Below are 115343 nucleotides of genomic sequence, written 5' to 3' on the forward strand. Positions count from 1 at the left end.
TATATTATATTTAATGTTTTTTAGTACAATAGCAAATATATCGGATATTATACTAAGTTTTTTAAACATTAATATATTACCACCCAATATATTAGGGAATATTATTTGGATATATACTTTATATATAGCTGTGAATAAATTGATAAGATAAAACTAAATTTATTTAACTATTTAATGGAGTATAGAATTTATGATAATTTTTATTTAATAATATATAAAAAATAAACAGCACTAGAGGCTGTTTATTTTCTTTTTTTATGCTTAGAAAGAGAGTTTTTCTTAATTTTTTTATTGTTTTTACTAGTATCCTTATTTTTACCATTACTTTTATTAGAATGGTTATTGTTATTTTTAAAATTATTTTTTTTATGAGATTTTTTATGAGGTTTATTGTAAGGTATTAAACAATCAGGTCCATTTCCTATTAAATCTTCTCTGTGAGCTTTTATTAAGGCTTCTTTTACTAGATCATAGTTATCAGGAATAGAGAATTGTAATAATGCCCTTTGCATGCTTTTTTCTTTTTGATCTTTAGGTACATAAACTTTTTCCTCAGTTAAAGGATTTACTCCTGTATAATACATAGTAGTTGATAAGCTACCAGGAGTAGGGTAAAAGTCTTGTACTTGTTCTGGAGTATAGCCCATTTTTTTTATATATTGAGCTAGTTCTATGGCAGCCTTTAAATCGCTACCAGGATGACTAGACATTAAATAAGGAACTAAAAATTGATTTTTATGTATTTTTTTGTTTATATCATAATATTTTTTAACAAAAGAATCATAAACATTTCTAGTAGGCTTACCCATTAAGTTTAAAACTTTATCACTTATATGTTCAGGAGCAACTTTTAACTGTCCACTTATATGATGTTCACATAATTCTTTAAAAAACTCATCGTTTTTATCATATATTAAATAATCAAATCTAATACCAGAACGTATAAATACTTTTTTTACATTAGGCATTTTTCTTATTTTTCTTAATAAACTTAAGTATTCTTTATGATCTACAATTAAGTTTTTGCAGGCTTTTGGGAATACACATTGTTTGTTTTTGCAAGTACCATGTTTTTCTTGAACTTTACAAGCCCTATGTCTAAAGTTAGCTGTAGGGCCACCTACATCATGGATGTAGCCTTTGAAATCCTTCATATTAGTCATCATATTTGCTTCTTTTAAAATAGAATCTTGGCTTCTATTTTGAATGACTCTTCCCTGATGAAAGGTCAAAGCACAAAAAGAACAACTTCCATAGCAGCCTCTATGGCTAGTAATTGAAAATTTAACCTCTTTAATGGCAGGAATTCCACCTTCAGCCTCATACATAGGATGATAAGTCCTAGCGTATGGAAGTGCATAAACTTCATCCATTTCTTCTTGAGATAGAGGTGGTTGGGGTGGATTTTGCACTACATATCTTTCTTTATGTTTCTGCACTAAGGTTTCACCCCTTATGGAATCTTGTTCATAATATTGTATTTTGTAAGCTTCTGCATAGGATTTTTTATTTGTAGAAACCTCTTCAAAGGATGGTATTTCAATATAATCTTTTAAAGAGGATATATCTTTCTCAATATACGCTGTACCTCTTACATTTTTTATACTGTCTATTTTCATACCATATCTTAAAAGATTAGAAACTTGAACTATAGGTTTTTCTCCCATACCATATATTAATAAATCTGCGCTAGAATCTTCTAGAATACTTCTTCTTACTGAGTTATCCCAATAATCATAATGGGCAAATCTTCTTAAGCTAGCTTCTATACCACCTATTATTATAGGTGAATCTTTGAAAGCTTCCTTTATCTTATTACAGTAAACAATAACTGCTCTATCAGGTCTATATCCAGATTTTCCACCTGGGGAATAGAAGTCGTCATGTCTTCTTTTTTTAGATGCAGTATAGTGATTTACCATAGAATCTATATTACCAGAGTTAACTAAAAATCCATATTTAGGTTTTCCTAGTTTTTTAAAGTCCTCTATGTTCTTCCAATTAGGTTGAGCTATGATTCCAACAGTAAATCCTTCTCTTTCTAATACTCTCCCTATAATTGCAGTACCGAAGGATGGATGGTCTACATAAGCATCACCAGTTACTATTATAAAATCTAAAACATCTATGTTTCTTTTTTTCAAATCCTCTTTACTTATGGGTAAAAAGTCCATACTATTCAATATTTTCATTCTCCTATCTTAAATACAATTTTGTAATAATATTATTATACAGTTCATTTTGTTTAATATCAAAAATAATTTAAAAATAAGAAATACGGTATAAAAGCAAGATATATTAAAATAAAACAATATAAATTTAAATAATGAATAAATTTAAAAAAATTTGATAAATTCAGTTGCAAAACAAAGGTATAAACAATATAATAAAAATATAAGGCAAAATGTTAATAGTGTACGTTAGGTGAGGCTCCTATATAGATATACGCTACTGCCCGGAAACATCGAGAGATGCCAATGGGTCACCAGGTATTACCGAAGTAAGGTTTTACTTAATGTAGCTGGCTGTAGTCCAAAGCTATATAGTGCTAAAACTCAACGATTGATGTTAAAGTTTTAGTTATGCATGTATAAGGAGCCTAATAGGCTCTTTTTGTTTTATAAATTTTTAGGATGGTGATATAAATGGAAACTGGTCCGTATGATGGGAGCATAGGCCAAATAAAAATTATATTGTTTTGTAGAGGAATATTTATTTAAGCAGAACTATTTATTTGTAGCTTAAAATATTCCTTTACAAATGTGAAAGGAGGAATATTTATGAAGAAGCTACAAAGTTTTTTCTTAAGTAAAATTATTAATAAAAGAGTTTATGATGAGTATGGTGATTATATAGGTAAACTAATTGATATTTATGTAACTTCTGAGGATGACTATCCAAGAGCCATAGCCTATAAGATAAAAAAGGGAAGAGAATTAGCAAATTATGAGTTTAAAAATATTTCTTTTTATGATGATGAGAGTAAAACTATTATAAAAGTAATAGGAACTAGAGATATAATATTAAGAAAATATTCCTATTTATTGTCACAACATCTTTTAGATAAACAAATAATTGATATAAATGGCAAAAAGATGGTTAAAGTGCATGACTTAAGAATTGGAGAAATTGCAGGAGAATATAAAGTAATAGCTGTAGATACAGGTGCACTAGCATTAAGTAGAAGAATAGGGATGGAAAACTTATTAAGAAGTATTTATAAAATATTTAATAAGAAAATAGAAGACACTTTAATAATGTGGGATAGTGTAGAATCTTTAGAAATGGTAAATAATAATTTGAAATTATCTGTATCTTACCAAAAGCTTTCAACATTACATCCAGCAGATTTAGCAGATATTATAGAAGATATGAATGATAGTTATAGAAAATTAGTTTTTGAAAGCCTAGATGATGATTTAGCTGCAGATACTTTTGAAGAAATAGACTTAGAAGTAAAAACAGAAATGTTAGAAGGAATGACTTCCTCTAAAAAAGCTGAAATTATATATAATATGTCAAAGGATGAGGCGGCAGATATACTGGCACAAATGAGAGAGGAAGAAGTGGAAGAAATTCTTTCTATTATGGAAGAAAGAGATGCTAAGGATATAAGGAAACTTATGGATTATAAGGAGGAAACTGCAGGAAGCATAATGAATAAAGATTTTATATCTTTTAATGTAAACATAACTGCGGAAGAAACTATAGATTTATTAAGAGAAATAAAACCTAAGGATGAAGAATCTTATTATATATATATTGTAGATGAAAAAGAACAACTAAAAGGAGCTATATCCCTCACAGATTTAATAATATCTACCCCAAAAGCTAAATTAAAAGATATAATGGATAAGGATATAGTAAAAGTTAAAGATACAGACCATATAAATGAAGCTGTAGAATTAGCAATAAAGTATGATTTATTATCTATTGCCGTAGTTGAAGGAGAAAATAAATTATGTGGAACAATATCGATAGATGATATTATAGAGGATGTATTTGCACCTATGTGGAGAAAGAAAGTTAAAATAGTTACGGTTTAAGTTATATTTATTATGAAAGATGGTATCTTAAAATATATTTAATATAGCAAATATAAAAAATACATGTAATAAATTTATTAATATGTTTATTACATGTGTTTTTTATTTTTTGATTTTATTTTATAAAAGAGTATTTTTTATAATTTTATGCACAAACTAATTTTAAAATAAATAGCAAAACTATGGATTTTGTGGGAGGAGTATTATGAGGAAGAATATATATTTAAAAAGAGCAATAATATATGTTTTAGCTTTAATGATAGCTTATGGCAGTACTACTCTTTATATATTACCTTATACAAATGCTACTAAAGCTGTAGCATATTATTATGGACATAGAGGAGATATTATTTCACAGGTTCAAAGAAAACTTAAAGCCTGGGGGTATTATAATGGAGGAGTAGATGGAATATTTGGCCATGGAACTTATACAGCCGTAAGAAGTTTTCAATCTAAAAATGGTTTGACAGTAGATGGAATAATTGGAGACAAAACTTTAGTTGCACTTGGAATAAATACTGGATCATCATCAGGAGGAAGTGCAAGTTCTAATAACCAAGATGTTATGCTTTTAGCTAGACTTATAAATGGAGAAGCCAGAGGAGAACCTTATGAAGGGCAAGTAGCAGTAGGAGCAGTAGTTTTAAATAGAACAAGGAATCCTAAATTCCCTAATAGTGTGGCCGGAGTTATATATCAACCAGGTGCATTTACTGCTATAGTAGATGGTCAAATACATGCAACTATGGAACAAAACTCTATAAATGCAGCTAGGGATGCTTTAAATGGATGGGATCCATCTGGTGGGGCTATGTATTACTTTAATCCTGTTACCGCTACAAGTTCTTGGATTTGGTCAAGACCATTAATAAAAGTAATAGGCAAACATAGATTTTGTAAATAAGTAGTTGACAAATTCAAAAAATATCATATAATTATATTATAGAATTCATACTAAAATAGTCGGAAATAAAAACGTTGAAAAAGGAAAGTAGCATAATCAATCTTTTCAGAGAGGAAATTGTTTTGCTGGAAAATTTCTAAAGAAGGTTTATGTGAAGTGCCCTTTGGAGTTGTGTACCGAATAAAGTAGGCTACATCGGGTTCACCCGTTATAGTGATAGGGTATAAATTTATTAAGTACCTGATAAAGTGGGATTTTAATATCTAACTAGAGTGGAACCACGGAGCATATACTTCGTCTCTATATTTTTATAGAGATGAAGTTTTTTTAGATTAAATTTATTTTAAAAAGGGGAGATTAATATGTTATACGAAAGCTCTATAGACTTAATAGGAAATACACCTATGTTTAAATTAAACAATATGCAAGAAGAAAATATGGCAGATGTTTATGTAAAACTAGAAAAATTTAATCCTGGTGGTAGTATAAAGGATAGAGCAGCTTTGGGTATGATTGAAGAGGCAGAAAGCATGGGTAAAATAAAACCAGGAGATATAATAGTAGAGCCTACTAGTGGTAATACAGGAATAGGACTTGCTATGGTAGGAAGATTAAAAGGTTATAAAGTGATTATTGTTATGCCGGATTCCATGAGTATAGAAAGAAGAAACATGATAAAGGCTTACGGAGCAGAATTGGTTCTTACAGAAGGAAATAAAGGAATGACAGGTGCTATAGAAAAGGCAGAAGAATTAGCTAGAGATAAAAAGGGTTATTTTATTCCTCAACAATTTTCAAATAGAGCTAATTCAAAAAAGCATTATGAAACTACTGCTGTTGAGATATTAAAGGATGTAAAAGATTTAGATGTTTTTGTAGCTTCAGTAGGTACTGGAGGCACTATAGCAGGTATTGGAAGAAGATTAAAAGAATCTAATAAAAATATAAAAGTTGTAGCTGTGGAACCTCATAATTCTCCGGTAATATCAGGAGGAAAAGCCGCACCGCACAAAATACAGGGCATAGGAGCAGGATTTGTACCAGAGGTATATGAAAAAGATGTAGTAGATGAGGTAATGACTATAACAGATGAAGAATCCTATGAATATGCAAGAAGATTTGGGACAGAAGAGGGAATATTAGTAGGTATATCTTCAGGAGCAAATATAGCAGCAGCTATAAAAATAGCTAGAGAATTGGGAAAAGGTAAAAAAGTTGTAACTGTAGCTCCAGATGGTGGGGAAAAATATATATCCACCGGGTTATATGATAAATAAAAGAGGTGAATTATTATGAAAAATCCTTTTAAAACTTTAATATATGATTTAAAAAATGCTAAGGAAAAAGATCCAGCCGCTCGAAATGTTTTAGAAGTTTTTATATTATATCCATTTATTCATGCTTTAATAGCCTATAGAATATCCCACTTGTTTTATAAAGCACATTTATTTTTCTTAGCTAGACTTATTTCTCAAATATCAAGATTTTTTACAGGCATAGAGATTCATCCAGGGGCAACTATAGGAAAAGGTCTATTTATAGATCATGGTATGGGAGTTGTTATTGGTGAAACTGCGGAGGTTGGAGATAATGTAACTTTATATCATGGAGTAACTTTAGGCGGAACGGGAAAAGATAAAGGTAAGAGACACCCTACTGTAGGTAATAATGTTATAATAGGAAGTGGAGCAAAAGTACTAGGACCTATAAATATAGGAGATAATGTAAAAATAGGCGCTAATGCAGTGGTATTGCATCATATACCAGCTAATTCTACAGCGGTAGGTATACCAGCTAAGGTAGTAAGATATGAAAAAAAGGCGTCTGTTATAGAAATAAGAGATTATAATGGTGTTAAAAAAGTAATATACAACGATATGATAATATAGTTTTTGGGAGAAAAGATTAATATGGATTGTAAGGAATCTGTAAAAGAATATTGCAGAAATTTAGGGTTAGATTTAATAGGATTCACAAAATGTAGGATTTTTCATGAGCTTATACCAGAATTTACAGAAAGAAAAAATGAAAACAGACAAAATGAATTTGAAGGTAAAGATATAAATAAAAGAGTGGATCCATTTCAATATATGAGAGAGGGGAAAACAATAATTTCTATTGCTTTTCCCTATTTATTTAATTTAGATTACAAAAATAATATATATTTTTCAAAATATACTCAAGGTAGGGATTATCATACTATAGTAAATGAATATTTAAAAAAAATATGTGAATTTATACAAAGTAAAGGTTACAGAGCAGAACATTTTGTAGATAGCAATGATTTGCCAGAAAGATATATTGCCTATTTATGTGGTATAGGATTTATAGGAAAAAATAATATGCTTGTTACAGAAAGATATGGTTCTTATGTATTTTTAGGTGAAATAATCACAGATATGGAAATCAATGAAGATGAACCAATGGAGTGTAAGTGTAAGGATTGCAATATATGCCTTAAAGCTTGTCCAACTAATTCTTTAGAAAATAAAGACCCTAATATATGTTTATCTTACATTACTCAAAAAAAGAATATAGAGGAAGAATGGTTTGATAAACTAAAAGGAAGAATGTTTGGTTGTGATACTTGTCAAAGGGTATGTCCTTATAATAAGAATATAGACACTTCTAATATAGAGGGATTTAAGCCTTTTAATTTTATGGAAAATTTAGATTTAGAAGAGCTGATATATGTTAACAATAAAGAATTTAAAGAAAAATATAAACTAACATCCTGTGGTTGGAGAGGAAAGAGCATATTGCAAAGAAATGCTTTAATTAATTGTATTACAATGAATAAGAATATAGATATACAGGGAAAAAATATAAAATCTCCCTATGTATTAGATTATTATCGTAGACTTTTAAAGAAATAATAATTATAATTTATTTAGAACAGTATTTATAAAGGTAAACTTAATTTAGACTGAATTTTTACTCTATGTAAATTTTAGTTAAACCAATCTAGATACTTTATAATTATTAGTAATGAGACAAATTAGGAGCTTTGAGAGGTGTTATAAATGATTTCTCCTACAATGACAAAAATAATAGGACATATGCCTAAGGGATTTTTAAAATTTTTATCACAAAAAATATTAAATAGATATATAAACAAATATGCTAATTTAACTATAAATGGTAAAGAAAACTTAAAAAATATAGATAAGCCAATTATTTTTATTTCTAACCATTTAAGTAATTCAGATGCTTTAGTTATAAATAAAGTATTAGAAGATCAGGATATAACTTTTATAGCAGGAGTTAAGCTTAAAGATAATTCTCTAACTAAACTTGGATTAGAAATAACAAAAACTATACCAATAAAGCCAAACACTGCAGATAAAGAGGCTATATATAATATAGTAAAAACTTTGAAATCAGGGAATAATATTTTAATATTCCCAGAAGGAACTAGAAGTAGAACTGCAAAATTAATGGAGCCTAAAAAAGGTGTAGTTTTAATACAAAAATTAAGTAAAGCTACTATAGTACCTTTAGGAATTAGTGGAACAGAAAAACTTTTACCCATAAATGACAAAGACATGGCTTTGGAGCGTTTTCAATCTGCTAATGTAACAATAAATATAGGAAGAGCAGTAGAATTACCTAAAAAAAATAAAGAAGAATCAAAACATGAATATGAAGATAAACTCATGAATTACCTTATGGGTGAAATAGCTAAATTGATACCAAAAGAATATAGAGGAATATATGATAACTAAAACTTATGTATATAGAAATTTAATAATAATTAAGGGTTAGTTTAATAAATAGAGTTATCTATTAAACTAAAATTATGGGAGTGATTTTCAATTGAATGATCATGAAATAAAAAATGTTATAGATATATTAATAGACACATATCCTGATGCTAATTGCGAATTAGAACATAGAAATCCTTTTGAACTTTTAATAGCTACAGTCTTATCTGCTCAAACTACAGATAAAAAAGTAAATGAGGTAACAAAAGTACTATTTAAGGAATATTCTACTCCTAAGGATTTTTTAAAATTAACAAGAGAAGAATTAGAGGAAAAAATTAAAAAAATAGGTCTATATAGAAATAAATCTAAGAATATATTATTACTTTGTAAAGAGTTAGAAGAAAAATTTGAAAGTGAAGTCCCTAATGATTTTAATGACTTAACTTCACTACCGGGAGTAGGTAGAAAAACTGCTAATGTGGTTTTAGCAAATGCTTTTAAAGTACCCACTATAGCAGTAGATACCCATGTTTTTAGAGTATCTAACAGAATAGGATTGGTAGATGCTAGCAATGTATTAAAAACAGAGGAACAGTTACAACAAGTTATACCAAAGGAACTATGGATATTAATGCATCATGTGTTAATATTTCATGGAAGAAGATGCTGCGTAGCTAGAAAACCTAAATGTGAAGAATGTACTATAAAAAAATATTGCAAATATTATAATGAAGAGGTTAAACCATCTTAAATATAAGTGTTTACTTATAATAGCAAATTATCTTATATCTAAGATGGTTTTGCTATTAAAGATATCCACATGTGGATAATTTTTTTTAGATTTTGTTTATAAACAGAGTTCTTGGCTTCAGAGGGAGTTTTTACTCCCACTAAAGCTTATTAACAGAATTCTTAGGAGTTTCACTCCTTAGAAGTCATTATCCTTTAGGGGAAATCGTTATCCAGGGACGTAGCCGCTCTTTACTCCCACTTTGAAGAAAAGCAGAGAGTCCAAATCTTTGATTTGGTGCGAATCGCTTTCACAGAGTGCGATGAGAGTATTAGAGCGGGTAGTCATCGGAGAAATTAAATAAATCATATATATGGATATACAATGAAAGAGGGGAGAATAATATGGATATTAAAGAAAAATCACTAATGGTACATAAAAAATTTAAAGGGAAATTATCAATAGAAGGGAAAATACAAGTCAAAAATAAAGAAGATTTATCCATAGCATATACTCCAGGAGTTGCAGAACCCTGTGTAAAAATAAGTGAGGATAAATCTTTAGTTTATGAATATACCATGAAAGGAAATACAGTAGCTGTAGTAACTAATGGTACAGCAGTTTTAGGTTTAGGAGATATAGGCCCTTATGCAGGGTTGCCTGTTATGGAAGGAAAGGCACTTTTATTTAAAGAATTTGCCAATATAGATTCATTTCCAATTTGTATAGATAGTAAAGACCCTGAAGAAATTATAAAAACAGTTAAACTTATAGCTCCAGGATTTGGAGGTATAAATTTAGAGGACATAAAAGCTCCAGAATGTTTTTACATAGAAAAAAAATTAAAAGAGGAATTAGATATTCCAGTATTTCATGATGATCAGCATGGAACAGCCATAGTTGTTTTAGCAGGAATATATAATGCACTAAGATTTGTGGGAAAAAAATTAGAAGAAGCAAGAATAGTTATAAATGGAGCTGGTTCTGCAGGAATATCCATATGTAAGTTATTATTACAAGCAGGAGCTAAAAACATAATAATGTGTGATAAAGAAGGCTCTTTAGTAAAAGGTAATAATAATTTAAATGAAGCTCAAAAATTAATAGCGGAAATAACTAATAAAGAAAATGAAAAAGGAACATTAAAAGATGTAATAAAAGGAAAAGATGTATTTATAGGTGTGTCAGCACCAAACATACTTACAGAAGAAATGGTAGCCACTATGAATAATGATTCTATAGTATTTGCTATGGCAAACCCAACTCCAGAAATAATGCCAGATAAAGCAAAAAAGGCAGGAGCCAGAGTAGTAGCTACAGGAAGATCTGATTTCCCAAATCAAATAAATAATGTATTAGTATTTCCAGGAATTTTTAGAGGTGCATTAGATGTAAGATCTAAAGTTATAAATGAAGAAATGAAACTAGCGGCAGCTAAAGCTATAGCCTCTTTGGTACAGGATAATGAACTAAATGAGGAGTATATAATACCAGGAGCCTTTGATAAAAGAGTAGCAGAAGTTGTAGCAGAGGAAGTAAAAAAAGTAGCCCTAGAAATGGGATTATGAAAACTATAAAATAAGGAAAGTGCGATGCACTTTCCTTATTTTAAGTTTCTTCTTAAAAAATCTAGTGCTCTAGTTACAGTTATATTTCTTATAAACTGTCTGTTACCAGAATATTTTAATTCTTTAACAAAGGTTTTTCCATTTATATAAAGACCTATGTAAACTAATCCTATAGGTTTATCATATGTGCCACCACCAGGACCTGCTACTCCTGTAGTAGATATACCTATATTTGTACCTGAAGATTTTGCTATGCCCTCAGCCATTTCTAGGGCCACTTCCTTACTTACAGCTGTATATTTTTCTAAGGTTTCTTTTTTTACATTTAATCTATTTATTTTAGATTCATTGCTATAGGTTATGGCTCCTTCTAAAAATATAGATGATATACCAGGAAAGTTTATAAGTTTTCCTGCTAGTAAACCACCAGTACAAGATTCTGCTGTAGCTATAGTTAAATTTCTTTTTATAAGAGTATTAGCAATAACTTCTTCTAATGAAGTTTCACCAGAACCATATATATTATCTCCTAGTATTTCTCTTACTTTTTCTTCTACAGGGCTTATTAAACTTAGGGCTTTTTCTTCAGAATGTGCCTTAGCGGTAATTCTTAATGTAGTTTCTCCTTGTTTAGCATAGGGAGCTACTGTAGGATTAGTTTGATTTTCTAAAATATCACTTATTAAATCTGCTACATCACTTTCTCCTATGCCTGTTATTCTTAAAACTTTAGATTTTATAGTATAATTTGTTAGTTTACCTAAATAAGGTATTACTTTGTTTTCAAACATAGGTTGCATTTCATAAGGTGGGCCAGGCAGTATTATAGCTATTTTACTATTTTTTTCTATTATAAATCCTGGCGCGGTCCCATTAGGATTTTCTAGTATTGTACAATTCTTAGGAAAGTAAGCTTGTTTTTTATTACTTTCTGTCATAGATTTATTAAAACATAATAGTCTTTTTTCTATTTGATTTAAGGATTCTTGATGTAGTATTAAATCTTCCTGAAAAAATTTAGCTACGGATTCTTTAGTAAGATCATCCTTGGTAGGTCCTAAACCCCCAGTAGTTATAACTAAATCACAATAATTAAAGGCCCTTTCGAGTTCTTTTAATAATCTATTTTCATTATCTCCAATTACAGAGTGATGATAGACGTCTATCCCCATATTAGCTAATTCTTTAGATATATATTGGGCATTTGTATTTACAATGTCACCTAATAATAGTTCAGTTCCTACACAAAGTATTTCTGCTTTCATGATTTTAGCACCTTCCTTAAATAGTTTAGTTAATCTTTACATATTTATCTATAAATTTATATAAATTTTTTCTGTATTCTTTCTTGTTATATAAATAGGCTTGAGCATGGCCTGCATTAGGAGCAATATATATTTCTTTTGGTCCTGGTTTTATTTTATACATTTCTTCACTCATTTTTTTAGGTATATAAATATCTTTATCACCATGTATAAACATTATAGGTGTTTGTACAGTTTTTATAGAATCTATAGGAGAAACCCTGCTATAGAGAAACTTTGATTTTAAAAGGGTACAAGCACCAGAATAGAATAATAATGAATCAGTAATGATTTTATTATTAATGTGTAGCTCTTCATTTAACTTATTTTTTAAAAGCTCTTCTAAATTAGAATAGGGACAATCTGCTACATAAAATTTTACTCTATTTTTAGATAAATTCATTTTAGAGTGAAGTAATATTGTGGATGCACCTAAAGATTCTCCATGAGCACCTATAATCCCAGCAGGATTTTTTCTTTCTAGCCAATCAATGCATTGATCCAAATCATATCTTTCATAATATCCATAGGTTACATCAGAACCACCGCTCAAACCATGATATCTAGAATCGTATATTAAAACATTAAAGCCTTTATCTAAGTATAAATCTGCATACTTCATTGATTCCCAACGAGATGAGCGGATACCATGAACTATAACTACAGAATTTTTAGTCTTATGGGGGTTCTCCATATAAGTCCCTTTTAGAGCATAACCATATTTAGAGTTTATAGTTATGTTTTCTTTTTTCAATGAATTGAAACGCCTTTCATCAAAAGTTGATTTATAAGTATCGTACATGTTAGTGATGTTTCTACTAGTGGGTTCTATGCATGCCCTAACATATATTAAATTACCATTATAAAAACCTAATATATTAATGATTATGAAAATTATCAATATAGGTATTAAAAATAATATTTTGTATTTTTTAGTTTTGGTGTTCTTAATATTGGCTGTGTGATACATATTTTCCCCCTTAATAAAATACATTAGATTAGAGTAATTTATATTAATATATTATTTTTAAACTAAATAGTGTGTAAATTTTTAAAATTAAAGGAGGTGAATCTATTTAATATTAAGATACACAGTATTTTATTATTAGATCTAATGTGGCTAGTATTGCATCCATATGGGTTCTTTCATAAGCATGTGAGGCATATACTCCAGGGCCTATTAAGGCAGTTTTTATATCAAAACCTGCCCTTAAAGCAGCACTTGCATCAGATCCGTAAGAAGGATATATATCTATTTTATAAGGGATATTGCTAGTTTTACATATATTAATTAAATTTTTCCTGAAATCTAAATCATAGGGACCTGTAGAATCTTTTGCACATATGCATACACTATATTCAGAGGAGTTTTGATTTTCTCCAGGGGCACCCATATCTACAGCAATGAATTCTTTTGTATTTTTTGGTATGTAACTAGCTCCGTGACCTACTTCTTCGTAGTTACTAAATAAGAAATTAGTAGTACAAGATAATGGTAAATTATTAACATGAATATATTTTATAGCATAAAGAAGAATGGCTAAGGAGGCTTTATCATCTAAATGTCTACTTTTTATAAAACCATTTTCAGTAAATATATTTCTTGTATCAAAGGAAATAAAATCCCCTATGTTTATGTTTAAATTTTCTAAATCTTTTTTAGAAAATACTTTTTCATCTAATATTACTTCCATGTTCTCAGGGGAACGCTTTAAATCATAAGCTTCTTTACCATGAATGTGAACGGAAGGTTTTATAGTTTGTATTGTTCCAGAATAAACTTCATCATTTAGTGTGTGGATACTACAATTTTCACCTTCAATAGAATTCATCATAAATCCACCTAATGGAACTATGGATAATGTTCCATTATCATTTATGTTTTTAACCATAGCACCGAGGGTATCCATATGAGCAGATAAGGTTCGCTCAAAGCTTTTATCTTCTCCTTCTAAAGTAACTATTATGGAACCTTTATTTGCTATTTTATATTGTATACCAATAGTATCTAATTCTTTTTTTAGATAATTTGTTATATGATTAGTAAAGCCTGTTGGACTTGGAATAGTTAATATATTTTTTAAATAATTTAATATAAGTTTTTTGTGGTAATCCATATAAACACTCCCTAAAAATATACTTTTATTACTTCCAAGTATATACTAAAATTTAGTATTTTAAAATATTCAATTGGAAAGAACTTATTAATCCATAGGAAGTTTATGTCTTTTGTAGTATAATATTTATGGACTTTAGAGAGGTGATATATTTGGTTAAATCAAGAAAAGATAGAAGAAAGAAAAAATTAAAACCAATGAAGATAGCATTAATTACCTTATCAGTTGCAATATTATTGATTTTATCAGCTTTTGCAACATATCAATATAATAATATAAAATCTTATAATAATTTAATTTATCCAGGAGTTTCTGTAGAAGGTATAGATTTATCCGGAAAAACTAAAGAGGAAGCAAAAAAGATTATACAAGAAAGGTATTGGAATAAATTGTTAGGTAAGAATATTAATGTAAAAGTTAAAGATAAGACCTATACATTAAAGTATTCTGATTTAAAACTTACAAATAATTTAGACAATCTATTAAAGGATGCAGAAGCTTATGGAAAAAATTTGATAATCTTTAAAAGGTATAGTTTGATAAAAAATAAAACTCCTAAAAATTATTCTATAAATTTCAAATATGATGAGAAGGTAATAGACTCATTAATAAGTAAAATAGAAAAGGATGTAAATATAAGTCCTATAGATGCATCCTTAGCTTTAAACGGGGGTGGCTTTGGTGTTATATCTCATAAAAATGGGGAAAAATTAGATAAAGATAAATTAAAAAAAGATTTGATCCCTAAAATAAATAATGATATATCTAGTGATATAACAGAAAAAGCTGTAATGAAAACAGTTACGCCTAGAATCACAGAAGACAAGCTACAGGGGGTAGGTAGAATGATAGGATCTTATTCAAGTCATTATGGGTCTATATCTTCACCTCAAAGGGCAAACAATATAGCTACATCTACAAGTGCTATAAATGGTAAGATATTAATGCCAGGAGATGTGTTTAGTTTTAATGGGGTTGTAGGGCAAAGAACAGCAGAAAAGGGATATCAAGCAGCACCGGTTATAGTAGGTGAAAAAATAGAAAATGGATTAGGTGGCGGAGTATGTCAAGTTTCTTCGACTTTATTCAATGCCGTAGCAAGCTGCAACTTAGAATCTGTAGAAAGATCGCACCATACTAAACCAGTGCATTATGTACCACAGGGTATGGATGCTACTGTAGATTATGGAAATATAGATTATAAATTTAGAAATAATTTGCAAAGCCCCGTTTATATAGAGGCTTATACAAGCAATGGTAATGTAGTATTTAATCTTTATTCAAAATAATAGTAATTATAAATTAATTAATAATACAATTAAGTTTTATAATAGGCCCTCTTAAAATAGATTTAATTTTGAGATGGCTTATTTTTATATGGATTAATTAATAATAAATATTAATTAATAGTAAGATTCATGGAATTTTTATTTAAAGTTATATATTTTTTATATATTTTTATAGTATAATTTTAATATTAATTAATGAGGTGATTTTGTGTGAAGAGTAAAAAAGCTAGAAGAGTATTAACTCTTATTTTCTTATTAATGTCAATTTTGTTTGGAGTATTTTATTATATTTATAAAGAAGTGAGCGAATTTGATAGTGTTATTTATCCAGGGGTTTCTATAGAAGGCATAGACTTAACAGCGAAAACTAAAAATGAAGCTAAAAATATAATAGAAACTAAATACTCAAAAACTATAGTTAAGAAAAATATAAATATAACTTGGAATAATAAAAAATATAATTTATCCTATGCTAAATTGAATCCTACATATAATATACAAGAAACTATAAATAATGCTTATGGTTATGGAAAAAACTTAAATATATTTAGTAAATATAAAATAATTAAGTCTAAAAGTGTACAAAACTACCCATTAAAGTTTTCTTATGATAAAAAAGTTATGGATGAATTTATAGGTTCTATAGAAAAAGATATAAATAAAGAAGCTGAAAATGCTAAAATCAATGTAAATAAAGGTTCAATATCAATAGTTGATGATAAAAAAGGATTTAAATTAGAAAAAGATAATTTGAAAAAAATATTATACTCTAAGATAGATGGTAAAAATTTAAAAGATATAAATGAAAAAGCTCCAGTTAAGATTCAGGAATCTAAAATAAAAAAGAAACAATTAGAAACGGTAAATTCAAATATATCATCATATACTACTAATTATGGATCTATATCTTCACCACAAAGAGCAAACAACATAGAAATATCAACGAAGGCTATTAATGGAACTTTACTAATGCCTGGAGAAAGTTTTAGTTTTAATAATACTGTAGGACCAAGAACAGCAGAAAGAGGATATCAGGGAGCACCTGTTATTGTTGGGAACAAAATAGAATCAGGATTAGGTGGAGGTATTTGTCAAGTATCAGGTACATTATATAATGCTATGTTAAAGGCAAATATAAATGCCACAGAAAGAGTTCGCCATACATTTCCATCTACCTATGTTCCTATAGGAATGGATGCTACAATAGATTATGGTAACATAGACTATAAATTTAAAAACACATTGAAATATCCTATATATATAGAAGGAATAACAGATGGAGCAAATGTAATTTTTAATATATATTCTAATAGTTCTTTAAAAAACAAGACATATAATATAAGTTCTGAAATATATGAAACTGTAACTCCTAAAGAGCAATATATTGATGATTCTAATATTCCATTAGGCAAAACAGAAATAGTACAGGAAGCTCATACAGGATATAAGGTTAAAGTTTATAAAAGTACAGTAGAAAATGATAGTGTTGTAAAAAAAGAATTGTTATATACTGATTTTTATAAACCTGTGGATAAAATTATAAAAAGAGGAACTAAGAAATAAAATATAATGTTGTTACATATACTTTAGAAATAAATTGCATACTATAATTAAGGAGTGATAGTATGTTTATTCCCAAAGCAGTTATATTTGAAGAAAAAGCTTTAGAATATGGTAGAGGAAAAGAAATTTTAAAAGAGTTAAAAAATAAAAATATAGAAATAAAATACTCAAAAACAGGAAGAGTAACAGGAAGGGGAGATAGAACTCCAAATGAAATGTATTTTGAAGGTAAAAATACATTAGTAATAGGCATAAGAAAGTCCTTAGATTTTCAAAGTTGTAAACCATCAGCTCATTATCAGTTGCCTTTAGTAAGTGGATGTATGGGAATGTGCGAATATTGTTATTTAAATACTCAAATGGGGAAAAGACCTTACACAAAAGTTTATGTAAACACAGAAGAGATTTTAAATAAGGCTGAAAAATATTCAAAAGAAAGATTGCCTGAAATTACAGTTTTTGAAGGGGCTGCTACATCAGATCCTATACCAGTAGAGCCGTATTCACATTCCTTAAGGGATACTATAGAATTTTTTGGTGAAAAGCCAAATATGAAATTTAGATTTGTAACTAAATTTACAGATGTAGATAGCTTAGTCAACTTAAATCATAATAGAAATACTACTATTAGGTTTAGCATAAATACAGATAATGTAATAAAAAATTTTGAACATAGAACACCGCTAGTTTCAGATAGGTTGGAGGCTGCCCAGAAAATAGCAAAAGCTGGGTATAGTTTAGGATTTATTATAGCACCAGTGTTTATATATGAAGGTTGGGAAAAAGATTATTTAGAGTTATTAAAAAACATAAATGCTATGTTTAAAGGTATTCCTGTAGAATTTGAAGTGATATCCCATAGATTCACCAAAAGGGCTAAGGATAATATATTAAGTGTGTTTTCAAACACAACTTTACCTATGGTAGAAGAGAATAGAAAATTTAAATATGGTCAGTTTGGATATGGAAAGTATATATATAAAGATGAAGAGTTACAGAATATAAAAAAGTTCTTTAGAGACAATATAACAAAATTTTTTGGAGAAGATAATATTAATTATATTATATAGAGAATTAACATTTTGTTAATTCTTTATGTTCTTTACTAAAGCTTTAGAATAGAGTAATATAGTTATTGTAATAAGACTTTTATCCGATGACTACCCGTTCTAATACTCCCATCTTCTTCAAAGTGGGAGCAAAGAGCGGGTACGTCCCTGGATAACGATTTCTAAGCTTCAGAGGGAGTAAAAACTCCCCTTGGAGCCAAGAACTTTGTTTATACTTATTAGTTTAAATATATATTATAAAAATGGGAGGAAATGTTTTGAGTTTAAATATAGTATTATTTCAACCAGAGATACCACAAAATACTGGTAATATAGCAAGAACATGCGTGCTTACCAATTCTAGATTACATCTAATAAAACCTTTAGGATTTAGTTTAGATGAAAAGCACTTAAGAAGAGCAGGATTAGATTATTGGAAATATTTGGATTTAACTATATATGAATCTTATGAGGAGTTAAGAGAGAAATACAAAGATTCAAATTTTTATTTTTCAACTACTCATGGCAATAATTTTTATACAGATGTTAAATATAGTGATGGAGATTTTATTGTTTTTGGAAGAGAATCTTCAGGGCTACCAGATGAAATAAGAGATAGTGATCCTAGTAAGTGTATAAGAGTTCCAATGATTAATACAACTACTAGGTCTTTAAATTTGTCTAATACTGTAGCTATAGTTACCTATGAAGCTTTAAGACAAGTTGGTTTCCCAGATATGAAATAGGAGGATCTTGGCATGGAGAAGATAAAAATCATAACAGATAGCACTGCTGACTTACCTAGGGATATAATAGAAAAGTACGACATAGAGGTAATACCCTTATTTGTAAGTTTTGGCGATAAAGTTTACAAAGATGGTATAGATATAAAATTAGGGCAGTTGTTTACTAAAATAGAAAAGGAAAATGTGTTTCCACAAACTTCTCAAGTAAATCCTCAAAGATTTTATGAACATTATAAGAAATATATAGATAAGGGATACAGCATACTTTCTATACATTTATCCTCTAAAATGAGCGGTACTTATCAATCAGCATGCTTAGCAAAAGATATGTTAGATAGTGATAATATTACAATTATAGATAGTAATAATGTAACATCAGGTTTAGGTCTTTTAGTTATTAAGGCTTGCAAATTAAGAGATGAAGGGCTTTCTATGGATGAAATAGTAAAAGGTGTAAAAGAAACTATACCACACATTAAAAGTGTACTAGCCTTTGAAACTTTAGATTATTTAGTAAAAGGTGGAAGGCTCTCAAAAACAGCAGGCTTTATAGGAAATGTATTGGGAATAAAACCAATATTGGCTGTAGAGAATGGGGAAATGGTAGTTAAAGATAAAGTAAGGGGTAGCAAAAAAGCTATAAGAGCTATATTTGAATATATAAATAAATTAGGCCTAAAGCAAGGTGAACCTTGTATTTTATTACATGTAGAGAACAAAGATATACTAGGTACTTTAAGAGATCACTTAAATCAGGATCAAACTGACTTTATAGAATGTATGGTAGGCTGTGTAGTAGGAATTTATGCTGGACCGAGAGCTTGCGGTATATTCTTTATAGAAGATTATTAATTAAGAAATCTTTTTAGCTATATTCTAATTATAAGAATATGGCTAAAAATATGAGAGCAATGTATACGATTTCAAATATAACGATATATAATTATACTATATAAAAAATATGAAATTTATCATATATAGTAATTATAATTAATATATATAAAATAAAAAGGTAAAATTAACAAAAGATTAATAAAATTTTATATATTCAGACAAAAAAAGAAGGGAAAAAAAATGATTTGTAGAATTTATTCATTGCTAGATAAATTACCAATTATATCATAGGAGGGGAATTTAATGAAAAAGAAAAAGATAATAGCGCTGTTAGCTACTGCGGTTATGGCAGTTTCATTATTTGCTGGTTGTGGGAGTAAAGATAGTGCTGGGGAACAATCAGCAGAAAAGAAAGAAAAGGTAAAAGTAGGCCTTTCTACAGATGAGGGAGGATTAAATGATAAATCCTTTAATCAGGCTGCAGATGAAGGAGTAAAGAAAGCACAAAAAGAGCTTAACGTAGATTATAAACCAATAGAATCAAAGCAGAAGGAAGACTACGAATCAAACTTAGAAGCTCTAGTAAATGATGGATCAAATTTAACATTTGGTATAGGATACCAAATGGAAACAGCTATGACAAATGTTGCAAAAAAATATCCTGACAAAAACTTTGCTATAGTTGATACTGATAAAGTAAAAGAGCCAAACGTTCAATGTTTAACATTTAGAGATAATGAAGGTTCTTTTTTAATGGGCGTTATAGCAGGAAAAATGACTAAAACAAATAAGGTAGGCTTTATAGGTGGTAAGGATTCTGCAGCTATAAATAAATTTGAAGTTGGTTTTGCAGCTGGTGTTAAATCAGCTAATCCAGAAGCAGCAAAGGGATTAATAGGAACAAAAGATAAACCAGGTTCAATGGTAAAATATGCAGATAGCTTTGGTGATACAAATAAGGGATATGAATTAGGAAAATCATTGTATGGTGCAGGATGCGATGTTGTATACCATGCAGCTGGTGGAGTTGGAATAGGATTATTTAAAGCTGCAAAAGAATTAAATAAACCTGATAAAAAGATATGGGCTATAGGGGTTGACAGAGACCAAGCAGTTGAAGTGAAGGAATATGCTGATATAATACTATCAAGTATGATAAAAAGAGTTGATGTTGCCACTTTTAATGCAACAAAAGAAGTTGTAGATGGTAAATTTAAAGGTGGAAAACATATAGAATTAGGATTAAAAGAAGATGGTGTAGATATAGCACCTACATCAAATAAAAATACTTCAAAAGAAACATTAGATTTAATTGAAAAATATAAGAAAGCTATAAAAGATGAGAAAATAAAAGTTCCAGCTACAAGAGCAGAACTTGCTAAATTTACTTCAACAGAAATCAAATAATTTATATATGTAATATTAGAAAATATAATGTTATAAAAGCTAGATGTACTCAACATCTAGCTTTTATAAACTATATATATTATAATTTTAGTTGTAGAACGTTTACAAATTTAAGAGTATGAAAAATACATGGAGGGAGGCATCTAGTCTAGAAGGTATATAAACTTACGACTAGAAAAGAATAAATGGAAAAAGTAATTGAGATGAAAGGAATAACTAAAGTTTTTCCTGGAACTATAGCTAATGATGATGTTAGCTTTGATTTGAATAAAAGTGAAACTCATGTATTGTTAGGTGAAAATGGTGCAGGAAAAACCACCCTTATGAATGTATTATATGGATTATATCAGCCAGAAAAAGGCGAAATATTTGTTAATGGTGAAAAAGTTAATATATTAGGACCTAATGATGCTATTAAACAAGGAATAGGTATGGTGCACCAGCACTTTATGCTAGTTCATAATTTTACTGTAGCAGAAAATATAGTACTTGGAACAGAACCTAGAAAAGGGGTTAAGTTAGATATAAGTAAAGCCATAAAAGATGTGGAAGAAATATCAAAAAAATATGGTTTTTCAATAGATCCTAAATCTGTTATAGAGGATATATCAGTAGGACAACAACAAAAAGTAGAGATATTAAAAGCATTATACAGAGGAGCTGAAATACTTATATTAGATGAACCTACAGCGGTTTTAACGCCGCAGGAAATTGATGAATTAGGTATAATTATTGATAATTTAAAAAAGCAAGGAAAATCTATTATACTTATAACACATAAATTAAAAGAAGTTATGAAGATGAGTGATAGAGTTACAATAATAAGAAGAGGTAAGGTTACAGGTTCCGTTAATACAAAGGAAACTAATATAGATGAGTTGGCAGAACTTATGGTAGGAAGAAAAGTTAATCTCCAAATGGATAAAAAACCTCAAAATCTAGGAAAGGAAATATTAAAGGTAGAAAATCTTAGAGCTAAGGATAAAAGAGGTGTTAATGTATTAAAGGAAGTTAATCTTTCTGTAAGGCAAGGAGAAATTGTTGGTATAGCTGGGGTAGATGGAAATGGGCAAAGTGAATTTATAGAAGTTTTAACAGGTCTTAAGAAGGCGGATGCTGGAAGTATAAATCTTAATGGAGAAGAAATACTTAATAAATCATCAAGACAAATAATAGATAAAGGTGTAGGACATATTCCTGAAGATAGACATAAGAGAGGATTAATACTCAAATATTCACTTTATGAAAATTCTGTTTTGGGAAAACATCATAAAGCACCTTTTAGTAAAGGTATAGTTATGGATTATAAAGCTATAAGGAAACATTGTAATACACTTATAGAAGAGTTTGATGTAAGAACTCCAAATGATGAAGTTAACGCATCTGCATTATCTGGAGGTAATCAACAAAAACTTATAGCAGCTAGAGAAATATCTAAGGATCCAGATTTGCTAATAGCATCTCAACCTACTAGAGGATTGGATGTTGGGGCTATAGAATATATTCATAAGAGATTGGTAGCAGAAAGGGATAATGGTAAAGCTGTTTTATTAGTTTCGTTAGAATTAGATGAAATATTATCTTTATCTGATAGAATTGCTGTTATGTACGATGGTAAAATAATAGAAATATTAGATAGAAAAGATGCCACAGAACAAAAACTAGGTGTATTAATGGCTGGGGGAAAATTAGAAGATAATAAGAAAGAGGTGAAATAAGGTGAGTGACAATAACAAGAAAAGAACAATAAGTAATGGTCTCATAAACGTTCTAAAGTCTTTAGCATTTCCACTTGGTGCAATTGTAATTTCTATACTTGTATCCGTATTCTTTGTTATGTGGGCAAAGGGATATTCAATAACTCAATATTTTTCAGCTTTTAGTGATCTTTTCACTACTATATGGCAAGGAAGCTTTGGAGATAAAAGAAAAACTCTTGAAACAATGATATATGTCACCCCTTTAATATTTACAGGAGTAGCTAATGCTATAGCCTTTAGATGTGGATTATTTAATATAGGGGTTGAAGGACAGTTTATAGTAGGAATGATATCTGCAGCAATACTAGGACTTATTCCAGGATTGAATCCAGTTGTACATGGGATATTAATAATATTAGGTGGAATAGTAGCTGGTTCTATTTGGGCAGGAATACCAGGATATTTAAAAGCTAAGATAGGAACAAATGAAGTTATAAACACAATAATGATGAATTATCTAGGATTATATTTGGGAAATTATATAATATTAAGATCTAGATTTGCGGTTAAAAGTTCAGCTAGTACGCCTATAATTCAAAAAAGTGCTCAATTATTAAGGTTTAGTAATATGAGTAGAGCTAGTATAAGTTTAATAATAGGAATAGTGTTTGCTATATTTATATATTGGCTTTTATGGAAAACTACCATAGGATATGAAATAAGAGCAGTTGGATTTAATCCATCTGGAGCTGAGTATGGCGGGATTAATATAGCTAAAAATACAATTTTAGCTATGGTTTTATCAGGAGCTATTGCGGGTATAGGTGGAGCTACCCATGTAGCAGGTGTTATGCATCAAGCACAAGATATGATGGTATTACCTGGGTTCGGATTCGATGGTATAGCCGTTGCACTACTTGCCAAAAATAACCCTATAGGGTGTATAGCTTCTGCTATATTATTTGGAGCATTAAACAGTAGTTCTAAGATGCTTCAACTTAATGGCATACCAAAACAAATAGTTTATCTTGTTCAATCAATAATAATAATATTTGTAGCAACTGATTATATAGTAAAATATTTCTCAGAGAAAAAGAATAGGAAGGTGTTAATCAATGGATAGCTTAATCATAATAGGATTAGTAACAGCCACATTAAGGACAGCCACACCTTTAGTTTTCGCAGGACTCGGAGGAGTATTCTCAGAAAGAGCTGGTGTAGTTAATATAGGACTAGAAGGAATGATGGTCATGGGCGCTTTCTTTTCAGTATATGGTACATATTTAACAGGAAGCCCTTTAATTGGTATATTATTTGCAATAGTAGCAGGAGCTTTGATTGCATTGTTACATGCATTTTTAAGTATATCCTTAAAAGCAGATCAGGTTATATCAGGTACAGCAATAAATTTATTTTCATCTGCATTAGCTAGCTTCTTAATTTTTAAAATTTTTAAAAAGGGTGGGCAAACAGATATAGTTAAAGCATTAGCTTACAATGTACCGGCCTCAGCAAAATCAATACCTATAATAGGACCTATATTATCAGGAATAAATTGGTTTGTGATCATTGCTTTAATACTTGTTGTTATATCTCATTATGTTTTATTTAAAACTCCAGTTGGATTAAGAATCAGAGCAGTAGGTGAACATCCTAAAGCAGCAGATACTTTAGGAATAAATGTTTATAAAGTTAGATATCTATGTGTTATGTTATCAGGGGCTTTAGCAGGGCTTGGAGGAGCAGCATTAATAGGTATAACCCCTGTTTATAGAGAAGGAATGGTTGCAGGTCGTGGATTTATTGCCTTAGCAGCTATGATATTTGGTAATTGGAAACCTTTTGGAACTATGTTTGCTTGTTTATTATTTGCTTTTGGAGGTTCTTTCGAAATATTTGCTCAAGGTTTTAGTTGGAATTTGCCATCTGAATTTTATTCAAGCATACCATATATATTAACAATGTTAGCATTAGCAGGATTTGTAGGTAAAACTACAGCACCAGCTGCAGACGGACAGCCATATGAGAAAAATAGTAGATAATTTAATGGAGTTAGAAGTAAGCTTCTAACTCTGTTTTTATTTTTTGAATAAAAATAAATATTTTTGAAACAATATAGTGTTAGATATTATGTTAATAAAAAGGAGGATACAATGAAAAATTTTGGGATTAAGGTTAGTATAAGTTTGATTTTATTATTGTGTGTATCAAGTAGTTATGTATATGCTTTTAATGAAGAATCAAAAGTAGATAATAATTCAGAAGAAAATAAGATAATATATTTAACTTTTGATGATGGACCTAGTATAAACACTAACAAAGTATTAGATGTATTAAATGAATACAATGTTAAAGCAACATTTTTTCTTATAGGAAATCAAATTAAAGGTGAGGAAAATGTTGTAAAAAGAACACAAGATGAAGGTCATAGTATAGGATTACATACGTATACTCATGATTTTAAAAAAATATATTCTAATAATCAGGCTTTTATAGATGAAATGTTAAAATGTCAGGAAGAAATCTATAAAGTAACTGGTACTAAGCCTAATATAATTAGATTTCCAGGTGGTAGCGTAAAAAGATTAAATAAAGGATTTAAAAAGGAATTAGAGGAAAAAGATTTTAAAGTATATGATTGGAATGTAGATTCTCAAGATGGCATAAAACCAAAGATGTCACCTAATAATATATTTAAAAAAGCTACTAAAAGTAATGTTAAAAATGAACCTATAATATTACTTATGCATTGTGATTATATGCAAAACAATACTTGTAAGGCTTTGCCAGGTATAATAAAATTCTATAAAAATAAAGGTTATGAATTTAAGACCATTAATAATGAAACACCAGAATGCTATTTCCCATTAAGAAAATAAATAATTATAAGTAAAAGAGAGACCATTTTATATTTAATAATGGGCTCTTTTTATATTGGCTTTTATATACTAATATAAAAGCTAAATTAATTAATATTAGAGCTATAAGTATTTTTAATTCTTAAGTCTGATGTAGTAAAATTTTTTTTATGATATAATTAAAATGAAAGGGGGGTGTAGGAATTTATGAATATGAATTTTGGCTTATCCTTAACACAGGAACAAAAGTTAATAATGACACAACAAATGCAGCTGTCTATTAAGCTTCTTCAGATGTCTACCTATGAGTTACAACAATATGTTGAAAAGGAAGTTCAAGAAAATCCTGTTTTAGATTCTCAGAATATTCATAAAGAAGATAAGGGTATAGAGGATATAAATTATAAAAAATTAATCAAACATTTAGAGGATAATGGAAATGAATATGGTAGTTATAGTAACTACAATAAAGAAGAAGAAACCTCACCTTTTAATTTTATATCTAATGAAAAATCATTAAAAGAATACTTACAAGAGCAAATTATAGAATTAAATGAAAACAAATACATAAAGTCCATATGCATATACATAATAGAAAACATAGACGATAAAGGGTATTTATCTGTAAACGATGAGGAAATATCTGAGGAATTAAAAGTACCATTAGATTCAATAAAAGAAGCCATAGATATAGTACAGTCATTAGAACCAGATGGTATAGGTGCTAGGAATTTAAAAGAATGTTTAAAGATACAATTAAAAAAGAAATCCATAAATAATAGCAAGATATGTGAAATTATAGACAATTATCTTCCTTTAGTAGCAGAGAATAGATATAACGTTATATCTAAAAAACTTGGTATATCAATAAAAAAGGCTCAGGAATATGGAGATGTTATAAAAACTCTTCAGCCTAAGCCCTCAAGAGGATTTTATACTGGTGATGAAGTAAAATACATAGTTCCAGATGCATATATAAAAAAAATAGATAACGAATACTATATAATTATGAATGAGGAACTATTACCTAAGTTAACAGTAAATAATTTATATAAAGAGATAGTTTTAAATGATACGGATGAAAATGCAGTAGAATTTGTAAAAGAAAAATTAAATAGTGCTATTTTTTTAATTAAAAGTATAGAAAATAGAAAATCTACAATTTATAGAGTATTAGAAAAAATTTTAGAAATACAAAGGGATTATTTTGATTTTGGAATTGAGTTTTTAAAACCAATGACTTTAAGGGAGATAGCTGATAGTTTAGGTATGCATGAGTCTACTATAAGTAGAGCTATAAGAGATAAATATATAAATACTAATAGAGGCACCATACTTATAAAAGATTTATTTACCACAGGAATTACTGCTAATAATAGTACAGGAGAAGATATTTCTGTAGAATTTATAAAAAAAGAAATAAAAGAATTAATAGATAAAGAAGATAAGAAAAAGCCTATATCTGATCAAATAATATGTAATATATTAAATAATAAGGGTATACAAATATCCAGAAGAACTGTGGCTAAATACAGAGAAGAGCTAGGTATACAATCTTCAAAATGTAGAAAGCGTTTTTAAAAGCATGAGTTATAGATTATCATGCTTTTTTTATTTAAATATTAAGTGATTCTTAGATTTTTAGGCGGAGTTTGCTTAGAATAGCTTATCTAGTGATTGTCATTGATAGTATAAAGATTTTGAATAATCGAAGCTTTACAATTCTATATTATTTTGCTAGAAGATAGGATAGTATAAATACTATCAATGGAATAAATTAAATTTGGTGAATTATGTAAAGATGTAAAATTAAAGATATAGAATTAAAAATACTGTTCGGGGGAAAAATAAATTTGAATTTTTAGAAATAATATTGAAATTAAAAAAAAATTTTGAAAAATTTTAAAAAAACCCTTTAAAAGTAGGAAAGATTATCTTATAATATAAGTGGGACATAAAAAAGATACAAGGGACTTAAAAAGTCCAAGGGTTTAATAGAAGCTGAGGAGTGTTCACAATGGAAGGTATTCTAAAGTTGCAGCAAAAGATAGTTCCGGAAATGTTAAAGTTATTAGAAAAAAGATATAACATATTAAGGACTATTTACTATAAACAGCCTATAGGAAGAAGAGTTTTAGCAAATGATTTAGAAATAGGTGAAAGAATAGTAAGGACAGAAATTAATTTTCTAAAAAGTCAAAGCTTAATAGATATTAATTCTTCAGGTATGACTGTAACAAAAGAAGGGGAAGAAATAATAGATAAGTTAAAATCCTTTATACATGAAGTAAAGGGATTAAAAGAAATAGAAAATACAATTAAAAATAAATTAGAAATATTTCAAGTTATAATTGTTCCAGGAAATTTAGATGAGGATATAACAGTTAAAAATGAATTAGGAAAAGCTGCAGCTAATTATTTGAAAAATATAGTACAAGATAAAGATATAATAGCATTAACTGGTGGCAGTACTGTAAAAGAAGTTGTAGATAATATGCCAAAAATAAATACCTTAAAGGATGCAGTTGTAGTTCCAGCAAGAGGTGGCATAGGAAGAGATGTAGAATTACAGGCTAATACTTTAGTTGCAAATTTAGCTTCTAAAATTAATGCTAATTATAAATTGATGCATGTACAGGATAACCTTAGCGAGGCAGCATTAAAAGCTGTTATGGAAGAAAAATCAATAAAAGAAGTATTAGATATGATACACAAAGTTAATATACTAATACATGGCATAGGAATAGCTGAAGTAATGGCTACTAGAAGAGGAATTGCATCAGAAGAGATAGCATATATAGAAGAAAAAAAAGCTGTAGCAGAAGCTTTTGGATATTACTTTGATATGAAAGGTAATGTAGTACATTCAAGCCCAACTATAGGAATAAAAAGAGAAAGCATAAAAAATGCAAACAAACTTATAGCAGTATCAGGGGGCAAAAAAAAGGCTAAAGCAATACTGGCAGCAGAACTTAGAAATACAAATAGTGTATTAATAACAGATGAGGGAGCTGCTAGAGAAATTATTAATATTTTAGAAAATGAATAATACTAAATAATTTAATTTATAAAAGATAAAAATATATATAAAAAGAAAAATGTTTATAATTTTAGGAGGTACTTATAATGGTTAAAGTTGCTATTAATGGATTTGGAAGAATAGGAAGAAATGTGTTCAAGGCTTTGGTTAAGAACTATAAAGATGAATTACAAGTGGTGGCTATAAATGATTTAACAAGCCCAGCTACACTAGCTCATTTATTAAAATATGACAGTTTATATGGAAAATTCGATGGAACTGTAGAAGCTAAAGAAACTTCAATAGTAGTTAACGGAAATGAAATAAAAATATTTGCAGAAAGAGATCCAAAAAATATAGACTGGAATTCAACAGGAGCAGAAATAGTAATAGAATCAACAGGTTTATTTACAGATGGAGAAAAAGCAAATGCTCATTTAGGTGGAACAGTTAAAAAAGTTTTAATTTCAGCACCAGCTAAAAATGAAGATAAAACAATAGTTATGGGTGTTAACCATGAAGAATATGACCCAGCAAACCATAATATAATATCAAATGCATCTTGCACAACAAACTGTTTAGCACCATTTGCTAAAGTTCTTGACGAAAATTTTGGAATAGAATCAGGATTAATGACAACTATTCATGCATATACAGGAGACCAAAGAGTATTAGATGCTCCACACAAAGATTTAAGAAGAGCAAGAGCAGCGGCAGAATCAATGATACCAACAACTACAGGAGCAGCTAAAGCGGTTGCATTAGTATTACCACAATTAAAAGGAAAATTAAATGGAATGGCTGTAAGAGTACCAACTCCAACAGTTTCATTAACAGACTTAGTTTTCACAGTTAAAAAAGATGTAACTGTAGAAGAAATTAATGCAGCACTTAAAAAAGCAGCTGAAGGTGAATTAAAAGGAATATTAGGATACAGCGAAGAACCACTAGTATCAATCGACTACAGAGGAGACGAAAGATCTTCAATAGTTGACGCATTATCAACTAGTGTAATAGATAACAGATTAGTTAAAGTTGTTTCATGGTATGACAATGAATATGGTTATTCTCACAGATTAGCAGATTTAACTAAATTTGTAGCTGATAGACTTTAATATAAAAAAGTATAGAGGATACTTTTAGTTTGAATATAATTTAATAATTAAAAGTTCTCCTTTTATAAAAAAAGGTTTGGTTTCTCTATAATTCCAAACCTTTTTTACACATTATTAATATTAAGTTAAATATATTGATTTAATATAGTATTATAAGGAATAAATTTCTTGTAAATATATAGTAAATATTGACATTGTTATAGCAATAAAGCTAAAATAGAATAAGATAGTATAGCATAAATAAATTAATTGTATATACTAATAACCCCATAATATTATATAAGAGGTGAATGTCAATGAATTATAACAAAAAAAGTATAGAAGATATAGATGTAAAAGGCAAAAAAGTATTAGTAAGATGCGACTTTAATGTACCACTAAGCGAAGGCAAAATAACAGATGAAAATAGATTAGTAGGAGCACTTCCAACAATTAAGTATTTAATGGAAAAGGGTGCTAAAATTATACTTTGTTCCCATATGGGAAAACCAAAGGGAGAACCTAAAAAGGAACTTTCATTATTACCAGTAGCTAAAAGATTATCAGAAATGTTAAATAAAGAAGTAATATTTGCAGATGATGATAATGTAGTTGGTGAAAATGCTAAAAAATCAGTAAAAGATATGAAAGATGGAGATATAGTATTACTACAAAATACTAGATATAGAAAAGAAGAAACTAAAAATGAAGAAGTTTTTTCAAAGGAATTGGCCTCTCTTGCAGACTTATTTGTAAATGATGCCTTCGGAACAGCTCATAGAGCTCATTGTTCAACAGTAGGGGTTACAAATTATCTAGAAGAAGCTGCTTGTGGATATTTAATACAAAAAGAATTAAAATTCTTAGGAAATGCAGTGGAAAAACCAGAAAGACCATTTGTAGCAATATTAGGTGGAGCTAAGGTTTCAGATAAAATAAATGTTATAAATAATCTATTAGATAAAGTAGATATTTTAATAATAGGCGGAGGAATGGGATATACATTCTTAAAATCTCAAGGATACACTGTAGGAGATTCTCTATTAGAAGAAGATAAAGTAGAATATGCAAAAGAAATGATAAATAAAGCAAAAGAAAAAGGTGTAAATTTATTACTACCAGTAGATATTACAATAGCTGATAGATTTGATAAAGATGCAAAACCTATTATAACTGAAGACCAAAATGTTGGCGAGGGATATATGGGATTAGACATAGGACCTAAAACAGCAAAAATGTACTCAGATGCTATAAAATCAGCAAAAACAGTAATATGGAACGGACCTATGGGAGTTTTTGAATTTAAAAATTTTGCAAATGGAACTATAGAAGTGGCTAAGGCCATGGCAGATTCTGATGCTGTAACAATAATAGGCGGAGGAGATAGTGCAGCTGCAGTAAATATTCTTGGATTTGGAGATAAGATGACTCATATTTCTACAGGTGGCGGAGCTTCTCTAGAATTCTTAGAAGGAAAAGAACTACCAGGAATAGCGGCTCTTAACGATAAATAAAAAGTAGAAAATAAATAGTTATACAGTAGTATTTATAAAATATATTGGAGCGTGATTTAAAATGAGAACAGCTATAATAGCGGGAAACTGGAAAATGAACAAAACTGTAAAAGAAGCAGTAGAATTAGTTAAAGAATTAAAACCTCTTGTTAAAGATGCAAAATGTGATGTAGTTGTATGCCCTACTTATGTATGTCTTCCAGCTGTATTAGAAGAAGTTAAAGGAAGCAATATAAAAGTAGGTGCTCAAAACATGCACTTTGAAGAAAATGGAGCTTATACAGGTGAAATAGCACCTAAAATGTTAGAAGAACTAGGAGTTCATTATGTAATTATAGGACATAGTGAAAGAAGACAATACTTTAATGAAACAGATGAAACTGTAAATAAAAAAGTAAAAAAAGCCTTTGAACATAATTTAATTCCAATAGTTTGTTGTGGAGAAAGCTTAGATCAAAGAGAAGGAAACATAACAGAAAAAGTTTTAGAAGAACAAATAAAAGTTGGATTAAAGGAATTAAATAAAGAACAAGTAGAAAAACTAGTTATAGCATATGAACCAATTTGGGCTATAGGAACAGGAAAAACTGCTACAGATGAACAAGCAAATGAAACTATAGGATATATAAGAACTGTAGTAAAAGCTATGTATGGTGAGAGCGTTGCAGATAAAGTAAGAATACAATACGGTGGATCTGTTAAACCTGGCACTATTAAAGCTCAAATGAATAAAGAAGAGATTGACGGTGCATTAGTAGGGGGCGCAAGCTTAAAAGCAGAAGATTTTGCAGCTATAGTAAATTATTAAAAGTGATAAGCTATAAGTTACGAGTTCTTTTAGATTAGTACTTCTCATTTGTATATTTTTATTTAATGAGATTTGGAGGTAGAAATGAGTAAAAAGCCAGTAGTTTTAATGATACTAGATGGATTTGGATTAACAAATAAGGTGGATGGTAATGCAGTATCAGCAGCCAACAAACCTAATTTAGATAATATATTAAAAAAATATCCATATACTCAATTAGGTGCCAGTGGGATGGAAGTAGGTCTTCCAGAAGGTCAAATGGGTAATTCAGAAGTAGGACATTTAAATATAGGTGCAGGAAGAATAGTATATCAAGCTCTTACAAAAATAACAAAATCTATTTCTGATGGAGATTTTTTTGAAAATGCAGCTTTAAATAAAGCTATAGAAAATGCAAGAAAAAATAATTCTACGCTACATCTTTTAGGGCTTTTATCACCAGGTGGAGTACATTCTCATATAGACCATTTAAAAGGATTAATAAAATTAGCAAAAGAAAAAGATATTAAAAAAGTTTATATTCATGCATTCTTAGATGGAAGAGATGTAGCACCATCATCAGCTAAAGAATATATAGAAGACATAGAAAATTATATGAAAGAGATTGGTGTAGGGGAAATAGCTACAATATCAGGAAGATATTATGCAATGGATAGAGATAAAAGATGGGAAAGGGTACAACTTTGTTATAATGCTATTGTATTAGGAAAAGGTGAAGAAGTTAACTCAGCAGTAGAAGGGTTAGAAAAATCTTATAGAGACAATAAAACTGATGAATTTGTTTTACCAGCAGTAGTATTAAAAGAAGGAAAACCTAAAGCAAAAATAGAAAATAAAGATTCAGTGGTATTTTTTAATTTTAGACCAGATAGAGCTAGAGAGCTTACAAGAGCTATAAATGATAAAGTATTTGATGGTTTTGAAAGAGAAACTTTAGATTTAACTTATGTTACTATGACAGAATATGATAGTACTTTAGAAAATGTAGAGGTAGCTTTCCCTCCAGAACATTTAAACAATACTTTAGGGGAATATGTAAGTAAAAATGGTAAAAAGCAATTAAGAATAGCTGAAACAGAAAAATATGCTCATGTTACTTTCTTCTTTAATGGTGGAGTAGAAGAGCCTAACGAAGGAGAAGATAGAGTTTTAGTTCCATCACCAAAGGTAGCAACTTATGATATGCAACCAGAAATGAATGCATATGAAGTTACAGATAAACTTTTGGAAAAATTAGATGAAGATAAATACGATATGGTAATATTAAACTTTGCAAATCCAGATATGGTAGGTCATACAGGAGTATTTGAAGCAGCAAAGAAAGCTATAGAAACTGTGGATGAGTGTGTAGGTAAAATAGTTAATAAAATTTTGGAGAAAGATGGGACTGCATTTATTACAGCTGACCATGGAAATTCAGAAGAAATGATAGACTATTCTACAGGAAAGCCTATGACCGCTCACACAACAAATCCAGTACCATTTATGTATGTATCTAATAATAGTAAAGAACTAAGAGAAGGCGGAAAATTAGCAGATATAGCACCAACAATGCTACAAGTTATGAACCTTCCTAAACCTATTGAAATGACAGGGAATAGTCTTATTAAATAATAGAGAAACTATATTTAAGATAAAATAATTTTTTTAAAAATAAGGAGGACCTAACATGAAAAATTATATTGAAATAGTAGATGTATATGCAAGACAAATCTTAGATTCAAGATGCAATCCTACAGTAGAAGTAGAAGTAGAATTAGAAGACGGAACAGTAGGAGTAGCAGCAGTTCCATCAGGAGCTTCTACAGGAGCTTTTGAAGCAGTTGAATTAAGAGATGGAGATAAATCTCAATACTTAGGTAAAGGTGTTTTAAAAGCTGTAGATAATGTAAACACTACAATAGCAGATGAACTTGTTGGAATGAATGTTTTAGATCAAGTAGCTATTGATAAAACTATGATAGAATTAGATGGAACAGACAATAAAGCAAAATTAGGTGCAAATGCAATGTTAGGAGTATCTTTAGCTTGTGCAAAAGCTGCAGCTAACTCTTTAGGAATGAGTTTATACCAATACATAGGAGGAGTAAACGGAAAAGTTTTACCAGTACCTATGATGAACATAATAAATGGTGGAAAACATGCGGACAACAATGTTGACCTTCAAGAATTCATGATAATGCCAGCAGGAGCTCCTTCTTTCAGCGAAGCTTTAAGAATGTGTTCAGAAGTATATCATGCATTAAAATCAACATTAAAAGCACAAGGATATGATACAGGAGTAGGCGACGAAGGTGGATTTGCTCCAAACTTAAAATCAAATGAAGAAGCTATAGTAGTTATAATAGAAGCTATAAAGAAAGCTGGATATACTCCAGGAGAAGATATATTCATAGCTTTAGATCCAGCTTCATCAGAAATATTTGAAGATGGAAAATACAACCTAGCAGGAGAGGGAAGAGTATTAACTCCAGAAGAAATGGCAAACTACTATGTAGAATTAGCAGAAAAATACCCAATAATCTCCATAGAAGACGGTATGGCAGAAGAAGATTGGGATGGTTGGAAAATCCTTACTGAAAAAATAGGAAACAAAGTTCAATTAGTAGGAGACGATTTATTCGTTACAAATACTGAAAGATTATCAAAAGGAATAAAATTAGGAGTTGCAAACTCAATTCTTATAAAACTTAACCAAATAGGAACATTAACAGAAACATTAAATGCTATAGAAATGGCAGAAAGAGCTGGATATACAGCAGTAGTATCTCATAGATCAGGAGAAACTGAAGATACAACAATAGCTGACTTAGTTGTTGCAGTAAATGCAGGACAAATAAAAACAGGTGCTCCAGCAAGATCAGAAAGAGTTGCTAAATACAATCAATTATTAAGAATAGAAGAAGAACTTAATGATATGGGAGAATACAGAGGATTAAAAGCATTCTACAATATCAATAAATAATAATTTTTAAAACAAGGGACTGCTCATAGTATGGGTAGTCCTTTAATCTATAAAAATATATATGTAATTAAAATATAAACGAATTCCTTAAAGTTAAGTCGTTGTGTTAGTGTAAATTATGTGATAAAATAGTTTTGTATATTGTGTATTAAATGGGAAAATTATAACAGTAAAGATATATAATCTTTTACATATTAGGAGGATATAAAATGCATACATTTTCAATAATATTATTAACTATAGTTTCAATAACATTAATAGTAGTAGTCCTAATGCAACCTAGTAAAACTAATGGATTAAGTGGTTTTATGGGTGGAGGTTCAGAAACTTTTTATTCAAAAAATAGAACTAGAACTTCTGAATCAGTATTATCAAGGATTACTGTAGTATGTTCTATATTATTTGCTATCATAGTATTAGCACAAAATTTATTAGCTAAATAATAAAAATTAAAAGAGTATGATTTAATTAGCTGTTTAATGTGAATAATTAACAGCTATTTTTTTATAAAAAATTTTAAAAAATGTTAATCAATTAGTGGATAAATTTGCTATGATATAAATAACATATAAAAATCATTAATTGTATTATAAAAAATAGATTAATGCTTAGAATATATGTTATAAGCCTTTAATTAGTAGGAGGGATTTTATGAAGATAAGAGAAACAATATTAGCTTTTATGGAAGAACAGGCATATAAACCTATGAATATAAAAGAATTAAAGCAGGTGTTTGGAGTAACTAAACATGAATACAAAGATTTTGAGAAAATGTTAAAGGATATGGAAAAGGACGGACAAATAGTTAAAACAAGAACGGAACACTATGGTATACCAGCCAGAATGGGATTAGTTGTAGGAAAACTTCAAGGACATCAAAAAGGCTATGGATTTGTTATACCAGAAGAAGAAAGAGAAGATATTTTTATACCAGCATCTAGTATGAATGGAGCTATGCATACTGATAGAGTATTAGCTAAAATTACTAAAGAATCAGCTAATGGAAAAAGATGCGAAGGTGAAATAATAAGAATATTAGAAAGAGGCAATAAAACAGTCATAGGCATATACGAAGATAGTAAAAACTTTGGTTTTGTGGTTTCCGATGATAAAAAGATATACCAAGACATATTTATACCAAAGGGAGATAAAAATGGAGCAAAAACAGGTCAAGTAGTTATAGCAGAAATTGTAACCTATCCAGAAAAGAGAAGAAATCCTGAAGGAAGAGTTATAGAAATATTAGGTAATAAAGAAGATAAGGGTATAGATATATTAACCATAATAAAGAAAAATAAATTACCAGAGGAGTTCCCACCAAAGGTACAAAGTTATGCAGACAATATATCAGAAGCAATTCCAGAAGAAGAGTATAAAAGAAGGAAAGACTTAAGAGATTTAACTATTGTTACTATAGATGGAGAGGATGCTAAGGATTTAGATGATGCTATATCTTTAGAAAAACTACCAAATGGAAACTATTATTTAGGAGTACATATAGCAGATGTATCTCACTATGTAAAAGAGAAAAATCCACTAGACAAAGAAGCTTTAAAAAGAGCAACTTCAGTATATCTTATAGATAGAGTAATACCAATGCTGCCTAAAAAACTTTCTAATGGAATATGTAGTTTGAACCCTAAAATTGATAGATTAACCTTAAGCTGTTTTATGGAAATAGATAAAAACGGTAAGGTAGTAGATCATAAAGTGGTAGAAAGTATAATAAAAAGCACTGAAAGAATGACTTATACAGATGTAACTAAAATACTAAGAGATGAAGATGAGGAAACTATAAATAAATATAGTAATTTAGTAGATTATTTCAAACTTATGGAGGAACTTTGCAAAATACTTTACAAGAGAAGATTAAAAAGAGGAGCTATAGATTTTGATTTTGAGGAATGTAAAATAATATTAGATGAAAAGGGTAAACCAATAGATATAAAACCTTATGAAAGAGCTATAGCAAATAGAATAATAGAGGAATTTATGCTTGTTTGTAATGAAACTATAGCAGAGCATATGTTCTGGTCTAATTTACCTTTTGTATATAGAATACACGAAGATCCAGATGAAGAAAAATTAATGCATTTTAACGAGTTTGTTCATAATCTAGGATATGTTATAAGATGGAACAACGATATTCATCCAAAATCATTGCAAAGTATTATAGAAAAAGTAAAAGGAGAAAAAGAAGAAACTGTAGTTAGCACATTGCTTTTACGATCCTTAAAACAAGCAAGATACTCCCCAGAATGTATAGGGCACTTTGGGCTAGCTGCAAGATATTACTGTCATTTTACTTCCCCAATAAGAAGATATCCAGATCTTATCATACACAGAATAATAAAAGAATATATAAATGGGCAGATTGATGATAAAAGAGCTACAAGGCTTACAACAGAAGTAGAATATGCTTCTAAACAATCTTCAGAAATGGAAAGAGTAGCTCAAGAAGCTGAAAGAGAAGTAGATGATCTAAAGAAAGCAGAATATATGAGTGAAAGAATAGGAGAAGAATACGAAGGAATAATATCCTCAGTAACCAACTTTGGAATGTTTGTAGAACTACCAAATACAATAGAAGGATTAGTTCATATAAGTACATTATCTGATGATTACTATATATATGATGAAAGAAGATTAAGTTTAATTGGAGAAGCTAGCAAAAATATATATAGATTAGGAGATACAGTAAAAATTAAAGTTTCAAAAGTAGATTTATTTAGTCATGAAATATATTTTGATATTATAAAAGATGATGAAGAAGATAAAGAAGAGGCTGAATTTATAGAAGAAACAGAAAAGTATAATACTAATATATAAGTTAAAGATTATTTAAGAGAAACTCAGTTTAAAATTAATACTGAGTTTCTTTATAAGTTTTAAAAAATATATATTATATTTATACATACAATCTAATATAACATTTTTATCTTATATTATTTCATTTCAAGGTAGATAATTGTATAAAAGACCAATTGGTTGATTAAAGGTTATATACAGTAAAAATCTATGTAAACTAAGTTTAACTTTAAAAAATTGTATTTTATGGACAACTCTATAATAAAAATTTATTACTAAATTATTTAAAAAATTATATCATATTAAATTAGACAGAGAACATGTTCAATGGTAAAATTAATAAAAATATACTAATATTATAAGTAGATAATTTCAAATATAAAAATAGAAATTTATAAAATGGAGGCAAAATATGAATATATTATTGACTAACGATGATGGAATAGATGCAGAAGGAATAAATACATTAGCTAAGCTATTAAGTAAACATCATAATGTTACCATGGTAGCACCTGAAAATCAAAGAAGTGCATCAAGTCATTCTATAACTATATATGAGCCCATAATAGTAAAACAGGTGAAAAAGCCTTATAATATAGAGGCATACAGTATAAGTGGTACTCCAGCAGATTGTGTAAAAGTAGCTTTAGATAAATTAGTCCCAGATAATATAGATATAGTTATATCTGGAATCAATAAAGGTCTTAATATAGGTAATGATATATTATACTCAGGAACGGTTTCTGCCGCTATAGAAGGATCCATGTATAAGGTACCATCTATTGCTGTATCTGCTGAATTTATAAAAAATAAAAAAGAACATTATGAAATAGCTGCTAAATACACATTAGAAATTTTAAGTAGAGTTAAAAAAGAGGACTTAAAAAATGATGTAGTATTAAATTTAAATATTCCTTTTTGCAGTGAAGAGGAAATAAAAGGTATAAAGGTATGCAAAGTAGGTAACAAAATTTTTAATACTAGATTCTCAGAAGAAATAGATGAAGAGGGTAATAAAGTATTAAAATTAGAGGGGGATATAAATAAGGATATTTATGAGGGCACAGATGTATATTATATAAGAAATAAATATGTAACCTTAACACCTCTACATTATGATTTAACTAACTTTAATATATTAGAAGAGACAGAAGAGTTATTCTTAGGATAAATTATAAATCAGTAACTATGAAAACACAATTGATATTTTTTATAGAATTAATATGTTCTATTTCAAAATAAAATATATTTAAAATAAAAAACTCAAATGATTTATAATAGTTATGTTTGAAATGAATATACATAGATGATATACTATGTATTATTATAACTAAAAAAGTTATTCCGTTAGGCGGTGATTTCATGAGTAAAAAGAAGGGAAGCAATACTCTTGCAGAAAATAGAAAAGCAAGGCATGATTATTTTATAGAAGAAACCTATGAAGCTGGTATAGAATTAGTAGGGACAGAGGTTAAATCTATAAGACAAGGAAAAGCAAACCTAAAAGATAGTTATGCTGAGATTAGAAATGGAGAAGTTTTTGTTAGAAACATGCATATAAGTCCCTATGAACAAGGGAACATATATAATAAAGATCCACTAAGAGATAGAAAATTGTTACTTCATAAGAGTGAAATATATAAATTAGTAGGCTTTACAACCCAACAGGGGTATACCCTAATTCCTTTATCATTGTATCTTAAACATGGCAGAGTAAAAATTAGTTTAGCTGTAGCTAAGGGTAAGAAAAATTACGATAAGAGAGATGCAATGCTAGAAAAGGCAGCAAAGAGAGAAATGGACAGACAAATTAAGGAAAGAAGTAGATATTAGAAATAAATTAGGGATCCTTAAAATATATTTAATTTTAATATAGCGAAGATAAAAAAATACATTTCATAAACATATGAATAAGCTTTAGTAGCTCTTAATATGGTGAAATTAAAAATTTTTGTAATTTCTCACAGGACGTGAGGAGTCGGGAGTGAAGCCAAGGAAGGCTTCTTGACCGGGAGAAAATTTTTAATGGAACCATATTTAGAACTTCTTAGCAAAATGAATCAGTTTATGAAATGTATTTTTTATCGTAGCGGTATTAAAATTAAATATATTTTAGTTTATAAATTCTTTTTCTTAGCAATACCTGTAAGCATTAGTGCTATGGCCCCGTCTCCAGTTACATTACATGCAGTTCCAAAGCTATCTTGAAGGGCAAATATAGTTAAAATTAAAGCGGTTCCAGCTTCATTAAATGCTAAAACACTAATTATTAATCCTAGAGATGCCATTACTGTTCCTCCAGGAACTCCAGGAGCTCCAATTGCGAATATACCTAATAATAATATAAATAATAGCATAGTTGAGAAAGTAGGTAATTTTCCATATAGAATTTGAGAAACTGTCATTACAAAGAATACTTCTGTTAAAACAGAACCACATAAGTGGATGTTAGAGCATAGTGGTATAGCAAAATCCACGATATCTTCTCTAAGAACCTTTGATTTTTTAGCAGATTTTAAAGCTACAGGTAAAGTAGCTGCACTAGACATAGTTCCAACTGCTGTAAGGTAAGCAGGTCCATAGTGCTTTAATACTTCCCATGGATTTTCCTTTGAAATAGCTCCTCCAACTAAATAAAGTACAGTAAGCCAAATAAAATGACCTATTAAAACTATAATTATAACCTTTAAGAATATTGGTAATTGTGTACTTAGACTACCTTCATATGCTAAAGCAGCAAAATTTGTTGCTATAAAAAATGGCAATATAGGAATAATAACTTTATTTACTATGCTTAGAATTATATTCTGGAATTGATCCAGTATCTTTTCAATTAGATCAGAATTAGTCCATCCAGTAGCCAATCCTAGTAATAAAGCCAAAGCTAAAGCACTCATAACGCTCATTATAGGCGGTATATCTAATTTAAACACTAACTCAGGTAATTTTTTTAATCCTTCTGGATTAGAAGCTATGGAAAGCTTAGGGATCAAGACATAACCGGCCATCATAGACAAAAATGCTGCTGCCACAGAAGAAATGTATGCTATAAGGACTGTTATACCTACAAATTTACTAGCATTTTGTTTTAATTTTGCTATAGATGGTGTTATAAAACCTAATATTATTAAAGGTACAGCAAAGAAAATAATCTGTCCTAAAACATATTTTATGGTAATTACTACACCTATTGTAGGTTTAGAAGCATAGGATCCAATTAATATACCTATAATAACTCCTAAGATGAGTTTAAAAATTAAATTATTAAAAAGTTTTTTCATTTTATAATCCCCCTTGTATAATATAGTCGTAATATTTTAAATGGAAAAATATTTTAATTTCTAAATAAATATTAAATCTTAGCTTTAATGATAAATTTGCTTATTATTTAAATTTTGAGAAATAAAAAAACTCCTACCTCTAATACAGAGGCAGAAGTTATATTCCGCGGTTCCACTCTGTTTATATGCAAATAAAAAACATGCATATAACTCAAAAATATCAGGTACAAACATACCTTAACGCTATAACGGGCGTCCACGCTAAAATCTACTTAATTCGAAAAAGAGCTCCTAGAGGCACTTCTGATAATTTTCACTTAAAGTCTCTTTCAGCCAGGGGAGACTTCTCTCTGAAAGTTTCTATTAACGTACTTTCTCTATTCATAGCTTTTAATACTTAGTATTCCTATTTGAATAATATTTTTAAATAGATTATAAATAATACAAAGCTATATGTCAATATAAATTTAATAAAAAAACTCAGAATTTTTTATTAAAAGTGTTAAAAAATATATATTGAAATTTAAAGAATATTACTATATCATATGTTTACGGAAGCGATTTGTGAATATCTTTTACAGAGTAATATTATTAAAAAATAGTTACACTAATATGTAAAAGGAGTATTCCATAATTTCACTTTGAAAGTATTTACAATTTTTACTGATAAGAGTATTTGACAATTACATTTTCATATTGTAAACTATAGATACTAAAAAACTTAATATTTAAATATCGTTGCAAAAACCCATATAAATTTTATAACATGGGGGCGCAATGGTTTCGACGGGGGCAAGTTGCTCCTGGGAAGCGAGTCGAAGGGATCCTGTACCTGCGTTAAAAAACTGGGAACTTAAATATAATTGCAAACGATAATTTTGCATTAGCTGCCTAATAGTTGCAGCTCGTCAGCCTAAGAGTCCCACGACTTAGGGTCTGGCGTCGACAGTGGGGAACCGAGCCTTACAAAGCTTTGAGTAAGGAACGGAATTAATGAAGCTACTAAATCTAAGAGCCTGTTTATCGGCGCTTAGAGGAGGGAATGTAAAAGGATAAACTGCACTCGGAGATGCTCAGGGGTTGCTGCTTTCGGACAGGGGTTCGATTCAAAAGAGTCGCCTTATGAAGTGATTCATAAGTGAAAACTTGGCTTTATCGGTGAAACCGAAACGTAAAGACGTCGGCAATACCGAGTGGTATGTGGGGAAACCCAACAGCCGTGTATCGACTCATAGGTTTCTAACCTTAAGAAATGAAATTTTCTTAAGTAAGAAATACTAGGATAGAAGTTTCAAACTATAATATGCTTCTATAACACGCCAAGGAACTTAAAGCGTATTAGATTTAAGTTCGAGATATAGTCAATGCCATTAGAGATAATGGAATAGCATGTCCCCTCGCCTCCACCAATAAGAAACCCATCACAGATTTGTGGTGGGTTTTACCTATTTTATGTTTATAAATTCTTTATAAAATTCCTCTTTAGCCTTAAGCATTTCATTAGAATATTTTCCGTTTTGAGGAGTAACAGATTTGTATTTTTCAATTATTAATCTAGCTCTAACTTTTTTATTTTTAATAACTAAATAAGGCTCAATTTCAATTAAAAGATTTATGGCATCATTATATCTTATTGTATAAGTAAAAGAATCTGTATGTTTTTCAGGATTATAATTTTTCTTTCTTTTTATTGTTCCAATTTTAGTTACAGATTTTATCCATTCCAATAATTCTATAGTAGTTGAACTTATGCTTATACATGGAGAAGGAAACTGATTGCCATGGAATTTTAAAAGCATAATACTGCCTTCACCATCTATAATTCCAGCAATATAAGCTTTTTGTTCATTAGTCATGATATCACCTTTAATATTTTTATTTTAGTATTTGCAAATAGATGTGTATTTATGAATTCTTTATGTTAATAAACCATATCTAGAAATTGTTAAATAATAAGTGAAAAACTGAGGTAGAGGTGTGAACTTTAAGAGTAAAATTTAGAATTATTTATTGTGAATCGTACCATAAGTAAGTAAAATTTTTACTAAAGTTGGATGAAGATATGGCGGTAAGGTAAACCTGGCTTTCACCAGTGAAACCCACGAAGATCTAAGATTTGGATTTTCGTGGGTTATTTTAATTTGAAGTAAAATTGATATAATTATAAGTACGAAGTCTTAAAATGAGAGGCAAAATATTTATATATATCTTGCTAATGCTACGCAATAAACGCATCAATATTTTTCAAACAGGGGGATAAGGAAATGTCAGAGATTTTTAAATTTAGTGATCCTATGATGATATTAGCTAATTATAAAAATCCAGAAAAGCACAAACATCTTGCTTCTCACATCATTATTTCTTTAGGTGGGGAAATGGAATGGCAGATTGAAAATAAAAATGTAAAGTGTCGTGGAATTTGTATTGATTCAAATGTAATACATACAGGAACAATAGCTAAAGAAGGTTCAATTGTATTTTTATTCACTGAAATAAGCAGATATACTGCATCAATAAAGAAAAAATATCTTGATGAAAATCCTTATAGGGTTTTAAATGATGATGTTGTTGATAGAATGATAAAGGAATATGTAAATCATCGGAATGATAAGGAAACACTTGATGCAATATTACTACAGCAGTGTGGAGTTAATAATTCAGATAATCAAAGATATGAAGAAAGAATAGAAAAAATTTTATCTTACATTAGTGGATTAAAGACAATTGAACATTCAATTGTTGACGATTTAACCAAGCAGATATATTTATCTAAGAGCCGGTTATCACATTTATTTAGGGAACAGACAGGTATAACATTACACAGTTATCTTGCATTTGAAAAGCTCCGTAAGACTCATAAATACTTTTGTGAAGGTAGGAATATTACTGAAGCATGCATGTTAGCAGGGTTTAATAGCTCATCCCATTGTGCATCAACTTGTAAACGAATGTTTGGCATATCTTTAAGAGATGTATATAAAACAATAAAAGAATAGCAACTAATTGAAAGTAATTATACCTCCATTTCTTTTAGAATAAATATAAGAAATGGAGGTACTTTTAATATGGTTTAGTTTCAGGTTGGTTTTTATAAATTAAATTTTTCTATGCTTTATTTTGCAGAACAGGACCATGTTGAAGCACATTGTAATTTAGGAAACTTAAAACTTTGTCATAATACTATCATTAACCGAATTAAACCTATAGAAGTTAAGGAATAAAAGTGAACAATAATTTAAGTAAATGAACTTTCAAGATACTAAAATGGATGTTGTAAGTGATGGAATTAGATTCATTCTGATTAGTGAGAAAGTAATAAAGAATTATTTGGAGGTATAACATGAATAAGATATATTATTTTACGGGAACTGGGAACAGTTTGCAGATTGCCAATGATTTAAGTGCAAAATTGGATGAATGTACAATTCATAAGATCGCAGAATATTCGGGAGAAAAAATAGATGGAAGAACACTTGGAATTGTTTTTCCTGTTTATAATTGGGGACTACCACTAATTATCTGTGATTTTTTACGAAAACTATGTGTTTCAGATGATACATATATCTATGCTATTGCAAATTATGGAGGGCTTCCAGGTAAAGCACTTGATCAGTGTGAATATATCTTAGAAGAGAATGGATTGAAATTGTCAGCAGGGTTCTTAATTAATATGCCTGGCAACTATATTTTTGGTTATGGCGCAAAGAGCAAAAAGGTTCAGGAGAAGCTATTTGCAAAAGAAGCAAAGAAAATCATCCATATTTTTGACTGTGTAAAAATAAAAAAAGAATGCAAAATTGAGAAAAGTCATGCTATTATAGACCGTGTGTGGTGTAATTACTTTTATAAACATATCAATGAATTTCATGAAGCAGATCAATATTATACAGCAGATAGCAATTGTATTGGATGTGGTTTGTGTGCAGAAAGATGTTCGGTAAATAATATTACAATGGTTAATGGTAAACCAAACTGGAATCATAATTGTGAATTATGTGCGTCATGTATTCAAAGTTGTCCAAAGAAAGCAATTGATTATAAAGGCGTGACGGGAAAAAGAAAGCAATATTTAAACCCTAATGTGAAATTGTAGGTAATGAGCACAATATAGTCTGGATAATTAAGAGTAGTAGCTTAGATTATATTTATATTTTATTTAGGTATATAGTTTATTAATTAAAATATTATATAAGAAGTATATAGGGGATAAATAGTGGATTTTAAAGGCTGTGCATCATCTTCATCATACATATCCACGACTGCCTGTAAATGGATTAAGTAGCTGCTTATAGGTGGTTATGTTTTTTATGGTAATGCTAAATTAGAGAAAATACAGTAATTTTTAAATTTAGTTAATAAGGATTGTAGAGTATTCTTTTTTTAGATTTTTATGTGTATTATGGGATGAATGTAAACATTATGATATAATAAAAATAGTTACCATATGTGAATATGTAGTGTGTAATATCATGAGAGGGGATATTGTTATGATAATTAATCATAATGTTAATGCTATGATTGCATATAGAAATATTATGATAAATGGTTCTTTAGCTGGAAAAGCCATGGAAAGGCTTGCTTCGGGCATGAGGATCAATAGGGCAGCTGATGATCCAGCAGGACTTGCAATATCAGAAAAGATGAGGGCACAGATAAGAGGTTTAGAAATGGCATCAAGGAATGCTCAAGATGGTATTTCTATGATACAAGTTGCAGAAGGCGGAGTTAGTGAAATTCAATCTATGCTTCAAAGAATGAGAGAATTAGCAGTACAAGCGGCTAATGGTACAAATTCTCCGGAAGATTTAAAGAATATTCAAGATGAAATTAACGAGTTGACAAAAGGAATTGATAATATTGCAAAGGGTACGGAATTTAACACCATCAAGGTTTTAAATGCTAATGCAGTAGATCAAGGAGAAGTAAAGCTTCAAATTGGTGCTAATGAAGGTCAATCTTTTGGAGTGAAATTTCGAAACATGAATTCTGCAGCCTTAGGTATAAAAGGGGATAAGGATAATTATGGGGTGGATGTTTCTACTCCAGAAAAAGCGTCAGCAGCTATAAAAGTCTTTGATGATGCTATAAATAAAACTTCATCTTTTAGGTCAAGTCTAGGAGCATCATCAAATGTGTTAGAGCATAGGATTAATTATTTAGAAAATACAATAATTAATTTGACAGAAGCAGAATCAAGAATTAGGGATGCGGACATGGCAAAGGAAATGATGAATTATACCAAATATAGCATTCTCCAGCAAGTAGCCCAAGCAATATTTTCGCAAGTTCTCAAGCAACAGGAAAGTACAATTCAATTGTTGAAGTCCTTGAACAACTAAAATATGAATTTTAAAAATAAAAAATTATGTTAAGCACCAATCTATAGAAATACGTATTAAATATATTTAGTGTAGAGAGAGGTTGTAAATATTTTGATTGAACAGCAATTAAATGTTTGTTTACAATAATAGGGGTTAAGAGCATGCTTCGCCTCTACCAAAAAATCCACGACAGAAATGTCGTGGATTTTTTTTAGTAACGTATTAATTAAAACTATAGTAATTAAATTATATAATATTTGAGATTAAGAATAGAAATTTAATCACTCGGTACATATAATACACTGAAGAATTGATTTAGATAGTATATTTAAATTTGAATATAATAAAGTTCTAATTAAATAGTAGGAGTGATTAAGGTGGAAGAAAAGCAAGATAAAAATAGAAAAAAGAATGAAGGCGAAGATAAAGTTTGTATTACTAAGCCCGTATGCCCTAAATATAATACAATAATAGATCAGTGCGAGATTGGGCCTTTGACACCTGAACAGAGGCGCATTGAGGCTTTTGAAAAGCGAATTCAGTCTGCTTTATTTCAGAAGAATTTGATTCTTGAGGGTCAAAGATGTAATGACGATGAGATTTTATATGGAAATAAGATTGGAAATTATACAAAGGCGTTACCTCATAATTTGTTAGGAGAGGTAAATTTAGAGGCCTATAACATTTGGATAAGCACATTAATAACTGGAAATCCAGAAAAATTTGAATTAATACCACTAGGAGGAACTAGAAAGTTTGTTGACCCTCAGGCTGCCTATGCTTATGAGATGGTGGGACCTGATTCTCATCATCTTACTATAGCACCGGCTCCGAGTTTTTCCAGTGCCATAGAAGCAAGTGAAATGGCTGAAGACTATTGGATGGCTTTAACTCGTGATGTCCCTTTTGTAGATTATGATACCAGCCCTGAAACTAAGGCTGCAGCTGAAGATTTATCAAAGTTTTCGGTTTTTGACGGTCCTAAGTGCAAATGTAAAGTCACCACAGAAACACTCTTCCGTAGTAATATACCTGACACTTTGGAAGGACCATATGTTTCACAGTTCCTCCTAAAGGATATTCCCTTTGGGGCAAAAACTATAACACAGAAATATATTGTACCTGTAGAAAAAATCGATTATATGACTTCATATAATGAATGGCTTAATATACAGAATGGACAGGCGCCATCTTCAATATTAAAACTTGACCCAGTACCTCGATATATTAGTAATGGTAGAGACCTTGGCCAATATGTCCATAAAGACAATAGCATTCAGGCGGCACTAACGGCTTGTTCGATATTACTAGAATTTGGGCAGGAAGCTCTATCTTTGAGTAATCCCTATTTATTTTCAAAAACCCAGGAGGGATTTGCTACCTTTGGTACGGCACACGTTTTAGATTTTATGACTCGTGTATCCAGGATGGCCCTTGAAGCAGCCTGGTTCCAAAAGTTTTTGGTGCATCGAAGATTAAGGCCCGAAGAGTTTGGGGGATGCGTACAAAATCTTAAGACAGGCGACGCAAAGCACCCTATTAATCCAGAATTATTAGATTCAAAGGTATTAGAGATAGTATTCAAAAAATATGGAACCTATCTTCTACCTATGGCCTACACTGAAGGATGCCCAACTCATCCGGCATATCCTGCTGGTCATGCAACTCACATTGGAGCGGGGGTAACTATTCTAAAAGCGTTTTTCAATGAGGATTATATTATTCCTAATCCAGTAGTAGCTAGTGCCGACGGGCTTAAGTTAGAACCATATCTTGAGGGTGATCTAAAAGTAGGGGGAGAATTAAATAAGCTTGCTGCCAATATTGCTCTTGGACGAGATTTTGCAGGTGTTCACTGGCGTTCAGACTGTCTAGAAGGTATGAAACTCGGAGAAGCTGTAGCAATAGGATTACTTCAGGATTATAGAAATACCTATAACGAGGAATTTCATGGTTTTTCCTTTACAAAATTTGATGGTACAAAGGTAATAATTTAAAAAATATATCTGTAAAATATGGAAGTATTAGAGCGGGTAGTCAACGGATAAATTTATGATTAAATAAGAGGTATGCTTGAAAGTGAATTTTAAATCAGTTTCAAGCATATTTTTTTGCAGTTTCAAAAAAAGGTTTCCTCTGCAAAGATGTTTAAAGCTGCTACGAGCCCCCCTTCGTATGCTACATAGACTATAATAGTACGCAACAAGTTAGATAGGTTTTCTAGAAATAAGTTATGGTAAAATATACATATAGAAATTATAAAATAAAAAATAACTTTATATAGATTTAGAAAGGGAGAAATTATGGATAAAAGAGCTGAGATTTTAGTAGTTGAAGATGACAATGATATTAATAAATTACTTTGTAGCATTTTTGAAAATAAAGGGTATAAATCTAGAGCGGCTTTTTCAGGGACAGAAGCTTTAATGTGTGTAGAAAATGAAAAGTGGGATATGATTTTACTAGATTTGATGATTCCAGGTCTTAGTGGAGAAGAAGTCATATTAAAAATAAGAAAAATCACAAAAGCTCCAATCATTATTGTGAGTGCAAAAACATCTAAAAAGACTAAGCTAGAATTATTAGAAAAGGGAGCCGATGATTTTATTTGTAAGCCTTTTGATCCAGATGAAGTGGTTGCAAGAGTTAATTCTAATTTGAGAAGATATTTAGAATTTTCTACAGATGAGGAAAATAGAAGTAACATTTTGAGTTATAAAGAGATTACTTTAAATACAGAAAGTAAGGAAGTGAAAGTTGGACAAGTCGTAGTTACATTAACAGCAAGAGAATTTGCAGTATTGGAGTTATTATTAACTAATCCTAATAAGGTGTATAGTAAAGCTAATATTTTTGAAAGTATATGGGGAGAAGAATTTTTAGGTGAGGATAATACTGTAAATGTACATGTAAGTAGATTAAGAAATAAGCTATCTAGAGCTAACAATAATGGTGAAGATTACATAGAAACAGTTTGGGCAATGGGGTATAGATTAAGGAAATAGTTAATTGAAATTTAGCATAAAAAATACCTATTAAAAGATTTAATACTTTTGAAAGGCTTTAGCAAAGTTTTCTTATAAAATATTGTTTATTATAAAAGCATGGTTTATAAGAGGAGGTAAAGTCTGAAATGAATGAATATGCAATTAGAACTAGTAACATCACAAAAATATATAAAAAGCGAAGGGTGTTAGATAACGTATCAATTAAAGTTAAAAACGGTGATATATATGGATTTGTAGGAAAAAATGGTGCTGGTAAAACAACTATGATTAGAGTACTTACAGGGCTTGTTATACCTAATGAAGGACAAGTTGAATTATTTGGTCATAGTGAAGAGAAGGAAGTTATAAAAGAAAGAAGAAGAATTGGTACGTTAATAGAATCGCCAGAGTTGTATCTAAATATGACTGCAAAAGAAAATCTTGAACTTATAAAAATTCAAAGAGGAATTCCAGGAACTAAATGTATTGATGAAGTTTTAGATTTAGTAGGACTTAATAATGTAGGAAAAAAGAAAACTAAAAATTTCTCATTAGGAATGAAACAGCGATTAGGAATTGCTATGGCTTTATTAAGTGATCCAGAATTTTTAATTTTAGATGAACCTATAAATGGATTAGATCCAATTGGAATAAAAGAAGTAAGGGAAATCCTACTTAAATTAAATAAAGAAAGAGGAACTACTATTTTAATATCAAGTCATATATTATCCGAGCTTACTCAAATTTCAAATAGATATGGTTTTATAAATGATGGAAAATTAATTGAAGAGGTAACCGCAAGTGAACTTTCTAATAAATGTAGAATGTATCTTCATCTCAAAATAAGTGATTCTTCAGATGTTTCAATTATTCTAGAAAATGAACTTGGAATAAAAGATTATGAAATTTTCCCAGATAACATTATAAGAATATATGACGAATTTGATGGAGAAAAAATTACTCTGGCTCTGGCTAAACATAATATAGGGGCTAAAGAAATAATGAAAATGGGTGAATCCCTAGAAGATTATTTTACTAAGTTAGTTGGAGGGGAAAAAAATGAGTAATTTAATTAGAGGAGAATTTTATAAATTAAGAAAAAGTAAGTATTTTATTGGGATAATTCTTTTAACATTATTATTTGGACTTTATTTGATTAATTGTTTCGATGCAGATGCAGAAGACTTAGTTAAAACACATTCTGAAACTGTAAATGGAATATACTCAATAAAATATGCATTTGAAACTATCGTAGGTTCAAATTTTATATTTTCTTTGTTTGCCGGAGAATTTATTGCTAAAGATTTAAAAAACAATATGAGCAAAAGTTTCATCTATGGATATAAGAGAAGCAAAGTTATACTAAGTAAATTGATAGTCTTTATAATATCTCTTTTATTTTTAATATTAATATATACAACAATTATATGCATATATGCTTCAATTAATTATGGATTTTGTGAAACTTTAAATTATAACGCTATATTATATTTAATTAGGCTGATTGGTATTGGAATAATGTATAGTGTTGCAACAATATCTATAGTTACAATGATTGCTATAATAACAAAGAATAGTTTATGTACAATTATTTCACCAATTTTATTTATACTGCCATTTTTTTTAATACCTTTTTCAATGGTAGAGCTTAATTCATCACGCATTCCAGCTATAATTACATATATATATCCTTTTATTATAGGTAAATCAGCAACAATCAGATTTGCACCAAAATCAGCTATCATAATTGCAATAATTTCATCAATTGTAACCTTTATAATAACAATTCTGATAAGTATTTTATATGTAAAACATGAAGATATTAAGTAGAAAGATAAAAATTTATTTGATTATGTTATTTGGAGGAGAAGATAAATGGGCAATTTAATTAGAGGAGAATTTTATAAAATAAGAAAAAGTAAGTATTTTATTGGAATGATCTTTTTAGCATTAGGAGCTTCATCTTTTTTAATCAATTCTTTTGATGTAAATGCCAAAAGTTTAATAAAAATAAGTTCTGAAATTCCAAATGGAATGCATTCAATAAGAGATGCATTCGAATGGATCCCAGGTACAAGTTTTATATTTGCATTATTTGCAGCAGAATTTATTGCTAAAGATTTAAAAAATAATATGAGTAAAAGTTTTATTTATGGATATAAGAGAAGTAAAGTTATATTAAGCAAGTTAATAGTATTTATAACATCTTCTTTATTTCTAGAATTAATTTATACAACAATTTTAGTTACATATGTTTCAATCAATTATGGATTTGGTGAAGCTTTGAATTATAGCGCTATACTATATTTAATTAGAGTAATTATTATTGGAATAATGTATAATGTCGCAACAATATCTATAGTTGCCATGATTGCCATAATAACAAAGAATAATTTGTGTACAATTGTTTCACCGATTTTATTTATTTTATCTTTTTCAGCATTAACTTTTTCAGTAGTAAAGCTTAATTCATCACATATTTCAGCTATAATTACATATGTATGTCCTTTTATTATTGGTGAAAGAGCAATGGTCAAATTTGCACCAAAATCACATATAATAATTGGAATAATTTCATCAATTATAACCTTTATAATAACAATGGGAGGAAGTTTATTATATGTAAAGCATGAAGATATTAAGTAATTAAGATAAAAAATTTATTATATAAATTAGGAGAATTGAGATGTATTTATTAGCTATTATTTTATTTATAATTTTTATAATTATATTTTCAGTAGTGATGTGTATTAAATTATTTTCATATAAAAGGCAAATACGGGATATTACTAATCAGATTAGAGAGTTTAAAGAGAGAAAAACAAATAAAAAGATTAATACTGAAATAGCAGATAAAGATATAGAAGAACTTGCCTGTGAGGTTAATGAGTACTTAGAACTCTATAAAAGAAATGAACAAGAAAAGATAATATTTGAAAACACATTAAAACAAGGAATAGCTAATATGTCTCATGATTTAAGAACTCCGTTAACTTCAATAATAGGGTATTTAAAGTTACTTCAAAATGATGAAATAGATAAAAAAGAAGCGCTGGATATACTTAAAAATAAAACTAATAAATTAAATGTACTAATAAATGATTTTTTTGAGTTAGCTTCAATAGAAAATGAAGATTATGAATTAGATATGAGAAAAGTAAATTTAACTAATGTAGTACGTGATGAAATTTTATCATTTTATGAAGCATTTCAGAATAAAGGACTTGAACCAAAGATAAATATTTTGGATAAATCAATTTTTATAATGAGCGATAAGGATAGCTTAGAGAGAATAATAGATAATTTACTTTCTAATACATTAAAATATGCAGAAAAAGACATTGAAATAAATTTAAAAGAATATAATGATAAAGTTATTTTAAAAATCTCCAATATATGTACAAGCATTGATGAAAAAGATGTATTACATATGTTTGATAGATTTTATATGGCAGATAAGGTAAGAAAAGGACAAGGAACAGGACTTGGCCTTTCTATTGCAAAAAGCTTAATGGAAAAGATGGACGGAATCATAACCTCAAAGTTTGAACAAAATAGGGTTTCTATAATATGCGAATGGAAATATATAAAATAATATTGTTTTATATATCCACGACTGCCTGTGAGTAGCTTAAATAGTTGCTTACGGGCAGTTATGTTTTTTCTATTGTATATTGTTGAAAATAGGAGTTCAACTATAATGAATGCAAGCACACTTCCAAATTTTAAAACATATTATAATTTTATAAGATTATAAAAGGAGAGAATAATATGTATAATACTTATATGATGTATGCATATCCTTATTGTGATAACATACCAATGTATAACCCATATGACATGTATAGTCCTTATGATACTTATTCATGTCCTTGTTTCGTTGACACACCAGGAAGTTATAATGATTCAGATTTTTCCATGCAGTGTAGCAACAGGTATATTCCTTTTACTGATGAATTCGAGTATGGTTCAAGATTTGGTTCTCCACAATCAGTAAATAGCAATAGGCCAATTGAGTTAAAAGATTATGGCCCACAACCATTCGTAGTTAACATCAATGAAGCTACTAAGAGAAATGATACTTTTCGAACCGCTTTATGGACAGGAAAGCATTTGCAAGTTACCTTGATGAGCATAAATGTTGGTGATGATATAGGATTAGAAATGCATCCGAATGTTGATCAGTTTATACGCGTTGAAGAAGGTCAAGGACTTGTCAAAATGGGAAGCAATAAGGATAGGCCCAATTTTCAAGCAGAAGTTTATGATGATTTTGCAATTATGATACCTGCTGGTACATGGCATAATATTATTAATACAGGAAATAGACCACTTAAGGTTTATTCTATTTATGCACCGCCTCAACATCCACATGGAACAGTTCATAGAACTAAGGCAGATGCAGAAGCTGCTGAAGAGAACCACCACTAATTAAGATTAACTATATACAAGACCATCATAAAGAGAATTTGTGTAAATCTATTATTGGTTGAAAAATTATCATATATGTGTGCGCCCAAATACATGATTTAGTACCCTGAAATAGTAATCTCAGGGTATTTTTGTATTCATCTACTACAATATAACTATCTTTTGTTTTGTACACCAAAATGATATAATTAACAATATATTGAGAAAAGAACAAGATACATAAATCAATAAATTAGTATAGGTTAGGGTTTTAAAATGAATAATACATATAAATTATTAATAATTGAAGATGATAAAAACATGTGTGAAGTGTTAAGCAATCTTCTAAATAAATGGGAATTTGAAGTGAATGTCTGTAGAGACTTTGAAAAAATAATAGAGTGTTTTTTAAAATATAAACCTGACGTTGTTTTTATGGATATTAATCTCCCAGTTTGTGATGGATTTTATTGGTGTAAAAAGATAAGACAAATATCTAAAACGCCAATTATATTTGTATCTTCAAGGGATAGCAATATGGAGATAGTAATGGCAATCAATAATGGTGGAGATGATTTCATACAAAAACCATTTAACTCAGAGGTGTTAATTGCAAAATTACAAGCTATTATAAGAAGGACATATGAGTATAAAAATGAAGAAACAAAAGTATTAAAATGTGATGATTTATTATTAAATTTAGATAATGCAACTCTTTTATACAATGAAAAGTCCTTAGAGCTTACAAAAAATGAAATACTGCTTTTAAAAACTCTTATAGAAAATAAGGGGAAAGGGGTTTCTAGAAGCAAGCTAATGAAAAAGCTTTGGGATGATGATATATATGTTAATGAGAATACTTTAACTGTTAATATTAATAGATTAAGAAATAGATTAGAGAAATTTGGAATAAAAGATTTAATAGTAACCCAAAAAGGCATTGGATATATAATATTATGATATTAGGTCAATTGTTTAGATAAAAATTCTAAATAGTTGGCTTTTTTTAAAGGGAGAGAAAAGTATCGATGAAGATAATGGATTATATTAAGATTAATAAAATATGGTTAATAAGCAATTCAATAATTTTTATAATTATTAATTGTATATTATATAGTAGCAGTACTATAAATAAGAATTTCCAAGATATTATGTATATGGACATACTTATTTTATTAACAGTATTTATAGCTTTTATCTATGGCTTCATAAAAGAAAAGAATAAATACAGTAATATTTTAAAATGTAGCAATGAATTAGATAATAAAATAGAGGATTTTCATTTAAATGTATTTTCAAATATGCTGGAAAAGCAAAAACTGGAGCATTTAAAGAAGGAAGAAAGCTTAAAAAACAATATAAATGATTTTGAAGATTATATTACAAAATGGGTTCATGATATTAAAATTAATATTGCTGTTATTTATCTATTATTAGAAAATTTTGAAGAGGAGAAATCTCAAAAAATAATTTCTGAAATGAAACAAATGGAGTTTAGTGTAAATCAAGTTCTATATGTTACAAGGGCAAACAATTATAATTTAGATATAAAAAGTGAGCAAGTATCAGTAAAAGATGAAATTAAAAAGGCAATAAAAGAAAATGCAGAGTTTTTTATAAATAAAAACATTGAAATAATATTAGAAGTTGAAGAGTTTAACATAATAAGTGATAGAAAATGGATTTACTATATACTTTCCCAAATTATTAATAATAGCAGCAAGTATACTAATGAAGATGGACAATTATATATCTTTAGCAAAGAGGATAGTAAAGCTTATTATCTATACATTAAAGATAATGGAATTGGCATTCCAAAGGAAGATATAAATAGAATATTCAATAAAGGATTTACTGGAAAGAATGGAAGGACAAGAACTAAATCAACTGGTATTGGTTTATATTATGCGAAAAAGATGTGTAATAACTTAAATATAGATTTGAAGGTAGAAAGTGAAGAGGGAGAGTATACCGAATTTATTTTAAGTTTTTACAAGTTAGCAGATTACTTCAATGTTACACCAATGTCACAATAGAATCTAATTTGTAACCTAGATAGATGGAAGAATGTTTAGGTGAAAATTATACTATAGATATGAGGTGATAATTTATGAAAAAAATAGTAGAGATATCAAAATTAATTAAGGATTATGGAAGGGTAACTAATAAACATAAGGTATTAAAGGGAATAGATTTAGAAATTAATGAGGGAGAATTCATCAGTATAATGGGACCTTCAGGGTCAGGAAAGACCACATTTTTAAATATCATGTCAACAATAGATAAAGCAACTTCTGGGAAAGTTATAATTGATAATAAAGATGTAAGTAGTCTAAAAGAATATGAATTAGCTAAGTTTAGAAGAGATGTAATAGGTTTTGTTTTTCAAGATTTTAATTTGTTAGATAGTATGACAATAAGAGATAATATTGCACTACCCCTAACGCTAAATAGTGAGAAGCTAGAGATAATACTGGAAAGGATCAATAACCTAACAAAGCTTTTAGGTATAGAAAAACATCTAGATAAGTATCCTTATCAATTATCAGGAGGGCAAAAGCAAAGAGCAGCAATTTGTAGAGCATTAATTACATCTCCAAAGGTAATTTTTGCAGATGAACCAACTGGTGCTTTAGATTCTAAATCATCTGTAGAAGTTCTTGAGTGTTTTACAAATATTAATAAAAATTATAATACCACAATTGTTATGGTAACTCATGATGCCAGGGCTGCAAGTTATGCAGATAGAATAATGTTTTTAAAGGATGGGAGTATAAGTGGTGAGTTATATAGCAGTGGGAATAAAAGCGAGATGTTTAAAAAGATTCTTAATATGATAGCAGTGATGGGAGGAGAAAGCAATGAACTCATTTAAACTATCATTTAAGCTTTTTAAGGATAATATAAAGGTATATAAACTTTATTTGCTTATTACAATTGTTTCTGTTGCAGCTTTTTATAACTTTTTAGCAATAGAAAATAATGAAGCATTTATTTCTGTAAGCGAAAGATTTCAGGCAGCAAGTGTAGCAAGTATTTCCTGTGGTTTTATTTTAGTATGCACAGTAATATATTTTATATTTAATGCAGATAAGTTTTTCCTATTAAATAGGCAAAAAGAGACTGCCTTATATATGTTAATGGGAGTTACCCAATCAAAAATCGGACAAGTATTTGCAATAGAAAGTTTATTCCTTGGAGTTGTTTCTATATTTAGTGGACTTGCATTTGGAATAATCTTATCTAAATTATTTTTTATGCTTTTAGCAAAATCAATCTTTTTAAATATAGCAATACCTTTCAAAATTTCATTAGATTCTATTTTTACAGTTATTTTAGTATTCTCATGTATTTTCGTAGTAATAGGTTATAGGAAATATAGAGTAATAAAGAAAAGTAAACTTATAGATATGATTAATGCTGCAAAGAAAAAAGAAGATCTTCCAAGGCTAAGATATTTTAAAGGGATTTTAGGGGTGCTATTAATTTTAGCTGGATACATAGTTGGCGTTATGATTAAAAGCTGGGAGTTAGATTTGATGATTTCATCTGTGACAGCGCTAGTATGTGTTTCAGCTGGAACTTATCTTTTCTTTGGAAGTTTCATGTCTATAGTTCTTAATAAGATAATTAAAAATAAAAAGCTGGTATACAAAAATGTTATGTTAGTAAGTATTTCTAATGTGTATTTTAGACTAAAGGGGAATTATCGAAATTTAGCTATGACTGCAATATTATGTGCAGCAGCGATAACAGCTTTTGGAGCAAGCTTATCTTTTAATGAAGTTGCAAAAAGAGAAGCTATTAAACAATCTCCATATAGTTTTAGCTATGAAAGTGATGATGAAAAATCAAAAGAAAAAGTAGTAGAGATAATTAAACAATCTAATCATCAGCTGATTGGAATTAATGAAAATAAATTTTCCTTAGGAAAGGTTAAGTATAAAGACTACTATAGAAAAGTAGATTACAATCGTGAAGCCATAATAATAAGCTATTCAGCATTAAAAAAGAACTTAGAATTTTTACATTATAAAGTAAAAGATAATATTGAACCAAAGGGAAAGGAAGCTGTTTTTATAGCAAGTGCAACAACATTATCATCGACCTTTAATGTTGTGAAAAAAGAAATAGAAATAAATGATAGAGAGTTTGTTATAAAAACACAAGAAGAAGTTCCCTTCATTGGAATTATAGATAAATTAGGAACAAAAAATATATATGTATTAGAAGATAGTGAATATGAAAAGGTAAAGAAAGGTTTTAATGAGATATCATTAAATTGCGTTCAAATAAGCAACAAGGTAGATTCAAAACAATTAATATTAGATATAAAGAAAGTCATACATCAAGGTAAGGTATACCAACCTATTAGTGAATATACATGGGATTATTATGCAATGGAAATATTTCATTTCCTTGGGATGGTAATGTCTATAATATTTATACTATCAACCTTTAGTACAATATATTTTAAAATATTAAAGGATGCATTTATGGATAAAGAACAGTACATAACATTGAAGAAAGTAGGAATGAGTAAAGAAGAGATAAAAAAATCCGTATATGTCCAAGTTGCAATCTCATTTATTTTACCTTGCAGTGCAGCAATATTACACAGCATCATTGCTATGAAAATGTTAGAACAAGTAATGAATTTTTCTTTTAATCTTCAGATAATAATTTCTTTAGGGTTATATTCAATAACAATGATTTTATTCTATATTTTCATTAGTAATAATTATGTGAATATGGTTTATGAAGAAGGTGATAATAATGCATAAAAAAATAATAAAAATATTAAGAAACATTCTTATTGTGATATTAGCATTGCTAATAATTATTTCTATAGTAGGCCAAGTCCGAAAATATTTAGAGGAGAATGATGTTAAGCCTTTAGGGATATTAGTGAATGTTGATGGTAAAAAAATGCATGTATATTCTGAGGGACATGGAAAGAAAACAATTGTTTTAATGCCAGGTTTAGGAAGTATAGCACCTTCAATTGATTTTAAGCCATTAATTAATGAATTAAAAAAGGATTTTAAAGTAGTTGTTGTTGAACCTTTTGGTTATGGTTTTAGTGAAGAAACTTCAAAGGAACGCAGTGTAGAAAATATTGTTAATGAAACAAGAATGGCATTGAAGAAAGCGAAGATAGATGGTCCATATATACTTATGCCTCACTCAATATCAGGTGTATATGCGCAGTACTATGCATCAGCTTATCCAAATGAAATTGAAGCAATAATTATGTTAGATACAACATTAGTAAAAGCAGTTATAGAAGAAACGGATAAGATTGATTTTTCATTCGGCAAAAAGCAATTTGCTCTAGCTACTATAGGAAACTTTTTAGGTATTGATGGGATATATTATAATAACATTTATAAAAATCAAAATTGTTTTTCTGAAAGAGACAAAAATGACTTAGTAAAGATGGGAGTTCAAAGTTCATTTAACAAAACTATGAAGAATGAAGCTGATTTGTTATTAAAGAATTGTGAAACAGCGAATAAAACTAAAATTTCAAAGGATTTTCCAATACTTAAATTTATTGCAATTAAATCTGTAAAAGATATAAATAATGAGAAATATACAAAGGTAATGAATAAAAATATAAGTGAATTTAAAGAATATACTAGATTTAGCTATTGTGTTTTAGAAGGAGGGCATTATATTTACTATACAAAATCAAAAGATATTGGAAAAGAAACTCGAGAATTTTTAGCTAAATATGATAATTAATTATAGTAGTTTAAGATAGGGTAGAGGATTTCAAAGGCTAAGCCTTGCGTCAACTATGAAACCCACCACAATACTAATATAGTGTTGCTGTGGGTCTTTTATTTTCTATTCTTTAGTACAAGGAAGAAAGCTTACAGAGGAATGCACTAATCTAAACCTATGGGGTAGGAAGTTAATAAACCCAGCTCACTTATATAATAAATCTTTGTTACACAATATAACTTTTTATTATCAGCAGCATATAATAAAGTAATCAAATGAAAATAATATAGAATACTAGGGGATGATAAAATGAGTATTAGACATTATGTTTTATTAGCTACAGATGGATTAATAAGCCTACCCAAAGATGATGTTTTATGTACTACAGATAGAGAAGATGTTTATATCTTTGGATTTACAGGCGGACTTTTAGAAGTAGATGGAATAACAATAGAAGAAAATAAATATTTAGATTATACAGATCCAGCTAATTGGGACACAATTTTTATGAAGAAAGGTGAAGCTACTATTCCTTCTCCCATGATTTGGGGAGAAGTAGGTGATCATATATATATTACGCTTATTAATATTGGAATGAAACATCTTCCTCAGTTTAGAGATTTCCATACTGTGCACATGCATGGTGCTCATGTTGCTACTCAGTTAGATGGTTTCCCTGAAAGTTCATTTGGTGTTCCTATGTGGGAAAAACAAGAAAATCAACCGCTTAAGGCACCACCTACTGCAACCTATTTTTTTCATCCGGAAGATCCAGGAACTTTAATGTACCACTGTCATGTAGAAGCTTCTGAACACATTCAAATGGGAATGTATGGGGCATTGGTTATATATCCTTCTATGGAAAGTTTGGCTGAAAACGGAATTACAAAATGTGACGAATGTGGACGTTGGAAACTATATGGTAAAGAACTATGCCATATTCCTAAAACTGCTACAAATCGAAATTTTGCTTATAATAATATCAACAGCTATTTTGATAAAGAATATGTAATGCTTTTATCTGATATAGATTCAAGGTGGCATAAAAACGTTGAGAACCAGAATCAGGATCCTCCACCTCCTCCTTTTAATCCAGTAGATTTTAAACCAGATTTTTGGCTAGTTAATGGAAGAGCTTTTCCTGATACGCTTCTTCCACATCCTTTAACTCCACCTGATAATAGTAATCCAAATCTTACTCAAATTAACTATGAATCTTATGTTCATGTGAAAACCAATGAAAAGTTCCTACTTCGAATGATTAATATGGGTTATCAAGTGGTTCCATGGCATATTCATGGTTGGCATTTTATGGTGGTTGGAAAAGATAGTCATTTAAGCCCATTCCTAGCTCTTAGTAAAAATTCTAAACACATTAATCATAAACTAACAGAAATGGGCTTTACTAATACTATAGGGTCTGGAGAAACCTATGATTTAATTATTACTGCAGATGATAAGAGAGATTTATACAGGAGGTATATTGTAAAAGGGCAAGATGGTTTCGATTCTCTTTGTAAACAGATTAAGGAGATTTATAATATTGATAAGAATGCTATTTTTAATATTCCAGAAGAACCAGTAAACTGTGATAATCCACAACTAATAAATTATATAGAAATATGTAATCAGTGTCATAGAGATCCAAATAATCAGTTCTTTCCACAATTTTATCCGATGCACAATCATGATGATTACAAGGTTACTAACAATGGAAAATATCCAGGTGGTCAGTTAACATTGATTCAAATAGATGCACCAGATAAACCAATGTAGAAAGGGATTTAGGATTAAGTATAAAAAATTTAATTATTTAGGCTATTTAAGAATAAGTTAAATTAAAAGAACAGGCTAGTTTTTTAGAGGAAACTAGCCCATGTCTTTTATAAATTAGTAACGTTTACTTGCTAAAACTAATCTTTGAATCTTTTAAGGTGCAGTGAATTTTATTAGTATATGATTGCTAAATATGATGTTTAGTGGAAATCCTTCAAATTAATACTTTGCCTAGTTTGAATAAAAGGAAAATACTGTAGATAATAGAAAACTTGGTTCCAATTTTTAAGTTTGACACAAATATCTATCTACTTTATAATTGAATTACATAATGCAAGTAATAAGGAAGCGAGAATTAATATGATAAATGTTATTAAAACTGCAATTGTAACTATAATAATATCATTTATATCTGGGTTGCTATTAGATCATTATAGAAATTTAGCACCTAGAATACTATGCAATATAGGAAAAGGTATACCTATAGAGATAAGTAATAAAAAATTTAATGCATACATTATAACTGTTAGAAATATATCAAGTAAAATAATTCATGAGATAACTTTGCATGTACAAAGCCCACAAAGCAACTTAAAAATTACAGATGCTAAAATAACAAAGGGCTTAAAGTTTGATTCTTCAATAGAAGATAATATTTTAGATGTATGCATACCTTTTTTAAGTAAGGATGATGAATTTTCAGTTACTGTATATGTAGAAAATCAGCATGGAATGCGTAATAAGCCTGCTGTTATAATTAGATCACCTGAAAAGTTTAAAGAAGTAAATCATGAAGAACGAAAAGGGATATTTTCAATATTTACTAATATACCCAAAAATATAAAAGAGATAATTTCTGATGCAACAAAAAAAGATGAAACAATAAATGAAGGAAATAGAGAAATAACAAATAAAAATAATAAGCTTGGCAAGAATAAAAAAGTAATGATAATCGCTGCATCAGTTGTTTTAGCTGTAATTGTTGGTGGTGTAGCAAGATTTTATTTTAAAGGAAAACCTGCTGATACTAATACGAAAACACCAAATGTAGAGACTAAGATTCCAAAACAATCTAATGATTCAAAAGGATCAACAGATAAAACAACTAAAGGTACAGATGTAAAATCATCAACAGATGGAAAAGCTAAAAATACAGATGGAAATTCATCAACAGGTGGCTCAAGTAACAATACAGATAAAAAGCCATCAACTGGTGGAACAAATGGCAATACGAATAAGAAACCGTCAACCGGTGATACGAATAAAAGTCCATCAACTGGTGATACAACTGGAAATAAGGATGAGAATTCATCAACAGACGGAACAACAAATGGAAAGACAGATGGAGATTCATCAAATAGTGGAACAACCAATGATGGAGATAAAAATCCATCAACCGGTGGAGGAACAACTGGAAATACAGATGAAAAGCCATCAACAGATGGGACAAAAGGAGATACAGGTAACTAATTTATCAATGTATCTTTGTAGAAACAATAAAAAGCCTTTTATATGGGCATAAAAATATGAACAAAAAGCCATAATATCATTTTTAATGATATTATGGCTTTATTTAAAATAACAGTTAGTTTGTGTACTAACTGTTATTTTTGGTTCAATTTAAAGCAAGAATTAAGTTTAACTAAAAAGTGGTCTTTGATGTTGGGCATACTTTAGATTAAATCATAGACAATAGTAGAGTAAAAAATATGGTTACTTATTTAAAAATATAGTAGCAGTCTCAAAGGAAATTTCGCCGAAGGATACAATTAATGCTTTAATGTTGTATTGTTGGTTTTGTGTAAAATATATGCAAGATTGTCACAAAAGTAATTTATGAAGAGCTATCATTGGTTGAAAAAGATGATTTTTATGTGTAACTATTTATAAACTCATTATAAATTCAAAAATTCTTAAGGATTCTTAAGAATTCTTAAGAATTTTTTCGATGAAATTTTAATAGTTATTTTCTATACTTAACCTACAAATTAATTTCAATGTAAATGAGAAATGTGGGAGGTTTAGTATGGGAAATATAGAATTTTTAATACAATATGTGAAATCACCGAGAAGTATAGGGGCTGTATTACCAAGTTCTCAAAAGCTTGCTGAAGAGATGGTTAGAAATGTGGATTTTCAAAATGCTAAATGTATAGTAGAATATGGACCAGGTACAGGTGTATTTACAGAAAAATTAATAGCAAAAAAGAAAGAAGATACATTATTGATTGTTTTTGAAAAGAATCAAGAGTTTTGTAATAATCTTTTAAATAACTATAAGTATAAAAAAAATGTTAAAATAATAAATGATGGAGCTGAAAAAATAAAGGAACATTTAAAGAATTTCAATATTAGTCAAGTAGACTATATTGTATCGGGGCTACCTTTTGCATCATTGCCTAAAAATATTTCAGATAGAATATTAGATAACACAAAAGAAGTATTGAATGTTGAGGGAGAATTTATAACTTTTCAGTATTCATTAGTAAAAAAAGGATTGTTTAAAAGTTATTTTGATAGTATTAAAGTTAAGAAAATAATGTTAAATTTACCACCTGCATATGTACTCAAATGCAGATTAAGCATATGAAAGAAAATAACAAGCCAAGGGTTTTGATATATTTTATATTTAGACAAGAAGTGAAATTTTCAATTTGTCAATAAAATTCTGAATCTTGCTACTGATTATGATACAAAATAAACTAAAGTAGCCACTAGTTATTTTTTTCAATATGCATTCATAGGGGGAGAATCATGAAAGAAAAAATATTAGTGGTTGATGATGATATAACAATAAAAAATTTAATCGAAGTTTACTTAAAAAGTGAAGGTTATGATGTTGACAATGCTTCTAATGGAGAAGAAGCATTAAATTTAATAGGAGATTATAATTACGATTTGGTAATACTAGATATAATGATGCCAAAGCTAGATGGTATATTAACTTGTATAAAAATTAGAGAAAAATTTACAATGCCAATAATATTTTTATCTGCTAAAGGAGAGGAACTTGATAAAATACAGGGGTTAACCGTTGGAGCAGATGATTATATTTCAAAGCCATTTGGATCTATGGAACTTTTAGCCAGGGTAAAGGCTCAGTTAAGAAGGTATAAAAAATTTAATAGTATAACAATTAGCAAAAATATAATCGAAATAGAGGATTTAGTTATTAATGTGGATACTCATGAGGTTAATGTAAGAGGTGAAAATATTAAATTGACCTCAAAGGAATTTAATATTTTAGAGTGTCTAGCTAGGAATAAGGGAATAGTATTTTCAGTGGAAAAACTTTATGAAACTGTGTGGAAGGAAAAATTTGTAGTATCAGACACTTCTGTGGTGGTGCATATAACAAATATAAGACAAAAAATAGAAATTGATCCCAAGGCTCCTCAATATATAAAAACTGTTTGGGGAGTTGGGTATAAGATATGAACAAGAATTCAGGACTCAGTTGTTTATTAAAACTATTAATGGTTCAATTAATTATTTTTTCAATAAGTAATTTAATAATTGTAATTATAGATACATATGAAAGTTTGTTTAGAGGTGATAATTTAAACCCTGAAAAATTTATAAATCTTAAGGTGCTATTAATACCTATTTTGATCTCAATAATTATAATTTGTATATACATTCATCTATATAAAATAAAAAAAGCTTATTTATTAATAAAAAAAATAGATGTCAAGGTACTTCTTTTATTAGTAATTCCTTTTCTATTAAGTGTGATTATTATATTTTTAGGTAATGTATACCGAGAAGTATTGGTGTATATAAATTATGATTTAATACGAATTAACAAGTATACTATAATTTTATTGTTAGTATTTATAATAATTACTATAACTTTAATTTATACATTAATTAAGATTATAAGAAATAAGGGCTTGCTTATAAGTAAAATAGGTTTAAGGCTTATTTTTATAGTAGGCATAGTTTTTATTGCAAGTATGGTGCTTCTTAATATTATGAGAAAATTTATAGAGAGCTATTTATTAGGTTATGGTAATATGGATCCAAAAAAATTCGCTAGAATATATAATACGGTTTCGCTAGGGTTTATTATTGTAGTAATTGTAACATGTATTCTAGTTATTTTGTCTATTGTAAATAAATGGGTTCAGTATTTAAATTATATGATTTTGAAATTAAGGAGAATATCAGAAATTCAGTATGTAGATGATCTTTATATTAATGGAGATGATGAGTTTTCAGAACTTGCAAGTAGCATAAATGTAATGTCTAATAAGCTCAAAGACAATTATGAAAGGGAGAAGAAAATTGAGAAGGAGAAAAATGATTTTATAGTTGCTGTTTCACATGATTTAAGAACACCATTAACTTCTATAATAGGTTATTTAGATCTGTTAAAGAATGAAAAGATTCAAAGTTATGAAAAAACAAGTGAATATATAGATATAACCTATAGGAAAGCCATAGATTTAAAAAATCTAATTGAGGAGCTTTTTGAATATACTAAAATTGAAAATGATTATGTTTCTTTAGAAAAGGTTGAATTTAATATAGCAATATTAGTAAATCAGATTCTGGGTGAACAGATGTTATTTTTTAAGGAAAAGAATATAAATATTGAATTCGAAAGTGAATCAAACGAAATATATTGTGAAATTGATATAAAAAAAATGGTTAGAATAATAGAAAATATTATAAATAATGTCCAAAAATATAGTTCCCCAAATACAAGCTTTAAAGTATATATAAAGGAAAAGGAAGCAAATGTATTAATTTCTTTTGAAAATATTGGTGAACATATCAAAAAGGATGACTTGGAGTTAATTTTTGAAAAAATGTATAGAATTGATAAATCTAGAAGCTCCCAGAGAGAGGGTTCTGGGTTGGGGCTTGCAATTGCTAGAAAGCTCGTGGAAATCCATAATGGTAGGTTATGGGCTGAATGTGAAGGAAATACCATAAAGTTTAATATACTACTTCCTAAAACGAAAGGTAAATAAATATTAAAGAACTTGTCTTGTTTTAGATATTAATTTGTTTGTTTTGAGGAAACTTCTTTAAAATTTATTTTTTTAATACTATTTTATAATTATGTATAGTAATATTAGCACTTTTAATATTTTTATTTTAGTATTTGTAAATAGATATATGATTATTAATTTTTTTATAAAAATGTGTTTACTTATTTAGAAATACAGTGTATATTAAATAATCATAAGTGAATTACTGAGGTAGAGGAGCGAACTTTAAGAGTAAAATTGTGGAGATAAGCACTGTGAAGCAGTTTGAAAGGAAATTTCGCCGAAGCATACAACTAATGCTTTAATGTTGTATCGTTGGTTTTGTATAAAATATATGCAGGACTGTCACAAAGATAATTTGTGGGGAGCTATCATTCGTTGTGGAATTAACATGTATTTGTAGTCTAAATACATGCTTTAATACCCTGAGATAGAGTCTCAGGGTATTTTTTTATGCTCGTCTTAGTTAATTCGCCTATCGGAAAACAAAAGCAATAAGGAGGAAGAAAAATGAGTACTACAAAAGAAAAAGATTCTAATTCACATAAGCTTAAAAGAAGTTTACAAGCAAGACATCTTAATATGATTGCTATGGGGGGAGCTATAGGAACAGGAATATTCCTAGCACTTGGTGCTACTATCAAGCAAGCAGGCCCTGGTGGTGCTCTTACTGCTTATGCTTGCATAGGAGTTATGGTTTACTTTCTAATGACAAGCTTAGGAGAAATGGCAACCTTTATGCCTGTATCAGGTTCTTTCGAAACTTATGCTTCAAAATTTATCGATCCTGCATTTGGGTTTGCACTTGGTTGGAACTACTGGTATAACTGGGCTATTACAGTTGCTGCTGAAATGGTGGCTGGTGCACTAATTATGAAATTTTGGTTTCCTAATGTTCCAGCTATTATTTGGAGTGTTTTATTCCTCGTATTAATAGTTAGTCTTAATTTATTATCTGCAAAAGCTTATGGTGAATCAGAATATTGGTTTGCAGGTATTAAAGTATTTACTGTTATTGTATTTTTATTAATCGGTACTGCTACTATTTTAGGTATATTAGGTGGACATACAATAGGACTCCAAAACTTTACTATTAAGGATGCTCCATTTGTTGGAGGCGCTAAATCTATTTTTATGGTATTTTTAATTGCAGGTTTTTCTTTTCAAGGTACAGAACTTGTTGGTATAGCTGCTGGTGAAAGTGAAAACCCTGAAAAAACTATTCCTAAAGCCATCAATACAATATTTTGGAGAATCATAGTTTTTTATTTAGGAACAATATTTGTTGTAAGTGCAATAATACCTTATACAGATGCTGGAGTTAATACAAGTCCATTTACATTAGTATTTGAAAAAGCTGGTATTGCAGCTGCTGCATCACTAATGAACGCAGTTATTTTAACTTCAGTAATATCCTGTGGAAACTCAGGAATGTATGCTTCAAGCAGAATGCTGTATGCAATGGCTAAAGAAGGGAAAGCGCCTAGTTGGTTAGGAAAGCTTAATTCAAGAGGGGTTCCAATAAATGCACTAGCATTAACTACTTTAGTAGCATCAGCTTGTTTTTTAACAGGGCTTTATGCTGAAACCACTGTTTATGTGTGGCTGGTTGCAGCTTCAGGACTTGCAGGCTTTATTGCCTGGGTTGGTATAGCGCTATGTCACTATCGTTTCCGTAAAGCTTATGTTGCTCAAGGACGTGATTTAAATAAGCTTGTTTATAAAGCGAAGCTATTTCCGCTTGGTCCGATAATAGCGCTAGTATTATGCATAATAGTTATTTTAGGACAAGGTATTAGTTACTTTGAAGCTGCTAAAATTGACTGGAATGGAATAATAGCATCTTATATAGGATTACCAATATTCTTTGGTTTATGGTTTAGCTATAAAAAGAAACATAAAACAAAGGTTGTTAACTTACAGGATGTAAGCTTTGACGTAGAAGATACTCATTCTAAAACAGAAATTGTTTAAGATAAAATATAAAGACTGTTGATATTTAGTCAGCAGTCTTTACATTTATTAGATGATAGTACGAAACGATATATACAGGATAATTCATAAACCGTGCTCTTTTCTTTTTATTTTTAATTACTAAATATAGTTCAACTTGGACTAAAAGTTTTATATCATCATTATATTTTATTGTATAAGGAAAAATTTGTTGACGACAAGAATAATAAATTATATACTTAAATAAAATTATAGTTATAGGAAAAGGAGATTTGAAGAGATGATTTTAGTTGTTCTTAACTAAACTATTAATAAAAGTAAATAGTTTGAAATGCTTTTAAAGTTCCATCATGGAGCTTTAGTTAATGATGCATTTTAAGAATAATATCATCCACTAAACTCTTTTATATAAAAATAAAATAACTATAAGTACACGCATATATAAATGTATATGTTTATTTATACTATCATTACAATATGGATAAATATATATTGTGTATTAAGTTAAATTTGAATATAGTAAAAGGTGTTTATATAAACAAGATCCCCATAGATGATATTGTTCGTCTATGGGGATCTTTTAATTTTATATTAATAAAGGCGGTGTATTTTATGACTTTAACAAAAGTTACAGATAGAATTTATTTTCTTGAAAATGATAAAGAAACAGATAGAGCGTTAATTGGATACATTAAAGGAGATAAGTACTCCTTAATGGTGGATGCAGGAAACTCGAAAAATCATGTAGAAAAATTCAATAATTCTATAGAAAAGTTAAATTTAAGATTACCTGATTATGTAGCTATTACTCATTGGCATTGGGATCATACTTATGGTATGAATGCAGTTACAGGAAAAACAATAGCATGTGAAATAACTAATGAAAGATTAAAGATTATGTCTAAATGGCAATGGACAGACGAAGCAATGAAACAACGTCTTTTAACTGGAGAAGATATTGAATTTGCGGATACGAATATTCGTAAAGAATATAAAAACCTTGAAGATATAAAAGTTACACATGCTGATGTAGTTTTTAAAAATGATTTAGAAATAAATTTAGGAGGATTAAAGGTTATTTTAAAAAATGTTGTTGCACCCCATTCAGAAGATTCTGTTATAGTCTATGTACCTGAAGAGCGAGTAGTATTTATAGGAGATGCTTACAGTATAGATTTTTATAATAACTACAAATATGATTTAGCTAAATTACAAAATTTTATAAATATGTTGGAGAGTTTAGAGTTTGATATTTGCTTTTTAGGTCACTCATCACCTCTAAAAAAAGCAGATATTATTGAATATTTAAAATTACAATATAAGAGAATCTCTATAAGTAATGATTAACTATAATATAAATTTAGTTTTTTAGAAAGGCAGAAGCATATTAGTTTTTTAGATAAAATTAAGTCTATCAAATAACTTTTTAAAGTAAGTATAATTTTGAAAGGAGAAATTTTATGGATAAAAGAGTAGATATGAAACAATATATTTTTGAGTTAGCTCAATATGATGATATAAAAGATATTTTATCGTTGATTAAATTGCGCATTAAATGAATGGATGAGAAGGGCATTGAACAATGGAACAAAACTGACTATCTTAACTCTTATCCTAGTGAATACTTTGAGAATTGCATTTCAAGAAAAGAGTTATATGTTTTAAAATGTCAAGAGAACAGAGAGATAGTAGGTGCAGTTGCTTTGCATACATACGATAGTCGTTGGGAATATAAAGATTCTGCTTACTATATTCACAATTTAGTTACTTCTGTAAATGCTTGTTGTGCAGGAACAGTTTTAATTAATAATTGTGAATTGGTTGCAAAAAATAATAATAAAAGATACCTAAGACTTGACTGCCAAGCTTCAAATATCAAACTAAATGAATATTATGAAAGATTAGGATTTGGATATGTTGGAATTATTAAAGATGGACTATATGTTGGTAATAAGCGTGAAAAAATAATATAAAAATTTATTTGAAAGGAAAAACTAAAAATGAGTGAGTCTTTATTAATTAATGATAAAAAATATAGTTATATTTGTAATTACAAATATAACAGTATTTTAAGAGATAGTTTTAATGCATTAACAGAAAAAACTTATGGTTTTAATTTTAAGCAATGGTATGAAGATGGCTATTGGGGAGACAAATATATACCATATTCTTTATTAGATGGAGATAATGTAGTATCTAATGTTTCAGTAAATATCATTGATTTTTTGATTTTAGGAGAACAAAAGAGATATGTACAAATTGGAACAGTTATGACAGATGAAGAGTATAGGGAACAGGGGTTATGTAGAGCACTTATGGAAAAAGTTATAAAAGAATGGGAGGATAAATGTGATCTTATATATCTTTTTGCTAATGACAGTGTTCTTGATTTTTATCCTAAGTTTGGATTTGATAAGTGCGATGAGTATCAATACGTTATAAACAAAATAAAAAAGAAGAAGTCAGGAAAAATAAGAAAGATGTCCATGGATAATGAATGGGATAGAGAATTTGTTTATAATATGGCTTGTAATACAATATCCTTATCAAAGTTTTCTATGAAAAATAATCCATCTCTTATAATGTTTTATTGTACATCATTTATGAAGGATAATATTTATTATCTTCAAGATTATGATACTGTGGCTATTTGTGATTTTGATGAAGATATTTTATATGTTCAAGATGTGTTTGCAAAAAAAGAAGTAAATTTAGATAATATTATAAATGTAATGATGAAATATGAAACAAAGAAAGTTATTCTAGGATTTACTCCAAATAATAGTTCTTCTTATGAGAAAATTTTGGTAGATGAAGATGATACTACTCTTTTTATTAAAATGGGAAAAGATAATCCATTTAAAACAAGAGATTTAATGTTTCCAGTATTATCTCATGCATAATAATAAATGAAAAGGAATGATTATATGAAAAGAAAAATAATATTAAATTTAGCAATGAGCATAGATGGATATATAGCATCAAAAGATGGTGGATTTGATTGGATAGTTGGAGATGGAGATGAAAAATTAGATACTGAAGATAAATGGGATTATGATAAGTTTTTAAATGATGTGGATACTGTAGTTATGGGAAAAAATTGTTATGACCAAAGCTTCCATAATGATTTTAATGATAAAAAAGTATATGTAGCAACCTCACAAAAATTACAAGACTATGGCAATATACATTTTATAAACGGTGATATATGTAAAGTAATAGAAGAAGAAAAAGAAAAAGAGGGTAAAGATATCTTCTTATTTGGTGGCGGAGGTCTTGTAGATAATTTTATTAAATCAAATATTATTGATGAGTATATAATTGGGATAATTCCTACAATATTAGGCAAAGGTAGACCTTTATTTTTAGAGAATAATCCTAAAATAGATTTACATTTAGATCAGTATATTATGGATAAGGGTGTTGTAATATTAAGATATTCAAAAAGATAAATATATATTCATAAAGGAATAGCTTGTTTATTAAGCAAGAATATAAATATAGGAGAATATAAATGAATTTCGTAGCTATAGATTTTGAAACTGCTAATGAAAAAAGAAATAGTCCATGCTCTATAGGGATTGTTGTTGTGAAAGATGGAGAGATTATAGAAAAAGTACATTATTTAATAAAGCCTAAGGAAATGAGATTTATGCCAATAAATATTGGGATTCATGGAATAAGGCCGCATATGGTTCAGGACGAATTAGAATTTGATAAAATATGGGGAAAAATTAAGGGCTATTTTAATAATAATTTAGTAATAGCTCATAATGCTTCCTTTGATATGTCTGTATTAAGAAGTACGTTGGAACTTTATAATATAAAAATGCCAAGTTTTGAGTATATATGTACAATGAAGCTCTCTAAAAATTTTTATAGTAACATTGATAATGCAAAATTAAATACAGTGAATAATTTTTTAGGATATAAGTTTCAGCATCATGATGCTCTGGCAGATGCAATGGCATGTAGTAATATTTTACTTAATATATCAAAGGAATTAAATTTAAAGAATATTAATGAAATATCAAAATTAGTTGGAGTGACTTTAGGATATGTAAATGAAAATGGATATAAACCATCTTCCACTAAAGGAAGGATTTTAAAAAGATCTAATAGACAAGCTCCAAAGGAAAATAAAAAGATAATAGAAAGCTTTAATTTTACTGCATTTAAAGAAGAAGTTGTTGTATTTACAGGTGGATTAGCTTCTATGACAAGAAATGAAGCAATAATATTAGTTGGAAAGCTTAATGGAACTGTTGGGAGCTCTGTAACTAAGAAGACAACATGCTTAGTTACAAATACAAAGGATATAGAGGATTTGAATAGAGAAGAAATGAGCAATAAGCTTAAGAAAGCCGTAGATTTAAAGAAAAAAGGTCAGAATATAAAGTTTTTAAATGAGGAAACATTCCTACAAAAATGTAAAGAAAAATAACAAATTAACTCACGATAAGTTTTAAGCAAAGTTAAGACGCCATTCGTACAAAAATATATTATATTAATCCTCCTAATATGATTTTATATCATTACATATTAGGTAACATGTAATAAAAAGTTACTGTAAATGTAAAATTATATATATCTAAAAAGTTTTGTGGATTTTACTTATTGTGATTCGCTTTTGTAAAGAATATGTATTTAATAAAATTAACTTTTTTAATATATAAATTTATAATGAGTTTGATTATTTAGAAATGCAATTTAACTTGTTATATTAAGTGGTTTTGAGTTTGTAAAGGAATATTTCCCTATGGATGATATTGTTCATCTGTAGGGATTTTTCGTTTTTTGTGTAGGGTAGAGCGAATAAATTTCTAAAATGGAGTTTTAAACATAATTCTTCACTACTCATTCTTAATTTTTAATTCATGGTAAAAATTTTATTATAGAAATTAAAATCATATATAAGTTAAATCTTCATAATATCAACAAGTAATTTAGGTATTATTATTTTATTATCAAGCAAAAGGAGTGATGCTATGAGGGGAAAAATCTTAACAATATTAGGAGCAAGTATACTAATTTTAACTGCAGTAGGTTTTTACATATTCAACAATGAACCTAAAGCCCTATCAGATAATAAAGCAGAGAATATTAAAAAATTTGATGAGGTATATAGTAGTGAAATAAATAAGAGTTATGACGGAAGTTACTTAGATAAAATAGTAACGATGGTTGACTCTAAAGAAGAATTTAATATAAAAATTAATGATATTAATAAGGGTAGTAAGATAATACTTATTAATCCGTCAAATGGAGAAAAGCAGGATATGACTTATACGGAAAATAATGAATTTGTTTTAACCACTAAACTTGATGAAGGTGTAAATTATGGGATTCTCATGGACAATAAATTAATTGGTGGCATAAGAGTTGTAAATGAGTTAGATAAAGCGGATAAAGAAAAAATATATGAAGAAGTAATGAGAAGTTTACAATGTGGTATTTAGGAGGAAAACTATGAACTATATATTACTATTTTTAGAAGGGATAATAACCTTTATATCTCCTTGTATATTGCCAATGATTCCAATATACGTTTCATATTTTGCAGGAGGAGATATAGATAATAAAAATTATAAAAACAGAGCATTAATAAGTTCAATAGCATTTGTTGCAGGATTTACCCTTGTGTTTACCTTATTAGGTGTAGCAGCAGGAACCGTAGGTGTCATTTTTAATACATATATGAGGGAGATAAATATAGTATCAGGATCGATTATGATAATATTTGGTCTGAATTATTTAGGCATAATAAATGTAGAATTATTGCATAGAAGCTTTAAAATAAATAAGCCAACAGGACATAAAAAATCCTCTATTATGTCTACAGCATTATTTGGAATGATATTTGGATTTGGGTGGACACCGTGTGTAGGACCATTTCTAGGATCAGCACTTATGATAGCATCAAATTCCACTAATGTATTTATGGGAGCATCAATGCTAATGATCTACAGTTTAGGTCTTGGAATACCATTTATACTATCAGCACTTTTAATAGATTCTCTGAAAACTACTTTTGAATTCATAAAGAGAAATTATAAGATAATAAATAGAATATCAGGGGTTCTGCTAATTATTATAGGGATAATGATGATGACTGGTTACCTAAACTTATTATTATCAATATTGGCATTTTAAATTATAAAAGGAGTGATAAATTTGAAAAATAATAAAAGATATATATATATAAGTGTTATAATGTTAGTTTTACTTGTAGGGGTTAAATTTGGATATGACTATTTATCAAATAATTACAAAAGTAATGAAGCTATTAATAATGTATCAGATGAAAATTCTAGTTTTCAGCTAGCAGTAGATTTTACAGTTTATGATAAAGATAATAATAAAGTAAAGTTATCAGATTATAAAGGGAAGAAGGCTGTAGTAGTAAATTTCTGGGCAAGCTGGTGTTCTCCATGTAAGTATGAAATGCCATATTTTCAAGAAGCAGCAAATAAATATAATAATGAGGATTTAGAAATACTAATGGTAAATCTTACAGACGGAATGAGGGAAACCAAAGGGTCTGCAGAGAGATTTATGAAAGAAGAAGGATATAATATGAATGTGATGTTTGATATAGAGCTTGATGCAGCTAATAAATATCAATTAAATGCTATTCCAAGAACAGTATTTATAGATAAAGAAGGAAATTTAGTGTATGATCATGTAGGAATCATTGATAAAGAAATACTTGATGAAAATATAAATAAGATAATTAATTAAGTACTCATATGGAGGTATAATTTTATGAAAGAAACTATACTTGTTATAGATGATGAAGTTAAGATAATAGAAGTTATAAAATTGTATTTAGAAAATGAGGGATATACTGTAATACAGGCTACAAGTGGGATAGAGGCATTAAAAAAGCAAAGTGAGTTTAATCCTGATCTATTAATATTAGATTTAATGTTACCTGATATATCAGGTGAAAATGTCTGTGAGCGCATAAGGGAAGAATCTGAAGTACCAATAATTATGCTAACTGCTAAATCAAGTGAAGATAGTATACTAAATGGATATTCAATTGGAAGTGATGATTATATAACAAAACCATTTAGTCCAAAGCAATTAGTAGCGAAGGTTAATGCAGTTTTGAAAAGAGTTAAGGGAAATCAATGTAAAAACTTAATTTTTAATAATGAATTAATCATAGATATTGTTAATAAGAAAGTAGAATACAATAACAAAGAAATTATATTAACTGCTTCGGAATATAAAATACTATCTATACTGGCTAAAAATCCTAATAAAATATTTTCAAGGGAAGAGTTAATGGATTATATAAGTAGAGATAATACTTGTATCTATGATAGAATAATTGATACTCATATAAAAAATATAAGAGCCAAATTAGATCAAGATAGTAAAAGTCCAACCTATATAAAAACTATTCGTGGTATGGGATATAGGTTCAATGTTTAATAAATTGAGATATAGAGTAAGCTTGATTTTTATATTATTTTCATTGAGTATCATATTTTTAGCAAACATAGTAAACCATTATTGTATCGAAAAGAAGTTTAATATATATACTAGTGAAAAAATACAACAGTCGAAAATGGAAATCAAAAATAAAATATCAAATGCATACAGTAATAATTCATGGGATAAGAAAGCTATTGAGAACATAGGAACAGATGCGATAACTGGAGGATTGCTTATAACAGTTAAAGATAAAAATGATAATATTATATGGAATGCAAGGGAATATGATAATATTGTATGTGAAAAGATTTTAAATAAAATTATAGAAAATACTAATAAAGTAAGCCCAGATGTAGATATTAAAAATACATTTGATAAATTTGACCTAAAACAAGATGAAGCTTTAATAGGGAAATTAGAAGTTGAGTATATAGGTCCGATTTATTATGAAGATTCAGATGTTATATTTTTGAGAATGCTAGACAGAATATTATTTATACTAGGGCTACTATTTTTCATTATATCTATTATAGTAGGATGGTTATTGTCTTATGCTATCAGTAAGCCTATCTTAAAGGTAATAGATGCAACAAATCTTATATCAGAAGGAAATTATTCCAAAGGCATAAAAGAAGATTACAGTATATATGAAATCAATAAACTTATAAAATCAATAAATATGATGGCAGGAGATTTAGATAAACAAGAAAAAATAAGACAAGAGCTAACGAAGGATATATCACATGAGCTTAGAACCCCTATAACGACTATGCAAGCACAACTTGAGGCAATAATGGATGGTCTATGGGAACCATCCCAAGAAAGGTTAAAGAGTATATATGATGAACTTCAAAGATTAAATAGATTAACTGTATCCATAGAGGATTTATCAAGATGTGAGGGCAGTAAACTAAGGCTAAATAAGTCAGAAGTAGATTTAGAGACTGTAATAACTACAATTTTAACAAATTTTGAAAAGCAGTTATTAGATAAAGATATAAATTTACAAGTAGATATTAAACATATTAATATTATGATAGATAAGGATAAAATAAGCCAGGTAATAATTAATATTATCTCAAATGCTATTAAGTATACTCCAGATAAAGGAGAGATATTTGTTAGGTGTTTTACTAAATCTGATAATGTATATATATCCATAAAAGATAGCGGAATAGGTATAAGTGATGAAGATAAAGACTATATATTTGAGAGATTTTATAGAACAGATAAGTCAAGGGCTAGAGAGACCGGAGGAGTTGGGATAGGCCTTACAATATCAAGAGAAATAGTCAAGGCTCATGGTGGCAGTATAAATGTATATAGTAAATTAGATGAAGGTAGCAACTTTGTAATAAAACTGCCAATAAAATTTTGTAGGACATAATATCTAAACTTAATTTTTATATCAATCTAGAAGACACTCTTACTTTCGATGGGTAGGAGTGTCTTTTAAATTTATCAAATTGCTTCTTATTGAAAATATGAATACTTTTAACAAGAAAGGCTCTTAAAAAATCATAAGTTTTTCAGGAACTACAGAATAGAACAAATCTTTTTTGTTTTTAAAGCATATATAGATATTTCCTACAGATATGTTTGCAGTTTTTGCAATACGATTCATTCTCGTATCTAAATGGCCTTTTGAGAAAAATTTTTAATGCTGCACTTTCTACATCCTTTTTTAAAACTTTATTAAATACATTTTATGATTGGTTTTATTTTTTACTTAGGCTGAAATTTATAGAATTATTTATATAGCTCAAGTAAATAATAAACGTCTAATTTAGTTCAATGCTTTCTTAATTATTTATCACTGTGCACTAAAAGTGGACGGTTTTATATTTTCTATAAATAAATTTTAAATTTTCGTAAGAAAAAAGTTAAAATTAAAAATTTATTTTAGTATAGAATTTAACTGTAAAATAATTAAGGAGTTGGGATATATGAAGATGAAAGCAAGGAGAGTTATAGCAATATTATTAAATACTATTTTTATAACATTAGGGTTAAGCAGTAATAGTTTTGCCAAGCAAATAGACGGTACAAAGGAAATTAATAAAAAACATGTTGTTGCAGATAATAGTGAAGATTTACAACAATTTATGGATAAGTTTTTCAAGAAGAATATGGAGAAGTATTCAGTTCCAGGAGCAGCTATAGTTGTTGTTAAAGATGGTAAAGAAGTATTTAAGAAAGGATATGGATATAGCGATGTAAAAGAAAAAATATTGGTAGACCCAGATAAAACTGTGTTTCCAGCTGCTTCTGTAAGTAAGTTGTTTACTGCAACAGCTGTAATGCAATTACAGGAAGAGGGAAAAATAGATTTAAATGAAAATATTGATAAATATATAAAACCTTATAAGATTATAAATAATTATAAAGAACCAGTAACATGTAGAAATTTATTGACTCATTCTAGTGGAGTTGATGAAGCTAGTGAACTTAATGGTAGTACTAAGGATGAAAAATCAATAAAATCACAGGAATATTATTTTGATAATCATATACCTAGAGTAGTAAGAGAGCCTAATACCGCTAGTAGATATTGTAATCAAGGATATAACCTTTTAGGATATGTTGTAGAAAAGGTGTCTGGTATTAGCTATGAAGAATATATAAAGAGAAACATATTAGAGCCTCTGAAAATGGAAAATAGTTTAGTTAGACTAAAAAATAATAATACAACTAAGAGTTATGGATATGGTGGTACAGGTGGAACTTATAATGAAAGTCCTTTAGCTTATCAATATACTTCTGGATCTTCAGGAATAAATGCAACAGTTAAAGATATGGAAAATTTTATGATAGCACATTTGAATAATGGAGTGTTTCAAGAAAATAAAATTTTAAACGAAAAAACATCAATATCCATGAAAAACAAGCAGTTTTCAAATGATAATAGTTTACCTGGAATGGGATATGGATTTATAAGAAGTAATAGAAATGGACAAGGAATATTAAAGCATGAAGGTGGATTACCATCAGGCAGTACTACTACATTGTTTCTAATGCCAAAAGAGAAATTAGGAATATATGTGGCAACCAATTCTTTAAATCCACTTCCATTTAATTTTGAAGAGGAGTTTTTAAATTATTTTTATCCTAACAAAAGTAATAGTTTTAACAAAATAAAACCAAATCCATCTAAAGATTTTAGCAAATATGAAGGAACATATAGAAGTTATGATGGAATAGCAAAAAGTAATATTATGAAAATTGGTTTTTTGTTTGATCCTTCAATGGATATGAGAATCACAGATAACAAAGATGGCACATTAACTCTTAAGGAATGTACTTCTGCTAAAGAAGAAATTACTACAACTCTTGTTGAGAAAGAAGATGGAGTATTTAAAAGAAAAGATGGTAGAGGAGACTTTGCATTTAAGATAGATGATAAGGGCAAGGTAACTTATGCATTTAATGATGTAAGTCATAACTCCTTCGAAAGGATAAATTTTTTCGAAACACAAAATTTTAATATAACTATATTTATTGTAGCTATTAGTATGTTTCTTATAAATTTAGTTGGGACAATGGTTCTATTTATAAAAAGAAAGTTTAAAGAAACAGGATACAAGAGTTGTAGAAGTATTAAATTAATTAAGGGAATAAATTTATTTATTAATGTTCTTAATATAGCTGGAATTGTTGGATCAGTTATAATGGCAACTACTATGATTAGTATTAATGATTTTAGCTTTGCATATTTACTTTATATATTTTTATGTTTTCTTATAATATCAACTATTTTAAGTATTTGTGGGTTAATTATTTTAATATATATTTGGATTAGTAATTGTGAAAGAAAAGTAGAAAAAATTTATTTTACCATATTAACTATAATTAATTTTACATTCATATGGTTTATATATTATTTCAACCTTTTAGGATTCAAAATATAGCATGATACATTAATTATTTTAAAGTATGATATAATTTCATTTAGATTAGTTATATGATAGGAGTGTTAGCAGTATGTTTAATGTACTTATTGTAGATGATGAAGCAGAAATAATTGAACTTATGGAAATATATCTACTAAATGACGGTTATAAAGTATTTAAAGCTACAAATGGATTAGATGCACTTAATATAATTAATGAGGAAAAGATTCATCTTGTGATTTTAGATATAATGATGCCAGGAATAGATGGGTTACAGGTTTGCATGAAAATTAGAAAAGAGTATAATATACCAATTATAATGGTTAGTGCAAAAGGACAAGAAATGGATAAAATACAAGGTTTATCTACAGGTGCAGATGACTATATAGTAAAACCATTTAGCACAATGGAATTATTAGCTAGAGTAAAAGCTCAAATAAGAAGATATGTATATCTTAATGAAAATCATAAACAGCTTGATAATAAAGATGTTATTGAAATAAAAGGTATTACTATAAACAAAAGAAATCATAAAGTTCATTTATTTGGGACAGAGTTAAAATTAACTCCAACAGAATATAAAATTTTGTTATTATTAGCCAGCAATGGTGGGAAAGTATTTAGTGCTGAAGATATATATAAAGAGATTTGGACGGAAAAATATTTTGAAGGAAACAATACTGTCATGGCTCATATATGGAGATTAAGAGAAAAATTAGAGGACAATCCAAAGGAGCCAAAGATAGTAGAAACAGTTTGGGGAGTTGGATATAAAATTGAAGCGTAGTATTAAATATAATATTCTTATAAACTTTTTTATAGCAATGGTATTATCAATAATATCAACACTTATAATAGTTTTTTCAGTAATTTTGGAGTTACACATTTTCCAACCAAGACTTTATATGAAGTTTATTAATGCATATAATAAAAATAGTTTGTTTATGTTAGAATTTACTATGATAATTTTTGTAGTTTTTATAGTGTTAATGTGTTTTATATTTATAAAAAGGATAAATAAAATTACTGATTATATAGAAGAAATATCACAAAATGTAAATATAGTAGCTAATGGAAATATGGATATAGACATACCTATCAGAACAGAGGACGAGCTAGGGGAATTAGCGTCAGATGTTAATAAAATGGCATATAGTATAGAAGAGCTTATGAGAAAAGAAAGACAGTGGGAAAAGCAGAAGAATAATTTGATTACAAATTTATCTCATGATTTAAGAACACCTCTTACATCAGTTGTTGGGTTTTTAGAGTTAATCCAGAAGAAGAAATATAAAAATGATGATGAGTTAAACCATTATTGTGAAGTTTCATTAAATAAAGCAAAGGAATTAAAGAATTCAGTAGACCAGCTTTTTGAGTTTACAAAGTTAAGTAATAGTGATGTAAAATTAAATATATGTAGTATATCTCTACACCAATTAATAGAACAAGCTGCTATTGGATTTATCCCATCGTTTGAAAATAGCGGTATGGAATATAGAGTATTTTCAAAAGACGCAGGATTAATAATAAACGGAGATGCTACTTTACTTGCTAGAGCGTTTGAGAATATAATATCTAATGCTATTAAATATGGAAGTGAAGGTAAATATTTAGATATACATATAGAAAAAGAGAATAATATGGCTGTAGTTAGTTTTGTGAATTATGGAGATATAATAGAAGAGAAAGATGTGAAAAATTTATTTGAAAGATTATATAGAACAGAAAAATCTTGTGATAAAAAAGAAGGAACTGGACTTGGGCTTGCAATTGTAAAAACAATAGTAGATTTACATAATGGGGATATAGATATTATGAGTTCTAAAGAAAAAACAGAATTTAAAATAAGATTACCATATTAAGTTCTATGAAATAAAAAAAATAGTATTAAGTTAGTTTTTTATTTTAAGGAACTTAAGTAAATAAGGTATTTTATAATAAAGAAATTAAAAATAAAGGAAAACTTTTATGGAAGATTAGTATTATATAAATAAAGGGTTTAAATCTATTTCTAGACGAATAGGTGGGAACGTTATAATGATAAAATTATTGATTTTATAAGTGATGATATGTGCAAAATAATAGAGTAAGAAAGATATAAATATAGTCATAAAAAAATATGTTATTCATATATATTTGTGCGCAAATTAATATGTTAATATAATATATTAAAGAGAAATTTGAGAAGGTCCATTTTGTATAACAAAATGGACCTGTTGCAATTGTACATGGAATTACTATTTTTTATAAAAATGCATATTGGATATTCATTTAATACTTTGTGGAAATTTAAATACATTAAGAGGATCGTATTTAAATTTTATACATTTAAGTCTTTGAACATTCCCACCATAATAATCATAAAGATAATTTGGTAAAGGGTAATAAGGGAAATTAATATAAGAACCACTAGTAATATTATAAATATATTTAGAATTTCTATTTATCCAATTAATATTATCTTGTTTATATGAATTATTTCTAAAATTGGTTTCCAGTAATATTATATAATTACTATCTCTATAATAAAAAGCAGTATCTTTTTTATCAATTTCACTAACTTGTCCACCAAGCCCATATACGTTTAATTCAGTGGTAATAGAACCACTAGGCTTTTCTTCATTAATTAAATCAATTAGGTTTTTTAATGTTTCATAAGAATAGGTCTCTGATACGAATCTACCATAAGATATAAAGTATTCATATCGAGGATATACAGAAGCTATAATTTCGGTAGCTTGTAAAAAAGAAGTATATTCATAACTTAACTCATAGCCCTCAATTTTACTAAAAGGAACTAAGAGTTTATTTAATTTTTTAGGTGTACCATAAAGGAGGCCTGTACAAATAATATTTACATCATCAATTACTGAGTTGACTATGCTACCTTTCATATTAATTTTATTAGAAGTTGTAGTAATCCAATTCTGCCAAGTATCTAAAAATTTAAGTTGAGTATCTTTACTTGGGTTAGTGTAGTAAATATTAAAAATAGTTACTTTATCTACCTTAGGAGGAAGTTTAAATGTCATTGATACTACTATACCAAAATTTCCACCGCCACCACCTTTACATGCCCAAAATAAATCAGAATTAATATTCTTATTTGCAGTTAATAAACAACCTCTATAATCAATCATCTTGAGTTCAAGTAAGCTATCACAAGTTAAGCCAAAATATCTAGATGAATATCCCCATCCACCTCCAAGTACTACACCACTAATTCCAACAGTAGGACATGAGCCACCTGGAAATGGATATTCACTTGCTCCAAGAAAATTATAAACTTGTCCTAAATAAGCTCCACTTTGAACAGTAACAGTATTGCATTCATAGTTTATTTGTATTTTATTTAAATTGCTAATATCAATAATTAAAGCATCATCAGCTATTGAAAAACCTTCATAATTATGACCACCACAGCGAACTCTTATTTTAAAATTATTTTTTCTAGCAAATAATATAGATTTTTTTACATCTTCATAAGTTTTACAATAGGCTATAGCAATTGGATATTTATCAATAGCTCTATTCCAGACTTGTCTAGCATCATTATAATAATTATTTATAGGAGTAATCACTTCGATCAATTTCATCACCAGCTTTAAAAATAGTTTTTAATTTATCTTATAAAGGTAGGAGCAAAAAGGTGATAAAATTTAGATCATAATAAAATTTTCATTAGAAAAAGATATTAATAAATATAGGGTAATTTACATAGAGAGATATATAATAATGTAGTGAAATACACAGTGTCATAAATAACATTTAGGGTAATAAATTACATACGTCATTATACATGACTATACTTTTAAGATATATTGATAATGATTAAATAAAAACTTAAAATATCATTAAAGATAAGTGGCCATTATCAAAACAAAATTAGGAGTGAATGTTATGAAAAAATATAATGTAGTTATTGTAGGTGGCGGAAGTACTTTTACACCAGGATTTTTAAAATCATTTTGTAGATGCAAGAAAGATTTACCTCTTAATAAGTTAGTATTATTTGATATAGATGCAGAAAGACAAAAGCCAATTGGAGAGTTTGGTCAAATCTTAATGAAAGAAAATTATGAAGGATTAGATTTTAAATATACTACTGATATTGAAGAAGCTTATAAGGATATGGATTTTGTGTTTATGCAAATGCGTGTTGGTGGTTTACACATGAGAGCAAAAGATGAGCACATTCCTTTAAGTATGGGGCTTATAGGACAAGAAACTTGTGGAGCAGGTGGAATGGCTTATGGATTAAGATCTACAAAAGAAATGATCAAAGCCATTTATGATATAAGAAAATATTCTCCCAATGCATGGATACTTAATTATTCTAACCCAGCAGCAATTGTTGCAGAAGCATTGAGAAGAGAATTCCCTAATGATAATAAGATTTTAAATATTTGTGATCAGCCTGAAAATGTTGTACGCTCATGTAGCCGTCTGTTAGGATGTGATTGGGAAACTTTAGATCCTGTATATTTTGGATTAAATCATTATGGTTGGTTTACACACATATATGATAAAAATACAGGAGAAGATTTATTACCTAAATTAAAAGAATTAATTAAAGAAAAAGGATTCCTACCTCAAGATGCAGAACAAAGAGATCAATCTTGGTTAGATACTTATGGAATGGTTCAAACACTTATGAATGATTTTCCAGATTATCTACCGAATACTTATGATCAATATTACTTATATCCAGATTATAAGGCTTCTCATCTTGATCCAAATTTTACGAGAGCAGATGAAGTTATGGCTCATAGAGAAAACCGTGTTTTCACTGAATGCAGAGAAGTAATCGATGCAGGAACCACAGAAGGAATTATAAAAATTGAAAGTGATGCTCATGCAGAGATGATGATAGAAGTTGCAGCATCTATTGCTTACAATAAAAATAAAAGATATATAATTATTGTAGAAAATAATGGAGCAATAAATAATATGCAAGATGATGCTATGGTAGAAGTAGTTGCTGAACTTGGCATTAACGGACCAAGACCTATGAGAGTAGGTAATATTCCACAATTTTATTTAGGATTATTAGTAAATCAAGTATCTTGTGAAAAATTATTAATAGATGCTTATTATGAAAAATCTTATAACAAAGCATTACAAGCTTTTACGATTAATAGATTAATAAATGATGGAAAGAAAGCTAGAAAAGTATTAGATGCATTAATTGAAGCAAACAAAGGATATTGGCCAGAACTTAAGTAGAATAGGATTTAAAAAGTTTATTAAGAAAGGTAATTAAATAGATACAACCTTAATTACCTTTCTTATATTTAGAATTTTTAGAAAAGTCTGCATATTCATGTAATTTGAAGAGCTTTAGAATATTGAAATATCACAAATGTTTAATTAAAAAGGAGAATGTGTATGAACAAAAAAAATAAAATAATGGACTTCTTCTCTGCCTTAGGTAGAAGTTTAATGTTACCAATTGCTACTTTAGCTGCTGCAGGTTTAATATTAGGTCTAAGTTCTGCACTACTTAAACCACAAATTCAAGCAGCATTACCTTTTTTACAAAATTCAGTGGTTGTATATGTTTTAACTTTAATTAAAACGATTACTGCTACAGTTTTTGGAATGATTCCAGTATTATTTGCTATATGTATTGCTTTTGGATTAGCAAAAGAAGAAAAAGAGATTGCAGCATTTGCAGGATTCATTGGCTATTATACATTTTTATTAAGTGCATCAATTATTATTAATTCCGGAGCATTTAACTTTGCTTCACTTAAAATGTCAAATATTTTAGGCATTGAGAAAACCATAGAAATGGGAGCTTTTGCAGGTATCCTTACAGGTATATTAACATCAATGCTTCATAATAAATTTTATAAAGTTGACTTCCCTATAGCTATTGCCTTTTATGGCGGAAAGAGATTTGTAGCAATTGTAGTTATAGGAGCCATGACCCTTCTTGGACAAGTTATTCCATTTGTTTGGGTTCCAATTTCATCAGGAATAAATTCTTTAGGAAGTTTAATTGCAAGTTCAGGACATACAGGTGTATTTTTGTTTGGATTCTTAGAAAGAATTTTGATTCCTACTGGACTACACCATGTTTTAAATGGTGTATTTCGTACAACATCTGTAGGTGGAGTATATCAAGGAGTGGAAGGATGTTTAAACATATTCCTTCAATTCTTTGATAAAGTAGATATTTCTCAATTAAAACAATTTACAGCTTTCTTAGGACAAGGTAAAATGCCATTTATGATGTTTGGACTTCCAGCAGCAGCCTATGCTATATATAAGACATCCCCTGATGATAAGAAGCCTAAAGTAAAGGCCCTAATGCTTGCAGGAGTTGCTGCATCTATTGTATCAGGAATTACAGAACCATTAGAATTCTCATTTATGTTTATTGCTCCACAACTATTCTTATTTCATGCTATAATGGGAGGTATTTCTTTTGGTATATTAAGTTTACTAGGTGTTGCAATTGGAAATACTGGTGGAGGAATTATTGATTTCTTGATTTATGGAGTTTTAGTACCTGGATCAAGATGGTATATTGTAATATTAGTAGGTATAGTATTTGCAGTTATTTATTATATGGTATTTAAGTGGTATTTCACAAATAAGAATATTTCTATTGATGTAAATGAAGATGTTGAAGAAGAAGATTCTTCTAAATCTTCTTCTGGAAAAACTAATTTAGCTGTTAAAATTATTAATGGATTAGGTGGAATTGATAATATAGTAGCAGTTAACAATTGTATCTCAAGACTTAGAGTAGATATTAAAGATATGTCATTAGTAAATGAAGATTTATTAAAGAAAACTGGCAGTATGGGAATTGTGAAACCTTCTTCAACTCATATACATGTTATTTATGGACCTAAAGTTGAAAAAGTAGCAAAGCAAGTAAAAGAAGCTATGAAATATTAAATTATATAAATATAAAAATAGCAACTTAAAATGATGCCATTTTTATAAATCTAATGCGAAACAATATTCATACGTGACATATATAATTCTATAATTATTTCTACAATGAATTGTATAGATAATCTGGAGTTAATATCAATGCCAGAAAAAAATCTATTTTGGGTTTTCCCAATTAAAACGATATCAGCTTTTTTAGCTAACTCACTATTAGGATTAGAAGTAATAGCTATAACAGTGCCAGTGTTGTTCTTACTAATTTCTACTGCTTTAACAATAGGGTCTGTGGATCCGCCAAAGCTTCCAATTATAAATACATCATTCTCATCCATTTGAGAAGCAGTTTGGTAAACAAGTGGAGGATCAAGGTAAAACATACATTGTCTGTTTAAGGATATTAATATATTATAAAGATATTCTAAAGACATTTGAGTAAGGCCCCTGCCAAATATATGAATATTCTTATCGCTGCAAAGATAGTCTACTATGCTATCTAATTGTTCTAGATTCAAAGATAGCATAGTTTCTTTTAATTCCAAAAGACGTCTAGAAAGTAGCCCATTAAGTCCTATAGAAGAATCATAGCCCTTATTTTTTAAAGTTAGAGATTTTTTTAGATTAAATTTTAGTTCATTAAAGCCATTAAAACCTAATTTTTTACACAATCGTAAAACGGTTGCAGTAGATACATAGGTGCTTTGTGCAAATTCATGTATACTCATTTTATAAATCTCAAATTTATTAGAATTAATATAATTTAATAAATCCTTTTCATTTGGAGTTAGTTTTTTTAAAATTTTTTCATCTAAGTCATCTATCATGATGTGGTTCTCCTTTTAATATAAATTATTAAATTTTGATTTATCTAAATATTTAATATAACATTCTATTATCATATCTACAATATAGAAAATACAGGTTCTATTTTTTATATCAGAATCAAAAAAATCTCTTTCTTTTATAAAAGTATAGAGATTTATATCTGCAATTTTAGATAATGGATTGTTAGTAAATGGAGTAATTGCCACAATGATTGTATTACTATTTTTAGCAATTTTAGCAAGCTTTAAAGTAGAAGGATTTGAGCCAGTAGAACTAGATAAAAATAAAACATCATTTTCCGTTAAATTATTTACAGCTTTATATGCTAAAGTATCTGTTTTATATAAAATAGTTTGACGACCAGTTGCTAAAAGATATCTTTGCATATATTCAAATGCCATATTAGTTAACCCATAGGAGAATAAATGAATTTTTTTATTGCTTAAAAGATAACCTACAATAGTATCTAATGTTTTTGTATCAAGAAGACGTCCTGTATTTTCAATTTCACTGTATAAATCTGCTACTATTTTTTTAGTAGAAACAGCTGTGGATTTAAGTGAATTATTGGAAGAAACATTATTTTTTAAAGTAAATTTAAGTTCGGAAAATCCACTAAGATTAAGTTTTTTACATAGACGTAAAATTGTAGCAGTTGAGAAAAAAACTTTTTCACTTAATTCCTGAATACTCATAGTAAGTACTTCATTGGAGTGGACATCGATATATTGAAGTACAGATAATTCACTTTGGGTTAATGTATTTAAAATACTATTATCGATACAATCTAACAATTTTCGTCAAATCCTTTCTTTATATTTCACATAAGTATATCAAAATAAATTATATCTTTCAAGAAATAGGAAGGATTGATAAATATAATAAAATAAATTACATTCTAGGAGGTTAAATATGTTTTCATTATTTAAAAAGAAAGAAAAAAATTTAAAATTAAAAGCTTATTTATCAGGAAAGATGATTTCAATTAATAAAGTACCAGATGAGGTATTTTCATCAAAAATCATGGGAGATGGATTAGCAATTATTCCAACTACAAGTATAGTAAAATCACCAGCAGATGGTGAAATTACAGTAGTCATGGAGGAATCTAAACATGCAGTTGGAATTAAATTCGAAAATGGAGTAGAAGCATTGATTCATGTTGGAATTGATACAGTCTCTATGAATGGAGAAGGGTTTGAAGTTTTTGTGAAAACAGGAGATTCAGTAAAAGAAGGACAAGATCTTATTATGTTTGATGAAGAATTAATTAAAAATAGAGGCTTATCAACATATACTATGTTAGTAATAACTAATTCTTCTGAGTATCCTAATATGGTCATAGAAACAGAAAAAGAGGTTAAGGAAAAAGAAAGTGTAATTATAACTTTCTAATAAAATTATGTTATTAATATTTAGATATGCAGATTTAAATAAAGGTAATTTTGTTCATAATTACTCCTCTAAATTTTATTTAGAGGAGATTTCTCTATTCAGAAAATTATATATAAATAATATTTATATATTTAATTTAATAAATGGTACAATTATATATATAATTGTTTAAAGGTTGTGATAATTTTGTATAGTATTATGATTATAGAAGATGACAAAAAGATGGCTAAACTTATAGAAAATCACTTAGAAAGATATGGATATAAAACATTTTTAATTAAAGATTTTTCAAATATAAAAGATGAAGTTCTAGATTGTAAGCCAGATCTTATTTTAATGGATATAAATCTTCCTTTCTTTGATGGATTTTATTGGTGTAGTGATATAAGAAATCATTCTAAAGTACCTATAATATTTATATCAGCTAGAGACTCAGATATGGACCAGGTTATGGCAATAGAGAACGGTGGAGATGATTTTATAACAAAGCCCTTTTCTTATTATGTACTATTAGCAAAGATAAAAGGTGTATTAAGAAGAGTATATGGTAGTTATGCTAAAAATGATACGGATTTTTTAAAGATTGGTGATTTAATATTATATACAAACAAGAGTATATTAGAATTTAAAGGGAGAAAAACTGAGCTTAGTAAAAATGAATTTTCCCTTTTATTATATCTTCTTAAAAATATAAATAAAATTGTTTCAAGAGATACTTTGTTAGAGATTCTTTGGAGTGATACTGATTTCATTGACGATAATACTCTTTCTGTTAATGTTACAAGACTTAGAAAGAGGCTAGAAGAAGTGGGCATTACTGATGCTATAGAGACAAAACGTGGCCAAGGATATATGCTAATTAATAATTGGGAGAGTAAAGAGTAGGTGAAGAAAATGAAATTTATAGATTTTCTAAAAGATAGGGTAGCTTATATAATAGTATATTTTATAAGTATATCTTTAGTTATTTTGATAATGCATTTGACCTTATTTATAAAAGTAATAGATTTTCCTATAACAAACATATTATATGCATATTTTGTTTCTATAGTTATACTTACTATATTTTTGCTATATGAATATTCAAAAGTAAGGGTATTTTATAAACAGATTTATAGGGCTTTAAATTCCGAAGATATTATAGAGGATATCGTAAATATAGATGAAGCTAGAACTAGAGAACAAAAACTTTTTACAGAACTATTAAAAAAACTACATAAATCATACGAAGGAAAGATTTATAAATATGAAGACATTCAAAAACATTACTCAAGTTTTATAAATCAATGGGTACACCAAATGAAGACTCCTGTATCTGTAATTAATCTAATATTAGAAGAAGAGAATTTATGTGAATGTAAGGAAGTTTTTGATAGTATTGGTGAAGAAAATGAAAAAATATCACAGGGCCTTAATATTATGTTGTATAATGCAAGAATAAATGAATTTAATCATGATTTTAATGTGGAAGATGTAGATATGCTATTTATTTTAAGAAAAGTAATAAACGATAATAAAAAATTACTTATTAGACATAAGATATTTCCAAAGATAGCAGGTGAAACTGCAATTGTTCAAACTGATAAAAAGTGGATATACTTTGTTATAAATCAAATTGTTATTAATGCAATAAAATATACAGTTGCAACAGAAAAAGACAAAAAAACTATAAATCTTAAAATAGAAGAAGATACTACAAAAATAATTGTAAGTATTGAAGACAACGGTATTGGAATACCGAAAGAGGATTTAGGACGAGTATTTAATGCTTTCTTTACAGGCAAAAATGGTAGAAAAACCTCTGAGTCTACAGGCATGGGGATGTATTTATCAAAGCGTATTTGCAGTGAGCTTGGAAATGAATTATACGTTGAATCAGAAGAAGGAGAAGGAACAACATTTTATATAGTTTTTTATAAAGGTAAAAACATATTTAAATTATAATCTTTCAAAATTGTAATGTTAATATCCAAAATGAAAGAGAAATCAATACAAAGATTTCTCTATTTTTTTTATAATAAACTTGTAGTTTAAAAGAACATATGAAGCAGGAGGTTTTTATTATGTCAATTTTAAAAGTTGAAAATATAACAAAAATATATGGTGGAAAAAAAGGTGGAATGAAATTTAAAGCACTGGATAAATTTAGTTTAGAAATTGAAAAAGGGGAATTTGTTGGAGTAATGGGACCCTCAGGTAGTGGTAAAACTACATTATTAAATATAATGGCAACTATAGATACCCCTACATCAGGAGAACTTTTTATAAATGGTACAAATCCTACAAGATTAAATGAGAAAAATATTGCTCTGTTTAGAAGAAAAGAACTAGGTTTTATATTTCAAGATTTTAATCTGTTAGATTCTTTATCTATTAAGGAAAATATAATATTACCACTTGTATTAGAAAAGGTTAAAGTACGTGAAATAGAAAAGAAAGTAGAAGATATCGCAAATCTTTTAAATATTAAAGATATTTTAAATAAAAAGCCTTATGAAATTTCAGGAGGGCAGCAGCAAAGAGCAGCTTGTGCTAGAGCACTTATCCATAATCCTTCTATAATTTTGGCAGATGAACCTACAGGGAACCTTGATTCTAAAGCATCTCAGGATGTAATGGAAACTTTAACAAATTTAAATACTAAAAAAGAAGCTACTATAATGATGGTTACTCATGATCCTTTTTCTGCAAGTTTTTGTAAAAGAATAATTATGATTAAGGACGGAAAATACTTTTTAGAAATTGTGAATGGGGGAAATAGGCAAGCATTTTTTAAAGAAATTATGGATTCCCTTTCACTTTTAGGAAGTAGATCAAATAATTATACACTGTAGGAGGAAGATTAAAATGACAATTAATAATATAGCTATTAAAAATATTAAAGGAAATTTAAATAAATATGCTATGTATTATTTGAGTAATGTAATAGTCGTAACTATATTTTTTATATTTGCTAATTTTATATATAATCCAGGTGTTAGTAGTGGAAATATTAGTGACAAGACTATAAGTGAAGTTGCCAGTAAACTAATGTATTTGTGCGAGTTTGTAATAATAATTTTCACTTTTATATTTTCAAATTATTCAATAACTACTTTTTTAAAGTCTAGAGAAAAAGAATTTGGACTTTTATCAATGTTTGGTTTAACTAAAACTCAAATAAGACGATATGTCATGTTTGAAAATATAACAATTTCAATTGTTTCTATTATAACAGGACTTTTCTTTGGAACTTTATTTTCAAAATTATTTTTTATGGCTATATCTGTAATTTTAGACTTGAATACAGAAATTCCATTTTCAATATCAAGTAAAGCTGTAAAAATAACAATATTAAGCTTTTTAATACTTCTTAATCTGATAAGTTTTATTACAAGCTTTAAAATAAAAAATAACAATATTGCAGAATTATTAAAAGGTGAGAGAATACCTAAGACAACACCAAAGTTTTCTAAGATAAAGTCAATACTTGGCATAGTACTTATAATTTCTGGATATATTGTAGGGATATTTTCTGGCACAGCTATTATAGCTACAATGATTCCAATACTTATAGTTGTAATAATAGGAACTAAACTTTTATTTTCTCAGTTTAGTGTGTTTTTCACAAATAAGCTTCAAAATAATAAGGGTGTTTATTATAAAGGGATAAATTTAATAACATTGTCTCAAATTATATATAAATTAAAAGATAATGCAAAGGTATTGTTTATTACTTCAATACTTAGTGGAATCACCCTTGCATCAGCTATATCAGTTTATTCTTTGCAAAAGGTAACTCTATCTTCACTTGAAGAAAATTGCCCACAGGATATAGGAATTATAGAGCAGGGTATAAATTCTCATAAAGTTATAGCTAATGGAAAAGTTGAAGATATATTAAAGAAATACAAATTTGATATAAAATATAAAAATAAAATAGAATTAATAAAAGGAAAAAACAATGATAAAGTAATAGAAAGTAAGAAAAGTACTTACGGTATAAAAATAAATAAAACTGATTTTAATATAATGTCAGAAAATAGTTTTAACGAACTTGCAAAACAGTATAATAAGAAATCTTTAGATTTAAAAAATAGAGAAGTAGTAATATATACCTACGATTTAACTAGTGGTATAGCTAATGAAAAAATAGAAATTCCTTTTAAGAATCAGAAAACTTTAAATTTAAATATTGATGGTAAAGTAAATAGTTTTAACATATTAGATAATTTAAAAGGTGGAGTTATAAATGCAGATAGCCAAAATACTAACACTATAATTGTTAGTGATAGTGATTTTAAAAAGTTGTGGAATAATGTTTCAGATGATAATAAACTTATTTATTATGGATATAACATCAAACATAATTTAAAGGCTACTAATGCAGTAACTGAAATAAAAAATTCAGTTACAAAAGGTCAAGAAGCATTCTTTACTGAAAGAGTAATAAGTGCAGCAGGTTTAATGCAATTTTTATCTGTACTTTTATTTATAGGAACTTTTATAGCAATGATATTTTTTATTGCGACAGGAAGTATATTATATTTTAAAATGTTTAATGAAATTCAAAAAGATAAACAAGATTTTATAGGACTAAAAAAGATAGGTGTTACACAGGAAGAAATAAAAAGGATAGTTAGTATTCAAAGTTTTACAATGTTCTTCTTACCACTTACAGTTGCAACCCTTCATGCTGCCTTTGCAGTAAAATCTGTAGGACTTTTATATACAAAATATTTCATATTTATTGCAGGAATATATTTAGTTCTACAAATAATATATTATCTATTTGCTAAATGGATGTATGTGAAACAAATTAATAGTTGGAACATTTAGTTGTTTTATGTACTTCTTATATAGGTATTAATTTAAATAACTAAGAAAATAAAAGCAATATGTTTTTTATTGTTAGAATCTATAAAAGTTTCAGGTTATGCCTGGAACTTTTTATATTTATAGATAATAAGTAGTTCACCATTTATAATAAAAATTATATTATAATATTGTAAGTTTTTATTTTTAAAATTATAACTTTAAATAAAAATTTAAAATTTGGAGTGAAATTTATGTTTGAACATTCAAGGCCTGCATGGATTGAAATAAATTTAGACAATTTAATTCATAATATGAAGGAAATAAGAAGAGTTGCTAAAAGCAAGGAAATAATAAGTGTAGTTAAAGCTGATGCATATGGACATGGTGCCTCAGAAATAGCTTCCCTTTTACTTGAAAATGGAGCCAATAGATTAGCGGTAGCAGTCCTTTCAGAAGCACTAGAATTAAGAAATAGTGGTATTACAGCACCTATTATTATTTTAGGCTACACTCCACTGCGATATGATGAAAAAACAATATGCAACAATGCTGAAACCATAATAAAAAATGGTTTAGAGGTATCTGTAAGTTCATATAAATATGCGGAGCAATTATCTAAGAAAGCACAACAACTAGGTAAAGATGTAAAAATTCATGTAAACATTGATACAGGTATGGGAAGATTAGGATTTTTGCCTACAGAAGAAAATTTAGAAAAAATATATCAAATAAGTAAATTACCAAATATAATATTTGAAGGATTATTTTCTCATTTTTCAACAGCAGATGAAAAAAATAAAGAATATACTAACGAACAATTTAAAAAATTTTTAGATTTTTATTATAAACTTAAAGATAAAAATGTAAAAATTAATATAAAGCATATTGCTAATAGTGCTGCTTTAATAGACTTACCATATACGCATTTAGATGCTATTCGACCAGGTATAGCTCAATATGGATATTATCCTTCATCAGAAGTTAATCATGAAAATATAAATTTAAGACCAACAATGACATTAAAGACAAATATTGTTCTTGTAAAAGACATTAAATCAGGTGAATCCATTAGTTATGGAAGAAGATTTAGAACAATAAGAAATAGCAAAATAGCTGTTCTTCCAATAGGCTATGCAGATGGATATGAAAGAGAATTATCAGATACAGATAATGTTTATAAAACTCAAGTTATTGTGAATGGAAGGCGTGCACCTATAGTAGGTCGAATAACTATGGATATGTGCATGATTGATGTAACAGATGTAGGTGATGTTAAAGTTGGTGACGAAGTTATATTAATAGGGGAATGTAATGATGAAAAGATTGCAGTAGAAGATATAGCAGATCTATTGCATACAATACCTTATGAAGTAACCAGTAGAATAAGTAAAAGAATACCAAGATATTATATACAGAATGGGAAAATAGTGAAAACGTCACAAATAAATAAAAAAGTAAATGAATAATTATAATAAATATGAATTTGTATCTATTATATTATGATTATTTTATATAAATATGAAAAGCCATCATAAGTGAGTGATGGCTTTTATTTATTTTATACTTATAAATTCTTCTATTATGTATATTTATTAATATATATGTTCAAATATACACATTAATTTAGTGAGCTTAAGATGATTAATAATATTTCTAATGTCCAAATCTACAGCAGTGTAAACGTTAAAAACATGTTATGAATTAACTTAAATTGTTTTTAAATACTGATTTTATATTCAAGTAGATTTAAAAGTTTGCTAAAGTGTAAATGTAAACATTTTAATAAATTTTTAAAGAAAGGAGAGAAATATTATATACGGAATAATTATTGATTTTACAATTTTTTCAACTTAAATTCAAGCCTTTATGTAAAAATTATAGGTTATATTTAAACAAAATAAAGCTATGTTTAAAAAGGAGATGTTATTAGTGAAAGATTTAATAGTAGACAAAATGCAAATGTTCGCCAAAGCTATAATTGTTCCCGTATTATTTTTGCCTATTGTAGGTGTAATTTTGGCTTTATCTTCTATTTTAAGTAATCCATCTATTGTAGGAGAAAGTGGGTTCCTAATGAACATAGGTAAATTCATTAGTAGTGGACTTTGGCCCATTATGACAAATTTAAGTATTATTTTCTGTGTGGGAATAGCTATGGGATTAGCAAAAGAAAAGAAAGCAGAGGCGGCACTAGTAGCAGTATTTTCATATTTAGTATATTTGGGAGCTAATAGCCAATGGCTTACTCTAACAGGAAAGTTAGTAGAATATAAGATTCCAGCAGATTTATATGGAACTGGACAGACTCTACAACTAGGATTTCAAGTAATAGACATGGGAGTTTTTCTAGGAATGATTCTTGGTGTGGTAGTGGCAATTATTCATAATAAATATTGTAATAAGGAATTCCCAGGAGCCTTTGGATTATATGGAAATACTAAATTAGTATTTATAGTTTTAACTCCTATTACATTAATATTAGCAGTAGTGTTTAGTTATATTTGGCCTGTAGTAGCTGCTGGTATTAGCGCGTTAACAGGTTTTATAAATGCAGCCGGAGCTATAGGAGTATTTTTATACGGATTTTTGAATAGATTCTTAATTCCAACTGGATTACATCATTTAATATGGACACCGTTTTCTTACTCTAACATTGGAGGAGAATTGATTATAAATGGACAAAAATACTATGGAGCTTACAATATATTCTTAGCACAGCTAACTGATCCGGCTATAAAGGTTTTTGATCCATCAGCAAAATATTTACAGTATGGTATGGTTAAAATGTTTGGATTGGCAGGAGCAGCCTTAGCTTTTTATAAAACATCTAAACCTGAAAACAAAGTTAAATTAAAGTCTATATTGATACCAGCAGTAGCGACATCAATATTAGTTGGAATCACAGAACCTCTAGAATTCACATTTTTGTTTGTAGCACCATTTTTATGGGTAGTGCACTCAGTATTGGATGGTATATTCGAAGCAGTAGTTTCATTATTAGGAGTTAGAACTTTTGCAGCGAATGGATTTATAGATTTTATAGCTTATAATTTACCAGCAGGAATGGCTAAAACTAAATGGCCTATATTCATAGCTGTTGGATTAGTACAATTAGCAGTGTATTTCTTTGTATTTAAATTCTTAATTAAAAAATTTAATCTTAAAACTCCTGGTAGAGAGGATAAGGAAGTAAAGTTAGTAGCTAAAAAAGATTTTAAAGAAAATTTGGCTAAAGCTTCAGGAGAGGTTGCGGCATCTAAAGATTCAGATTTAGCAGGGATAGTAGTTGAAGCCTTAGGTGGAAAAGAAAATATAGAAAGTGTTGATAATTGTTTTACACGTTTAAGGTTAAAACTTAAAAGTATAGACCTAGTTGATGAAACAGCTTTAAAAGGAACTGGAGCAGCTGGTGTAATAAAGAAAGGTAATAACGTTCAAGTAATATATGGACCAAAAGTAAATGGAATCAGAAATATAGTAGATAAATATCTTGGTAATTAATATTAGAAAAATTCAAAACGAATTACTATTTAACTTAACTTGTTTTTTTATAAGGCTTTTGTATTTAAATAGACTAAAAAGTTTGCTAAATTATAATCATAAACATTTGATATCAAAAATTTATGATGTAAAGAAAGTTGATGAGATATCCTTAAAAGAAATTGCAACATATTGCTTAATAAATAAAAATACTTTTTAAATAAGTACCTAAAATTAAGCAAACAAATAAAGTTAAGGATGTAGTCAAAACAATTAATGGTAAATAATTTATAATATGAAAATAAATACAAAATAAAATTAGAAAGAAGGAATAACTATGAAAAAATTCTCAGTAACAATAGCTGGTGGTGGAAGTACATTTACGCCAGGAATAATATTAATGCTGTTAGATAACTTGGATAAATTTCCTATAAAAAAATTAAAGCTATACGATAATGATAAAGAAAGACAAGAAGTAGTTGCTGGAGCTTGTAAGGTTATTTTAAAAGAGAAGGCACCAGAAATTGAATTTTTAGCTACAGTAGATCCAGAGGAAGCTTTTACAGATATAGACTTTGTTATGGCTCATATAAGAGTAGGTAAATATGCAATGCGTGAATTAGATGAAAAAATTCCTTTGAAATATGATGTACTTGGACAAGAAACTTGTGGTCCAGGAGGAATGGCTTATGGTATGAGATCTATTGGTGGAGTTATTGAAATACTTGATTATATGGAAGAATATTCACCAAATGCATGGATGTTAAATTACTCTAATCCAGCAGCAATAGTTGCAGAAGCTACTAGAAGATTAAGACCTAATTCAAAGATATTAAACATATGTGATATGCCAATAGGTATAGAAGTACGTATGGCTGAAATTTTAGGATTAGAGTCAAGAAAGGATATGTCAGTTCGCTATTATGGACTTAACCATTTTGGCTGGTGGACAGACATACGTGACAAAGAGGGAAATGATTTAATGCCAAAAATAAAAGAACATGTTTCTAAACATGGCTATGTAGTTGATAAGGGAGATAGCCAACATATTGAAGCAAGTTGGAATGATACCTTTGCTAAAGCAAAAGATGTATATGCTGTTGATCCAGATACATTACCTAATACTTATTTAAAATATTATTTATTCCAAGATTATGTTGTTAAACATGCTAATAAAGAATATACAAGAGCAAATGAAGTAATGGATGGAAGAGAAAAATTTGTATTTGGAGAATGTAGAAAAGTTATAGAAAAACAATCTACAGAAGGTTGTGAACTTCACATAGATGAACATGCTTCTTATATAGTTGACCTTGCAAGAGCTATAGCATACAATACAAAGGAAAGAATGTTGTTAATTGTAGAAAACAATGGTATAATTGAAAATTTTGATCCTACAGCTATGGTTGAAGTACCTTGTATTCTTGGAAGCAATGGACCAGAACCATTATCAGTAGGTAAGATTCCACAATTCCAAAAAGGATTAATGGAACAACAAGTATCTGTAGAAAAGTTAGTAGTTGAAGCTTGGATAGAAAAATCTTATCAAAAATTATGGCAAGCTATTACACTTTCTAAGACAGTAACTAGTGCATCTGTTGCTAAGAATATTTTAGATGATTTAATTGAAGCAAATAAGGATTATTGGCCTGAATTAAAGTAGTATTTAGAGATAATTTATTATATTTTTTATAAAATACGAGATAATAGGAACAATCAAAAGAGACTGGCAAAAGTAGGTTAAAACCTATTTTAGACAGTCTTTTTTGAAAATTATACATTTGTAATAAAGTAAAAACTAAAACAGTTTATATATAGTTAAATAAATTATAGACTACATAGATTATATATGTATTGTGTATAGAATAAGTAAAAAGTTTTGTGTAGTAATATACACGAGATATTATTAGGAGGAATTAAATGTTTAAAAAATTTAAATCTTTTTTATCTAATGATAAATCAGATATTCAACAAGAAAATTTAAATGAAGTATTTGTAAGTCCTATTTCTGGAGAAATAATAAGTCTAGATGATGTTCCAGATGAGGTATTTTCACAAAGAATGATGGGAGATGGGTTTGCCATACAACCTGAAAATGGAGATGTATTTTCACCAGTGGATGGAACGATTACAGCAGTTTTTCCTACTAAACATGCTATCTCTATAAAAAGCAAATCCGGAGTTGAGATTTTAATCCATTTTGGATTAGATACAGTTAACTTAAATGGAGAAGGTTTTCAGGTCTATGTTGAGGAAGGAAGTGTAGTAAAGGCAGGGGAGATCTTATTAAAGGTTAATATCGAGGAAATAAAGAATAAAGTGCCCTCTGTTGTTGTTCCTATAATATTTATGGAGCTTAATGGAAAGAGTTTTAGTTATAATATTGGAAAGGTTGCGGCTAAAGAACAGAATGTAATAACCTTAAAATAACATCTTGTTAATTTTTATAAAGTATATGTACATATTTTGAATTCTAACTATGATAATTATATATTTTAAGTTTATTAGTTTATAAAAATTTCTAACACATGTTCCTTTGTTATATTTATTTTCTAGTATTTAATAAATGTATTACTTAATATTTTAGTAATGAAAATATCTATAGGTAAGTAGCTTAGTCAAGTAGTCATTACTTTTAATTCAGCAGAATGTGAGATATAATATAGTAATGCAATTAAAATAATATTTATCAATTAAATAGTAAGGTCTTTATAACAGAGGTGAAGTATATGAAGTTAGATATTAGTAAGATTGTAGATAAATATCACTTAAGCAAAGTAGAAGAGAATATATTAATTTATATTATAAATAATATAGACCATGTTAAAGAAATAGGGGTAAGAGGAGTAGCAAAGGAACACTACACCTCTACTACCACTATTGTGAATTTAGCAAAAAAAATAGGGTATTCTGGATTCTTAGATATGTATTATAATTTAAGTTTTACTTTGAAGGATAAGAGAAATTATTTTAATAGCGGAAAAAATAATAAATATTATGGAGTAGAATTAGAAGAACTGTTAGCACTAATAGAAGATAAAGATATAAGTGATTTTATAGATTTATTAATAAAAAATAAAAATGAAGTTATATATACTAATGGGTTAGCATTTTCATACTTTATTGCACAATATTTTACTAGAAAACTTATAGTTCTTGGTTTTAAATGTATTTATTCTGAAGCATATGAAAGTTATGATGTAAATGCTATAAAAGCTAAATTACTAATAGCTATTTCTAAATCAGGTGAAACAGATTTTATAGTAAGGGCTTCTGAATCTGCTAAGAAAAATGGAATAAAAATAGTTTCTTTTACAGGAGAAGCAGAAAATACATTAGCTAAAATGTCTGATATTAACTTTAAAATATATGATATGCATACTATAGATGATCGGAATAAATTGTCTAATTCATTCTATCCTAATACATTAATGCTATTTGAATTTTTAATAGGTAAATATTTAGAAAGAATTAAAGTTGATTCAGTTTAATACCAAAAATTTAGTATTGGATTTCATCAAAATGTTTTATTTCATTGGTATGTTTTCTAATCTTATTAAGGGGATAAGCTTTGTATTTTTATCAAATTCAATATGAAGTTCTTGTCCATATTTATCAAGATCACTTAACCATCCTACTTGTTTCATATAATCAACTTTTCCAGTACCATAGGCTTTAATAACATCATTATATGCTGATTCTAAAGTGATATCTTTTGGTAATACTAGAGTGTTTTTGTATGAATCTTTTGTCTTTTTTATTTCAAATTCCCTTTAATAAATGGGTTGTTTAATATTAAAATAACTTGTTTTATATAATAAACTGTGTTATTCTTAATAAGAACTTAAATTAAGAGTAAATAATGTAACACAAATATATTTCAATTAGTACTTAATAAATATAGTATGGTGATATCGAAATTTTATTAGTGGGTTATTACAATGAATTTAAGAATAAAATTTCGGAGGTACACATTATATGAATGGTACAGTAAAATGGTTTAATGGAGAAAAAGGATTTGGATTTATTACAGGAGAAGATGGAAATGATGTTTTTGCACATTTTTCTCAAATAAATTCAGAAGGTTACAAATCACTTGAAGAAGGTCAAAAAGTTTCTTATGACGTTGTTAAGGGACCAAAAGGACCTCAAGCAGAAAATATCACTATTATTTAATTAATGAATATTTTACCCCTTGAATAGCTAGTCTATTTAAGGGGTTTTTAGTTGTTTATAAATCTATACAAGATTTGTTTCAAATATGAAAAAATTATCCTAAGTTTTAGTAGCCTATTTAAAAAATATGAAGTAAACTTACAAGTTGCATAGGTTATTTAAAAATATTATAATTTATACTAATAAAGGAAAATATATACCAAGAAGAAGATTTACTATTATGGATGAAATAGACTATTGTATAAAGAAATACTTGTTGTAAGATAAGAAAGAATTTTAGAATATGTAGAAGATTAATATGAAATATTAAAAAATTAAATAATGAACAGGGGGAGATTATTTATGGATGATAAGAATGTAATGTCCTACAGCAAAGAAGAGTTAATACGAAAAATATTAGAAAAAGATAAGGATTTAAAAGGCAGTAATATTGATGAAGAATTATTTCATGAACTTATTAGTGGTAAGATTTCAAAGAATATAAATAATGCACATGATAACAATTTAACATTAGGACAAAGAACTGCTGATAAAATAGCTACATTTGGTGGAAGTTGGACATTTATAATTACTTTTGGTGTAGTATTATCGATTTGGATTATAGGTAATGCTGTTATTCTAAGTAATAAATCATTTGATCCATATCCTTTTGTATTTTTGAATCTAATATTATCTTGTCTTGCGGCTATACAAGCACCAATAATAATGATGTCACAAAATCGTCAAGCGGAAAGAGATAGATTAACTGCTGCAAATAACTACCTTGTTAATTTAAAATCTGAAATTATAATAGAAGATTTGTACAATAAAATTGATATGTTAATAGATCAACAGGAAGAATATAAAAAAAATCAAGAAATATTATTAAAAAAAATAGAAGAATTAAAACCTAATTAATTTATAATGACTTTATTCTAAATGATTTTGAAAAGGTTTAAAGATCTTATAGATAGATGTAGAAAAAAATAAAGCCTCCAATGAAAAATGAAAGTAGATTTGTCAATCCAAATAAGTAAAATCTTATTGAGATGATAATTTTTGTATTTTTATTAAATTCAATATAAAGCTATCATCCAAATTTACTGATATCTTCAATAAAATTGGAAGTCCATTCTGCTTGTTTTATATAATTAACTTTTGGAGTATCATAAGCTTTAATAACATAGTTATATGTTGATTTTAAGGTAATGCCTTTTGATAATAAAGCAGTATTTTTTATAAACCTATCCTTTGTTTGCCATTAAAACTATAATTTTACAGTAAAAAGAATTTATAAAACTATTGACTTTAATTATAGTTAGAACTACAATAGTTACAACGGGAGTGATAATAATGAAAATAAGCAGTAGATTTTCTGTAGCGGTTCATATTTTATCCATATTATCTATGGAAGATAAAAACTTATGTACTTCTGAGTGGATAGCAGGTAGTGTAAATACCAATCCCGTTGTTATACGAAGAGTAATGGGAATGTTAAAAAGAGCTGGTTTAGTTAATGTTATAGCAGGTACTGGTGGAGCTTATTTATTAAAGGATTTAGATCAGATAACATTGCTAGATGTTTATAGGGCTGTGGATGTAGTGAAAGAGGGAGAATTATTTCAATTTCATGACTCACCAAATATAAATTGTCCTATTGGTGCAAATATTCAATCTGTTATGGAAGGTGTTTTGTTAAATGCCCAAGAAGCTATGGAACAGGTATTAGAGAATGTAACCATGGAATATATAGTTACAGGTATAAGAAAAAAAATTAAGAAATAAATCAATTTTTTTTATAATGGGTGTAACTCACAAAGTTACAACTGCTTATTAAATTCATAACTTGTAGAAATAAGTTAATTAGCATAGATGAAAATTTTTTTGGAATTGTTGTAATCAAAATAGTTACAACTAAAAATAGGAGGTTATTAAAATGTCATTAAATATTAAAGTATATTTTGATTTTGTTTGTCCATTTTGTTTTTTAGGAGAGGAGAGTTTAAGTGAAGCCATAAAAGGAAAGGATGTAAATATCCAATGGATGCCCTTTGAATTAAGACCAGAGCCATCACCTAGAATAGATCCTTGGAATGATCCTTCAAAATTAAATGCCTGGAATAATTTCATTGAACCCATAGCTAATAAGTTAGGAATAGATATGAAATTACCGAAGCTTTCACCTCATCCATATACTAACTTAGCTTTTGAAGGATATCATTATGCAAGTGAGCATGGAAAAGGAGATGAATATATTAAAAGAGTTTTTAAGGGATTTTTCCAAGAAGAATTAGATATTGGAAAAATTGAGATATTAGCTAATTTATCTGAAGAAATAGGTTTAAATAAAGAAGAATTTATAAAAGTTTTAAAAAACAGAAAATATAAGGATAAGCAAGAAAAAGCATTAAAGCATGCTTATGAAGAAGCTAATATTACAGCAGTACCTACAATAATTATAGGTGATGAAGTAGTTCAGGGTAATACTTCAAAAGAAAGTTTAGAAAAAATAATAAATAAACAATTAATAAAAAATAATTAATTTTATAAATGGAAGGAAGAGATATTATGAAAATTGCTTTAATTGGATCAACAGGAAATGCAGGAAAGGTAATATTAAAGGAGGCTCTAAACAGAGGACATGAGGTTATCGCTATTGTAAGGGATGTATCAAAGATAAAAGATACTAATGAAAATTTAACTGTAATGCAAGGAGATATTTTAAAATTAGATACATTAGAGGATAAATTAGGGGAAGTAGATATTTTGGTTAGTGCTTTTGGACCTAAGGTTGGAAAAGAAGATACATTAATAGAAGCAACTAAGAATCTAATAACTTTAGCTAAAAAATTAAATGTTAAAAGACTTGTAACAATGGGTGGAGCAGGAAGTTTAAAGGTTCAAGGAGACGTAGAATTAGTCCATACAGAAGGATTCCCAGAGGATTGGAAACCAATAGCTTTAGCTCATTCAAAATCTTTAGATATATATAGAAATGAAAAAGAAATAAATTGGACATATTTAAGTCCGGCAGCATTAATATCACCAGGAATAAGAACAGGAAGATACTCTGTTGGAGATGAATATTTGGTTGTGGATGAAAAAGGAGAAAGTAAAATTTCTTTTGAAGATTTTGCGGTAGCTATGGTAGATGAAATTGAAACTCCTAAACATATTAGAAGTAGATTTACAGTAGCATATAAGTAAAATACAGATTTAAAAGTGAAGATATTATGTTTAGTATCTTTATATAGACAATAGTATATTAATAAAGTAAATAAAATGTAATGAGCTTGTATATTGATATTCACAAAAATAAGAGAATAAAATATAAAAAATATCACCCCAATTTAAGCAGTTTCCTTAACATTTACAGGTAAAACCTATGATAGTTTTGTCATAGGTTCTTATTTGTATGAAAATGATTTAAATTCAAATAAAAGAAAATATGACTTTAAATGATTATAAAATACAAATAACAATTTTTTTTGTAATTTTAAGTTAAGATTATAATAACTAGTATCGATATTTACAGTGAATATTTAAAATAAATTTAATTTAAACTGAAAAGGGGCGCATAAAATGGAGAAAACTTGGAGTTTTAGTTTTGAAAAAATACATAAGGTTAATTATATAACTATATTTGCAATGTGTTTACTTATGAGTCTAACCACTATGTCAATGACTAACTTTGTAATAAATATAGATGAATTATTCCCCTTTATAATAGTAATTATAGTTTCAACAGTAGTATATTTTTTAAAGCTAAAGGATATGACAAAGGCAATAATCTTTAGTTCAGTTATAATATTTTCAAACTTTGGATATTTTTTATTAGGAAATTTTAACGACAAAACTATAGCTTCTGATATATTAGTTTTTATTGCAGGAATTATATGTGCAACATTATACTTTAGAAAAAACTTGTTAGTTATAAATGCAGTTCTCTTAGATACGTGTGTTATAATTTTGTTTTTAGTAAATCCTAGTAGCATTTTGAGTAAAAATTTTTCATTTTCAAACATGTTAAATTTTTTTGTAATATTAAACGGTGTTATAATTTTAATTTATTGCCTTACTAGTTGGGGTGGCAATCTAATTCAGTCAGCAAATAATAAATCTTTAGAAAGTAAGGAGTTACTTGATAAATTAGATTTACTTTTATTAAATATTAAAGAGAGTACTACCGATTTAGATAATAATATAGATATTTTTTCTGAAGATATTAACCTTGTTAATGCCACTAGTGATGATATAAGCAATACTATGGGTCAAATAAATATTGGAGTTCAAGAAATAGTAGAGAGCATTTTAGGTATAAATTTAGGAATAGAGAAATCTAATTCTTCACTAGACAAGGTGAGAAATATATCTAATAGAATATCTACAACATCAAATGAAATGAAGGGAAATGTTATTGATGAGTCTGAAAAAATTAACTCTATGAATAGCACTATGAAAATGATAAAAGGCGCGGTAGAGGTATCTTTAGATACAGTAAATACATTAAAAGGTAGTATTGATAAAATAAATTGTGAGATTAATAGTATTTATGAAATTTCAGCTCAAACTAATTTGTTGTCATTAAATGCAAGTATAGAAGCTGCTAGGGCAGGTGAATATGGCAAGGGATTTTCAGTAGTCGCAGAAGAAGTTAAAAAACTAGCTCAGCAAACAACTGAAATAGTAAAAAATATCTATGAAATTATTACAGAAATTAATCTTATTACGAATGATGCAGTTATTAAGGTATCTGAGGGTAATACAGCCGCAGAAGAGGGAACCAAGGTTGTTGATAATGTTTATACTTCTTTTGGTAAAATTCAAGAGTATTTTGAAAAAATGAGTGGATATTTAGATGAAGAACATAGATTTGTTGAAAATGTAGTAGAGAATTTTGTTCCTATAAAAATGGAGCTTGAGGGAATAGGAAGTATTACTGAAGAACATTCAGCGTCCACAGAAGAAATCGAAGGCATAATTAGGGAGCAAGGTGAAAAGATTAGTTCAATGGCATCAGCTATAGAGGAAATTAAAACATTAAGTAAAAATCTAAAAGACCTTTCTTCCAATAGGTAGGATTAAGTAAATTTATAAAAAATAATGCATTAAAATATTATACTTTTTAAAAGTGATTTAAGGGAAAAATAGGACTGTACTGGGAAAATAGTATGGTCCTTACTTTATGTATTTATTCCTAAAATAGAACATAATAAAGTTTAAGATTATGATATAATTTAGTTTAAAATAATAAACTTTACAAATACTATTTATTAATTTTTAAATTATTTATGGAGGCAATGTAATGGACATATCCAAGTTTATTCAAAATAAGGGACTTACAGAAATAGAAATAGAAGTCCTCAATTATATGATAGATAATATTAATTATATAAATAAGATGGGAGTAAGGGGAGTAGCAAAAAATAATTTTACATCAACATCTACTATTATGAGATTAGCTAAAAAACTTGGTTATTCTGGTTTTTTAGAAATGCAATACAATTTATTATCTTTAACTAAAAATGAATTAAAAGATAATTTAAATGATAGTAGCTTCATAGAAAGTCTAAATATGGATAGCCTATTAGAAGAAAATAGTAAAGAGGCAATTAATGGTTTTATAGATATTTTATTTAATGATGATCATAAGTTTATTTTTATATATGCAAATGGTTTTTCTGGTATTGTTGCAGAATATATAAATAAGAAACTTCTAGTTATGGGTAAGAGATGTATTTTGTCTAATGGGACAGATTCTATAGGAGTATTTGAAAATAATTTAGATTTTATAAATGCTATTATAGTAATATCTAAATCTGGAGAAACACCAATGGTGTTAAATAAAGTTATAACAGCAAAAGAACACAATATTAAAGTTGTATCTTTTACAAATGAAAGAGAAAATAGCATAAGTAAGCTTTCTGATATAAGATTTAAGATTCAAGATACAAACAAACTAGATGATAGAAATTTAATGCCAAACACATTTTTCCCAAAGGTACTAGTGTTAATAGAGTTATTAGTATATGAATATTATAAAAAGAAAAATAGTAATGGAGAGTAACGTGTTATCTAAAGAGGTAACACGTTTTTTACATAGGAAAATCTATATACATAAAGATAGTTAATTATTATAATTTGAAATGTAAATGGTTTCTGAAAAATAAATAATGGGGGTTACAATGATGAAAGAGAAGATATTAAATCAATTACAAAACTTTTCTAAAGGAATGTTTGTTCCTGTATTGATATTACCAATAGCCGGTATAATAATCGCAATAGGGAACATTTTAACAAATGCCAAACTAGCAGAATACCTTCCATTTTTAAAGAATGGAATGATATTTGGATTAGGAAAAATGTTATCTGGTTCATTAGTTTCAATTTTAACTAATTTAGGAATTATATTTTGTGTCGGTCTTGCAGTAGGACTTTCTAAGAAAAAGAAAGCAGAAGCAGGATTTACATCACTTTTAGTATTCTTAGTATTTATAAACGCAATGAACATTTTTTTAGAATTAAATAATAGATTAGCACCACAAGATGCCTTAAGGGGATCTGGTCAAACTATGGTTTTAGGTGTTCAAGTTCTTGATATGGGAGTTTTCTTAGGAATTATTTTAGGTATTGTTGTTGCTTATATACATAATAGATTTTGTGAAAAAGAATTTGATGGAGCTTTTCAAATTTATGGTGGCTCAAGACTAGTATTTATAATATTAATACCTATTACTGTTTTTCTAGCAATAATATTGAGTTATGTATGGCCTTCAGTACAATATTTAATTTCAAGTCTTGGTAATTTTATAACAGGAGCAGGAAACTTTGGTATATTTACTTATGGTACTTTGGAGAGATTACTTATTCCTACTGGATTGCATCATTTAGTTTATACTCCATTTTTATATAGTCCTTTAGGTGGAGTGGCTGAAATAGGAGGAAAAGTATTTGAAGGGGCAAGAAATATATACTTTGCAGAAATGGCTGATCCTAATATAGCAAAATTATCAGCATCAGTAATTTGGGATGCTAGAGGATTGTCAAAAATGTTTGGCTTAATTGGTGCATGTTTAGCTATGTATCATACTGCATTGCCAGAGAATAAGTCTAAGATAAAGGCAATTTTAATTCCAGCTGCAGTTACATCAATATTAGCAGGAGTAACAGAACCAATAGAATTTTCATTTATGTTCGTAGCACCAATATTATTTGTTATACATGCAGTATTAAGTGGATTAGGAATGGTAGTATTAAATATTCTAGGGGTCACAGCTATAGGACCAAATGGGCTAATAGACTTCTTATTATATAATATACCTCTTGGAGTTGCTAAAACAGTCTGGCCAATGTTTATCTTAGTTGGTTTAGGACAATTCGTTATATATTATGTTATATTCAGATTTTTAATAGTTAAATTCAAACTTAAAACTCCAGGAAGAGAAGAAAATGGAAATACAAAGTTATATACTAAAAAAGATTATAAAGAAAAGTCTAAAGTAAGTGCAAAATCAGGAGATTCAAGTATTGCGCCAGTTGTAGTAGAAGGCTTAGGTGGTAAGGATAATATACTAAAAGTTGATAATTGTTACACTAGATTAAGATTAGTTGTAAAAGATTCTTCATTAGTTAATGAACAATTATTAAAAAATGAAACAGCCGCAAATGGAGTAATAATTAAAGGAGAAAACGTACAGGTTGTCTATGGTTTAAAGGTTACAAGTGTAAGAAAGAACGTAGACGAATATCTTGGAATAGAATCAAATTAGAATAAAAAATTTAGTTAGGGACTGTGGCATTAAAAAATTTACATACAATATATTGTTTTGCAAATTTAAAGTTAACACAATATATTGTAGGATTTATTCTTAGTGCAACAGCCCCTTATAAAGATATAGTAAATTGGAACTTGAATAAAAATTCTATTAATTATGAAACAGGTTGTTAGTTCAAGTAACATGTATTTTTACCTCTTCAAATTGTTTACTCTAATAAATAACTTTACTATAATCAGCTTGTAAGAAGTCAATAAAAATATTATAGAATTTATAAAAATAAATATTAAAAGAAAAAGTCCTATAAAATATAAAAAAAGGTGGTTAATTTTATGGAACAAAATAAAAAATTTTCAATTGTTATTGCAGGTGGAGGAAGTACATTTACACCAGGCATAGTAATGATGTTATTAGATAATATTCATCGTTTCCCATTACGCAAATTAAAGTTATATGATAATGATGGAAAGCGTCAAGAAACAATAGGAAAAGCTTTAGAAATACTATTAAAAGAGAATGCACCAGAAATAGAATTCACATATACAACTGACCCCAAAGAAGCATTTACTGATGTAGATTTTTGCATGGCTCATATTCGTGTTGGAAAATATGAAATGCGTGAGCAGGATGAAAAGATTCCTTTAAAATATGGTGTTGTTGGACAAGAAACTTGTGGATCAGGTGGTATAGCATATGGAATGCGTTCTATTGGTGGAATGATGGAACTAATAGATATTATGGAAAAGTATTCTCCAAATTGTTGGATGTTAAATTATTCAAACCCAGCAGCTATAGTTGCAGAAGCATGCCGTATATTAAAGCCAAATTCTAAAGTACTAAATATTTGTGATATGCCAGTTGGTACTCTTCGCCGTATGTCTCAAATAGTAGGATTAACTCCAGAAGATTTAGAAGTTAACTATTTTGGATTGAATCATTTTGGATGGTGGACAAGTGTTAGAGATAAGCAAGGAAATGATTTAATGCCAAAACTAAAGGCTTATGTAGCAGAAAACGGTTATTTAAATCAAGTAGAAGTAGATACACAACACACAGAACCAAGTTGGCAAGAAACTCATAAAAAAGCAAAAGATTTATTAGCTATTGAACCTAATTTCTTGCCAAACACATATTTAAAATATTATTTATATCCAGATTATGTTGTGGAGCATTCAAATGCTGAATATACAAGGGCTAATGAAGTAATGAACGGAAGAGAAAAGTCCGTATTTACTGCTGCAAAAGAAATAGTTAAAGCTGGTACAGCAAAAGGTGGAGAATTCCATATAGATTCTCATGCTTCATTTATTGTTGACTTAGCAAGAGCTATTGCTTATAACACTCATGAAAGAATGCTATGCATTGTAGAAAATAATGGAGCAATAGAAAACTTTGATCCAACAGCTATGGTAGAAGTACCTTGCATTGTAGGAAGCAATGGACCAGAACCATTAGTTCAAGGCAAAATTCCTCAATTTGAAAAAGGATTAATGGAACAACAAGTATCAGTAGAAAAATTAGTTGTCCAATCATGGATAGAAGGAAGCTATCAAAAATTATGGCAAGCATTAACTCTTTCCAAAACAGTACCAAGTGCTAGTGTGGCAAAAGCTGTTTTAGACGATTTAATCGAAGCTAATAAAGAGTATTGGCCAGAATTAAAGTAAAGGAGATTAATTATGTTTCAAATATTTAAGAAAAAGAAATTATATTCTCCAGTAAGTGGGAAAAGTGTAGCATTAACCAATGTAAAAGATGAAGTTTTTTCTTCTCTAATGATGGGAGATGGCATAGCTATTGATCCAACAGATAAAGTTATAGTAGCACCTTGTGATTGTCTAGTTAAATTGATAATGAAAGGTTCAAAACATGCACTTGGCTTATTAATGAACAATGGTGTCGAAATATTAATTCATGTAGGTATTGATACTGTAAGTCTAGAAGGTAAAGGCTTTGAAGTATTAGTTGAAGAAGGACAAAAGGTTAAGTTAGGAACACCCTTACTAAAGTTTGATAAGGATTATATTATATCAAAAGGATACTCTCCTATAACAATGATGATTATTACTGAACCTAATGGTAGCAATATAAGTAAAAAATATGAGGATATCAGTGTTGAAGGTGGAGAAACTCCGGTAATTGAATTTTCTTAATAAATAAAAATTTTATCGTAAATACATCTATAAAATATATTTAGTAAAAGCTCGGAAAGTGGATATGCCATGTTTCGAGCTATGTTTTAAACAAGAAGCATATAAAGGAAATATTTATGTTAAATAAGGAGGTTAATATGATTAGTCAAGATATTAGAAAGATTGCTCCAGAAATGGATCCACTTCGTAGGGGTATGGGATGGTCAGTTGAAGATTTATCTAAACCTCAAATTATAGTTGAAAGTACCTTTGGAGATAGTCACCCAGGAAGTGCTCATTTAATAAAATTTGCCAATAATGCGGTACAGGGTGTAGCAGAAAAGGGAGGAAAAGCTGCCAGATATTTTGCAACAGATATATGTGATGGTATGGCTCAAGGTCATGATGGAATCAACTATTCATTAGCCTCTAGGGATACTATAACATCACTTATAGAAATTCATGCCAATGCCACTCCTTTTGATGGAGGGGTATTTATATCAAGCTGTGATAAGGCTGTTCCATCTCACTTAATGGCTATAGGAAGAATTAATATACCATCAATTGTTGTTACAGGTGGCGTTATGGAAGCGGGGCCTAATCTTTTAACTTTAGAACAAATTGGTGCTTATAGTGCTATGTATCAACGAAAAGAAATTACAGAGGAAGAATTAACTTATTATAAACACAATGCATGTCCATCTTGTGGAGCTTGCTCCTTTATGGGAACAGCTTCAACAATGCAAGTTATGGCAGAAGCCTTAGGATTGATGTTACCTGGCAGTGCCCTAATGCCTGCAACTTGCAAAGATTTAGAAGATGTTGCAATAGAAGCTGGGAAACAAGTTGTTGAACTAGTAAAGATGAATCTTAAACCAAAGGATATAGTTACAGAAAAGTCCTTTGAAAATGCAATTATAATTCATGCAGCAATTTCAGGATCTACTAATTCCTTATTACACATTCCAGCTATAGCTCATGAGTTTGGCATAAAAATTGATGAAGAAAGTTTTGATAGAATACATCGATATGCTCCATATCTTTTAAATATACGTCCAGCAGGAAAATGGCCAGCAGAATATTTCTATTATGCAGGCGGAGTACCAGCAATAATGGAAGAAGTAAAGAATTTATTACATCTAGATGTAATGACTGTTACAGGTAAAACTTTAGGTGAGAATTTAGAAGACTTAAAGAAGAATGGATATTATGAGAATTGTGATAGATACCTTAAAAAGGTTGGACTTACAAGAAGAGATGTTATAAGACCAATAAGTGAACCTATAGGTAAAAATGGAGCTATTGCAATTTTAAAAGGAAATATAGCGCCAGAAGGAGCAGTAGTTAAACATTCAGCTGTACCAAAAGAAATGCATAAAGGAATTTTAAAGGCAAGACCTTTTGATAGTGAAGAAGAAGCAATAGCAGCTATCATATCTAAAAAAATAAATCCAGGAGATGCTGTGTTTATAAGATATGAAGGACCAAAAGGTAGTGGAATGCCTGAAATGTTTTATACAACAGAAGCAATATCCTCTGATAAACAATTATCTGCAAGTATTGCACTTATTACAGATGGAAGATTTTCAGGAGCATCTAAAGGTCCTGCAATAGGACATGTTTCTCCCGAAGCAGCAGTTGGAGGGCCAATTGCTTTAGTTGAAGAGAATGATTTAATTGAAATAGATATAGAGAAAAGAATACTACAATTAGTTGGCATTAATGGACAAAAATTAAGTGAAGAAGCCATAGATAAGGTTTTAGTAGAACGTAAAGCTAAATGGGAAAAAAGAGAAAATAAATATAAATCAGGAATATTAAAGATATTTTCAGAAAGAGCAGTTTCACCAATGAAGGGTGGATATATGAAATAATAATATTTCTGTAAGAGTTAGTACAATAATAGATTTATGGAGGTTTTTATTGTGATTAAGATGAAGGTTTTAAATGCTCTAAAAAAATGTAAGATAGTAGCAGTTGTTCGTGGAGAAACAAAGGAAGTAGGTATTAAAATATCAGAAAGCTGTATTAAAGGAAATGTTAAAGCTATAGAAGTTGCATACACAAATAAATTTGCTAATGATATAATAGAAGAACTTTCAGAGAAGTATTCAAAAGATGATGAGGTTGTTATAGGTGCTGGAACAGTTTTGGATTCAGAAACAGCAAGAATGGCAATATTAAGAGGAGCAAAATATATAGTTTCTCCATCACTTAGTGAAGAAACAGCAAAGATTTGCAATAGATATAATATTCCATATATACCAGGAGTAATGACTATAACTGAAATAGTCACAGCCTATGAAAGTGGAGTAGATATTGTGAAGGTATTTCCAGGAAGTGCATTTGGACAAGGTTATATAAAGTCTATTAAAGGACCATTACCATATGTAAATATAATGGTAACAGGTGGAGTGAACTTAGATAACATAGATTCATGGGCAAATACAGATGTAGATTTAGTAGGTATTGGTGGAGAATTAAATAAACTTGGAGAGTTAGGAAAATTTGATGAAATAGAAGCAGTTTGTAATCAATATGTAGATAAATTTAATAAAGCAAGGGGTATATAAGATGAAAGTAGTTGGTTTTGGAGAGATATTACTTAGATTATCTACTAAGAAAGGAATGCTTTTTTTAAACTCTAAAGAATTTCATGCTAATTATGGTGGTGGAGAAGCAAATGTTTTAATATCACTATCTAGATTTGGAATTGAAACTAGAATGATTACAAAGGTTTCAAAGGATCAAATAGGAGAAGGCATAATTAACTATCTAAAAGAGAAATCAGTAGAAACATCTTTTATTAAAAGAGAAAACAAAAGAACTCCTATATATTTTGTAGAGGTAGGTAGTGGAAATAGATCTTCAAAGATTATTTATGATAGGGATAATTCTGCTTTTGGATCTATCACGGATGAAGATATCAATATAAAAGAAGCACTAAAGGATGCAGATGTATTTCATTTTTCAGGAATTACATTAGCTATTTCGGAAGAAGTAAGAAAGGTAACATTAAAAATATTAAAGTACTGTAAGAATAATAATATTTTGGTAAGCTATGATTCTAATTATAGAGCTAAAATGTGGACTTTAGAAGAAGCAAGAAAGGCAACAAAAGAAATATTACCATATATTAATATATTTTCTGCTGGAATATTAGATGCAGAAAATATATTAGATATGAGCTGTGATTTAGAAGACAAGCATGAAAAGTTAAACTACTACTATAATGAGATTACAAAATCTTATCCTAATATAAAACATATTTTTTCTTCAATTAGAGAGATTAAATCAGTAAGTGCAAATAGCGTACAATGTAATTACTATACAAATAATAAACTATATTCATCTAAGAAACATACCTTTGATGATATTATAGATAGAATAGGAGCAGGGGATGCCCTAACAGCAGGAGTAATTTATAGTATTGTAAATAAAAAGTCTTCTCAATATACTTGTGAATTCGCTACAGCATGTTCAGTTTTAAAACATAGTATACATGGAGATGCAAATTTAGTAAATATCGAAGAGGTAGAAAATTTTATAAGTAATGGAATTGGAAGAATATCAAGATAATTAATAAACAGTTTAGAAGATTGGTTCAATGACTTTATCCATATATTATCCCTAATGCCTTGAAGTATACTAAAGCAGAATATATATTTTCTAAGTTAGTATTTACGAACAAATAGCAAAGAATTAAAGAAAATGTAATGAAATGGACGAATAAAATTGTAAACAATGGATGAATAATGTGGAATATATTATAAAAATATAATATAATGTATAAAAATATAAAAAGAGAAATCTATAAAAATATAAAAGGAGACGGGGATATGTTTAATAAATTTGATACAAAGCCTCTTTGGGAGGTAAGTAAAACTTTATCAAGTGTGGCACAGGGCTTTGAACCAGCGGATATGGTTATTATAAATTCAAAACTTATAAATGTTTGTACAAGAGAAGTTATTGAAAATACAGATGTAGCAATTAGCTGTGGGAGAATTGCGTTAGTAGGTGACGCAAAACATTGTATAGGGGAAAACAC

General features: G+C 28.3%; 98 protein-coding genes, 1 other RNA gene, 1 pseudogene, 3 riboswitches and 2 other annotated features (1 of these 105 running past the window's edge). Of the genes and pseudogenes, 90 read left to right on the forward strand and 10 right to left on the reverse strand.

Annotated features, from left to right (window positions below; genetic code table 11):
• Positions 1–242 precede the first annotated feature (242 nt).
• Complete coding sequence (locus ACYUEW_RS03995; protein WP_080333473.1) at positions 243–2183, reverse strand: YgiQ family radical SAM protein; 1941 nt, start codon at positions 2181–2183, stop codon at positions 243–245.
• Positions 2184–2409: 226 nt separating this feature from the next.
• Positions 2410–2573, forward strand: a riboswitch (M-box (ykoK) riboswitch).
• Between the two features lie 207 nt (positions 2574–2780).
• Here ACYUEW_RS03995 and ACYUEW_RS04000 point away from each other — a divergent pair.
• The 8 genes from ACYUEW_RS04000 to ACYUEW_RS04035 all read left to right on the forward strand — a co-directional run bounded on the left by ACYUEW_RS04000 (position 2781) and on the right by ACYUEW_RS04035 (position 10955).
• Positions 2781–4046 (forward strand): magnesium transporter, encoded by a 1266-nt coding sequence (locus ACYUEW_RS04000; RefSeq protein WP_460276255.1) that lies wholly within the window; start codon positions 2781–2783, stop codon positions 4044–4046.
• A 205-nt stretch (positions 4047–4251) separates the two neighbouring features.
• Positions 4252–4950: a spore cortex-lytic enzyme gene (gene sleB, locus ACYUEW_RS04005; RefSeq protein ID WP_003487772.1), complete on the forward strand. Its 699-nt coding sequence runs from the start codon at positions 4252–4254 to the stop codon at positions 4948–4950.
• Between the two features lie 65 nt (positions 4951–5015).
• Positions 5016–5255, forward strand: a binding site (T-box leader).
• Between the two features lie 57 nt (positions 5256–5312).
• Complete coding sequence (gene cysK / locus ACYUEW_RS04010) at positions 5313–6227, forward strand: cysteine synthase A (RefSeq protein WP_043030940.1); 915 nt, start codon at positions 5313–5315, stop codon at positions 6225–6227.
• Positions 6228–6242: 15 nt separating this feature from the next.
• Positions 6243–6839, forward strand: a complete 597-nt coding sequence (gene epsC, locus ACYUEW_RS04015) for a serine O-acetyltransferase EpsC (protein ID WP_003487769.1) — start codon at positions 6243–6245, stop codon at positions 6837–6839.
• A gap of 21 nt (positions 6840–6860) precedes the next feature.
• Positions 6861–7826, forward strand: coding sequence for a tRNA epoxyqueuosine(34) reductase QueG (queG, locus tag ACYUEW_RS04020; protein ID WP_460276256.1), 966 nt, complete (start codon positions 6861–6863; stop codon positions 7824–7826).
• Between the two features lie 147 nt (positions 7827–7973).
• Positions 7974–8675, forward strand: a complete 702-nt coding sequence (locus ACYUEW_RS04025) for a lysophospholipid acyltransferase family protein (protein ID WP_045886228.1) — start codon at positions 7974–7976, stop codon at positions 8673–8675.
• Between the two features lie 91 nt (positions 8676–8766).
• Positions 8767–9408 carry an endonuclease III gene (nth, locus tag ACYUEW_RS04030; protein WP_460276257.1) on the forward strand — a complete coding sequence of 214 codons (642 nt, stop codon included), beginning with the start codon at positions 8767–8769 and terminating at the stop codon, positions 9406–9408.
• Between the two features lie 383 nt (positions 9409–9791).
• On the forward strand, positions 9792–10955 hold the full coding sequence (locus tag ACYUEW_RS04035) for an NAD(P)-dependent malic enzyme (RefSeq protein ID WP_460276258.1): 1164 nt from the start codon (positions 9792–9794) through the stop codon (positions 10953–10955).
• A gap of 35 nt (positions 10956–10990) precedes the next feature.
• On the opposite strand, the gene ACYUEW_RS04040 is transcribed toward ACYUEW_RS04035, so the two are convergent.
• From ACYUEW_RS04040 to ACYUEW_RS04050, 3 genes are all read right to left on the reverse strand, one after another.
• The gene (locus ACYUEW_RS04040; RefSeq protein WP_460276259.1) at positions 10991–12220 is read right to left on the reverse strand and encodes a competence/damage-inducible protein A; all 1230 of its coding nucleotides are present in this window, start codon (positions 12218–12220) and stop codon (positions 10991–10993) included.
• A 25-nt stretch (positions 12221–12245) separates the two neighbouring features.
• Positions 12246–13229: an alpha/beta hydrolase gene (locus ACYUEW_RS04045; protein WP_460276260.1), complete on the reverse strand. Its 984-nt coding sequence runs from the start codon at positions 13227–13229 to the stop codon at positions 12246–12248.
• Between the two features lie 112 nt (positions 13230–13341).
• Positions 13342–14376 carry a M42 family metallopeptidase gene (locus tag ACYUEW_RS04050; RefSeq protein ID WP_003487755.1) on the reverse strand — a complete coding sequence of 345 codons (1035 nt, stop codon included), beginning with the start codon at positions 14374–14376 and terminating at the stop codon, positions 13342–13344.
• A gap of 152 nt (positions 14377–14528) precedes the next feature.
• Between ACYUEW_RS04050 and ACYUEW_RS04055 the strand changes: the two genes are divergently transcribed.
• The 21 genes from ACYUEW_RS04055 (at position 14529) to smpB (ending at position 39863) form a co-directional block, all read left to right on the forward strand.
• The gene (locus ACYUEW_RS04055; protein WP_080333474.1) at positions 14529–15665 is read left to right on the forward strand and encodes a VanW family protein; all 1137 of its coding nucleotides are present in this window, start codon (positions 14529–14531) and stop codon (positions 15663–15665) included.
• Between the two features lie 210 nt (positions 15666–15875).
• Positions 15876–17228, forward strand: a complete 1353-nt coding sequence (locus tag ACYUEW_RS04060; RefSeq protein WP_003487753.1) for a VanW family protein — start codon at positions 15876–15878, stop codon at positions 17226–17228.
• A 62-nt stretch (positions 17229–17290) separates the two neighbouring features.
• Positions 17291–18298, forward strand: coding sequence for a spore photoproduct lyase (gene splB, locus ACYUEW_RS04065; RefSeq protein ID WP_460276261.1), 1008 nt, complete (start codon positions 17291–17293; stop codon positions 18296–18298).
• A gap of 257 nt (positions 18299–18555) precedes the next feature.
• Positions 18556–19023: a tRNA (uridine(34)/cytosine(34)/5-carboxymethylaminomethyluridine(34)-2'-O)-methyltransferase TrmL gene (gene trmL / locus ACYUEW_RS04070; RefSeq protein WP_030032978.1), complete on the forward strand. Its 468-nt coding sequence runs from the start codon at positions 18556–18558 to the stop codon at positions 19021–19023.
• Between the two features lie 12 nt (positions 19024–19035).
• The gene (locus ACYUEW_RS04075) at positions 19036–19875 is read left to right on the forward strand and encodes a DegV family protein (RefSeq protein WP_265202663.1); all 840 of its coding nucleotides are present in this window, start codon (positions 19036–19038) and stop codon (positions 19873–19875) included.
• A gap of 285 nt (positions 19876–20160) precedes the next feature.
• Entirely contained in the window at positions 20161–21264 is a 1104-nt protein-coding gene (locus ACYUEW_RS04080) for a BMP family lipoprotein (protein ID WP_460276262.1), read from the forward strand.
• Positions 21265–21449: 185 nt separating this feature from the next.
• Positions 21450–22982 carry an ABC transporter ATP-binding protein gene (locus tag ACYUEW_RS04085; protein WP_460276263.1) on the forward strand — a complete coding sequence of 511 codons (1533 nt, stop codon included), beginning with the start codon at positions 21450–21452 and terminating at the stop codon, positions 22980–22982.
• A 1-nt stretch (position 22983) separates the two neighbouring features.
• Positions 22984–24087 (forward strand): ABC transporter permease, encoded by a 1104-nt coding sequence (locus tag ACYUEW_RS04090; RefSeq protein ID WP_003487744.1) that lies wholly within the window; start codon positions 22984–22986, stop codon positions 24085–24087.
• Positions 24080–25006 carry an ABC transporter permease gene (locus ACYUEW_RS04095; protein ID WP_045516020.1) on the forward strand — a complete coding sequence of 309 codons (927 nt, stop codon included), beginning with the start codon at positions 24080–24082 and terminating at the stop codon, positions 25004–25006. The genes ACYUEW_RS04090 and ACYUEW_RS04095 overlap by 8 nt, the downstream gene beginning before the upstream one ends.
• 111 nt (positions 25007–25117) lie before the next feature.
• Positions 25118–25843, forward strand: coding sequence for a polysaccharide deacetylase family protein (locus tag ACYUEW_RS04100; RefSeq protein ID WP_042385884.1), 726 nt, complete (start codon positions 25118–25120; stop codon positions 25841–25843).
• A 192-nt stretch (positions 25844–26035) separates the two neighbouring features.
• Positions 26036–27403, forward strand: coding sequence for an RNA polymerase factor sigma-54 (gene rpoN / locus ACYUEW_RS04105; RefSeq protein ID WP_187116471.1), 1368 nt, complete (start codon positions 26036–26038; stop codon positions 27401–27403).
• Between the two features lie 436 nt (positions 27404–27839).
• Positions 27840–28871, forward strand: a complete 1032-nt coding sequence (locus ACYUEW_RS04110) for a sugar-binding transcriptional regulator (RefSeq protein WP_003487740.1) — start codon at positions 27840–27842, stop codon at positions 28869–28871.
• Positions 28872–28948: 77 nt separating this feature from the next.
• Positions 28949–29956 carry a type I glyceraldehyde-3-phosphate dehydrogenase gene (gene gap / locus ACYUEW_RS04115; RefSeq protein WP_003355926.1) on the forward strand — a complete coding sequence of 336 codons (1008 nt, stop codon included), beginning with the start codon at positions 28949–28951 and terminating at the stop codon, positions 29954–29956.
• Between the two features lie 296 nt (positions 29957–30252).
• Positions 30253–31449, forward strand: a complete 1197-nt coding sequence (locus tag ACYUEW_RS04120; RefSeq protein WP_042385882.1) for a phosphoglycerate kinase — start codon at positions 30253–30255, stop codon at positions 31447–31449.
• Positions 31450–31510: 61 nt separating this feature from the next.
• Positions 31511–32257, forward strand: a complete 747-nt coding sequence (gene tpiA / locus ACYUEW_RS04125; RefSeq protein WP_043030958.1) for a triose-phosphate isomerase — start codon at positions 31511–31513, stop codon at positions 32255–32257.
• Between the two features lie 84 nt (positions 32258–32341).
• Complete coding sequence (gene gpmI / locus ACYUEW_RS04130) at positions 32342–33871, forward strand: 2,3-bisphosphoglycerate-independent phosphoglycerate mutase (RefSeq protein WP_061325422.1); 1530 nt, start codon at positions 32342–32344, stop codon at positions 33869–33871.
• A 55-nt stretch (positions 33872–33926) separates the two neighbouring features.
• Positions 33927–35222, forward strand: a complete 1296-nt coding sequence (eno, locus tag ACYUEW_RS04135; RefSeq protein WP_003487736.1) for a phosphopyruvate hydratase — start codon at positions 33927–33929, stop codon at positions 35220–35222.
• Between the two features lie 209 nt (positions 35223–35431).
• Positions 35432–35665: a preprotein translocase subunit SecG gene (gene secG / locus ACYUEW_RS04140; RefSeq protein WP_003487735.1), complete on the forward strand. Its 234-nt coding sequence runs from the start codon at positions 35432–35434 to the stop codon at positions 35663–35665.
• Between the two features lie 208 nt (positions 35666–35873).
• On the forward strand, positions 35874–38051 hold the full coding sequence (gene rnr / locus ACYUEW_RS04145) for a ribonuclease R (protein ID WP_460276265.1): 2178 nt from the start codon (positions 35874–35876) through the stop codon (positions 38049–38051).
• A 391-nt stretch (positions 38052–38442) separates the two neighbouring features.
• Entirely contained in the window at positions 38443–39201 is a 759-nt protein-coding gene (surE, locus tag ACYUEW_RS04150) for a 5'/3'-nucleotidase SurE (RefSeq protein WP_257411468.1), read from the forward strand.
• A 191-nt stretch (positions 39202–39392) separates the two neighbouring features.
• A complete protein-coding gene (gene smpB / locus ACYUEW_RS04155) occupies positions 39393–39863 on the forward strand; it encodes an SsrA-binding protein SmpB (protein WP_460276266.1) in 471 nt (156 codons plus the stop codon).
• Between the two features lie 284 nt (positions 39864–40147).
• Here smpB and ACYUEW_RS04160 read toward each other — a convergent pair whose 3' ends face one another.
• Complete coding sequence (locus ACYUEW_RS04160) at positions 40148–41311, reverse strand: cation:dicarboxylate symporter family transporter (RefSeq protein WP_061325413.1); 1164 nt, start codon at positions 41309–41311, stop codon at positions 40148–40150.
• 143 nt (positions 41312–41454) lie between these two features.
• Positions 41455–41705 (reverse strand) — a binding site (T-box leader).
• Between the two features lie 382 nt (positions 41706–42087).
• On the opposite strand from ACYUEW_RS04160, the gene ssrA reads away from it, so the two are divergent.
• Positions 42088–42420, forward strand: a transfer-messenger RNA (tmRNA) gene (gene ssrA / locus ACYUEW_RS04165).
• Positions 42421–42756: 336 nt separating this feature from the next.
• Here ssrA and ACYUEW_RS04170 read toward each other — a convergent pair.
• Complete coding sequence (locus tag ACYUEW_RS04170; RefSeq protein WP_460276267.1) at positions 42757–43167, reverse strand: LAGLIDADG family homing endonuclease; 411 nt, start codon at positions 43165–43167, stop codon at positions 42757–42759.
• A gap of 408 nt (positions 43168–43575) precedes the next feature.
• Here ACYUEW_RS04170 and ACYUEW_RS04175 point away from each other — a divergent pair, with 408 nt between their 5' ends.
• From ACYUEW_RS04175 to ACYUEW_RS04325, 31 genes and pseudogenes are all read left to right on the forward strand, one after another.
• On the forward strand, positions 43576–44307 hold the full coding sequence (locus ACYUEW_RS04175; RefSeq protein ID WP_460276268.1) for a helix-turn-helix transcriptional regulator: 732 nt from the start codon (positions 43576–43578) through the stop codon (positions 44305–44307).
• A 344-nt stretch (positions 44308–44651) separates the two neighbouring features.
• Positions 44652–45404: an EFR1 family ferrodoxin gene (locus ACYUEW_RS04180; RefSeq protein WP_460276270.1), complete on the forward strand. Its 753-nt coding sequence runs from the start codon at positions 44652–44654 to the stop codon at positions 45402–45404.
• Positions 45405–45798: 394 nt separating this feature from the next.
• Positions 45799–46650: a flagellin N-terminal helical domain-containing protein gene (locus tag ACYUEW_RS04185; RefSeq protein WP_460276271.1), complete on the forward strand. Its 852-nt coding sequence runs from the start codon at positions 45799–45801 to the stop codon at positions 46648–46650.
• A gap of 359 nt (positions 46651–47009) precedes the next feature.
• Positions 47010–48629 (forward strand): vanadium-dependent haloperoxidase, encoded by a 1620-nt coding sequence (locus tag ACYUEW_RS04190; RefSeq protein ID WP_460276272.1) that lies wholly within the window; start codon positions 47010–47012, stop codon positions 48627–48629.
• A gap of 306 nt (positions 48630–48935) precedes the next feature.
• Positions 48936–49637: a response regulator transcription factor gene (locus ACYUEW_RS04195; RefSeq protein ID WP_003487700.1), complete on the forward strand. Its 702-nt coding sequence runs from the start codon at positions 48936–48938 to the stop codon at positions 49635–49637.
• A 128-nt stretch (positions 49638–49765) separates the two neighbouring features.
• Positions 49766–50686 carry an ABC transporter ATP-binding protein gene (locus tag ACYUEW_RS04200; protein WP_216472840.1) on the forward strand — a complete coding sequence of 307 codons (921 nt, stop codon included), beginning with the start codon at positions 49766–49768 and terminating at the stop codon, positions 50684–50686.
• Positions 50679–51449: an ABC transporter permease gene (locus ACYUEW_RS04205; protein ID WP_460276273.1), complete on the forward strand. Its 771-nt coding sequence runs from the start codon at positions 50679–50681 to the stop codon at positions 51447–51449. Before ACYUEW_RS04200 ends, ACYUEW_RS04205 begins: the two co-directional genes overlap by 8 nt.
• A 45-nt stretch (positions 51450–51494) precedes the next feature.
• Complete coding sequence (locus tag ACYUEW_RS04210) at positions 51495–52265, forward strand: ABC transporter permease (RefSeq protein WP_460276274.1); 771 nt, start codon at positions 51495–51497, stop codon at positions 52263–52265.
• A gap of 40 nt (positions 52266–52305) precedes the next feature.
• The gene (locus ACYUEW_RS04215) at positions 52306–53214 is read left to right on the forward strand and encodes a sensor histidine kinase (protein ID WP_460276275.1); all 909 of its coding nucleotides are present in this window, start codon (positions 52306–52308) and stop codon (positions 53212–53214) included.
• A gap of 176 nt (positions 53215–53390) precedes the next feature.
• On the forward strand, positions 53391–54050 hold the full coding sequence (locus tag ACYUEW_RS04220) for a cupin domain-containing protein (RefSeq protein ID WP_159034299.1): 660 nt from the start codon (positions 53391–53393) through the stop codon (positions 54048–54050).
• A gap of 255 nt (positions 54051–54305) precedes the next feature.
• Positions 54306–54989, forward strand: a complete 684-nt coding sequence (locus tag ACYUEW_RS04225; RefSeq protein WP_460276276.1) for a response regulator transcription factor — start codon at positions 54306–54308, stop codon at positions 54987–54989.
• A 68-nt stretch (positions 54990–55057) separates the two neighbouring features.
• A complete protein-coding gene (locus ACYUEW_RS04230) occupies positions 55058–56065 on the forward strand; it encodes an ATP-binding protein (RefSeq protein ID WP_460276277.1) in 1008 nt (335 codons plus the stop codon).
• Positions 56066–56139: 74 nt separating this feature from the next.
• Positions 56140–56904, forward strand: a complete 765-nt coding sequence (locus ACYUEW_RS04235) for an ABC transporter ATP-binding protein (protein ID WP_460276278.1) — start codon at positions 56140–56142, stop codon at positions 56902–56904.
• The gene (locus ACYUEW_RS04240; protein WP_460276279.1) at positions 56891–58813 is read left to right on the forward strand and encodes an FtsX-like permease family protein; all 1923 of its coding nucleotides are present in this window, start codon (positions 56891–56893) and stop codon (positions 58811–58813) included. Before ACYUEW_RS04235 ends, ACYUEW_RS04240 begins: the two co-directional genes overlap by 14 nt.
• On the forward strand, positions 58806–59777 hold the full coding sequence (locus tag ACYUEW_RS04245; RefSeq protein WP_460276280.1) for an alpha/beta fold hydrolase: 972 nt from the start codon (positions 58806–58808) through the stop codon (positions 59775–59777). The genes ACYUEW_RS04240 and ACYUEW_RS04245 overlap by 8 nt, the downstream gene beginning before the upstream one ends.
• Before the next feature lie 291 nt (positions 59778–60068).
• Positions 60069–61535: a multicopper oxidase domain-containing protein gene (locus tag ACYUEW_RS04250; protein ID WP_460276281.1), complete on the forward strand. Its 1467-nt coding sequence runs from the start codon at positions 60069–60071 to the stop codon at positions 61533–61535.
• A 360-nt stretch (positions 61536–61895) separates the two neighbouring features.
• Entirely contained in the window at positions 61896–63005 is a 1110-nt protein-coding gene (locus ACYUEW_RS04255) for a hypothetical protein (protein WP_460276282.1), read from the forward strand.
• A 218-nt stretch (positions 63006–63223) separates the two neighbouring features.
• A riboswitch (Lysine riboswitch) is annotated at positions 63224–63390 on the forward strand.
• A 171-nt stretch (positions 63391–63561) separates the two neighbouring features.
• Positions 63562–64125: a class I SAM-dependent methyltransferase gene (locus ACYUEW_RS04260; RefSeq protein WP_030033028.1), complete on the forward strand. Its 564-nt coding sequence runs from the start codon at positions 63562–63564 to the stop codon at positions 64123–64125.
• A 164-nt stretch (positions 64126–64289) separates the two neighbouring features.
• Entirely contained in the window at positions 64290–64973 is a 684-nt protein-coding gene (locus ACYUEW_RS04265) for a response regulator transcription factor (protein ID WP_003487674.1), read from the forward strand.
• Positions 64974–65509: 536 nt separating this feature from the next.
• Positions 65510–66514: a HAMP domain-containing sensor histidine kinase gene (locus tag ACYUEW_RS04270; protein ID WP_460276283.1), complete on the forward strand. Its 1005-nt coding sequence runs from the start codon at positions 65510–65512 to the stop codon at positions 66512–66514.
• 224 nt (positions 66515–66738) lie between these two features.
• A riboswitch (Lysine riboswitch) is annotated at positions 66739–66914 on the forward strand.
• Between the two features lie 131 nt (positions 66915–67045).
• The gene (locus tag ACYUEW_RS04275; RefSeq protein WP_045516056.1) at positions 67046–68509 is read left to right on the forward strand and encodes an amino acid permease; all 1464 of its coding nucleotides are present in this window, start codon (positions 67046–67048) and stop codon (positions 68507–68509) included.
• 591 nt (positions 68510–69100) lie between these two features.
• Complete coding sequence (locus ACYUEW_RS04280) at positions 69101–69835, forward strand: MBL fold metallo-hydrolase (RefSeq protein WP_460276284.1); 735 nt, start codon at positions 69101–69103, stop codon at positions 69833–69835.
• A gap of 113 nt (positions 69836–69948) precedes the next feature.
• Positions 69949–70461, forward strand: a pseudogene (locus ACYUEW_RS04285) (GNAT family N-acetyltransferase).
• A 27-nt stretch (positions 70462–70488) separates the two neighbouring features.
• Positions 70489–71391 (forward strand): GNAT family N-acetyltransferase, encoded by a 903-nt coding sequence (locus ACYUEW_RS04290; RefSeq protein WP_460276285.1) that lies wholly within the window; start codon positions 70489–70491, stop codon positions 71389–71391.
• A gap of 24 nt (positions 71392–71415) precedes the next feature.
• Positions 71416–71940: a dihydrofolate reductase family protein gene (locus ACYUEW_RS04295; RefSeq protein WP_042385868.1), complete on the forward strand. Its 525-nt coding sequence runs from the start codon at positions 71416–71418 to the stop codon at positions 71938–71940.
• A gap of 62 nt (positions 71941–72002) precedes the next feature.
• Positions 72003–72932: an exonuclease domain-containing protein gene (locus ACYUEW_RS04300; protein WP_003487661.1), complete on the forward strand. Its 930-nt coding sequence runs from the start codon at positions 72003–72005 to the stop codon at positions 72930–72932.
• 544 nt (positions 72933–73476) lie between these two features.
• Complete coding sequence (locus tag ACYUEW_RS04305) at positions 73477–73947, forward strand: hypothetical protein (RefSeq protein WP_043031013.1); 471 nt, start codon at positions 73477–73479, stop codon at positions 73945–73947.
• 10 nt (positions 73948–73957) lie between these two features.
• On the forward strand, positions 73958–74641 hold the full coding sequence (locus tag ACYUEW_RS04310; RefSeq protein WP_043031015.1) for a cytochrome c biogenesis CcdA family protein: 684 nt from the start codon (positions 73958–73960) through the stop codon (positions 74639–74641).
• Positions 74642–74662: 21 nt separating this feature from the next.
• Positions 74663–75229: a TlpA family protein disulfide reductase gene (locus tag ACYUEW_RS04315; RefSeq protein ID WP_460276286.1), complete on the forward strand. Its 567-nt coding sequence runs from the start codon at positions 74663–74665 to the stop codon at positions 75227–75229.
• Between the two features lie 24 nt (positions 75230–75253).
• Positions 75254–75931, forward strand: a complete 678-nt coding sequence (locus ACYUEW_RS04320; protein WP_003487653.1) for a response regulator transcription factor — start codon at positions 75254–75256, stop codon at positions 75929–75931.
• Between the two features lie 136 nt (positions 75932–76067).
• The gene (locus ACYUEW_RS04325; protein ID WP_052303010.1) at positions 76068–77321 is read left to right on the forward strand and encodes a sensor histidine kinase; all 1254 of its coding nucleotides are present in this window, start codon (positions 76068–76070) and stop codon (positions 77319–77321) included.
• A gap of 123 nt (positions 77322–77444) precedes the next feature.
• Here the strand turns inward: ACYUEW_RS04325 and ACYUEW_RS04330 are convergent, their stop codons facing one another.
• On the reverse strand, positions 77445–77558 hold the full coding sequence (locus tag ACYUEW_RS04330; protein ID WP_231701381.1) for a TetR family transcriptional regulator: 114 nt from the start codon (positions 77556–77558) through the stop codon (positions 77445–77447).
• Between the two features lie 322 nt (positions 77559–77880).
• On the opposite strand from ACYUEW_RS04330, the gene ACYUEW_RS04335 reads away from it, so the two are divergent.
• The 3 genes from ACYUEW_RS04335 (at position 77881) to ACYUEW_RS04345 (ending at position 81689) form a co-directional block, all read left to right on the forward strand.
• Complete coding sequence (locus ACYUEW_RS04335; RefSeq protein WP_460276287.1) at positions 77881–79842, forward strand: serine hydrolase domain-containing protein; 1962 nt, start codon at positions 77881–77883, stop codon at positions 79840–79842.
• Between the two features lie 73 nt (positions 79843–79915).
• Positions 79916–80611: a response regulator transcription factor gene (locus ACYUEW_RS04340; protein WP_045516073.1), complete on the forward strand. Its 696-nt coding sequence runs from the start codon at positions 79916–79918 to the stop codon at positions 80609–80611.
• A complete protein-coding gene (locus ACYUEW_RS04345) occupies positions 80601–81689 on the forward strand; it encodes a sensor histidine kinase (protein ID WP_243129421.1) in 1089 nt (362 codons plus the stop codon). Before ACYUEW_RS04340 ends, ACYUEW_RS04345 begins: the two co-directional genes overlap by 11 nt.
• Before the next feature lie 405 nt (positions 81690–82094).
• Here the strand turns inward: ACYUEW_RS04345 and ACYUEW_RS04350 are convergent, their stop codons facing one another.
• Positions 82095–83417: an FAD-dependent oxidoreductase gene (locus tag ACYUEW_RS04350; RefSeq protein ID WP_043031020.1), complete on the reverse strand. Its 1323-nt coding sequence runs from the start codon at positions 83415–83417 to the stop codon at positions 82095–82097.
• A 310-nt stretch (positions 83418–83727) separates the two neighbouring features.
• On the opposite strand from ACYUEW_RS04350, the gene ACYUEW_RS04355 reads away from it, so the two are divergent.
• Together ACYUEW_RS04355 and ACYUEW_RS04360 are read left to right on the forward strand one after the other, a co-directional pair.
• A complete protein-coding gene (locus ACYUEW_RS04355) occupies positions 83728–85053 on the forward strand; it encodes a 6-phospho-alpha-glucosidase (protein ID WP_460276288.1) in 1326 nt (441 codons plus the stop codon).
• 162 nt (positions 85054–85215) lie between these two features.
• The gene (locus ACYUEW_RS04360; RefSeq protein WP_003487638.1) at positions 85216–86739 is read left to right on the forward strand and encodes a PTS transporter subunit EIIC; all 1524 of its coding nucleotides are present in this window, start codon (positions 85216–85218) and stop codon (positions 86737–86739) included.
• Between the two features lie 50 nt (positions 86740–86789).
• On the opposite strand, the gene ACYUEW_RS04365 is transcribed toward ACYUEW_RS04360, so the two are convergent.
• Positions 86790–87557, reverse strand: coding sequence for a MurR/RpiR family transcriptional regulator (locus tag ACYUEW_RS04365; RefSeq protein WP_012704340.1), 768 nt, complete (start codon positions 87555–87557; stop codon positions 86790–86792).
• Positions 87558–87572: 15 nt separating this feature from the next.
• Complete coding sequence (locus ACYUEW_RS04370; RefSeq protein ID WP_030033059.1) at positions 87573–88352, reverse strand: MurR/RpiR family transcriptional regulator; 780 nt, start codon at positions 88350–88352, stop codon at positions 87573–87575.
• Positions 88353–88470: 118 nt separating this feature from the next.
• Here ACYUEW_RS04370 and ACYUEW_RS04375 point away from each other — a divergent pair, with 118 nt between their 5' ends.
• The 24 genes from ACYUEW_RS04375 to ade form a co-directional block, all read left to right on the forward strand.
• A complete protein-coding gene (locus tag ACYUEW_RS04375) occupies positions 88471–88953 on the forward strand; it encodes a PTS sugar transporter subunit IIA (RefSeq protein ID WP_003487633.1) in 483 nt (160 codons plus the stop codon).
• 186 nt (positions 88954–89139) lie between these two features.
• Entirely contained in the window at positions 89140–89838 is a 699-nt protein-coding gene (locus tag ACYUEW_RS04380) for a response regulator transcription factor (protein ID WP_042385853.1), read from the forward strand.
• A gap of 9 nt (positions 89839–89847) precedes the next feature.
• Positions 89848–90897 (forward strand): sensor histidine kinase, encoded by a 1050-nt coding sequence (locus ACYUEW_RS04385; protein WP_265203399.1) that lies wholly within the window; start codon positions 89848–89850, stop codon positions 90895–90897.
• A gap of 119 nt (positions 90898–91016) precedes the next feature.
• Complete coding sequence (locus ACYUEW_RS04390) at positions 91017–91787, forward strand: ABC transporter ATP-binding protein (protein WP_085333797.1); 771 nt, start codon at positions 91017–91019, stop codon at positions 91785–91787.
• A gap of 13 nt (positions 91788–91800) precedes the next feature.
• Positions 91801–93771: an FtsX-like permease family protein gene (locus tag ACYUEW_RS04395; protein WP_003487628.1), complete on the forward strand. Its 1971-nt coding sequence runs from the start codon at positions 91801–91803 to the stop codon at positions 93769–93771.
• A 230-nt stretch (positions 93772–94001) separates the two neighbouring features.
• Complete coding sequence (alr, locus tag ACYUEW_RS04400) at positions 94002–95216, forward strand: alanine racemase (RefSeq protein WP_265203396.1); 1215 nt, start codon at positions 94002–94004, stop codon at positions 95214–95216.
• A gap of 463 nt (positions 95217–95679) precedes the next feature.
• Positions 95680–97251 carry a PTS transporter subunit EIIC gene (locus ACYUEW_RS04405; protein ID WP_460276289.1) on the forward strand — a complete coding sequence of 524 codons (1572 nt, stop codon included), beginning with the start codon at positions 95680–95682 and terminating at the stop codon, positions 97249–97251.
• A gap of 316 nt (positions 97252–97567) precedes the next feature.
• The gene (locus ACYUEW_RS04410; RefSeq protein ID WP_265203712.1) at positions 97568–98893 is read left to right on the forward strand and encodes a 6-phospho-alpha-glucosidase; all 1326 of its coding nucleotides are present in this window, start codon (positions 97568–97570) and stop codon (positions 98891–98893) included.
• A 257-nt stretch (positions 98894–99150) separates the two neighbouring features.
• A complete protein-coding gene (locus ACYUEW_RS04415; RefSeq protein ID WP_003487624.1) occupies positions 99151–99660 on the forward strand; it encodes a PTS sugar transporter subunit IIA in 510 nt (169 codons plus the stop codon).
• Positions 99661–99959: 299 nt separating this feature from the next.
• Positions 99960–100721, forward strand: coding sequence for a MurR/RpiR family transcriptional regulator (locus tag ACYUEW_RS04420; protein ID WP_003487623.1), 762 nt, complete (start codon positions 99960–99962; stop codon positions 100719–100721).
• A 487-nt stretch (positions 100722–101208) separates the two neighbouring features.
• Entirely contained in the window at positions 101209–101406 is a 198-nt protein-coding gene (locus tag ACYUEW_RS04425; RefSeq protein ID WP_003356423.1) for a cold-shock protein, read from the forward strand.
• 342 nt (positions 101407–101748) lie between these two features.
• A complete protein-coding gene (locus ACYUEW_RS04430) occupies positions 101749–102303 on the forward strand; it encodes a DUF1003 domain-containing protein (RefSeq protein WP_265203713.1) in 555 nt (184 codons plus the stop codon).
• 435 nt (positions 102304–102738) lie between these two features.
• Entirely contained in the window at positions 102739–103170 is a 432-nt protein-coding gene (locus ACYUEW_RS04435; protein WP_003355791.1) for an Rrf2 family transcriptional regulator, read from the forward strand.
• 151 nt (positions 103171–103321) lie between these two features.
• Positions 103322–103927 carry a DsbA family oxidoreductase gene (locus tag ACYUEW_RS04440; protein WP_460276290.1) on the forward strand — a complete coding sequence of 202 codons (606 nt, stop codon included), beginning with the start codon at positions 103322–103324 and terminating at the stop codon, positions 103925–103927.
• Positions 103928–103953: 26 nt separating this feature from the next.
• Entirely contained in the window at positions 103954–104592 is a 639-nt protein-coding gene (locus ACYUEW_RS04445) for an NAD(P)-dependent oxidoreductase (protein ID WP_042385845.1), read from the forward strand.
• A 375-nt stretch (positions 104593–104967) separates the two neighbouring features.
• The gene (locus ACYUEW_RS04450; protein WP_460276291.1) at positions 104968–106464 is read left to right on the forward strand and encodes a methyl-accepting chemotaxis protein; all 1497 of its coding nucleotides are present in this window, start codon (positions 104968–104970) and stop codon (positions 106462–106464) included.
• A gap of 226 nt (positions 106465–106690) precedes the next feature.
• On the forward strand, positions 106691–107452 hold the full coding sequence (locus ACYUEW_RS04455) for a MurR/RpiR family transcriptional regulator (RefSeq protein WP_043031031.1): 762 nt from the start codon (positions 106691–106693) through the stop codon (positions 107450–107452).
• 118 nt (positions 107453–107570) lie between these two features.
• Positions 107571–109154: a PTS transporter subunit EIIC gene (locus ACYUEW_RS04460; protein ID WP_460276292.1), complete on the forward strand. Its 1584-nt coding sequence runs from the start codon at positions 107571–107573 to the stop codon at positions 109152–109154.
• A gap of 338 nt (positions 109155–109492) precedes the next feature.
• Positions 109493–110827: a 6-phospho-alpha-glucosidase gene (locus ACYUEW_RS04465; RefSeq protein WP_460276293.1), complete on the forward strand. Its 1335-nt coding sequence runs from the start codon at positions 109493–109495 to the stop codon at positions 110825–110827.
• A 12-nt stretch (positions 110828–110839) separates the two neighbouring features.
• Positions 110840–111313: a PTS sugar transporter subunit IIA gene (locus ACYUEW_RS04470; RefSeq protein ID WP_460276294.1), complete on the forward strand. Its 474-nt coding sequence runs from the start codon at positions 110840–110842 to the stop codon at positions 111311–111313.
• A 137-nt stretch (positions 111314–111450) separates the two neighbouring features.
• Positions 111451–113166: a dihydroxy-acid dehydratase gene (gene ilvD / locus ACYUEW_RS04475; protein ID WP_460276295.1), complete on the forward strand. Its 1716-nt coding sequence runs from the start codon at positions 111451–111453 to the stop codon at positions 113164–113166.
• 51 nt (positions 113167–113217) lie between these two features.
• Complete coding sequence (locus tag ACYUEW_RS04480) at positions 113218–113865, forward strand: bifunctional 2-keto-4-hydroxyglutarate aldolase/2-keto-3-deoxy-6-phosphogluconate aldolase (protein WP_460276296.1); 648 nt, start codon at positions 113218–113220, stop codon at positions 113863–113865.
• A gap of 1 nt (position 113866) precedes the next feature.
• The gene (locus tag ACYUEW_RS04485; protein ID WP_003487591.1) at positions 113867–114871 is read left to right on the forward strand and encodes a sugar kinase; all 1005 of its coding nucleotides are present in this window, start codon (positions 113867–113869) and stop codon (positions 114869–114871) included.
• A 260-nt stretch (positions 114872–115131) separates the two neighbouring features.
• Positions 115132–115343: the start of an adenine deaminase gene (ade, locus tag ACYUEW_RS04490; RefSeq protein WP_460276297.1), read on the forward strand. The gene runs 1588 nt beyond the window's last position; the window shows 212 of its 1800 coding nt (coding positions 1–212); it begins with the start codon at positions 115132–115134; the stop codon falls past the right edge of the window.

It is taken from the genome of Clostridium sp. CTA-1 (assembly GCF_054768215.1).

Excerpts from the sequence above, each read along its gene's own strand:
- ACYUEW_RS04000 (WP_460276255.1), top strand. The coding sequence starts at position 2,781 with ATGAAGAAGCTACAAAGTTTTTTCTTAAGTAAAATTATTAATAAAAGA.
- sleB (WP_003487772.1), top strand. The coding sequence starts at position 4,252 with ATGAGGAAGAATATATATTTAAAAAGAGCAATAATATATGTTTTAGCT.
- cysK (WP_043030940.1), top strand. The coding sequence starts at position 5,313 with ATGTTATACGAAAGCTCTATAGACTTAATAGGAAATACACCTATGTTT.
- epsC (WP_003487769.1), top strand. The coding sequence starts at position 6,243 with ATGAAAAATCCTTTTAAAACTTTAATATATGATTTAAAAAATGCTAAG.
- queG (WP_460276256.1), top strand. The coding sequence starts at position 6,861 with ATGGATTGTAAGGAATCTGTAAAAGAATATTGCAGAAATTTAGGGTTA.
- ACYUEW_RS04025 (WP_045886228.1), top strand. The coding sequence starts at position 7,974 with ATGATTTCTCCTACAATGACAAAAATAATAGGACATATGCCTAAGGGA.
- ACYUEW_RS04035 (WP_460276258.1), top strand. The coding sequence starts at position 9,792 with ATGGATATTAAAGAAAAATCACTAATGGTACATAAAAAATTTAAAGGG.
- ACYUEW_RS04040 (WP_460276259.1), bottom strand. The coding sequence starts at position 12,220 with ATGAAAGCAGAAATACTTTGTGTAGGAACTGAACTATTATTAGGTGAC.
- ACYUEW_RS04045 (WP_460276260.1), bottom strand. The coding sequence starts at position 13,229 with ATGTATCACACAGCCAATATTAAGAACACCAAAACTAAAAAATACAAA.
- ACYUEW_RS04050 (WP_003487755.1), bottom strand. The coding sequence starts at position 14,376 with ATGGATTACCACAAAAAACTTATATTAAATTATTTAAAAAATATATTA.
- splB (WP_460276261.1), top strand. The coding sequence starts at position 17,291 with ATGTTTATTCCCAAAGCAGTTATATTTGAAGAAAAAGCTTTAGAATAT.
- ACYUEW_RS04075 (WP_265202663.1), top strand. The coding sequence starts at position 19,036 with ATGGAGAAGATAAAAATCATAACAGATAGCACTGCTGACTTACCTAGG.
- ACYUEW_RS04080 (WP_460276262.1), top strand. The coding sequence starts at position 20,161 with ATGAAAAAGAAAAAGATAATAGCGCTGTTAGCTACTGCGGTTATGGCA.
- ACYUEW_RS04085 (WP_460276263.1), top strand. The coding sequence starts at position 21,450 with ATGGAAAAAGTAATTGAGATGAAAGGAATAACTAAAGTTTTTCCTGGA.
- ACYUEW_RS04095 (WP_045516020.1), top strand. The coding sequence starts at position 24,080 with ATGGATAGCTTAATCATAATAGGATTAGTAACAGCCACATTAAGGACA.
- ACYUEW_RS04100 (WP_042385884.1), top strand. The coding sequence starts at position 25,118 with ATGAAAAATTTTGGGATTAAGGTTAGTATAAGTTTGATTTTATTATTG.
- rpoN (WP_187116471.1), top strand. The coding sequence starts at position 26,036 with ATGAATTTTGGCTTATCCTTAACACAGGAACAAAAGTTAATAATGACA.
- ACYUEW_RS04110 (WP_003487740.1), top strand. The coding sequence starts at position 27,840 with ATGGAAGGTATTCTAAAGTTGCAGCAAAAGATAGTTCCGGAAATGTTA.
- gap (WP_003355926.1), top strand. The coding sequence starts at position 28,949 with ATGGTTAAAGTTGCTATTAATGGATTTGGAAGAATAGGAAGAAATGTG.
- ACYUEW_RS04120 (WP_042385882.1), top strand. The coding sequence starts at position 30,253 with ATGAATTATAACAAAAAAAGTATAGAAGATATAGATGTAAAAGGCAAA.
- tpiA (WP_043030958.1), top strand. The coding sequence starts at position 31,511 with ATGAGAACAGCTATAATAGCGGGAAACTGGAAAATGAACAAAACTGTA.
- gpmI (WP_061325422.1), top strand. The coding sequence starts at position 32,342 with ATGAGTAAAAAGCCAGTAGTTTTAATGATACTAGATGGATTTGGATTA.
- eno (WP_003487736.1), top strand. The coding sequence starts at position 33,927 with ATGAAAAATTATATTGAAATAGTAGATGTATATGCAAGACAAATCTTA.
- secG (WP_003487735.1), top strand. The coding sequence starts at position 35,432 with ATGCATACATTTTCAATAATATTATTAACTATAGTTTCAATAACATTA.
- rnr (WP_460276265.1), top strand. The coding sequence starts at position 35,874 with ATGAAGATAAGAGAAACAATATTAGCTTTTATGGAAGAACAGGCATAT.
- surE (WP_257411468.1), top strand. The coding sequence starts at position 38,443 with ATGAATATATTATTGACTAACGATGATGGAATAGATGCAGAAGGAATA.
- smpB (WP_460276266.1), top strand. The coding sequence starts at position 39,393 with ATGAGTAAAAAGAAGGGAAGCAATACTCTTGCAGAAAATAGAAAAGCA.
- ACYUEW_RS04160 (WP_061325413.1), bottom strand. The coding sequence starts at position 41,311 with ATGAAAAAACTTTTTAATAATTTAATTTTTAAACTCATCTTAGGAGTT.
- ACYUEW_RS04170 (WP_460276267.1), bottom strand. The coding sequence starts at position 43,167 with ATGACTAATGAACAAAAAGCTTATATTGCTGGAATTATAGATGGTGAA.
- ACYUEW_RS04175 (WP_460276268.1), top strand. The coding sequence starts at position 43,576 with ATGTCAGAGATTTTTAAATTTAGTGATCCTATGATGATATTAGCTAAT.
- ACYUEW_RS04180 (WP_460276270.1), top strand. The coding sequence starts at position 44,652 with ATGAATAAGATATATTATTTTACGGGAACTGGGAACAGTTTGCAGATT.
- ACYUEW_RS04185 (WP_460276271.1), top strand. The coding sequence starts at position 45,799 with ATGATAATTAATCATAATGTTAATGCTATGATTGCATATAGAAATATT.
- ACYUEW_RS04195 (WP_003487700.1), top strand. The coding sequence starts at position 48,936 with ATGGATAAAAGAGCTGAGATTTTAGTAGTTGAAGATGACAATGATATT.
- ACYUEW_RS04200 (WP_216472840.1), top strand. The coding sequence starts at position 49,766 with ATGAATGAATATGCAATTAGAACTAGTAACATCACAAAAATATATAAA.
- ACYUEW_RS04205 (WP_460276273.1), top strand. The coding sequence starts at position 50,679 with ATGAGTAATTTAATTAGAGGAGAATTTTATAAATTAAGAAAAAGTAAG.
- ACYUEW_RS04210 (WP_460276274.1), top strand. The coding sequence starts at position 51,495 with ATGGGCAATTTAATTAGAGGAGAATTTTATAAAATAAGAAAAAGTAAG.
- ACYUEW_RS04215 (WP_460276275.1), top strand. The coding sequence starts at position 52,306 with ATGTATTTATTAGCTATTATTTTATTTATAATTTTTATAATTATATTT.
- ACYUEW_RS04220 (WP_159034299.1), top strand. The coding sequence starts at position 53,391 with ATGTATAATACTTATATGATGTATGCATATCCTTATTGTGATAACATA.
- ACYUEW_RS04225 (WP_460276276.1), top strand. The coding sequence starts at position 54,306 with ATGAATAATACATATAAATTATTAATAATTGAAGATGATAAAAACATG.
- ACYUEW_RS04230 (WP_460276277.1), top strand. The coding sequence starts at position 55,058 with ATGAAGATAATGGATTATATTAAGATTAATAAAATATGGTTAATAAGC.
- ACYUEW_RS04235 (WP_460276278.1), top strand. The coding sequence starts at position 56,140 with ATGAAAAAAATAGTAGAGATATCAAAATTAATTAAGGATTATGGAAGG.
- ACYUEW_RS04240 (WP_460276279.1), top strand. The coding sequence starts at position 56,891 with ATGAACTCATTTAAACTATCATTTAAGCTTTTTAAGGATAATATAAAG.
- ACYUEW_RS04245 (WP_460276280.1), top strand. The coding sequence starts at position 58,806 with ATGCATAAAAAAATAATAAAAATATTAAGAAACATTCTTATTGTGATA.
- ACYUEW_RS04250 (WP_460276281.1), top strand. The coding sequence starts at position 60,069 with ATGAGTATTAGACATTATGTTTTATTAGCTACAGATGGATTAATAAGC.
- ACYUEW_RS04255 (WP_460276282.1), top strand. The coding sequence starts at position 61,896 with ATGATAAATGTTATTAAAACTGCAATTGTAACTATAATAATATCATTT.
- ACYUEW_RS04260 (WP_030033028.1), top strand. The coding sequence starts at position 63,562 with ATGGGAAATATAGAATTTTTAATACAATATGTGAAATCACCGAGAAGT.
- ACYUEW_RS04265 (WP_003487674.1), top strand. The coding sequence starts at position 64,290 with ATGAAAGAAAAAATATTAGTGGTTGATGATGATATAACAATAAAAAAT.
- ACYUEW_RS04270 (WP_460276283.1), top strand. The coding sequence starts at position 65,510 with ATGAGAAAATTTATAGAGAGCTATTTATTAGGTTATGGTAATATGGAT.
- ACYUEW_RS04275 (WP_045516056.1), top strand. The coding sequence starts at position 67,046 with ATGAGTACTACAAAAGAAAAAGATTCTAATTCACATAAGCTTAAAAGA.
- ACYUEW_RS04280 (WP_460276284.1), top strand. The coding sequence starts at position 69,101 with ATGACTTTAACAAAAGTTACAGATAGAATTTATTTTCTTGAAAATGAT.
- ACYUEW_RS04290 (WP_460276285.1), top strand. The coding sequence starts at position 70,489 with ATGAGTGAGTCTTTATTAATTAATGATAAAAAATATAGTTATATTTGT.
- ACYUEW_RS04295 (WP_042385868.1), top strand. The coding sequence starts at position 71,416 with ATGAAAAGAAAAATAATATTAAATTTAGCAATGAGCATAGATGGATAT.
- ACYUEW_RS04300 (WP_003487661.1), top strand. The coding sequence starts at position 72,003 with ATGAATTTCGTAGCTATAGATTTTGAAACTGCTAATGAAAAAAGAAAT.
- ACYUEW_RS04305 (WP_043031013.1), top strand. The coding sequence starts at position 73,477 with ATGAGGGGAAAAATCTTAACAATATTAGGAGCAAGTATACTAATTTTA.
- ACYUEW_RS04310 (WP_043031015.1), top strand. The coding sequence starts at position 73,958 with ATGAACTATATATTACTATTTTTAGAAGGGATAATAACCTTTATATCT.
- ACYUEW_RS04320 (WP_003487653.1), top strand. The coding sequence starts at position 75,254 with ATGAAAGAAACTATACTTGTTATAGATGATGAAGTTAAGATAATAGAA.
- ACYUEW_RS04325 (WP_052303010.1), top strand. The coding sequence starts at position 76,068 with ATGGAAATCAAAAATAAAATATCAAATGCATACAGTAATAATTCATGG.
- ACYUEW_RS04330 (WP_231701381.1), bottom strand. The coding sequence starts at position 77,558 with ATGAATCGTATTGCAAAAACTGCAAACATATCTGTAGGAAATATCTAT.
- ACYUEW_RS04335 (WP_460276287.1), top strand. The coding sequence starts at position 77,881 with ATGAAGATGAAAGCAAGGAGAGTTATAGCAATATTATTAAATACTATT.
- ACYUEW_RS04340 (WP_045516073.1), top strand. The coding sequence starts at position 79,916 with ATGTTTAATGTACTTATTGTAGATGATGAAGCAGAAATAATTGAACTT.
- ACYUEW_RS04355 (WP_460276288.1), top strand. The coding sequence starts at position 83,728 with ATGAAAAAATATAATGTAGTTATTGTAGGTGGCGGAAGTACTTTTACA.
- ACYUEW_RS04360 (WP_003487638.1), top strand. The coding sequence starts at position 85,216 with ATGAACAAAAAAAATAAAATAATGGACTTCTTCTCTGCCTTAGGTAGA.
- ACYUEW_RS04365 (WP_012704340.1), bottom strand. The coding sequence starts at position 87,557 with ATGATAGATGACTTAGATGAAAAAATTTTAAAAAAACTAACTCCAAAT.
- ACYUEW_RS04375 (WP_003487633.1), top strand. The coding sequence starts at position 88,471 with ATGTTTTCATTATTTAAAAAGAAAGAAAAAAATTTAAAATTAAAAGCT.
- ACYUEW_RS04385 (WP_265203399.1), top strand. The coding sequence starts at position 89,848 with ATGAAATTTATAGATTTTCTAAAAGATAGGGTAGCTTATATAATAGTA.
- ACYUEW_RS04390 (WP_085333797.1), top strand. The coding sequence starts at position 91,017 with ATGTCAATTTTAAAAGTTGAAAATATAACAAAAATATATGGTGGAAAA.
- ACYUEW_RS04395 (WP_003487628.1), top strand. The coding sequence starts at position 91,801 with ATGACAATTAATAATATAGCTATTAAAAATATTAAAGGAAATTTAAAT.
- alr (WP_265203396.1), top strand. The coding sequence starts at position 94,002 with ATGTTTGAACATTCAAGGCCTGCATGGATTGAAATAAATTTAGACAAT.
- ACYUEW_RS04410 (WP_265203712.1), top strand. The coding sequence starts at position 97,568 with ATGAAAAAATTCTCAGTAACAATAGCTGGTGGTGGAAGTACATTTACG.
- ACYUEW_RS04415 (WP_003487624.1), top strand. The coding sequence starts at position 99,151 with ATGTTTAAAAAATTTAAATCTTTTTTATCTAATGATAAATCAGATATT.
- ACYUEW_RS04420 (WP_003487623.1), top strand. The coding sequence starts at position 99,960 with ATGAAGTTAGATATTAGTAAGATTGTAGATAAATATCACTTAAGCAAA.
- ACYUEW_RS04425 (WP_003356423.1), top strand. The coding sequence starts at position 101,209 with ATGAATGGTACAGTAAAATGGTTTAATGGAGAAAAAGGATTTGGATTT.
- ACYUEW_RS04430 (WP_265203713.1), top strand. The coding sequence starts at position 101,749 with ATGGATGATAAGAATGTAATGTCCTACAGCAAAGAAGAGTTAATACGA.
- ACYUEW_RS04435 (WP_003355791.1), top strand. The coding sequence starts at position 102,739 with ATGAAAATAAGCAGTAGATTTTCTGTAGCGGTTCATATTTTATCCATA.
- ACYUEW_RS04440 (WP_460276290.1), top strand. The coding sequence starts at position 103,322 with ATGTCATTAAATATTAAAGTATATTTTGATTTTGTTTGTCCATTTTGT.
- ACYUEW_RS04445 (WP_042385845.1), top strand. The coding sequence starts at position 103,954 with ATGAAAATTGCTTTAATTGGATCAACAGGAAATGCAGGAAAGGTAATA.
- ACYUEW_RS04450 (WP_460276291.1), top strand. The coding sequence starts at position 104,968 with ATGGAGAAAACTTGGAGTTTTAGTTTTGAAAAAATACATAAGGTTAAT.
- ACYUEW_RS04455 (WP_043031031.1), top strand. The coding sequence starts at position 106,691 with ATGGACATATCCAAGTTTATTCAAAATAAGGGACTTACAGAAATAGAA.
- ACYUEW_RS04460 (WP_460276292.1), top strand. The coding sequence starts at position 107,571 with ATGATGAAAGAGAAGATATTAAATCAATTACAAAACTTTTCTAAAGGA.
- ACYUEW_RS04465 (WP_460276293.1), top strand. The coding sequence starts at position 109,493 with ATGGAACAAAATAAAAAATTTTCAATTGTTATTGCAGGTGGAGGAAGT.
- ACYUEW_RS04470 (WP_460276294.1), top strand. The coding sequence starts at position 110,840 with ATGTTTCAAATATTTAAGAAAAAGAAATTATATTCTCCAGTAAGTGGG.
- ilvD (WP_460276295.1), top strand. The coding sequence starts at position 111,451 with ATGATTAGTCAAGATATTAGAAAGATTGCTCCAGAAATGGATCCACTT.
- ACYUEW_RS04485 (WP_003487591.1), top strand. The coding sequence starts at position 113,867 with ATGAAAGTAGTTGGTTTTGGAGAGATATTACTTAGATTATCTACTAAG.